This is a genomic window from Myroides odoratimimus (assembly GCF_004337635.1).
In the GTDB taxonomy this organism is placed as follows: Bacteria; Bacteroidota; Bacteroidia; order Flavobacteriales; family Flavobacteriaceae; genus Flavobacterium; species Flavobacterium odoratimimum.
The window spans coordinates 645514-760856 of the sequence record NZ_CP037427.1; the positions used below are offsets into that span (position 1 = coordinate 645514).

100 protein-coding genes and 9 tRNA genes (2 of these 109 only partly in view) are annotated in these 115343 nt (G+C 35.8%); 38 read left to right on the forward strand and 71 right to left on the reverse strand.

Annotated features, from left to right (window positions below; genetic code table 11):
• A protein-coding gene (locus tag E0Z07_RS03065; RefSeq protein WP_131540253.1) for a SusC/RagA family TonB-linked outer membrane protein crosses the window boundary here: on the reverse strand, window positions 1–2242 show its 5' portion. It extends 905 nt beyond the left edge of the window; 2242 of the gene's 3147 nt are visible here — the first part of the coding sequence; its start codon is at window positions 2240–2242; its stop codon lies off the left edge, out of view.
• Window positions 2243–2649: 407 nt separating this feature from the next.
• Between E0Z07_RS03065 and E0Z07_RS03070 the strand changes: the two genes are divergently transcribed.
• Window positions 2650–3249 (forward strand): ribonuclease HII, encoded by a 600-nt coding sequence (locus tag E0Z07_RS03070; protein ID WP_006259626.1) that lies wholly within the window; start codon window positions 2650–2652, stop codon window positions 3247–3249.
• A gap of 289 nt (window positions 3250–3538) precedes the next feature.
• Here E0Z07_RS03070 and hemL read toward each other — a convergent pair whose 3' ends face one another.
• The 4 genes from hemL to E0Z07_RS18185 all read right to left on the reverse strand — a co-directional run bounded on the left by hemL (window position 3539) and on the right by E0Z07_RS18185 (window position 7002).
• Window positions 3539–4819 carry a glutamate-1-semialdehyde 2,1-aminomutase gene (gene hemL / locus E0Z07_RS03075; RefSeq protein ID WP_131540254.1) on the reverse strand — a complete coding sequence of 427 codons (1281 nt, stop codon included), beginning with the start codon at window positions 4817–4819 and terminating at the stop codon, window positions 3539–3541.
• 1 nt (window position 4820) lies between these two features.
• A complete protein-coding gene (locus tag E0Z07_RS03080) occupies window positions 4821–5717 on the reverse strand; it encodes a glucosaminidase domain-containing protein (RefSeq protein ID WP_131540255.1) in 897 nt (298 codons plus the stop codon).
• An 81-nt stretch (window positions 5718–5798) separates the two neighbouring features.
• Entirely contained in the window at window positions 5799–6677 is an 879-nt protein-coding gene (locus tag E0Z07_RS03085) for a 1-aminocyclopropane-1-carboxylate deaminase/D-cysteine desulfhydrase (protein ID WP_131540256.1), read from the reverse strand.
• Window positions 6670–7002: a hypothetical protein gene (locus E0Z07_RS18185; RefSeq protein ID WP_131540257.1), complete on the reverse strand. Its 333-nt coding sequence runs from the start codon at window positions 7000–7002 to the stop codon at window positions 6670–6672. The genes E0Z07_RS03085 and E0Z07_RS18185 overlap by 8 nt, the downstream gene beginning before the upstream one ends.
• Before the next feature lie 180 nt (window positions 7003–7182).
• On the opposite strand from E0Z07_RS18185, the gene E0Z07_RS03095 reads away from it, so the two are divergent.
• The 3 genes from E0Z07_RS03095 (at window position 7183) to E0Z07_RS03105 (ending at window position 11678) form a co-directional block, all read left to right on the forward strand.
• Window positions 7183–9171: a urocanate hydratase gene (locus E0Z07_RS03095; RefSeq protein ID WP_131540258.1), complete on the forward strand. Its 1989-nt coding sequence runs from the start codon at window positions 7183–7185 to the stop codon at window positions 9169–9171.
• A 20-nt stretch (window positions 9172–9191) separates the two neighbouring features.
• Entirely contained in the window at window positions 9192–9749 is a 558-nt protein-coding gene (locus E0Z07_RS03100) for a DUF4136 domain-containing protein (RefSeq protein ID WP_131540259.1), read from the forward strand.
• Between the two features lie 177 nt (window positions 9750–9926).
• Window positions 9927–11678, forward strand: a complete 1752-nt coding sequence (locus E0Z07_RS03105; RefSeq protein ID WP_131540260.1) for an aromatic amino acid hydroxylase — start codon at window positions 9927–9929, stop codon at window positions 11676–11678.
• On the opposite strand, the gene E0Z07_RS03110 is transcribed toward E0Z07_RS03105, so the two are convergent.
• The 3 genes from E0Z07_RS03110 to alaS all read right to left on the reverse strand — a co-directional run bounded on the left by E0Z07_RS03110 (window position 11673) and on the right by alaS (window position 15970).
• Window positions 11673–12305: a DUF4230 domain-containing protein gene (locus E0Z07_RS03110; protein ID WP_131540261.1), complete on the reverse strand. Its 633-nt coding sequence runs from the start codon at window positions 12303–12305 to the stop codon at window positions 11673–11675. The genes E0Z07_RS03105 and E0Z07_RS03110 overlap by 6 nt on opposite strands.
• A gap of 2 nt (window positions 12306–12307) precedes the next feature.
• Window positions 12308–13264, reverse strand: coding sequence for a GSCFA domain-containing protein (locus E0Z07_RS03115; protein WP_131540262.1), 957 nt, complete (start codon window positions 13262–13264; stop codon window positions 12308–12310).
• Between the two features lie 78 nt (window positions 13265–13342).
• Window positions 13343–15970 carry an alanine--tRNA ligase gene (gene alaS / locus E0Z07_RS03120; RefSeq protein WP_131540263.1) on the reverse strand — a complete coding sequence of 876 codons (2628 nt, stop codon included), beginning with the start codon at window positions 15968–15970 and terminating at the stop codon, window positions 13343–13345.
• 224 nt (window positions 15971–16194) lie between these two features.
• Between alaS and E0Z07_RS03125 the strand changes: the two genes are divergently transcribed.
• The 5 genes from E0Z07_RS03125 to E0Z07_RS03145 are packed head-to-tail and all read left to right on the forward strand — an operon-like array spanning window position 16195 to window position 19389.
• The gene (locus E0Z07_RS03125) at window positions 16195–17172 is read left to right on the forward strand and encodes a M23 family metallopeptidase (RefSeq protein ID WP_006259637.1); all 978 of its coding nucleotides are present in this window, start codon (window positions 16195–16197) and stop codon (window positions 17170–17172) included.
• Complete coding sequence (locus E0Z07_RS03130) at window positions 17172–17501, forward strand: MerR family transcriptional regulator (RefSeq protein WP_006259638.1); 330 nt, start codon at window positions 17172–17174, stop codon at window positions 17499–17501. The genes E0Z07_RS03125 and E0Z07_RS03130 overlap by 1 nt, the downstream gene beginning before the upstream one ends.
• A gap of 16 nt (window positions 17502–17517) precedes the next feature.
• On the forward strand, window positions 17518–18102 hold the full coding sequence (locus tag E0Z07_RS03135; RefSeq protein WP_131540264.1) for a LemA family protein: 585 nt from the start codon (window positions 17518–17520) through the stop codon (window positions 18100–18102).
• A gap of 11 nt (window positions 18103–18113) precedes the next feature.
• Window positions 18114–18554, forward strand: coding sequence for a TPM domain-containing protein (locus E0Z07_RS03140; RefSeq protein ID WP_006259640.1), 441 nt, complete (start codon window positions 18114–18116; stop codon window positions 18552–18554).
• Between the two features lie 4 nt (window positions 18555–18558).
• Window positions 18559–19389 carry a TPM domain-containing protein gene (locus E0Z07_RS03145; RefSeq protein WP_006259641.1) on the forward strand — a complete coding sequence of 277 codons (831 nt, stop codon included), beginning with the start codon at window positions 18559–18561 and terminating at the stop codon, window positions 19387–19389.
• 291 nt (window positions 19390–19680) lie between these two features.
• On the opposite strand, the gene E0Z07_RS03150 is transcribed toward E0Z07_RS03145, so the two are convergent.
• The 3 genes from E0Z07_RS03150 to era all read right to left on the reverse strand — a co-directional run bounded on the left by E0Z07_RS03150 (window position 19681) and on the right by era (window position 24751).
• Entirely contained in the window at window positions 19681–22380 is a 2700-nt protein-coding gene (locus tag E0Z07_RS03150) for a TonB-dependent receptor (protein ID WP_131541075.1), read from the reverse strand.
• 105 nt (window positions 22381–22485) lie between these two features.
• Complete coding sequence (gene der / locus E0Z07_RS03155; RefSeq protein ID WP_131540265.1) at window positions 22486–23796, reverse strand: ribosome biogenesis GTPase Der; 1311 nt, start codon at window positions 23794–23796, stop codon at window positions 22486–22488.
• A gap of 67 nt (window positions 23797–23863) precedes the next feature.
• On the reverse strand, window positions 23864–24751 hold the full coding sequence (gene era, locus E0Z07_RS03160; protein ID WP_006259644.1) for a GTPase Era: 888 nt from the start codon (window positions 24749–24751) through the stop codon (window positions 23864–23866).
• A gap of 156 nt (window positions 24752–24907) precedes the next feature.
• Between era and E0Z07_RS03165 the strand changes: the two genes are divergently transcribed.
• Both E0Z07_RS03165 and E0Z07_RS03170 read left to right on the forward strand, forming a co-directional pair.
• On the forward strand, window positions 24908–25564 hold the full coding sequence (locus E0Z07_RS03165) for a CatB-related O-acetyltransferase (RefSeq protein ID WP_131540266.1): 657 nt from the start codon (window positions 24908–24910) through the stop codon (window positions 25562–25564).
• Between the two features lie 76 nt (window positions 25565–25640).
• Window positions 25641–25713 (forward strand) — tRNA-Met (locus E0Z07_RS03170).
• A 34-nt stretch (window positions 25714–25747) separates the two neighbouring features.
• On the opposite strand, the gene E0Z07_RS03175 is transcribed toward E0Z07_RS03170, so the two are convergent.
• The gene (locus E0Z07_RS03175; protein ID WP_131540267.1) at window positions 25748–26188 is read right to left on the reverse strand and encodes a hypothetical protein; all 441 of its coding nucleotides are present in this window, start codon (window positions 26186–26188) and stop codon (window positions 25748–25750) included.
• Window positions 26189–26520: 332 nt separating this feature from the next.
• Here E0Z07_RS03175 and E0Z07_RS03180 point away from each other — a divergent pair.
• Window positions 26521–26593 (forward strand) — tRNA-Met (locus E0Z07_RS03180).
• 113 nt (window positions 26594–26706) lie between these two features.
• Here E0Z07_RS03180 and E0Z07_RS03185 read toward each other — a convergent pair.
• The 8 genes from E0Z07_RS03185 to topA all read right to left on the reverse strand — a co-directional run bounded on the left by E0Z07_RS03185 (window position 26707) and on the right by topA (window position 38171).
• Window positions 26707–28623, reverse strand: coding sequence for an ABC-F family ATP-binding cassette domain-containing protein (locus tag E0Z07_RS03185; RefSeq protein WP_131540268.1), 1917 nt, complete (start codon window positions 28621–28623; stop codon window positions 26707–26709).
• A gap of 12 nt (window positions 28624–28635) precedes the next feature.
• Complete coding sequence (locus E0Z07_RS03190) at window positions 28636–29697, reverse strand: NAD(P)/FAD-dependent oxidoreductase (protein ID WP_131540269.1); 1062 nt, start codon at window positions 29695–29697, stop codon at window positions 28636–28638.
• 58 nt (window positions 29698–29755) lie between these two features.
• Window positions 29756–30643: a type IX secretion system ring subunit PorN/GldN gene (porN, locus tag E0Z07_RS03195; RefSeq protein WP_131540270.1), complete on the reverse strand. Its 888-nt coding sequence runs from the start codon at window positions 30641–30643 to the stop codon at window positions 29756–29758.
• Between the two features lie 37 nt (window positions 30644–30680).
• Window positions 30681–32243 carry a type IX secretion system motor protein PorM/GldM gene (gene porM, locus E0Z07_RS03200; protein ID WP_131540271.1) on the reverse strand — a complete coding sequence of 521 codons (1563 nt, stop codon included), beginning with the start codon at window positions 32241–32243 and terminating at the stop codon, window positions 30681–30683.
• A gap of 28 nt (window positions 32244–32271) precedes the next feature.
• Complete coding sequence (gene porL / locus E0Z07_RS03205) at window positions 32272–32934, reverse strand: type IX secretion system motor protein PorL/GldL (RefSeq protein ID WP_131540272.1); 663 nt, start codon at window positions 32932–32934, stop codon at window positions 32272–32274.
• 34 nt (window positions 32935–32968) lie between these two features.
• The gene (gene porK, locus E0Z07_RS03210; RefSeq protein WP_131540273.1) at window positions 32969–34369 is read right to left on the reverse strand and encodes a T9SS ring complex lipoprotein PorK/GldK; all 1401 of its coding nucleotides are present in this window, start codon (window positions 34367–34369) and stop codon (window positions 32969–32971) included.
• A gap of 121 nt (window positions 34370–34490) precedes the next feature.
• Window positions 34491–35633 carry a formimidoylglutamase gene (locus tag E0Z07_RS03215; RefSeq protein ID WP_131540274.1) on the reverse strand — a complete coding sequence of 381 codons (1143 nt, stop codon included), beginning with the start codon at window positions 35631–35633 and terminating at the stop codon, window positions 34491–34493.
• A gap of 6 nt (window positions 35634–35639) precedes the next feature.
• The gene (topA, locus tag E0Z07_RS03220; protein ID WP_131540275.1) at window positions 35640–38171 is read right to left on the reverse strand and encodes a type I DNA topoisomerase; all 2532 of its coding nucleotides are present in this window, start codon (window positions 38169–38171) and stop codon (window positions 35640–35642) included.
• Between the two features lie 975 nt (window positions 38172–39146).
• On the opposite strand from topA, the gene miaB reads away from it, so the two are divergent.
• From miaB to groL, 7 genes are all read left to right on the forward strand, one after another.
• A complete protein-coding gene (gene miaB, locus E0Z07_RS03225) occupies window positions 39147–40595 on the forward strand; it encodes a tRNA (N6-isopentenyl adenosine(37)-C2)-methylthiotransferase MiaB (RefSeq protein ID WP_131540276.1) in 1449 nt (482 codons plus the stop codon).
• A gap of 26 nt (window positions 40596–40621) precedes the next feature.
• Window positions 40622–41911, forward strand: coding sequence for a sigma-54 interaction domain-containing protein (locus tag E0Z07_RS03230; RefSeq protein ID WP_131540277.1), 1290 nt, complete (start codon window positions 40622–40624; stop codon window positions 41909–41911).
• A gap of 2 nt (window positions 41912–41913) precedes the next feature.
• The gene (locus tag E0Z07_RS03235; RefSeq protein ID WP_006259656.1) at window positions 41914–42417 is read left to right on the forward strand and encodes an LptE family protein; all 504 of its coding nucleotides are present in this window, start codon (window positions 41914–41916) and stop codon (window positions 42415–42417) included.
• A gap of 19 nt (window positions 42418–42436) precedes the next feature.
• Window positions 42437–43402, forward strand: coding sequence for a tetratricopeptide repeat protein (locus tag E0Z07_RS03240; protein WP_131540278.1), 966 nt, complete (start codon window positions 42437–42439; stop codon window positions 43400–43402).
• Between the two features lie 4 nt (window positions 43403–43406).
• Window positions 43407–43781 (forward strand): preprotein translocase subunit SecG, encoded by a 375-nt coding sequence (gene secG, locus E0Z07_RS03245; RefSeq protein WP_131540279.1) that lies wholly within the window; start codon window positions 43407–43409, stop codon window positions 43779–43781.
• A 150-nt stretch (window positions 43782–43931) separates the two neighbouring features.
• Entirely contained in the window at window positions 43932–44207 is a 276-nt protein-coding gene (locus tag E0Z07_RS03250; protein ID WP_006259659.1) for a co-chaperone GroES, read from the forward strand.
• A 36-nt stretch (window positions 44208–44243) separates the two neighbouring features.
• On the forward strand, window positions 44244–45872 hold the full coding sequence (gene groL / locus E0Z07_RS03255) for a chaperonin GroEL (protein WP_006262177.1): 1629 nt from the start codon (window positions 44244–44246) through the stop codon (window positions 45870–45872).
• A 138-nt stretch (window positions 45873–46010) separates the two neighbouring features.
• Here the strand turns inward: groL and rpe are convergent, their stop codons facing one another.
• The 3 genes from rpe to E0Z07_RS03270 all read right to left on the reverse strand — a co-directional run bounded on the left by rpe (window position 46011) and on the right by E0Z07_RS03270 (window position 47619).
• Window positions 46011–46673 (reverse strand): ribulose-phosphate 3-epimerase, encoded by a 663-nt coding sequence (gene rpe / locus E0Z07_RS03260; RefSeq protein WP_006262178.1) that lies wholly within the window; start codon window positions 46671–46673, stop codon window positions 46011–46013.
• Window positions 46674–46740: 67 nt separating this feature from the next.
• Entirely contained in the window at window positions 46741–47445 is a 705-nt protein-coding gene (gene lipB, locus E0Z07_RS03265) for a lipoyl(octanoyl) transferase LipB (protein ID WP_006262179.1), read from the reverse strand.
• 9 nt (window positions 47446–47454) lie between these two features.
• Complete coding sequence (locus tag E0Z07_RS03270) at window positions 47455–47619, reverse strand: YqaE/Pmp3 family membrane protein (protein WP_006259663.1); 165 nt, start codon at window positions 47617–47619, stop codon at window positions 47455–47457.
• Window positions 47620–47809: 190 nt separating this feature from the next.
• Between E0Z07_RS03270 and lysS the strand changes: the two genes are divergently transcribed.
• A complete protein-coding gene (gene lysS, locus E0Z07_RS03275) occupies window positions 47810–49510 on the forward strand; it encodes a lysine--tRNA ligase (RefSeq protein WP_006262180.1) in 1701 nt (566 codons plus the stop codon).
• Between the two features lie 47 nt (window positions 49511–49557).
• On the opposite strand, the gene E0Z07_RS03280 is transcribed toward lysS, so the two are convergent.
• The 10 genes from E0Z07_RS03280 to E0Z07_RS03325 all read right to left on the reverse strand — a co-directional run bounded on the left by E0Z07_RS03280 (window position 49558) and on the right by E0Z07_RS03325 (window position 58853).
• Window positions 49558–50430 carry a helix-turn-helix domain-containing protein gene (locus E0Z07_RS03280; RefSeq protein WP_006262181.1) on the reverse strand — a complete coding sequence of 291 codons (873 nt, stop codon included), beginning with the start codon at window positions 50428–50430 and terminating at the stop codon, window positions 49558–49560.
• Window positions 50431–50515: 85 nt separating this feature from the next.
• Complete coding sequence (locus E0Z07_RS03285) at window positions 50516–50884, reverse strand: hypothetical protein (protein WP_006264640.1); 369 nt, start codon at window positions 50882–50884, stop codon at window positions 50516–50518.
• A gap of 69 nt (window positions 50885–50953) precedes the next feature.
• Window positions 50954–51817: a sigma-70 family RNA polymerase sigma factor gene (locus E0Z07_RS03290; RefSeq protein ID WP_002987652.1), complete on the reverse strand. Its 864-nt coding sequence runs from the start codon at window positions 51815–51817 to the stop codon at window positions 50954–50956.
• A gap of 187 nt (window positions 51818–52004) precedes the next feature.
• Window positions 52005–53390 carry an NAD(P)-binding domain-containing protein gene (locus E0Z07_RS03295; protein WP_006262183.1) on the reverse strand — a complete coding sequence of 462 codons (1386 nt, stop codon included), beginning with the start codon at window positions 53388–53390 and terminating at the stop codon, window positions 52005–52007.
• A 481-nt stretch (window positions 53391–53871) separates the two neighbouring features.
• Window positions 53872–56028, reverse strand: a complete 2157-nt coding sequence (locus E0Z07_RS03300; protein ID WP_006262184.1) for a polyribonucleotide nucleotidyltransferase — start codon at window positions 56026–56028, stop codon at window positions 53872–53874.
• A gap of 170 nt (window positions 56029–56198) precedes the next feature.
• Window positions 56199–56468 (reverse strand): 30S ribosomal protein S15, encoded by a 270-nt coding sequence (rpsO, locus tag E0Z07_RS03305; RefSeq protein ID WP_006259669.1) that lies wholly within the window; start codon window positions 56466–56468, stop codon window positions 56199–56201.
• A 206-nt stretch (window positions 56469–56674) separates the two neighbouring features.
• On the reverse strand, window positions 56675–57139 hold the full coding sequence (locus tag E0Z07_RS03310) for a GAF domain-containing protein (RefSeq protein WP_041894370.1): 465 nt from the start codon (window positions 57137–57139) through the stop codon (window positions 56675–56677).
• Window positions 57140–57349: 210 nt separating this feature from the next.
• Window positions 57350–57772 carry a CBS domain-containing protein gene (locus E0Z07_RS03315; protein ID WP_006259671.1) on the reverse strand — a complete coding sequence of 141 codons (423 nt, stop codon included), beginning with the start codon at window positions 57770–57772 and terminating at the stop codon, window positions 57350–57352.
• A 544-nt stretch (window positions 57773–58316) separates the two neighbouring features.
• A tRNA-Arg gene (locus tag E0Z07_RS03320) sits at window positions 58317–58390 on the reverse strand.
• A 10-nt stretch (window positions 58391–58400) separates the two neighbouring features.
• A complete protein-coding gene (locus E0Z07_RS03325) occupies window positions 58401–58853 on the reverse strand; it encodes a GatB/YqeY domain-containing protein (protein WP_131540280.1) in 453 nt (150 codons plus the stop codon).
• A gap of 339 nt (window positions 58854–59192) precedes the next feature.
• Between E0Z07_RS03325 and E0Z07_RS03330 the strand changes: the two genes are divergently transcribed.
• The 7 genes from E0Z07_RS03330 (at window position 59193) to E0Z07_RS03360 (ending at window position 66800) form a co-directional block, all read left to right on the forward strand.
• Window positions 59193–60044, forward strand: coding sequence for a helix-turn-helix domain-containing protein (locus E0Z07_RS03330; RefSeq protein WP_131540281.1), 852 nt, complete (start codon window positions 59193–59195; stop codon window positions 60042–60044).
• 373 nt (window positions 60045–60417) lie between these two features.
• On the forward strand, window positions 60418–60972 hold the full coding sequence (locus tag E0Z07_RS03335; protein WP_006259674.1) for a hypothetical protein: 555 nt from the start codon (window positions 60418–60420) through the stop codon (window positions 60970–60972).
• 198 nt (window positions 60973–61170) lie between these two features.
• On the forward strand, window positions 61171–61686 hold the full coding sequence (locus tag E0Z07_RS03340) for a hypothetical protein (RefSeq protein WP_131540282.1): 516 nt from the start codon (window positions 61171–61173) through the stop codon (window positions 61684–61686).
• 62 nt (window positions 61687–61748) lie between these two features.
• Complete coding sequence (locus E0Z07_RS03345; protein WP_006259676.1) at window positions 61749–62228, forward strand: hypothetical protein; 480 nt, start codon at window positions 61749–61751, stop codon at window positions 62226–62228.
• 20 nt (window positions 62229–62248) lie between these two features.
• Entirely contained in the window at window positions 62249–63040 is a 792-nt protein-coding gene (locus E0Z07_RS03350) for a fimbrial biogenesis chaperone (protein ID WP_131540283.1), read from the forward strand.
• A complete protein-coding gene (locus E0Z07_RS03355; RefSeq protein WP_131540284.1) occupies window positions 63037–64071 on the forward strand; it encodes a hypothetical protein in 1035 nt (344 codons plus the stop codon). The genes E0Z07_RS03350 and E0Z07_RS03355 overlap by 4 nt, the downstream gene beginning before the upstream one ends.
• Window positions 64071–66800 carry a porin family protein gene (locus E0Z07_RS03360; protein WP_131540285.1) on the forward strand — a complete coding sequence of 910 codons (2730 nt, stop codon included), beginning with the start codon at window positions 64071–64073 and terminating at the stop codon, window positions 66798–66800. Before E0Z07_RS03355 ends, E0Z07_RS03360 begins: the two co-directional genes overlap by 1 nt.
• A gap of 66 nt (window positions 66801–66866) precedes the next feature.
• Here E0Z07_RS03360 and ftsZ read toward each other — a convergent pair whose 3' ends face one another.
• The 13 genes from ftsZ to mraZ are packed head-to-tail and all read right to left on the reverse strand — an operon-like array spanning window position 66867 to window position 82568.
• Entirely contained in the window at window positions 66867–68927 is a 2061-nt protein-coding gene (gene ftsZ / locus E0Z07_RS03365; protein ID WP_016650328.1) for a cell division protein FtsZ, read from the reverse strand.
• A 13-nt stretch (window positions 68928–68940) separates the two neighbouring features.
• Complete coding sequence (gene ftsA, locus E0Z07_RS03370; protein ID WP_071306909.1) at window positions 68941–70368, reverse strand: cell division protein FtsA; 1428 nt, start codon at window positions 70366–70368, stop codon at window positions 68941–68943.
• Between the two features lie 9 nt (window positions 70369–70377).
• Window positions 70378–71115 (reverse strand): cell division protein FtsQ/DivIB, encoded by a 738-nt coding sequence (locus E0Z07_RS03375; protein WP_006259682.1) that lies wholly within the window; start codon window positions 71113–71115, stop codon window positions 70378–70380.
• A gap of 17 nt (window positions 71116–71132) precedes the next feature.
• The gene (gene murC / locus E0Z07_RS03380; protein WP_131540286.1) at window positions 71133–72476 is read right to left on the reverse strand and encodes a UDP-N-acetylmuramate--L-alanine ligase; all 1344 of its coding nucleotides are present in this window, start codon (window positions 72474–72476) and stop codon (window positions 71133–71135) included.
• Between the two features lie 2 nt (window positions 72477–72478).
• Entirely contained in the window at window positions 72479–73573 is a 1095-nt protein-coding gene (gene murG, locus E0Z07_RS03385; protein ID WP_006262248.1) for an undecaprenyldiphospho-muramoylpentapeptide beta-N-acetylglucosaminyltransferase, read from the reverse strand.
• Between the two features lie 22 nt (window positions 73574–73595).
• Window positions 73596–74834, reverse strand: coding sequence for an FtsW/RodA/SpoVE family cell cycle protein (locus E0Z07_RS03390; protein ID WP_006259685.1), 1239 nt, complete (start codon window positions 74832–74834; stop codon window positions 73596–73598).
• A gap of 6 nt (window positions 74835–74840) precedes the next feature.
• On the reverse strand, window positions 74841–76172 hold the full coding sequence (gene murD / locus E0Z07_RS03395; protein WP_131540287.1) for a UDP-N-acetylmuramoyl-L-alanine--D-glutamate ligase: 1332 nt from the start codon (window positions 76170–76172) through the stop codon (window positions 74841–74843).
• A gap of 1 nt (window position 76173) precedes the next feature.
• Window positions 76174–77385: a phospho-N-acetylmuramoyl-pentapeptide-transferase gene (gene mraY, locus E0Z07_RS03400; RefSeq protein WP_006259687.1), complete on the reverse strand. Its 1212-nt coding sequence runs from the start codon at window positions 77383–77385 to the stop codon at window positions 76174–76176.
• 19 nt (window positions 77386–77404) lie between these two features.
• The gene (locus E0Z07_RS03405) at window positions 77405–78862 is read right to left on the reverse strand and encodes a UDP-N-acetylmuramoyl-L-alanyl-D-glutamate--2,6-diaminopimelate ligase (RefSeq protein ID WP_006259688.1); all 1458 of its coding nucleotides are present in this window, start codon (window positions 78860–78862) and stop codon (window positions 77405–77407) included.
• Window positions 78859–80862 carry a penicillin-binding protein gene (locus tag E0Z07_RS03410; RefSeq protein ID WP_006264624.1) on the reverse strand — a complete coding sequence of 668 codons (2004 nt, stop codon included), beginning with the start codon at window positions 80860–80862 and terminating at the stop codon, window positions 78859–78861. The genes E0Z07_RS03405 and E0Z07_RS03410 overlap by 4 nt, the downstream gene beginning before the upstream one ends.
• Window positions 80853–81212: an FtsL-like putative cell division protein gene (locus E0Z07_RS03415; RefSeq protein ID WP_006259690.1), complete on the reverse strand. Its 360-nt coding sequence runs from the start codon at window positions 81210–81212 to the stop codon at window positions 80853–80855. Before E0Z07_RS03415 ends, E0Z07_RS03410 begins: the two co-directional genes overlap by 10 nt.
• Complete coding sequence (rsmH, locus tag E0Z07_RS03420; protein ID WP_006259691.1) at window positions 81209–82120, reverse strand: 16S rRNA (cytosine(1402)-N(4))-methyltransferase RsmH; 912 nt, start codon at window positions 82118–82120, stop codon at window positions 81209–81211. The genes E0Z07_RS03415 and rsmH overlap by 4 nt, the downstream gene beginning before the upstream one ends.
• Window positions 82113–82568, reverse strand: a complete 456-nt coding sequence (gene mraZ / locus E0Z07_RS03425) for a division/cell wall cluster transcriptional repressor MraZ (protein ID WP_006259692.1) — start codon at window positions 82566–82568, stop codon at window positions 82113–82115. Before mraZ ends, rsmH begins: the two co-directional genes overlap by 8 nt.
• A gap of 354 nt (window positions 82569–82922) precedes the next feature.
• Between mraZ and E0Z07_RS03430 the strand changes: the two genes are divergently transcribed.
• Complete coding sequence (locus tag E0Z07_RS03430; RefSeq protein ID WP_006259693.1) at window positions 82923–83690, forward strand: alpha/beta fold hydrolase; 768 nt, start codon at window positions 82923–82925, stop codon at window positions 83688–83690.
• Between the two features lies 1 nt (window position 83691).
• Window positions 83692–84312: a ribosome biogenesis GTP-binding protein YihA/YsxC gene (gene yihA / locus E0Z07_RS03435; RefSeq protein WP_006259694.1), complete on the forward strand. Its 621-nt coding sequence runs from the start codon at window positions 83692–83694 to the stop codon at window positions 84310–84312.
• Between the two features lie 42 nt (window positions 84313–84354).
• Here yihA and E0Z07_RS03440 read toward each other — a convergent pair whose 3' ends face one another.
• The 4 genes from E0Z07_RS03440 to tyrS form a co-directional block, all read right to left on the reverse strand.
• A complete protein-coding gene (locus tag E0Z07_RS03440) occupies window positions 84355–85011 on the reverse strand; it encodes a response regulator transcription factor (RefSeq protein ID WP_006259695.1) in 657 nt (218 codons plus the stop codon).
• A 204-nt stretch (window positions 85012–85215) separates the two neighbouring features.
• Window positions 85216–86742 carry a RagB/SusD family nutrient uptake outer membrane protein gene (locus E0Z07_RS03445; protein WP_006262251.1) on the reverse strand — a complete coding sequence of 509 codons (1527 nt, stop codon included), beginning with the start codon at window positions 86740–86742 and terminating at the stop codon, window positions 85216–85218.
• Window positions 86743–86756: 14 nt separating this feature from the next.
• Complete coding sequence (locus E0Z07_RS03450; RefSeq protein ID WP_006262252.1) at window positions 86757–89855, reverse strand: SusC/RagA family TonB-linked outer membrane protein; 3099 nt, start codon at window positions 89853–89855, stop codon at window positions 86757–86759.
• Between the two features lie 712 nt (window positions 89856–90567).
• Window positions 90568–91860, reverse strand: a complete 1293-nt coding sequence (tyrS, locus tag E0Z07_RS03455) for a tyrosine--tRNA ligase (protein ID WP_006259698.1) — start codon at window positions 91858–91860, stop codon at window positions 90568–90570.
• A 182-nt stretch (window positions 91861–92042) separates the two neighbouring features.
• On the opposite strand from tyrS, the gene E0Z07_RS03460 reads away from it, so the two are divergent.
• A complete protein-coding gene (locus tag E0Z07_RS03460; protein WP_006259699.1) occupies window positions 92043–93041 on the forward strand; it encodes an NAD-dependent epimerase/dehydratase family protein in 999 nt (332 codons plus the stop codon).
• On the opposite strand, the gene E0Z07_RS03465 is transcribed toward E0Z07_RS03460, so the two are convergent.
• From E0Z07_RS03465 to E0Z07_RS03475, 3 genes are read right to left on the reverse strand one after another with little or no spacing between them, the layout of a single operon-like run.
• Window positions 92974–93426, reverse strand: coding sequence for a DUF4296 domain-containing protein (locus E0Z07_RS03465; RefSeq protein ID WP_006259700.1), 453 nt, complete (start codon window positions 93424–93426; stop codon window positions 92974–92976). The genes E0Z07_RS03460 and E0Z07_RS03465 overlap by 68 nt on opposite strands.
• 13 nt (window positions 93427–93439) lie before the next feature.
• Complete coding sequence (locus tag E0Z07_RS03470; protein WP_006259701.1) at window positions 93440–94777, reverse strand: dihydroorotase; 1338 nt, start codon at window positions 94775–94777, stop codon at window positions 93440–93442.
• On the reverse strand, window positions 94777–95499 hold the full coding sequence (locus E0Z07_RS03475; RefSeq protein WP_006259702.1) for a polyprenol monophosphomannose synthase: 723 nt from the start codon (window positions 95497–95499) through the stop codon (window positions 94777–94779). Before E0Z07_RS03475 ends, E0Z07_RS03470 begins: the two co-directional genes overlap by 1 nt.
• Window positions 95500–95603: 104 nt before the next feature.
• Here E0Z07_RS03475 and E0Z07_RS03480 point away from each other — a divergent pair, with 104 nt between their 5' ends.
• Together E0Z07_RS03480 and E0Z07_RS03485 are read left to right on the forward strand one after the other, a co-directional pair.
• Window positions 95604–96278 (forward strand): DUF4271 domain-containing protein, encoded by a 675-nt coding sequence (locus E0Z07_RS03480; RefSeq protein ID WP_006259703.1) that lies wholly within the window; start codon window positions 95604–95606, stop codon window positions 96276–96278.
• Window positions 96279–96292: 14 nt separating this feature from the next.
• Window positions 96293–97036 (forward strand): uroporphyrinogen-III synthase, encoded by a 744-nt coding sequence (locus tag E0Z07_RS03485; protein WP_006259704.1) that lies wholly within the window; start codon window positions 96293–96295, stop codon window positions 97034–97036.
• Between the two features lie 139 nt (window positions 97037–97175).
• Here E0Z07_RS03485 and pckA read toward each other — a convergent pair whose 3' ends face one another.
• Both pckA and E0Z07_RS03495 read right to left on the reverse strand, forming a co-directional pair.
• On the reverse strand, window positions 97176–98789 hold the full coding sequence (pckA, locus tag E0Z07_RS03490) for a phosphoenolpyruvate carboxykinase (ATP) (protein WP_006259705.1): 1614 nt from the start codon (window positions 98787–98789) through the stop codon (window positions 97176–97178).
• A 74-nt stretch (window positions 98790–98863) separates the two neighbouring features.
• Window positions 98864–99259, reverse strand: a complete 396-nt coding sequence (locus E0Z07_RS03495) for a DUF423 domain-containing protein (RefSeq protein ID WP_006259706.1) — start codon at window positions 99257–99259, stop codon at window positions 98864–98866.
• Between the two features lie 117 nt (window positions 99260–99376).
• Here E0Z07_RS03495 and E0Z07_RS03500 point away from each other — a divergent pair, with 117 nt between their 5' ends.
• Window positions 99377–100732: a saccharopine dehydrogenase family protein gene (locus E0Z07_RS03500; RefSeq protein ID WP_006259707.1), complete on the forward strand. Its 1356-nt coding sequence runs from the start codon at window positions 99377–99379 to the stop codon at window positions 100730–100732.
• 38 nt (window positions 100733–100770) lie between these two features.
• On the opposite strand, the gene E0Z07_RS03505 is transcribed toward E0Z07_RS03500, so the two are convergent.
• The 4 genes from E0Z07_RS03505 to E0Z07_RS03520 form a co-directional block, all read right to left on the reverse strand.
• Window positions 100771–102456: an ABC transporter ATP-binding protein gene (locus tag E0Z07_RS03505; RefSeq protein ID WP_131540288.1), complete on the reverse strand. Its 1686-nt coding sequence runs from the start codon at window positions 102454–102456 to the stop codon at window positions 100771–100773.
• Window positions 102457–102582: 126 nt separating this feature from the next.
• Window positions 102583–103032 carry an OsmC family protein gene (locus tag E0Z07_RS03510; RefSeq protein ID WP_006259709.1) on the reverse strand — a complete coding sequence of 150 codons (450 nt, stop codon included), beginning with the start codon at window positions 103030–103032 and terminating at the stop codon, window positions 102583–102585.
• A 463-nt stretch (window positions 103033–103495) separates the two neighbouring features.
• Entirely contained in the window at window positions 103496–104209 is a 714-nt protein-coding gene (locus E0Z07_RS03515) for a 3'-5' exonuclease (RefSeq protein WP_131540289.1), read from the reverse strand.
• Window positions 104210–104212: 3 nt separating this feature from the next.
• On the reverse strand, window positions 104213–105370 hold the full coding sequence (locus E0Z07_RS03520) for a serine hydrolase domain-containing protein (protein WP_058699146.1): 1158 nt from the start codon (window positions 105368–105370) through the stop codon (window positions 104213–104215).
• Window positions 105371–105798: 428 nt separating this feature from the next.
• Here E0Z07_RS03520 and E0Z07_RS03525 point away from each other — a divergent pair, with 428 nt between their 5' ends.
• Window positions 105799–106440, forward strand: coding sequence for an O-methyltransferase (locus E0Z07_RS03525; RefSeq protein WP_006266794.1), 642 nt, complete (start codon window positions 105799–105801; stop codon window positions 106438–106440).
• Window positions 106441–106486: 46 nt separating this feature from the next.
• On the opposite strand, the gene E0Z07_RS03530 is transcribed toward E0Z07_RS03525, so the two are convergent.
• The 6 genes from E0Z07_RS03530 to E0Z07_RS03555 form a co-directional block, all read right to left on the reverse strand.
• Window positions 106487–107050: a phosphatase PAP2 family protein gene (locus E0Z07_RS03530; RefSeq protein WP_006266793.1), complete on the reverse strand. Its 564-nt coding sequence runs from the start codon at window positions 107048–107050 to the stop codon at window positions 106487–106489.
• A complete protein-coding gene (locus tag E0Z07_RS03535) occupies window positions 107050–107349 on the reverse strand; it encodes a Sec-independent protein translocase subunit TatA/TatB (RefSeq protein ID WP_025125442.1) in 300 nt (99 codons plus the stop codon). Before E0Z07_RS03535 ends, E0Z07_RS03530 begins: the two co-directional genes overlap by 1 nt.
• Window positions 107350–107436: 87 nt before the next feature.
• Window positions 107437–108198 (reverse strand): hypothetical protein, encoded by a 762-nt coding sequence (locus E0Z07_RS03540; RefSeq protein ID WP_225581470.1) that lies wholly within the window; start codon window positions 108196–108198, stop codon window positions 107437–107439.
• Between the two features lie 146 nt (window positions 108199–108344).
• Window positions 108345–109112, reverse strand: a complete 768-nt coding sequence (locus E0Z07_RS03545; protein ID WP_131540290.1) for a hypothetical protein — start codon at window positions 109110–109112, stop codon at window positions 108345–108347.
• Between the two features lie 263 nt (window positions 109113–109375).
• On the reverse strand, window positions 109376–110113 hold the full coding sequence (locus E0Z07_RS03550) for a hypothetical protein (protein ID WP_006262264.1): 738 nt from the start codon (window positions 110111–110113) through the stop codon (window positions 109376–109378).
• 83 nt (window positions 110114–110196) lie between these two features.
• Window positions 110197–110853 (reverse strand): hypothetical protein, encoded by a 657-nt coding sequence (locus E0Z07_RS03555; protein ID WP_225600461.1) that lies wholly within the window; start codon window positions 110851–110853, stop codon window positions 110197–110199.
• 141 nt (window positions 110854–110994) lie between these two features.
• Between E0Z07_RS03555 and pepE the strand changes: the two genes are divergently transcribed.
• A complete protein-coding gene (pepE, locus tag E0Z07_RS03560; RefSeq protein ID WP_058699149.1) occupies window positions 110995–111747 on the forward strand; it encodes a dipeptidase PepE in 753 nt (250 codons plus the stop codon).
• A 40-nt stretch (window positions 111748–111787) separates the two neighbouring features.
• Here pepE and E0Z07_RS03565 read toward each other — a convergent pair.
• The 6 genes from E0Z07_RS03565 to E0Z07_RS03590 form a co-directional block, all read right to left on the reverse strand.
• Window positions 111788–111860 (reverse strand) — tRNA-Gly (locus E0Z07_RS03565).
• 37 nt (window positions 111861–111897) lie between these two features.
• A tRNA-Gly gene (locus tag E0Z07_RS03570) sits at window positions 111898–111970 on the reverse strand.
• A 37-nt stretch (window positions 111971–112007) separates the two neighbouring features.
• Window positions 112008–112080: transfer RNA gene (locus tag E0Z07_RS03575), tRNA-Gly, on the reverse strand.
• Between the two features lie 37 nt (window positions 112081–112117).
• A tRNA-Gly gene (locus E0Z07_RS03580) sits at window positions 112118–112190 on the reverse strand.
• A 37-nt stretch (window positions 112191–112227) separates the two neighbouring features.
• A tRNA-Gly gene (locus tag E0Z07_RS03585) sits at window positions 112228–112300 on the reverse strand.
• A gap of 37 nt (window positions 112301–112337) precedes the next feature.
• Window positions 112338–112410: transfer RNA gene (locus E0Z07_RS03590), tRNA-Gly, on the reverse strand.
• 241 nt (window positions 112411–112651) lie between these two features.
• Here E0Z07_RS03590 and E0Z07_RS03595 point away from each other — a divergent pair.
• The 3 genes in view from E0Z07_RS03595 to E0Z07_RS03605 are tightly spaced (at most 8 nt apart) and all read left to right on the forward strand, a layout consistent with a single transcriptional unit that may run on beyond the window.
• Complete coding sequence (locus E0Z07_RS03595) at window positions 112652–113125, forward strand: GbsR/MarR family transcriptional regulator (protein ID WP_006262267.1); 474 nt, start codon at window positions 112652–112654, stop codon at window positions 113123–113125.
• 8 nt (window positions 113126–113133) lie between these two features.
• The gene (locus tag E0Z07_RS03600; RefSeq protein WP_006259722.1) at window positions 113134–114288 is read left to right on the forward strand and encodes an efflux RND transporter periplasmic adaptor subunit; all 1155 of its coding nucleotides are present in this window, start codon (window positions 113134–113136) and stop codon (window positions 114286–114288) included.
• A gap of 3 nt (window positions 114289–114291) precedes the next feature.
• On the forward strand, window positions 114292–115343 hold the start of the coding sequence (locus tag E0Z07_RS03605) for an efflux RND transporter permease subunit (protein WP_016650315.1). 2092 nt of this gene lie beyond the right edge of the window; the window shows 1052 of its 3144 coding nt (coding positions 1–1052); it begins with the start codon at window positions 114292–114294; its stop codon lies off the right edge, out of view.

The following is a 115343-nucleotide window of genomic DNA, read 5'->3' on the forward strand; positions in this document are numbered from 1 at the left end:
TAAAAATACCATTAAAGAAAGATCCTTCAAAACCTACGTTAAAGTTTTTGTTTTTCTCCCAAGTGATATCTTTATTCCCTTTGTTAATTAACTCTACAGAACTTGGCGCATCTCCATCTCCACTAGGGAAAAGTGCCCACTGGTCTTGATAAGGGTTAACTCTCATTAAGTTATCATTACCTTGCTCTCCGTAACTAGCCTTAAGTTTTAAGTTATCGATCCAAGTAATATCTTTCATAAAATCTTCAGAAGATATTGCATAAGCAGCACCTACACCAAAGAAAGTTCCCCATTTATTATCTGGATGGAAGTATGAAGAAGCATCACGTCTAATACTAGCATTAACGAAATATTTATTATTATATCCGTAGTTAAGCTTAGCGAAATATCCTTCTAATACATATTTATCTTGTCCTCCATCAGCTGCTTTAATAACACCTCCATGGTTAATAAATGGGCTATCAGGGAACATCATATTAGTACGTTGTACATATAAGTTATCCTTAGTACGATGCATAGTCTCGTGACCTAATAAGATATCAACAGAATGTTGTCCAAACCATTTGTTATAGTTTAATAACTGTTGGTTAGTCACTGCGAACATTTTATTATCTTGTTGATTAACACGTCCTTTTACACCAACACCTGATCCATAAGTAGGATTCATAGTATAACGTAAAACGTCATTTTGATAATCAGCAGAAATTACATATTTAAATGATAATCCTGCAGCTAATTTAACATCTAAATAAGTAGAAGCAAATAACTGATCAGAAACAGTTTTTCTGTAATCATTTAATCCTTGTGCATAAGGGTTAGAGTTAGCTCCAAATGGTCTAATATTAGGTGCGAATTTACCTGAACCATCATCATAAATAGCACCTCCATCTACATCTCTCATAATGTTTCCATTAGCATCATAAGCGTGTACTGGATAAATAGGAGCAATTTTTGACGACCAGAAGAATGGGTTTGCAAAAGCCGTATTATTACCTCTAATATAATCTCCTCCTAATGGATTCTTATTTTCGATATGAGCATAGTTAACACTTGCTCCTAACTTGAAAGTTTCGTTGATACGAGTATTAACATTTAATCTTCCTGTAGTTTTCTCATAGTTATTTGTAGCAACGATACCTTCATTTCTATCATGACCTAATGACAATAAGAATGTAGTATTATCAGTACCTCCAGAAACACTAATATTATTTTGAGTGAATAGCCCGTCTCTGAATAAATAATCATCATAAAGCTCGTGATACATCAACTGAGCATTAGGATTAATACGTCCTGTCGTAGGATCTATTAACTGATTATTAGGAACATTATAAATATTATATCCTAAGCTACCTATTAAATTATTACTTGCAGCATTAGAAGCATCAGCGAAATTCATAGTTAATTTAGAATCTTTAGGATTCATATAACTATTTCTTAAAGCACCATAATAAGACTCATAATACTTAGCAGGATTAGTCATCTTATCATAATCTTGGAAATTAGCACTAGCTATTCCAACTTTAGTATCAATAGATACTTTAGTTTGTCCAGACTGTCCTTTCTTAGTTGTTACGATAATAACTCCATTTGCCCCTCTATTTCCATACAAAGCTGCCGCAGAAGCATCTTTTAAGAACGAAATAGATTCAATATCAGCATTATTTATAGAGGTTAAAGAACCATTAAATGGAACTCCATCTAATACGATTAATGGTTCTGAACTCGCAGAAATAGATCCTACCCCTCTAAAACGAATAGTAGCCCCGTCACCAGGTGCCCCACTGTTATTAGAAATCTGAACCCCTGCAACCTTACCTACTAAACCTTGTGTAACGTCAGCTGTTGCAACATCTCTAACTTGTTTGCTATCAACTACTGCTACAGAACCAGCAATAGATGTTTTACTTTGCGTACCATAAGCAGTCACAACAACCTCATCAAGCATCTCTTCTTCTGCAGCCATAACTACGTCATACTTAGAAGCTGTAGACACTTTATATTCTTTATCGTTCATTCCGATGAAAGAATATACCAATACATCTCCAGGTTTTACCTTAAGAGAGTAGTTTCCATCTAGATCTGTTTGAGTACCCTCGTTAGTCCCCTTGATTACCACGCTTACACCTGGTAATGGAAGTCCTCCTTCTGATACTACTCCAGATAGAGTCTTTTCTTGTGCAAAAGAAGTTTGCACAGCTAGCCCTGCTGCCAGAGCTAAAGTCCATCTTAACTTAGAAATCATTATTAAATTGAATTAGTTAGTTCACAAATCTAAAAAAGTAATTAGATAACCTAACTAGAATACCCATTATTAACAATACTAACCAATTACATTCACAATACATTAATTAATATTCAAAATATTAACAATTAAAAAATACATACAATCAAATAAAACAACAACACATAAACATCAAAACAATTGTTTTTTCAACTCAATGCTAAAAAAAACAAAAATGACTTATTTTTTTTAACACTTAAATCTTCCAATACCACTAAATACGCCTTATCAGCAAAAATAAATCACTAAAAAACTCATCGTTTTTTAACAAAACATTGAACTAAGAACTATAAAATTTATCATAAGATTCTCTCTAACTATCCAGCTAATATTATTTACATTTGCAGTAATTAAAAACGAGACTTTAGATGCTATTAAAAAATTTCTCCGAGTTTAGCTTAGAAGCTGGTACTGACGAAGCTGGTAGAGGATGTATCGCTGGCCCTGTAACGGCTGCAGCTGTAATACTCCCACTAGACTTTATCAATGAAGAAATAAACGATTCTAAAAAAATCACCTCTAAGATACGATACAAACTCCGAGATATCATAGAAGATCAGGCATTAACTTATAAAGTGACTCATCTTCACGAAGACGCAATCGAAGAACTAAACATCTTACACGCTTCTATTAAGGCTATGACTCTTTCTGTACTTGACTTAGACCCTAAACCAGAGTTTCTCATTATAGATGGAAATAAGTTCACTCCTATCCCAGATTTACCTCATCAGTGTATAGTCAAAGGAGATATGAAATACCTAAGCTTAGCGGCTGCCTCTATATTAGCGAAGACGTATCGAGATGATTATATGGATAAAATCCACGAGGAATTCCCAATGTACAATTGGAAGAAAAACAAAGGATACCCTACTAAAGAACACAGAGAAGCTATTGCAAAATATGGCCCTTGCAAGTACCATAGAATGTCTTTTAAACTTCTACCTGATCAATTAAAACTAGACTTATAATAGTCTAAACACTATAGACTACAAGCACACTTCGGTGTGCTTTTTTATTAACAACATCTCACTACAGTCTACACAATATCTCATTTAGTCCTCATAGATACCTATCATAACATAATGATAAGACACTTATAGCATAGTGATTGCATTAAAAACAGGCAAAAATATGCGACCACTATCCCATCACTATGCGACCACTATGCGATAACTCCCAAAATAGCAGATAAAAAAATAACCTATTCTATGGAAAGAATAGGTTATTGATCTGTATTTTGAAATTGCAATAATTCGCTTAAGAGAAAATTTTATTTACTGCATTAATCGTGTAATCTAAATCTTCATAAGTCAATGCGTCAGTAATAAACCACGTTTCATACGATGATGGAGCGATATATACTCCTTCTGCTAATAATCCATGGAAGAATTTCTTAAACGTATCGTTATTACCATACCCTGCTGTTTCGAAATCAACTACTTCTCTTTCGTCAAAGAATACAGAGATCATAGATCCAACACGGTTAATCGTATAGGCTACATTATTATCTGTTAATACCTTTCGCATTCCTTTTTCTAAATATGCTGTCTTTTCTTCAAGGCGCTTAAATAAATCAGCATCTTTATTAATTTCTTGTAACATCGTAAGACCAGCTGCCATCGCTAATGGATTACCAGATAGTGTTCCTGCTTGGTATACAGGCCCCACTGGTGCAAGGTAATTCATAATCTCGTTACGAGAAGCAAAAGCCCCTACTGGCAATCCTCCACCAATCACTTTACCAAAAGTAACGATATCGGCATTCACACCAAATAATTCTTGTGCTCCACCTTTCGCTAGACGGAAGCCTGTCATCACCTCATCAAAGATTAATAACGTACCATGCTTATCACATAACGCTCTTAATCCCTTTAAGAATCCTTTTGCAGGAGGTACACATCCCATATTCCCCGCTACAGGCTCGATGATGATCGCAGCTACTTCTCCTTTGTTTGCTTCTAGGATAGACTCTACATTACTCAGATTATTATAATCTGCTAATAAAGTATCTTTTGCTGTACCTGCAGTTACACCAGGACTGTTAGGAGAACCAAAAGTAACAGCTCCACTTCCTGCAGAAATCAAGAATGAATCTGAGTGCCCGTGATAACAACCTTTAAATTTGATAATCTTCTCTCTATCTGTATACCCTCTAGCTAATCTAATAGCACTCATACAGGCTTCTGTACCAGAATTCACAAAGCGAATTTTATCAATATTAGGTACCATAGATACAGCTAGCTCAGCTATCTGTGTCTCTATCTCTGTAGGCATCCCAAAAGAAGTCCCTAGTTTTGCTTTTTCGACTACAGCATTAACTACTGGCTCATAAGCATGTCCTAAGATCATAGGTCCCCAAGAGTTAATATAATCTATAAGTTTATTACCATCCTCATCGTATAAATATGCTCCTTTAGCCTCTTTAACGAAGATAGGAGTTCCTCCGACAGATTTAAAAGCACGTACTGGAGAGTTAACTCCTCCTGGTATCACTTTCTCAGCTTCTGCAAAAAGCTTACTACTTCTTTGGTATAACATATTATTTTATTTTTAAAGTTTGACCTATTGAAAGGTTTGTTCCTGTTAATTTATTCATTTTCTGTACTTGTGCTACAGTCGTATTATATCTCTTAGAGATAGAGTATAATGTATCACCTTTTTTCACTACATGTACCGTCCCTTTACTTTTAGCACTAGACTGAGAAGACTTCGATGTAGATTTAGTTTCCGTTACTGCACTAGGTTTATCAGTCGTTGTAGCTATTGTTCTAGGTCTAGGCCCTGTCACAGTCTTATTTAGCACCTCAGCATCGTATTTATACAGTTCATATCGTTCGATAAGACTGATCAACTTCTCAGCATATCTAGGGTCAGTAGCATACCCAGCACTCTTTAGTCCTACTGCCCATCCTTCATAATCATCCTTTTCTAATAAAAACAGACTGCTATAACGCCCTCTATTCGTTAAGAACAGAGAGTGGTCTGTATAAGATTCGTTAGGATTGCTATATTTTCTAAAGCATTCGTCTGGTGCATCATCTGTATGGCGTACAGACTCACCGTCCCATCCTTGATGACACTTAATACCGAAGTGGTTATTCGCATTTCTACTCAGTGTCCCTTGTCCTGAGCCAGATTCTAACACCCCTTGAGCTAATTTAATACTAGCAGGGATCCCGTATGTCGTCATATTATCTTTTGCAACATCTTTATATGTAAGTATATAGTCGCGTATCATATCAGTCGTCACACTTAGTCTAGAGGTAGCTTCTAAGACCTCACTAGAGCTTCTCTTCTTCTCTTCTTTTTTTCTATCCACTTCATTTTTCTGAAGTTTATCTCTATACTCAGACTTAGACACGAGTTCTTTTTCTTTTACTTTTTTTCCAGTAGGAGCAGGATATCTCTTCGTAGTTAGAGCCTTACTCTTAGGCATTGGAGTTTTCTTGCTAGCACACCCAACAAGAAAGACCATACAAATAAAAAAAATGATTCTTCTATACATACATTACTATTGCTAAATATTTATCTTTTCATTCCAACCTTGCAAGCCACCAGTGTGTATTACAAGTATTTTACTATTATCCTTAAATCTTCCTTTCTTAATCTCTTCTAACACCCCGTATATCATCTTACCATTATAAATAGGATCAAACAAAACGCCTGTCAGTCTATAGAGTTCTCTTAGAAATGACAGCAATTCCTCATTGTACTTAGCATATCCTCCGAAGTGATAGTCTAAGACTAAGTCCCAATTATCATTAGTAGCAAACTTACGAATATCCTCATATAAAAAGCTCCCTTTAAGGGCAGGAAAGCCTAATATGGTTTGATTCTGATGAGAACTGTTAATAATACCCGCTATCGTCCCTCCTGTTCCTACAGCTGTACAGATATAATCAAAGGCCTCATCACCTTCTTTTAATATTTCTTCTGTTCCCTTTATTGCCTCTGCATTCGTTCCTCCTTCTGGTACTAAATAAAAATCTCCATACCTAGTTTTTAGTCTATCGATGATCTCTACCTCTCCTTTACTTCTATACTCTGTGCGCGTCATAAAACCAAGCGTCATTCCATCCTCTACTGCCTTCGTTAGTGTTGGATTGCCTGCGTAGTTATTTTCTAGCTCTTCACCTCTAATGATACCTATCGTCTCTACTCCACAGATACGTCCTGCCGCGGCAGTAGCCGCTATATGGTTAGAATATGCCCCCCCGAATGTCAAAAGCTTACTATATCCTAACTCTTGCGCCTTTAAAATATTGTACTTTAATTTTCTAAACTTATTACCTGATACTTCTTCATGTAATAAATCTTCTCTCTTGACAAAAATAGTAATCCCTCTAGGCAATTCTACTTTTAATTGTTCATTATATACATTCTCGCTCTCAAACATTAGTATTATTTCTTAAGAATGAATAAAGTCTTCTCCTTTTTAAATAGTCAAGATTGTGTTCATATTGATACGCTTCTCTCTCAAACAGGTTCTTACGATATGCCTTTTTCACATCCTTAGTCTGAAAATAACGCCACACAAAATCTAAAACATACCAAAGATAAAATAACACAATCAACAGTTCTATTTGTTGCCTTAGATGGATGCGTTCATGATTTAGTAAATAACGATCTCCTTTAGATTCTGCTGATCTTAAAATAATAAAGGGAAACAATGTTATTCCCTGATATCCTTTAGGAACTAAATATTTACAAACAATTACCACTCTCTTTTTTTAGAACTTTTTAATAATCGAGATATTAATTTTATCCAAGTTTATTACTATCTTCCCATCAGTTTTACTACAGCTAGTGTAATAAAGCGTCAACGTAGCAAAAATAGTTAATGATTTGGCTAATTCACTAGTATTTAAATAAAAATTAATAACAAACAAAAAATTATAAAAATGACTTTTCAAGAACATATTTTACAAGGGATACCGACTGTGTTACCTCCTAAGAAAGAGTATGATTTATCTATCAACCACGCTCCTAAGAGAAAAGAAATCTTATCTGATGATGAGAAAGTATTAGCCCTTAAGAATGCGCTACGCTATTTCCCAAGTGAGAACCACAGTACACTTATCCCTGAGTTCAAAGAAGAACTTGAAAAGTACGGAAGAATCTATATGTACCGTCTACGCCCGGACTACAAGATGTATGCTAGACCGATAGATGAATATCCTGGACAATGTCTACAAGCGAAGGCAATCATGCTAATGATCCAAAACAACCTTGACTATGCTGTAGCTCAACATCCACATGAGTTAATTACTTACGGAGGTAATGGAGCTGTGTTCTCTAACTGGGCTCAATACTTACTAACGATGAAGTATTTAGGAGAGATGACTGACGAGCAGACATTAGTAATGTATTCTGGTCATCCTATGGGACTATTCCCTTCTCATAAAAACGCACCTCGTGTAGTAGTGACCAATGGTATGATGATCCCTAACTACTCGAAACCGGATGATTGGGAAAAGTTCAATGCGTTAGGTGTGACACAGTACGGTCAGATGACTGCAGGTAGCTATATGTATATAGGTCCTCAAGGTATCGTACATGGGACAACAATCACAGTGCTAAACGGCGGTAGAAAAATAGCTAAAAACGGAGAAGGATTAGCAGGTAAGCTGTTTGTGACTTCAGGATTAGGAGGAATGAGTGGTGCTCAACCAAAAGCTGGAAATATTGCAGGATGTATTACGGTATGTGCAGAGGTAAACCCTAAAGCAGTACATACTAGACATTCTCAAGGATGGGTAGATGAAGTAATAACTGATATCAACGCCCTAGTCGTTCGCGTTAAAAAAGCACAAGAGGATAAAGAAATCGTATCTATCGCATACCAAGGTAACGTAGTGGATATATGGGAAGAATTTGACAAACAAGATTTATACATAGACTTAGGTTCTGATCAGACCTCTCTTCACAACCCTTGGGCAGGAGGATACTACCCAGTAGGCGTTGCTTTTGAAGAAGCAAATGACTTAATGGCTAATAACCCAGCTAAGTTTAAAGAACTAGTACAAGAGTCTCTAAGACGACAAGCTGCCGCTATTAATAAACACACAGCTAAAGGAACTTATTTCTTTGACTATGGAAATGCTTTCTTATTAGAAGCCTCTAGAGCAGGAGCTGATGTTATGGCAGCTAATAATATCGACTTTAAATACCCTAGTTATGTACAGGATATTATGGGGCCAATGTGTTTTGACTACGGATTTGGACCATTTAGATGGGTATGTACATCTGGTAAGCCAGAAGATCTAGCCAAAACAGATGAGATCGCTTGTGAGGTATTAGAAGAGATGATTAAAAACTCGCCTGTAGAAATACAACAACAGATGGCTGATAATATCCGTTGGATAAAAGGTGCACAAGAGAATAAACTAGTAGTAGGGTCACAAGCTCGTATCTTATATGCGGATGCAGAAGGACGAATTAATATCGCCAGAGCATTTAACGACGCTATTAAAGCAGGTAAGATAGGCCCTGTAGTATTAGGAAGAGATCACCATGATGTATCTGGTACAGACTCTCCATATAGAGAAACGTCTAATATCTATGATGGCTCTAAATTCACAGCTGATATGGCTATCCATAACGTTATCGGAGACAGCTTCAGAGGAGCTACTTGGGTATCTATCCACAATGGTGGTGGTGTAGGATGGGGAGAAGTAATCAATGGTGGTTTTGGTATGTTACTTGATGGTACTATTGAAGCACAAAAAAGATTAGAATCAATGCTATTCTGGGATGTTAATAATGGAATCGCTAGAAGAAGCTGGGCTAGAAATGACGAAGCTATTTTTGCAATAAAAAGAGCGATGGAAGTAGAACCACTTCTAAAAGTAACTATTCCAAATATAGTAGATGAAAACTTATTGAAATAACAATTAAAACAATTTCACTCATGAAAGCTATTAAATTATTACCACTAGCTCTATTGATGTTATTTATAGCATCATGTAGTAGCGTTAAAGTAACAGCTGATTATGATAAAGCTGTAGACTTCGAACAATACAAAACGTATGCTTTCTTTAAAGAAGGTATTGATCAAGCAACGATTAATGACTTAGACAAGAAGAGAATTCTAACTGCTATTGATAGTAATCTTACAGCAAAAGGTTTTACAAAAGCTAGTAGCAATCCTGATTTTGTTATTAATATTTTCACTAAAGCGTCAAAACAAGTCAATGTGACTACCCATAACAACTTCTATTCTCCTTACGGATACTACGGTTGGGGATGGGGACCATATTGGGGACCTAATAATACGACAGTGTCTACTTCTATAGAGGGGACACTTTATATAGACGTTCTAGATACAAAGAAAAAAGCCTTAATCTGGCAAGGAATAGGAACAGGATACCTAGACAATGCACCTACTCCAGAGAAAAAAGAAGAGAGAATACATGAGTTTATCGAAAAGATATTATCTAAGTTCCCTCCTACGCTAGAGAAGAAATAATTCTTCCTATAGATGATATACACAGAGGCTTTCCCTTACAGGAGAGCCTCTGTTCTTTTATACTTTTCCAAAGAATTCTCTTAATGATTCGATTAAAAACACAATAATAGGGTATTCTGAGTACCTATCGTCCATTGTTTTTATTATATTTACGACAAACAATAACAAATTTCATTTATGAAAACACAAGAATATGAAAGTAACGACTTGATCGAAAGATTGCCACAGCATTTAAAACAATTTATCAAACCACAGAGTTATCAGGATTATACACCTATTAATCAAGCTGTGTGGCGATACGTTATGCGTAAAAATGTTGATTATCTATCTAAAGTTGCTCACGAATCATATCTTGACGGTCTAGCTAAAACAGGTATTTCTATAGAAAGCATCCCTAGTATGTATGGGATGAATAGAATACTAAAAGAAATAGGTTGGGCTGCTGTAGCAGTAGATGGCTTTATACCACCGAATGCCTTTATGGAGTTTCAGGCGTATAAAGTACTTGTTATTGCATCAGATATTAGACAATTAGAGAATATAGAATACACACCTGCACCAGACATTATACACGAAGGGGCAGGACATGCTCCTATTATCGCTAACCCTGAGTATGCTGAGTATCTGAGACGCTTCGGAGAGATAGGCTGTAAGGCTATTTCTTCTGGCAGAGACTATGAGATATATGAAGCTATCCGCTTACTGTCTATCTTAAAAGAGGCTGAGGGTGTAGACCCTGAAGAAATCAAAAAGGCAGAAGAGCAGGTAGATTATTTACAAGGTATAACAGAAGAACCTTCTGAGATGGCACTTATCCGTAATCTACACTGGTGGACAGTAGAGTATGGATTAATCGGTACTACGGATAACCCTAAGATATACGGAGCAGGCTTATTATCTTCTATCGGAGAGAGTGCATGGTGTATGACTGATAATGTAAAAAAACTTCCTTACAGCATAGAAGCTGCATACCAAGGCTTTGATATCACTAAACCTCAACCTCAGCTATACGTGACTCCAGACTTTGCTTATCTAAGTGAAGTATTAGAAGAGTTTGCGAATAAGATGGCTTTAAGAAAAGGAGGCTTAATGGGAATAAACAAACTAATAGACTCTAAAGCCTTAGGTACGATAGAACTGAATACAGGTCTACAGATATCAGGTGTATTTACACGTGTAATCGAACACGAAGGCAAACCTGCTTATGTACAGACAACAGGCAAAACAGCTTTAGCCTATAGAGAGAAAGAATTAGTAGGACACGGCACAGAGACTCATCCACATGGTTTTGGTACTGCATTAGGTCGTTTAAAGGGAATCAACCTTGCCATAGAAGATATGAGCCCTAGAGATCTAAAAGCTTATAACTTATATGAAGGCAAGCCAGTAACTCTAGAGTTCGAAGGAGGTATCACTGTGTCTGGAACTAATATCACAGGTATTCGCAATATACATGGTAAGATTATTCTGATTAGTTTTAGTGACTGTACAGTGAAGCACAATGATGAAGTACTATTCCAACCAGAATGGGGGACTTATGATATGGCTGTTGGTGCTCATGTGATCTCTGCTTTCTCAGGGCCTGCTGACTACCATAGTTTTGATCTAATCAATCATGTTCCTTCTAGCCAAACAATAAAAGCAAAAAGAGACGAGAGTAAAATAAAGCTTGAAAACTTCTACCAAGAAGTTAGAACCATGAGAGAAGAGAGTAAAACAACTGATTTAAACAACGTACTAGATGTTCTAATCAATGAATACCCTTCTGATTGGTTACTTACAGTAGAAATACTGGAATTAGCTAAAAAAGCTTCAAATACAGTATTAGCTGAAAAAGCAATGAGCCACCTTAAATCTGTTCAAACAAACAGACCTGAAGTAGCTCATTTAATCAAAGACGGTATAGATATTATTCTAAAAAGCTTATAAAACCATATCTAATACCAAGTCTTTATCACTTTGAATAACGTTACCTTGATACTCTAGTTTCCAACCTAGAGTATTGGTAACTATTAATATTTTAGAAAGTTCACTTATAAGTCGATTCTCCGCATTCGATTTTAAAGTGGACTTTTCTATTTTATCTTCTAAGTCTTTCTTCACTTTTGCATTAATCTTATTGTAGTCATCTCCTTTAAAAGGGTTGAAAGTGCTCTGCTCTACATCTAGTATTTTATAGTCAGGATATATATTTACTTCCGCTTCTGGTATATATATTAATTGCACTACCTTATTCTTCTCATCGATCTGATATTGAAGTTGACTCAAATCATAAGACACTGTAGCCTTCGCATTAATAATAACCACAGCCTTTTTATCAAAAGAAAGCATATTTAAAAAGTACTTCTGCTGATCCTTATACGTCATTACTTGTGAGAAAGTAGCTTCTGTCACCACTAATTTACTCACGTTTTTTAACTGCTCTTGGATTAGAGCTGTATTGTATTGCATATCATCTTTATCCCCCTTCACAAAGCTGTTATACAAAACAACTCCTGCAAACATAAAGAAGAGCACTATAAATATACCGAAGAGTACGCGCAATAACTTTCTCATAACTATCTAAAGTTCATAAATGGATATTTCTCTAATAAGTAATCTATCTTGGCTACCAATGTATCTAAGAAAGCTAAGTGCTGTTCTGCAGTAGGGTTAAAAGGTCTATGGTTCAGTCCTTTTTGCACCTCATCTACTTTATGCATAATCGGATACATATCAGGATGAACCCAAGTCGTCACAAAGCGCTCCCAGATATAGTCTATCGCCAACTCATTTGGGTGTAACATATCAGCTTTATAAAAGCGATAATCTCTTAGCTCATCCATTACAATCTCATAAGAAGGGAAGTAACTAATTTTATCTCCACTTTGCTGATCTAACACATCGTGTAAGGCAGTAAATAATACTGACTTACTTCTCTGATTCTCTACGATACCATCTTTAAAATGTCTCACTGGAGACACTGTAAAAACAATCTGTATATCCGGATTAATAGCTTGTACTAATGTAATAATTTTAGACAAGCTAACCTTCACTTCTTCAGTACTTAATAATCTCTTTTTGAAATTACTCTGCGCTACCTTATGACAATTGGCAACAACCATTCCACTCTCGATATGCTCATATACCCAAGCTGTTCCTAAAGTGATATACATAAACGAGCTCTCTTTTAAAGCTACCTGTAAGTCAAACAACTTTACACTCAGCTTCGTCACGATATCTTCTTCTTCTAATTCATTCAAATCAGAATGTGCGATAAAGCTACTCCACACCTCGTTATGACAGAACACATCTGCACTTGTAAATTCATGCCCTTTCACCGCATACTCTAATATGCGCTCTATCGCGATAGGGTGAAACAGAATACCGAATGGATTCACCACACTTTGGAACTGATACTCTTTTAGCTTATCACTTATATTCACAGCAAAACAAGATCCCATAGATAAGATCTTATGCTCGTATTTAATTCTATCCTTTGCTACCTTAGTAGGCACTACTGTACTAAACTTCATAATCTGATGAACTCTTGAACAAAAAAAAGATTCTCATATGAGAATCTTTTTTTATCTATTATTATTACAAATATAATACTATTTCAAATAATCTTTTGCGTGAGCGATAGCGTCTGCCATACCTGCTGGATTCTTACCTCCTGCTGTAGCGAAGAACGCTTGTCCACCACCACCACCTTGGATGTGTTTACCTAACTCACGTACGATAGTACCTGCATTAAGACCTTTGCTCTCTACTATATCTTTAGATACATAACAAGTCAGCATTGGCTTATCATTCGCTACACTACCAAGCAGTACATATAGATTAGAGAACTCATTACCTAACTCATATGCAAGGTCCTTTGCTCCAGCAGCATCTAAGTCCACTTCTACAGCTAAGAAAGAGATACCGTTTACCTCTTGGATTTGACCTTTTAAGTCTCCTTTTAGGTTCTTTGCTTTCTCTTTTAATAATTGCTCTACTTGTTTCTTAAGTTTAGCATTCTCATCTTGAAGAGATACTACCGCTTTTAAGGTATCTTGTGGATTCTTTAATACTGCTTTAAGCTCTTTTAATGTATCTTCTTGTTCTGCGTAGAACTGACGAGCAGCTTTATTCGTAATCGCCTCAATACGACGAATACCTGCAGCTACAGCCCCTTCACTTACGATCTTGAACTGCCAGATATCACTTGTATTCCCTACGTGAGTACCTCCACATAGCTCCATACTCTCTCCAAACTTAATAGCACGTACCTCATCACCGTATTTTTCACCGAATAATGCCATAGCACCCTCAGCGATAGCCTGAGCCATCGGTATACTTCTGCGCTCTACTAATGGCAAGTGATCGTGAATTCTATCATTCACGAATGCCTCTACTTGTGCTAACTCTTCTTCTGTCACTTTAGAGAAATGAGAGAAGTCAAAGCGCAAGTGCGTAGGAGCTACTAACGAACCTTTTTGTTCTACGTGAGTACCTAAGATAGTGCGCAATGCTTGGTGTAGTAAGTGAGTAGCAGAGTGGTTAGCCATAGATTGCTTACGAGCATCTACATCTACCTTCGCTACTAGAGTTCCTTCTACATTAGCAGGAAGCTCTCTTACGATATGTAATATTAAGTTATTCTCTTTTTTCGTGTCGATTACTTGGATAGTGTCATTAGCAGATACTAATACTCCAGTATCTCCTACCTGTCCTCCTCCTTCTGGATAGAATGGAGTAGAATCTAATACGATTTGGAATAACTTACCATCTTTCTTACTATCAATCTTTCTATAACGAGTGATCTTCACTTCATTCTCTAACTGATCATATCCTACGAACTGCTCTACATTTCCTGATACTAATACAGTCCAGTCATCAGTAGATACTTCTGAAGCCGCACGAGAACGTGTTTTTTGTTCTAACATTGCTGCGTCAAATCCAGCTTCGTCTAGTTCATACCCTTTCTCTCTAAGGATAAGCGCTGTCAAGTCAATAGGGAAACCAAAAGTATCGTATAGTTCAAAAGCCTTCACTCCTGATACTACTTTACCTTCTGTTTGTTTGATTACATTGTCTAATAAATGTAACCCTTGCTCTAACGTTCTTAAGAAAGAAGTTTCTTCTTCTTTAATCACGTTTTTCACTAATTCTTTTTGACTAGTGATTTCTGGGAAGAATGCTCCCATCTGTTTACTTAACACCTCTACTAACTCATAGATGAATGGTTCTTTCTTATCTAAGAACGTAAATGCATAGCGAATAGCACGACGTAAGATACGACGGATTACATACCCTGCTCCATTGTTAGAAGGCAACTGCCCATCTGCAATAGCAAAAGCAACTGCTCTTACGTGGTCAACGATAACACGGATAGCGATATTAATCTTCTCTTCCTCATCATCTTTTGCTTTCATTGTGTATTTACCACCTGTTAGCTCAGATACTTTAGCGATAAGTGGAGAGAATACATCTGTGTCATAGTTAGACTGTACTCCTTGAAGCACCATACATAGACGCTCAAACCCCATACCTGTATCTACGTGCTGAGCAGGTAACTTCTCTAGCGAACCATCCGCTTTACGGTTAAACTCCATAAATACGTTATTCCAGATCTCTACTACCTGTGGATGATCTCCATTCACTAATTCTCTACCCGCTATCTTTGCCTTCTCCTCAGCACTACGGATATCTACGTGAATCTCAGTACAAGGTCCACAAGGTCCTTGATCTCCCATTTCCCAGAAGTTATCTTTCTTATTCCCCATCAGGATACGATCCTTGCCGATTAGGGTACTCCAGATATCATAAGCTTCTTGGTCAAAAGGAACGTTCTCCTCTTCGCTACCTTCAAATACAGTAACGTATAAAATATCTTTAGGGATGTTATAAACTTCAGTCAATAATTCCCAAGCCCAATTGATAGCTTCTTTCTTAAAGTAATCTCCGAAACTCCAGTTCCCTAGCATCTCGAACATAGTGTGGTGGTATGTATCGATACCTACCTCTTCTAAGTCATTGTGCTTACCAGACACGCGAAGACACTTCTGTGTATCAGTGATACGGTTACTTTTAGGCTTGGCGTTTCCTAAGAAATACTCTTTAAACTGGGCCATCCCAGAGTTATTAAACATTAAAGTTGGATCGTCTTTCAGAACGATCGGAGCAGAAGGCACTACCATGTGACCTCTTTCTTCAAAAAAGTTTAAAAACTTCTGACGAATTTCTTGTGATTTCATATCCTTTGGAAACTAATTTATTCTTTTATATTCTTATTATTAAGTTATTCGGTTAGTTGTTAAACATATTATAAATTAACGAATAACTAGCTTTTATTTTATTCTCTTTGGCACTTAAACTATCATTATAACGAAAACATTTTTTAAATTTGTTAGCTAACCAATGACAGCACTTCTTATAAGATACAAAAAAGATAGTGCAAAAATAGTGTTTTTTTAAAAATATGGCTAAGGTAAAATATTATTACGACCCTGAAAAATTAGCGTTCCTTAAAATACGCCCTAAAAAGTTTAGACAGATAGGTAATATACTCTTGTTTTTACTAACAGCAGCTATTTTTGGAGTGCTTGGATTAATCTTTTTAATTAATAGTGATATCCTACAAACTCCTAAAGAAAAGAAACAAGCTAGAGAAATAGCAGAATTCAAAACTAACTATACTCTTCTAAACAAGAAACTTGACCTGATCACAGAGGTACTAGACGAATTAGAGGTGCGAGATAACGATATCTATAGAGCTTACTTTAATACCGCGCCTATCCCTGATGAACAACGCAAGTCTGGCCTAGGAGGTATTAATAGATATAGATCATTCGTAGGGCTTAACAACGAAAAGCTGTTGACAGAAACGAATGTGAAGATGGATCAACTACTGAAACAAGTAGCCATACAGTCCCAATCTTTAGATGACATCATCGCACTAGCCAAGAAGAAAGAAGAATTCTTATCTTCTATCCCTGCGATACAGCCAGTGAAGAATGAAGATCTAAAGAGAATGGCATCTGGATACGGATATCGTAGTGACCCCTTTACTAAAATCAAGAAGTTCCATGCTGGTATGGACTTCTCTGCAGAGGTAGGTACTCCGATATACGCTACTGGAGACGGTAAAGTAATCCGTGCTAACAATGAACTATCTGGGTATGGTAACCTAATCGAAATAGATCACGGATATGGATACCTTACTAGATATGCTCACTTAAGCAAGTACCAAGCTCGAGCTGGACAGTCTGTTAAACGTGGAGATATCATAGGATATGTAGGTAGTACTGGGCGTAGCTCTGGTCCTCACTTACACTATGAAGTACACTACCAAGGGAACGTAGTCAATCCACTGAATTACTACTACGGAGAAATCTCTGCTAAAGAATTTGAACTTCTATCACAAGAAGCTAACCAAGAAAACCAATCACTTGACTAATGGAATTAAACTTACCTGATAAACGATACTATAGCATTGGCGAACTTGCCAAGGCATTTGATGTAAATGCTTCGTTATTGCGATTCTGGGAGAAAGAATTTGACATTATCAAACCTAGAAAGAATGCAAAGGGAAATCGAATGTTCACACCTCAGGATGTGCAAAATCTTCAACTCATCTATCACTTAGTGAAAGAAAGAGGATTCACACTAGACGGTGCTAAAGAACACATGAAGAAGAATGCAAAAGACATTATGGATAACTTCGAAATAATACAGAAACTCGAAGGAATCAAAACAGCGCTACTGAATATTAAAAATGAACTCTAAATAACAAAAAATCAAAATGAAAAAAGCTTTACCAATTATCATCGTACTTGTAGTATTAATCGGAGGATACTTTATGTTATCTATGAACTACAACAACTCGGCTCTAGTACACAAACAGGCTACAGATAAATCTTGGGCTGATGTGCAAGGGGCTTACCAACGTAGAAATGACCTTATCGGAAACTTAGTAAACACAGTAAAAGGGGCTGCTGACTTCGAAAAATCAACATTAGAAGCTGTAGTAAATGCGCGTGCAAAAGCAACTTCTGTAAACATAGATCCAAGTAATATGACTCCTGAAAAGTTTCAAGAGTTCCAACAAGCTCAATCTGGTGTATCTAGTGCATTAGGAAGATTATTAGTAACTGTAGAGAAATACCCTGATTTAAAAACAAATCAAAACTTCTTAAAACTACAAGATGAACTAGCTAGTACAGAGAACCAAATATTAACTCAACGTACTCGTTTTAATGACGCTGTAGCTGTATATAACAGTTATGTACTTAAGATGCCTAATAAGTTCTTCTTAAGCGATTATAAAGAAAGACCTTACTTCCAAGCAGAAGCTGGAGCAGAGAAAGCACCTGAAGTAAAATTCTAAAAAACTATAAAATGGATAGACTAAGAGAGTTTTTAACCAAAACGGATGAAGAAGAAATTGTTCTTGCTATAACTCAAGCAGAAAAGAATACTTCTGGAGAGATTAGAGTACATATCGAAACGACTTCTAAAAAAGATCCTTTTGAAAGAGCTCAGGAGGTCTTCTTTGAATTAGGCATAGATAAGACAGCTGCTAGAAATGGTGTGCTGTTTTACATCTGTATTAACTCTAAAGCATTCGTGATACTGGGTGATCAGGGAATAGATCATAAAGTTAGATCAGATAACTTCTGGGAAGGAACCAAAGAACTAGTGATTAATCACTTCAGACAAGGTCTGTTCAAAGAAGGATTAGTCTACGGGATCCTAAAAGCAGGAAGTCAACTAAAAGTACACTTCCCTTCACTTGAAGAAAATAAAAACGAATTATCAAACGAAATTTCAAAAGCATAAATCAATGATCAAGCTATTACTAAAAGCATATCATTTCATAACCCTGATTATAATTCTATTATTATCACAGGTAACTTATGCTCAATTAGACGTCCCTAAGAAACCCTCTTTCCAAACTTCTGTATACGACTATGCTACCATATTAGAAGCGAATCAAATGAAGCAGCTAGAGCGCAAACTCATTGCTTATAGTGATTCTACTTCTACTCAGATAGTACTAATTACCATTCCATCTCTAAAAGGAGAAAACATTGGTATACTAGGTCCTAAATGGGGACAAGAATGGGGCATCGGACAGAAAGGAAAGGACAATGGTATCGTAATCCTTATGGCGGCAAAAGAACGTCAGATCGGTATCTACCCTGGTTATGGAGTAGAACACCTTATCACAGCCGGACAAGGAGGAGAGATTATCCGTAATATCATTATCCCAGAGTTTAAGCGCAATGATTATTACGCAGGATTAGACAAAGGGACAGATGCCATCTTCCAGCTATTGACGGGTACATATAAGGCAGACAAGACCGTTAGAACAGATGGTGATAATAGCATCGGTGGTCTAGCGTGTTTAGGAATCATTATACTGATCATCGTACTGACTATCGTATTCGGTAAGAAAGATAACAATGGAAGAGGCGGAGGTAATCATCGCTCACGTGACTTTGGAAGTAGCTTACTAGACATCCTTGTATTAAGCAGTCTTGGCCGTGGAGGCGGCGGCGGCGGAAGCTTCGGTGGCGGTGGTGGCTTCGGAAGTGGAGGCGGTGGCGGAGGCTTCGGTGGAGGCTTTGGCGGCGGTGGGTTCTCCGGAGGAGGATCTAGCGGTAGCTGGTAGACATACGTCATTCTAAACATATAAGCAGGTAATATAGTAAGTGCTAGTCGCTTCTACATTGCCTGCTTTTTTTATGCACTCTCGCTCGCTGTCTTTACAACACAACTATTTTACACCTCCATACTGACTCCGTTATTTCTCTTGATACTACGGAGTCAGTACGGATACATAACGGACTCACTACGGACTCAAACCGCACAAGTCAAAAAGGCAAGTCGAGTATAACTCCTATTCTAGCTATACTCGACTTGCCTTTACTATATTTTCTTGTATTTTACTTAAGTCCTTTTTTTAATACCTCATCACACGCATCGGTCTAGAGACTCCTCCTCTTCCTCTATTCCCTCCTTTTTTAGTTCCTGCGAACTCATTAAGCTTATAAGTCAATGAGAACATCACATATCGCTTCAGTACCAAACTCTCAGAATCCACTATCTGCATTGGGTCGATGGTACGTGTACTACTTGTATTCTGATTTAATACATCATACACTTTCACCTTAGCACTGAATTTGTCTTTATAGAAATCATACGCTAGACTTATATTCCACATATAGAAATCTTTCTTAAAGCCTTTAGCAATCTGTGAATTATAATTATAAGCAAAGTCGTTACCAAATGTAACCTTCTTCGGCCAATATGTTGTTGTCTGTATATTAAATCTATGTGTAAAGTTAGAAGCCTTATCTACAGAGAAATTAGTATAACTCGTTCTATTATAGTTATAATTATACGATGGTTTTATAGACACCCATTCTCCGTAATCATAGGTTAAATACACACGTGGTCCCATCGTATTCCCTCTAGCCGTATAAGTCTCTCCATCTATATATCCGTTATTAATCGTCTGATTATATCTAAACATAATACCGTATCTCAGCGCATGCTCTCCCCACTTACTATTCTTAAACCAGTCAGCTGTAACCCCCCATTGGTAGTTCCCTTGTATATTCTTATACGTAGAGATAGCCTTCTTATCCTCATCATAGATTACAGATCCTACTATACTATTATCAAATATTCCTGCATTAGCCGAAATACTATATCCAGCACGAGTCTGAAAGTCATACGAACGGTAGCTAAGATTAACGTTATGCTGCCCAGTAGGCTTTAGATCAGGGTTACCGATCGTAGTCGTTAATGGGTTAGAGATATCTGTGATATCTAGTAATTGGCTTGCACTTTGATAATTCACATTATATCGATAGATACCGAATAGACTCTTATCCTTCGTCAGTCTATAATTAATCATAGCATTAATATTCGGGTCGATGTAGTGTTTATCTAGGCTATACCACTTCGCATTATAAAGAGCAGTAGCTGTATTCTTAACGATCTGAGTCCTCGTCGAAATATTAATATTGTACTTATTCTTATTCAACGCAAAGTTTACATAAGGAGACACCTTATTCCCAATATCCGTATATCTATTTGTCTCTAGTACATTGACATCAGTATACCCCTGCTCTGTCTCATTATAGTTAAACACTTGCAGATCGTTAATGCTCTGATTTCTACTCCAGTCCACACCTATAGATACTCTTAATGAATCTGTAATCGGCTGTGTGAATTCTACAGATATACCATAACTATCCGTAGTCGTATAATTCTTTCTGTACTGTCTACGCCAATCGTCTTCTGTCTCTGATTGAAAAAACTGTGTCAGAGATTCGCTCAATGCATTATTCGTAGCGCTCCTATTACTGTTATTAAAACCTATACTTAGATATTGTCCCTCTTTTCTAAACTTGCGTGTATACTGTGCAGATGAACTAAAACTATCTGAGTTTCCTCTAGATGATGAGTGAGCATTGCTGCTATTCAGTTTTTCTCCATGCTCATCATAAGAAACTTGATTGCTCTCACTAGTCGAATAGGTGTGATCTGTACTAAAATGAGGGCTAAAATAGAAAGCGTCTTTCTCTCCCATATAGTCTACAGATACATTCCCCCTATGCCCTTCATTCCCTCCTAGGGAAGAAGAATTAGAATCTGTGCTAAACTGCCCTGAAGGCAAAAACTTAGTACTAGACGACTTATTAGCTTGTTCTGTCTCTGCAAAATTATAATCGTAACTACCATTAACCTTCAGCTTATCAGATACATCTTCTACAAAGTTTAGCCCCAACATACGCGATTCTGTAAGCCCGCCTCTAGAGCGCCCCGTACGCATATTATCAAATACCTTATCCATAGAGAATCCGACAGCATTGATATTATTAGCAGATCCTATCAGACTAATCTTTCTACGCTTATTAAAGGTGTTTAAGAACATTCCTGCTTCATAGTGCTCATCAGTACCATATCCTCCTGATACTCGCCCAAAGTGCCCTTTATTCTTATCTTCGTCTATCGTTATATTGATACTCGCATCATCTGTTCTACTGCGTTCACCTGTGAATTTTTCTTTCTTAGTCTTTTTTTCAGTTACCTGTACTTTTTGGATAATCTCAGCAGGTAAGTTCTCTAGTGCTATTGCTCCATCTTCGTTAAAGAAAGGTTTGCCATTGACTAAGATTTCATTGACAGGCTTACCATTGACCGTGATCTTTTTATTCTCATCTAGCTGCACCCCTGGTAGATTCTTTAAAAGCTCTTCAAGATTAGCATCAGGTCTTACCTTAAACGAAGCAGCATTAAACTCTAAGGTATCTTTCTTCATACGAATAGGCGGAGCATCGGCTACAATCAATACTTCGTCTAGCTGATTGCCATATTCTTTAAGAATAAGTGTCTTAAGGTCAACATTCTCTTGTACCCCTTTTTCAAACTTCTTAGCATAATCTTGGTACCCTACCATAGAAAGCTTGAGCACTGAAGGCTCAGATAGCTTACTGAAGGCTAGCTTAAAGTTACCTTTGACATCCGTCATGGTGTACTCCACTAGTGTCGAATCTTTCTCTTTCGATAGATATACCGTCACCGCTTCTATCGGCTGTTTTAAACTATCTACTACAGTCCCAGTAATATTCACAGTACTCTGTGAATACATATTCACACAGGAGATTAATAGTAGTAACGTCAATAAGTTTCTCATAAAAAAAGCGGTCAATGTTATTACACAAAGACCGCTGTTATATATAGAATATATTACTTACTATTTCTGACGGAAATAAATATCGATAGGCACACCACTGAAGTTGTACATTTCTCTTAACTTATTCTCAATATATCGTTTGTAAGGGTCTTTGATATATTGTGGCAAGTTAGCAAAAAATACGAATTGAGGTGTAGCTGTAGGCAATTGCATACAGTATTTTATCTTGATATATTTTCCTTTAATTGCAGGAGGTGGCGTATTCTCTACGATAGGCAACATCGCTTCATTAAATTTAGAAGTCGAAATTCTCGCTTTTCTATTTTCATACACTTCCACAGCAGTCTCTAACGCTTTTAATAAACGCTGTTTAGTCACTGTAGATGTAAAGACAATAGGCACATCTGTAAATGGCGCGATCTCCTCACGGATTCTATCTTCAAACTGTTTAGTAGTCATAGTATCTTTCTCTACTAAATCCCATTTGTTTACAAGGATAACGATTCCTTTTCTATTCTTCTCTGCTAACCAGAATATATTCTGATCTTGTCCTTCGAACCCACGTGTAGCATCTACCATAAGGATACATACATCACTGTGCTCAATAGCTCTCACAGATCTCATCACTGAGTAAAACTCTAAATCTTCTTTTACTTTTGACTTTCTACGTATACCCGCAGTATCTACTAAGTTAAAGTCAAAGCCAAACTGTGTAAAGCGCGTATCAATAGCATCACGTGTAGTACCAGCAATATCTGTAACAATATAACGATCTTCACCAATAAGTGCATTGATAAAGCTAGACTTACCAGCATTAGGACGACCTACAACACAAAAACGTGGTAACTCTTCTTCTTCTGTCTCTCTTACTTCTTCTTCTGGCAATGCAGCTACTACAGCATCTAATAGATCTCCAGTACCACTTCCACTCATCCCCGCGATAGGATATATCTCCCCTAAACCAAGGTTATAGAACTCGAATGTGTCATCCATACGCTTAGCACTGTCCACTTTATTCACAGCGACAAAGACAGGTTTAGTTTCTTTGCGCAATAGACGAGCTACTTCAGCATCCATAGGTGTAATACCTTCTTCTACATCTACTACAAATATTACTACGTCACACTCTTCAATAGCTAAAGAAACTTGACGTCTAATCTCTCCTTCAAATACGTCGTCAGATCCTTTTATATATCCTCCAGTGTCAATCACTGAGAACTCTCTTCCATTCCACTCTGACTTGCCGTAGTTTCTATCACGTGTCACTCCACTAACCGAATCTACGATGGCATCTCTCCTTTGAATCAATCGATTAAAAAAAGTTGACTTTCCTACGTTTGGTCTACCAACTATGGCTACTATACTACTCATAAATATTTTAAATATGTCGCAAAGTTAGTATTTCAATGCGATATTTTAATGATTATTTTATTATTCCTTATTTCTTTTGATTATATCCGAAACGACGCAATTGATAGTCACTCGATCTCCAATCTTTATTCACCTTTACGAATAGTTCTAAGTGTACTTTCTTCATAAAGAATTGTTCCATTTCTTCTCTAGCAGTTATCCCTACTTTCTTTAAAGCAGCCCCTTTATGTCCGATGATAATCCCCTTCTGACTATCGCGCTCTACCATAATTACAGCCTTGATACGAATGATATTCTCTTCTTCTTTAAACTCCTCTGTCTCTACCTCTACAGCATAAGGCACTTCCTTATCATAGTTAAGTAAAATCTTCTCACGAATAATCTCGTTCACGAAGAAACGCTCTGACTTATCTGTTAGGGCATCTTTAGGGAAATACGGAGGAGATACTGGCAATAGCTCGATGATACGATCATATACAGCCTGGGTATTAAACTTCTCTAAAGCAGATATAGGGAATATCTCAGCATTAGGAACCTTCTCACTCCATAGGGTTACTTGTTCTTCTAATTGTTCTTGATTAGATTTGTCTATCTTATTAAGAAGCAACATTACAGGTACTTTAGAGTTGTTAATTCGAGCGAAAAATGCTTCGTCTTTTAATTCTCTCTCCCCTATCTCTACCATATAAATCAATACGTCCGCATCCTCAAAAGCAGATTTAACGAAGTCCATCATTGATTCTTGTAATTCGTATGCAGGCTTGATAATACCAGGCGTATCTGAGAAAACGATCTGATAATCATCTCCATTTACGATCCCTAATATTCTATGTCTAGTAGTCTGTGCCTTAGAAGTGATGATAGACAATCTCTCACCTACTAAAGCATTCATTAGTGTTGATTTACCTACATTTGGATTACCAATAATGTTAACGTAACCAGCTTTATGCGTCATATTATTTAATTTTTTCGGTAGCAAAGGTAGCTTATATCAATGACATAGGAAAAATTAAATAAAATTTATAACAACACTTTATATATATTTAGCTTTTGAAATATAGATAAACAATTAGCCTATCTGAGGTTATATACTTAAAATAGAAGAGAACAAATGATAGAAGAGAACAAAAAACATTGGTCTAAAGTAGAATACCTACACGAGACAGTAAAAAATCCTAACATACATATCAAGGGAACAACAAGTTATTACAGCAATGCCTGGACAGGTAGCTTTGAAGATAGTGTAGTACGTTACCTATATGGAGACGAATACAGTCTACAAACTTGGGAACCACTATGGCATATAGATCAGTTATACATAGGATCCCATGTCTGTATAGCAGCAGAAGTCGTTATCTTAATGGGAGGGAATAATACGCATCGCACAGATTGGTTTAGTCTATACCCTTATCTAGATGTGATACAAGAAGCATATCAAGCAAAAGGAGACACTACGATAGGTGATGGCGCATGGTTAGGTATGCGATCTATGATTATGCCAGGCATTACCATAGGAGAAGGGGCTATTATCGCTTCGGGTGCTGTCGTTATAAAGGATGTCGAACCGTATACTATCGTAGCTGGTAACCCTGCAAAGCCAATAAAACAGCGCTTCTCAGAAGAAACAATAAAAAAGTTACTGGAATTAAAAATTTATGATTGGTCAGAAGAAAAATTAAATCATCTGCTTAAACACCTATGTAACAATAACATTGAGGCTTTAGAATTAGCTCATTCTAAGTACACACAAGGCTTACAATCAAAATAAAAGTAAAATAGAGCGAATTATTTTAGGGACTCATTTGTGAGTTCCAAATATTCGTTCTATATTTGCACCACAATAACGCGGGATAGAGCAGTAGGCAGCTCGTCGGGCTCATAACCCGAAGGTCACAGGTTCGAGTCCTGTTCCCGCTACTAAGTAAAAGCCACTTCTAACGAAGTGGCTTTTTTATTTTATAATACTTTGTTGGTACTTATACATATTTATAGCAACACTTAGCAATCCAAGCAAACCAATACCTAATACAAGTAAACCAACTGCTATCTCTTCTAAAACACTAGAAACAGCAAAATAGTATCCTACTCCACCTCCAACAAAAGAAAGTATAGCCATTAGCGTTATAATATACAAGGCTATTGCACCTTTCTTCTTGTCCTGCCATATACGTTTAGAGAAATTATTCTGTGTCATGGTCGAATCCTGCAATGCCGAAAAGCTGACTCCAATTCCTATAAACATCAACGCATTATTCATACACGATAAATAAGTATCCATATTACCTAAAGCTATTCTATCATAGATCGGTTTAAAGCTATAGAATAAAGCTATTAATAGAAAAGGGTATTGTAGGTAGCTAATAATCTGAAATGTTTTCTCAATATTCTTCATATAATAGGGAAGTATAAATTCATAATAAGTCTCAGAAACAGAATAAGTACTATTATTACCCTGACTAACACAGTCAAAAATACTAAAATATTCACAAAATAAATGAATCGTCTCTTTTTTAATTAACAGTTACACACCTATCAAACAAGTTTCTTAAAAAGAATATAACCTTCTAGTAATATTACTTCTATAAAATATATTATCAACAATAATTAAGTAAAAAAGACTCCTAAGAATAAAAAACATTTAACATTATAATAGATAAACACAGTTTTACTCAATTGTCTGATTTTGTCAACCCAAATATTGGTTGTACATTTGTACCACAATAGCGCGGGATAGAGCAGTAGGCAGCTCGTCGGGCTCATAACCCGAAGGTCACAGGTTCGAGTCCTGTTCCCGCTACTAAGTAAAAGCCACTTCAATCACTTGAAGTGGTTTTTTCTTGAAATAATATAACTTTATTACGCCTATTTTATAAAAAAAGGGATTACTTAATGTAATCCCTTTTTTATTATCTATTGTAATTGTTCGTGGATTTCTTCCCACTCAATCATCAAATCATCAATCTTTTTCTTCTTCTTCTCATACTCACTAAAGAAATTTGCGTCAGCCATTAACTTTTCATAGTCTACAGCTAATCGCTCATCATCCTTAGCGATCTTCTTCTCTAGCTCTGATATTTCGCTCTCGATTTTGCTCAATCTATTTTGTAAAGACTTCTGCTTCTTTTGCTCTTCATAAGACAACGCAGGTGCTTTCTTCTCTTCTACTACAGCTTTTTTAGTATCTTCTACAACTGTTTTCTTTTCGATTTCACGCATATTTTGTGCGTTTCTCTCCTCTAAGAAATAATTGATATCCCCTAGGTATTCTTTTATCTTCTGATCTTTAAACTCATAAACGAACTGTGTTAGTCCTTGTAAGAAGTCACGGTCGTGAGACACTAATACTAAAGTTCCTTTAAAATTCTCTAATGCCTTCTTCAGTACGTTCTTAGATTTAATATCTAAGTGGTTCGTCGGCTCATCCATCAGCAAGACATTAATAGGTAACAGTAACATTTTACACAAAGCAAGTCTATTTCGCTCACCTCCTGAAAGTACTTTTACTTTTTTCTCTACATCATCACCTCTAAATAAGAAAGACCCCAGCATATCACGTACTTTCACGCGATTACCATCTGTAGCAGCGTCTAACATCGTATCTAAGATAGTCTTCTCTCCGTCTAAATAATCTGCTTGGTTCTGTGCGAAATAACCGATTTGAACATTGTGTCCCAACTTAATATTACCTTCGTATTCAAACTCATTGATAATTGCTTTAATCAATGTAGATTTACCTTGACCATTTTGTCCAACGAAAGCTACCTTAGTTCCACGTTCAATTAAAAGATCAATATCTTTAAAGATCACTTTATCACCGAAACGCTTCGTCACTTTATCAATCTCTAAAACAACTTTACCAGGATCAATACTAACAGGAAAAGAGATATTCATTACAGCATTATCATCTTCATCTACTTCGATACGCTCCACTTTATCCAATTTCTTAATAAGCGATTGCGCCATAGAGGCTTTAGTCGCTTTATATCTAAACTTTTCGATAAGTTTCTCCGTCTCTTCTATCTTCTTCGCTTGGTTCTTCTGAGCAGCTAATTGCATCTCTCGAAGTTCTTCACGCAATACTAAGTATTGTGAATAAGGCTTATTAAAGTCATATATCTTTCCTAATGATATTTCTATCGTACGATTAGTCACGTTGTCTAAGAACATCTTATCGTGCGAAATAATCACTACAGCACCAGCATAAGACTTTAAGAATTGTTCTAACCAAATGATACTCTCAATATCCAAGTGGTTCGTAGGCTCATCCAGAAGAAGCACATCATTATCTTGTAATAACAACTTAGCTAATTCAATACGCATACGCCATCCTCCAGAGAAAGTGTCAGTCTGATTATTAAACTCCTCTCGCTTAAAACCTAAACCTAATAATACACGCTCTGTATTACCAACATAGTTATACCCACCTATGATTTCAAAACGATGAGTTAAATCACTCAGTTTCTCAATCAGCTCACTATAACTTTCAGATTCATAATCTGTACGTTCTGTTAGCTCCTTATTTACTTTATCTAAATCAGCTTCTACTTTCTTAATTTCTTCAAAAGCTTGATAAGCCTCATCTAACACTGTACGACCAGGTATAAAATCAATATCCTGTCTCAAGAAACCAATTCGAAGATCTTTCTCCATAGCAAGGCTTCCTGTATCTGGTTCTAAATCACCAGATAATAATTTCAACATAGTCGATTTACCAGCTCCATTTTTTCCAACTAGACCTACGCGGTCTCCTGCACCTATACGAAACGTAACGTTCTCAAATAAATATTCACCCGAAAATGAAACTGATAGATTGTGTATATTTAACATACTTAGATTCTACTAAAATTTAAACTTCTTATATCTATGAATAGAGATATTCTCCTCTAGCTCCATAGCATTTTCTATATTATTATATAATTTATCTGCCAAGAAAGGCCCTAATAACACCCCTCTAGTTCCCAATCCATTCAACACATGGATTCTCGCAGACTCTCTACTTCTTCCTAACAAGGGACGACGATCTTTTACAGTAGGACGCACACCTGCATTATGAGCAACTACCTCAAAGTCTAAATCAACAACATCTCTTAATCCCTCTAATAACTCACTTAAGCCCTCTGCTGTAGTATTATCTGTTTTATCTTGCCAATCATAAGTAGCGCCTACTTTATATAAATCATTACCTACAGGGATTAAAAACACATTTGCTTTCAATATAACATCAACATTAAGATTAGGTATCCTTACTAAAAGAACCTCTCCTTTAGTACCGTCTAAAGGCAGATCTTTAAAGAAAGGGTTCTGTAACATCCCAAAGCCTTCTGCAAAAACAATATGCTTAGCCACTATATCCTTATAAGTGATTCGCTCATCTGTATAGCTCAAACTATCGTAATCAAAGTCCTCTTGTTTATAGCTATTAATTCCGTTCAAATAAGCTCTATAAGCTTTAATCAAGGTTTTAGTTTCAACATATCCAGTATAGTTCACCTCTACAAAACCGAAAGGAGACTTCACTCCATTAATTTCATCACGAACTAACTTAGGTGATAGATACTTCTCTAAATTTGGTTTATCAGCCGCATGGAACCAATTATTCTGTTCTTCAACAGATAATAATCTTCTGTACAAAGGCATAGCAAAGATAAACTTCTCCCCTAATTTCTTTTCTAATTCAGTATAAAAAGGCAAAGCTATCTCTAATTGTTCTCCAACCTTCCATACATCAGTGAAACGCTTTAATACAACAGGGTTATACATACCTCCTGCCATTAGTGAAGAAGAGCGCTTCTCATTGTCTATCACTACAAAGGTCTTACCTTCCTTAGCTAGTTTTTCTGTAAAACAGATTCCTGCCAAACCAGTACCTACTACAATATAATCTACCATACTTAAAACCATTAAAAACGCTCTTATCTATTCTAATAGATAAGAGCTTAATAAATTAGAAACTACAAAATTAGTAATTCCACATATCATCTTCAAGGTTTCGAATCAATTCTTTAATTCTTTCTGCCTCAAATAAACGTTTTAAATCATTACTCTTGATATAATCATCAATTTTACGATTACCATATTGGTTATCTGCTTTATAAATAGTAGCACTAAATCTTCTTGAATTTAACAAGTGATCGAAGTTGATCGGATTAAGTGGGTTCTTAGCATTGAATGCATAGTTTTGGAACAATGTATTACGAGCATCAGCAAAGAATATCCAGAATAACTCCACATAGTTTTCATTAGCTGACCCTTTAGTATACAAGTCCGCAACTACAGGAGCGATACCTAATAATCTATATTTTAACTGTCCTTCATTTCTATCGAAATACCACATACCCATGATGTGATATTCTTTAACATCAGAAGGTCTTAACTCTACTTTCTGAATATATTCCTCAGGAATAGCTTCTCCAGCATTGTAATACTCAATACCAGCATCTGTAGTATCTATTCTAACGAAAGAGTCTTGAATATCTTTTAAAGTACGTTGGTTTTTGAAATCACTATTATCATAAACTTCAGTAATCTCTCCAGATTTAATACCATCAATTAAAACTTGGAACAAAGGTTTTTTTCCTTCAGATGAATATTCATCAATAGGATATAGATACATCTCATTTGCTTTCTCAGCTAACGAAATATTCTCCCATACTTTAATACCAAATAAGATATCTTTCTCACGAACGTGTCCGTAAGGTATTGGTCCTTCTGCTTTGATTAGAATCTCCGAGATTGGCATAATACCAATATCAGCAGCAGATTTTGCATTCAATAGATTCGTCTGTGCGAATGATGCTATTGAAAACAGCGTAAACACTATATATAGTGAAAAATTCTTCCAGTTCATATTCTTCAAAATTTTCTTCTTATAAATTTAAGTGAAATTACATAATCTCAAACGTACATGGTGATGTTTTTTTCAAAGCATAGTCTCCTGCACCTTCTAAACGCACCTTAATATCCGAAATTACAACCACATCACCTAACTGAGCTCTACGGATAGCCGCTTTAGCTCTTTCATTCATTCTATTTCCAGGAACAACAATACTAGGTTGTCCAGGTATTTGCAATACAAAACTAGTAACTGTAAGATTTAAATCAAAGTCAAAGTCTTCTAATTTAGCACCGATAGTTACAATCTCTAAGTTAGACTTAGGTCCTTTAGCATTGAACTCCCCACGTACTGTCCCTCTTGGAGAAGGAATATCTTTAATACGGAAAACTTTTCTATCAGATACTTTTTGTCCATCAGGCAACGTTCCTGTTACATTGATAACTACTTCTCTTCCTGCTTGTGGTCTTAATGTATATTTACCACCTCCTTGACTTGTAAGTCCTGGAGCAGAAGCTTGTACTTTATCATTCGCAATACCAGCAAACGAAATTGTCATAGGGTTAGAAACACCACGATAAACTACGTTCATTTTATCAGCAGATATATTAGCTGAGTTTGGTTTAGGTACTACTACATAACTTCCCTTAATATCAATCTCTACTGGCTGACCGTCCTCTACGAAAGTAAACTTACCTCCGATTTGGTGTTCTCCTACGTTACCAACAGTAAAACCTAAGTTAACTTGTCCATCAACTAATGATTTAGACAAATCAATGTTTTGACCATTAACAACTACTTTAGTAGGAACAGTTGATTTGTCATAACGACCTAATACTACTCTACCTTTATAAGTTTCACCAGCAAAAAGAGTAGACTTGTCAGCTACTACGATAGCCTGATAGTTCTTCATAGATGCAGCTTTACTAAGTGTATTACCCATTAAGCTGTTATAAATCTCTGCTTCTACAATCTTCGCATCGTTTTGCATTGTTGACAACTTAGTCAAAGAAGCAATAGCTGGGAATCCATAGAAGTTATAATTTAAATAAGCTCTATCTTTTCCTTGGCTATCTTTCACATCGCTTAGATTAAATTTGTTATTTATATCTAATACGATTGGTTGGAACTTAGCATCTTTTTCTAAAATATCAAGAAGTGCTTTTTTGTACTTATTAATACCATCAATAAAAGCTTGTCCTTCTGCTGAATATTTATCACCTGTGAACCAAGCATCATTGATAATATCAGATTTATTCATACGCTCAGCAGGTAGTTTACCATTCTCTGTGCGTTCTCCTTCAAATTCACTAGTAATTAGAGTTTTATATTTACCCACAAAGTCATAAAACTCTTGCGTAATTTTCTCTACTTGCTTTGCTTTTTTTGCAGGGTCAGCGAATTGAGCTGGGTTCTCCTCAGCTTTCTTCTCTAAAGCCCCTAGCAAACCTTCATTATTTGCTTTTGCACCTTCATTAGCTGCCTCGAACTTCTCGTTCACTACACCAAAAGCTGATAGAACCTCTGTAGATACCTGAAGTGCCATCATCGCGATAAACACCAGGTACATCAGGTTAATCATCTTTTGTCTTGGGGTCAGTTTTTGTTTAGCCATTACCTTATAATAATTTTAAAATTATAAACTAATTAGCATTTCTTCCACCACCCATAGCAGAAAGCATTCCACCATAAACGTTGTTTAATGACGCTAAATTGTTTGTTAATGCTTGCATTTGCTCTTTTAACTGAGCATTGTTTTCAGCTACTGCTTTATTGATTTCAGCATTCGCTGTTGCGCTTTCTAATTGTACTTTATAAGCTTTATTTAGAGACTCTAACTGCTGAGCAGCTAATGTCATTTCTTGCGCATATTTTTGTGTTGAAGCAACAGAATTCACAGAAGGTCCCATCTCTCTAGAAGCAGCTTCGAAGTTGCGAATACTGTTTCCTAAGCTACTCATTAACTCTCCGTCAATCTTTGCGTCTTTCAACATTTGATCTAATTTTTTAGAAAGCATACCTTCTGTATCTTGAGGCTCTACAACAGCTTGCTTAGCCACTTTTACTTCTCTAGCTTTCCCATCTTTTAATTCTGGATATACCTTTGCCCAATCTAATTCCTCATCAACTGGCTCGAATGCAGAGATTGCAAAAATAAACGCCTCTACTAATAGACCAATAGTCAACATATTGTTACCATTCAAAGGTCCAAATTCCATGTGCGTAATTTTAAATAATGCACCGATGATTACTACTGAAGCTCCCATTCCATAACAGAAGTTCATCAATTTTTTAGATAATGCCATAGCCTTCTTCTTCTTTTATTTTTTTGTTTGATTATTAACGAGCCATTTTTGATTGGTTAACACGTGATAAAGAACCTGATACAGACTGTACTGTTCTAAATCCAATGTAACTTCTTGCTGAATCTGCGTACTCAGAATCACGAGTAGCAACTTGTAAGAAATATGCTGGGTCTCTCCAAGAACCACCTCTTACTACTTTTAGTGGGCTTTCGCTAGGTCTATTTCTAGGCTTTAAAGCTGACATGTGATCGTAACTTGATGCATCATAAGTAGAACTAGTCCACTCTGCTACGTTACCTGCCATATTGTATAAGTTATATCCATTAGGAGGGTAAGAACGAACATTAGCTGTATAAAGAGCTCCATCTGCTGCATAGTCAAAACGAGTTGGTTTAAAGTTTGCCATAAAGCATCCTTTCTCATCCGTTGCATAAGGTCCACCCCAAGGATACATAGCTCCTTCTAGACCACCTCTAGCAGCGTACTCCCACTCACTTTCCATTGGTAAACGGAATTCGTTGATCTCAAGAGTCATCTTATTATCTTTCAGATAAATGTTTTTATACATTGATCTCCATGCAGCGAATGCTTTAGCTTGGTGCCAGTTTACCCCTACTACAGGATAATCACCGAAAGCTTCGTGCCAGAAGTAATCGTTGTGCATTGGTTCGTTGTAAGAATATTGGAATTCTTTAATCCAACGTGTTGTATCAGGATAGATTAATAGTGTCTCCGTTTTTAAGTGTCTATTTCTCTTTCCTCTGTTCTCTGTTGATCTATCTCTAGTAGCTGCATCTACATCTACATAAGAATATTTAAACTTCAACTTAGAGTTATCGAAAGTAGTCATTCCATTATATGTCTCACTAGCTGGGATATATAATGAATCCATTACTTCCACGTAATTAGCATCTGGATACTTCTTAGTATCTTTTATTAAAGGAACTTTTTTATTTAAACGACGACCAGAGTAGATATCATCACTCACCTGAAGGCTGTAATAGTTCTCATACATATATCGTTGGTATGGAGTCATTCTTTCTAAATCCTCTTCAGCATCTACGAATGCATACGCACCGATACCTCCAGATTCTTTAGCCACACCCATTTCATCAGCTGCAATAGCTAATTTAGTTCGAACAACTGAATCCTTTACCCATTCTACGAATTTACGGTATTGGTTATTCGAAATTTCAGTTTCATCCATATAAAATGAACCGATAGTAACTGTTTTTGTTGGTGCATCTTGGGCTCCTAAGAAATCCTCATTGGCTTGACCCATGGTAAAAGTACCTCCTGGGATAAGTGACATCCCTTGTGGTTTCTCACTGCTCCATCTTTTTCCAGCCTCACCATGCATCAATTCACCTCGATCTCCAGTTCCACAACTGGTCATCAAAGCTAAAACTGCTCCTAACGTAATGATCTTCTTCATATAATTTTAGGTTTTTATGTACTACTATAAAATACTTACAAGTAATTTTTTTTCTTTTTATTTCACAAAACAAAGCTAAAAATTAATTTAACTTAATTATTTATTTTTGTTAAATTAATTTTTATACTACACTTTTTTTTATTGTTCGCCACCATCTTTCAGGTATAACTTGGCTTATAGCCAGCTCATAATCCTCATAACTACAAGGCAACAACACTTTTCTTTCGGCATCCATCGTTTCTATAGAAGCCTCTATCCACCAGCGTTCAGAGATATCACTCTTATAGAATATCAAGTCGTCATATCCTTCTATCGGCACGATATACTTCATATAACTAGCCTTACTGACAAAAGGGTATTCATTCGATCTATAATTAACACCTTCCACAAAATACCAAAGGATTTGTGCTATTAATAACGTTTCATTTTTATTATTATTATAATTAAATATTCCAAAAGATGAAACTCTATCACTTAACCCACTATATCTAGCTAAGGCACATATCTCTCTTCCATCAAATCCATTCGGATTAAAGAACTCAAAATTACCAGAATCAGCAGACTTAACAGAAGTCATATCGATACTTACGATATCAGCATCTCTAAGTACTGGCTCAGCTAATTTTATATTACCAGATATTTCTCCTACTCTATACGCCTCAAAATATAAACTTGCAATTAAGTCTATTTCTTCTTGCGCATTGAAGTAAGTCTGATACCCAATATTAGAAAAATTAAACAGATTCGTAGGCTCTTCTAGTATAATACGCGTCAGATAACTGTTCGCTACATCACCCTCTGTCTTAGATAAGTCTAACTTAGCATCTATAGACACAAGATTCACTGACTGCTCTAATACATCATACGCTCTATACATCGCATAGGTCATATCCTGAGACCCTCCTACGAATATAGGGATTACCCCTTGTCTCACTAGATCAGCTACTAGATTCTTCACTAAATAATAAGTATCTTCTAATCTCTCACCCGCTACTACATCTCCTAAGTCTATAATATTCACACCCCAGTTACCAGGATATAACGAATACCAAGCCTTTCTTATTTTAGTGATATCTACTATACTCACTCCTTCACCATTACCTCGATTATCGCTAATACCTATAATAGCAATATTATATCGACCTTCATTCTCAAAAGAACCACCAGAGAAGAACGTTACTTTCTTCCCTATACACTGACTCTGTAAACCATCTATATAAGTGATTAATTCGTTATTTATCGGTCTTAGCAGTTCGTAGATCATTCTTTCTTATTTTTTAGTCGTCTTCTTAGTTGCTGTTTTCTTAGCAGTAGTAGTTGCTTTTTTAGCTGTCGTTTTCTTAGCAGCTGTCTTTTTAGCAGGCGCTTTTGCTTCGATCATTGCCTTTACCTCATCTAGAGATAACGCTGCAGCATCCACATCCTTACCTAGCTCTATCTTCGTTTTTCCTTTTAAGATTACAGAACGACCCCATCTTGCTTTCTCTACTCGGATACCCTCTTCTGCCCAATCGTGAATTACTTTATCCTTCTCTTTTTGGATTTTATCTTCGATTAGTTCGTTGATATCCGCTTGAGATAGATTGTCGAAGTTATACTTCTTATTCACATTGATAAAAATGCCATTCCACTTTAAGTATGGTCCGAAGCGTCCCACCCCTTTCTGTACAGGTAGCCCTTGGTATGTAGCGATAGGAGCATCTGCTTGCTCTTTCTCTTTGATTAATTCTAATGCTCTATCTAGCGTCACATCAGCAGGCTCTTCACCTTTAGGCAGAGAGATAAATGTCTTACCTACTCTTACATAAGGACCAAATCTACCGTTGTTTACTTCTACTTCTTCTCCTTTATATTCTCCTAATACCTTAGGTAATAAGAATAATGCTAATGCTTCTTCTAATGTAATCGTACCGATGTTCTGTTCAGCAGTAAGGCTAGCATATTGCTTCTCTTCATCCTCAGGATTACCGATCTGCGCCACAGGGCCAAACTTAGCTAAACGAACTAATACTGTACGTCCACTCTTAGGGTCAATACCTAATATACGTTCTCCAGACTCGCGCTCTGCATTCTCTTCTACATCTTTCACTGTTGGGTGGAAGTGATCGTAGAACTCTCTCATCATCTTAGCCCAATCCTCATTACCAGCTGCGATCTCATCGAAGTCCTCTTCTACCTTAGCAGTGAAGTTATAATCTAAGATCGTCTTAAAGTTCTTCACTAAGAAGTCATTCACGATCATACCGATATCTGTAGGTACTAGCTTCCCTTTATCAGATCCAGTCTTCTCTGTAAGCACCTTCTCTTTTAGCTCAGCACCTCTAAGCATCATCATCTTATAGTTGCGCTCTTTACCTTCAGTCTCCCCTTTTTCCACATACGTTCTAGCGATAATAGTAGAGATAGTAGGTGCATAAGTAGACGGACGTCCGATACCTAGCTCCTCTAATTTCTTCACTAATGACGCTTCTGTATATCTAGCAGCAGGCTTAGTAAAGCGTTGAGTAGCTACTAACGCATTTTGTTCTAATCCTTCTCCAATTCTCAATGCTGGTAAGATTCCTTCTACTTCTTCATCCTCATCATCATGCCCTTCTAAGTACACTTTTAAGAATCCTTCAAAAAGCAATACCTCACCCGTAGCCACAAATAACTCTTTAAACTTATTTGCTTCTATACGCACATTCGTTCTCTCTAACTGAGCATCACTCATCTGAGATGCCAAAGTACGCTTCCAGATCAGATCATATAGACGAGCCTGATCTCTATCTACAGGAGCACTGTGCAGAGCCATATTCGTCGGACGGATAGCCTCGTGCGCCTCTTGAGCTCCTTTGCTCTTAGTCGTATAAGTACGTGGTTTAGAATATTCTGCTCCGTAAGACTTCGTGATTTCAGCTGCTGCTGCACTCATTGCCTCTTTAGATAAGTTCACACTATCCGTTCTCATATACGTGATCAGTCCGCTCTCGTATAAACGCTGCGCTAACATCATCGTCTGACCTACTGAGTAGTGAAGCTTTCTAGCCGCTTCCTGTTGTAGTGTAGAAGTGGTGAATGGAGCTGCAGGTGATTTCTTAGCAGGTTTAGTCTCTAAATCTGCTACTCTGTACGCTGCTCCAATATTAACTGCTAAAAAGTCTCTTGCCTCTTTCTCAGTTGCAAAGTTCTTAGGCAGTTTAGCTTTTAATGTTTTTCCTTCAGCAGTCTTAAACTCTGCTGATATATGGTAAGATGACTCTACCTTAAAGTCATTAATCTCTCTTTCTCTCTCTACGATAAGACGTACAGCCACAGACTGTACACGTCCAGCAGATAGTCCTCCTTTTACTTTTTTCCACAGTACAGGAGACAGCTCATACCCTACTAATCTATCTAGTACACGACGTGCCTGCTGTGCATTCACTAGATTATAGTCTATCTGACGTGGGTTATCTATCGCTTTTAAAATAGCATTTTTTGTAATCTCGTGGAATACAATACGCTTTGTGTTTTCACTCTTTAAATTTAGTTCTTCCGCTAAGTGCCATGCAATAGCCTCTCCCTCGCGGTCCTCATCGGATGCTAACCAAACCATTTCAGCTTTCTTCGCAAGATCCTTTAACTTCTTAACTACCGCCTTCTTATCACTCGATACTTCATATTTAGGCTTAAAGTTATTCTCTACATCTACTCCTATTTCTTTAGAAGGCAGATCCGCTATATGTCCATAGCTAGACTCTACCTGATAATCCTGTCCTAAAAATTTTTCAATGGTTTTTGCCTTTGCAGGTGACTCAACAATCACTAAATTCTTTGCCATACTTCATTATTTTGTGAAGCAAAAATATATGATTTTTTTGAATATATCCGTGCCACTACTTATTAATGCTTCTTTTAACTAATATGCCAGCATATAAAAATTGTAATAATTACCTAGTTATTCGTAAAATAAACCAACATTCTAGTAATAAACCGATATATTGATTTTTTTTACAAACAAAATCAAGAAATTACACAATTTAATAACAATTATCTAAATTTTTTAATTTTTACCTCTCTCAATACTTTTATACCCCTTTTATTTCGCACAATGCTTAAAGTTTTCTAAACCTTCAGAAGTAAAAAAGTCAATAGTGAATGTAGGGTTAATAACTAAACAAATTCCATTTTTTAAAAATCACTTTTTATTTATATGTTTTTGTTTAATGTTTATAGTTTTATATATGTGTCCCACTACTAGTCCAGGACTTGTCCCGAAAGTGGGACAAGTCCTGACCACCTATAGTGTCCCACTTTTGGGACAAGTAGTGGACCCTATCAGTAGTTCATTTATTGGACTAGTGTATCGCACTATTCACTACATCACTATCGAAATCTAGCTAATGGTTCATTTTATTTTGATAGTAGATGGTTCGGGTAGAGATAGGGTACGCTTTTAGAAAACACCTCTCATCCCAAGTACACACTGACTATCTCCGAACAGTTTCCGAACGAAAATAAACCGAAACACAATTAAACACTGAATATCAACAAAATAAATACAAAATAAAAGTGCATACGAGGTCAAAAAGGGATTATAGAGCCATAAACGCCAAATCTGTTCATTAGTGTCCATTCTGTAATAATCAGCTCAACGGCTTAGGATTACAACTCAAAGATTATGAGCAAAAAAGATGTGCTATGGTACTAAATAAAATGGATTACAAAAAAACCTTAAAACTAACACTGTCATCTTGTCAGTTAGACAAAAAAAAGTATCTTTGCTCCTTAAAGTAAAACATCCTTAAAGTATCTTATGGAAAAGGTAATTGACGAAAATAAACAAGGTACAAGCTTACATTTAGAACAAAAACAAGACAACAAGAAGAAGCTATTCATCGAAAGCTACGGTTGTCAAATGAATTTCTCTGACAGTGAGATTGTAGCATCTATCCTATCTAACGAAGGGTATAATACAACAGACAACTTAGAAGAAGCGGACTTAGTGTTAGTAAACACTTGTTCGATCAGAGATAAAGCAGAACAAACTGTTCGCAAACGTTTAGACCAATACAACCAAGTAAAAAGAAAGAACCCTGGTATGAAGGTAGGTGTTCTAGGATGTATGGCTGAGCGTCTTAAAGCAAAATTCTTAGAAGAAGAAAAAATCGTAGACATGGTAGTAGGTCCTGATGCTTATAAAGATCTTCCTAACTTACTTAAAGACGTAGAAGAAGGTAGAGATGCGATCAACGTGATCTTATCTAAAGATGAGACTTATGGTGATATCTCTCCAGTGCGTCTACAGAGTAATGGGGTGACAGCATTCGTATCTATCACTAGAGGATGTGATAATATGTGTACATTCTGCGTGGTACCATTCACTAGAGGTCGTGAGCGTAGCCGTGATCCACAGAGTATCATAGAAGAAATCACAGACTTACAAGAGAGAGGATTTAAAGAAATCACGTTACTAGGTCAAAACGTAGATAGCTACCTATGGTATGGTGGAGGTCTTAAAAAAGACTTCGAAAAAGCTAGCGATATGCAGAAAGCGACAGCTGTAGATTTCGCTCAGTTATTAGATCAGTGTGCTACTACATTCCCTAAGATGCGTTTCCGTTTCTCTACTTCTAATCCTCAAGATATGCATATCGAGGTGATAGAGTCTATCGCTAGACATGAGAACATCTGTAAGTATATCCACTTACCAGTACAGTCTGGAAGTACACGTATCTTACAGGAGATGAACCGTCAGCATACTAGAGAAGAATACATCGAACTAGTAGATAAAATCTATGCATTGATACCAGATATCTCGTTATCACAAGATATGATCACAGGATTCCCTACAGAGACTGAAGAGGATCACCAGGATACATTATCACTAATGGAACACGTGAGATATGACTTCGGGTTTATGTTCGCCTACTCTGAGAGACCAGGTACATTAGCTGCTCGTAAGTTAGAGGATGATGTACCAGAAGAGGTTAAAAAACGTCGTCTTACAGAGATCATCGCTGTACAAAATAAAATCAGCCTTGAGCGTACAAAACGCTTCGTAGGTCAAACGGTAGAAGTACTTATCGAGAAAACGTCTAAGCGTAATGAAGACGAGTGGTCTGGGCGTAACTCTCAGAACACTACAGTAGTATTCCCTAAGGAGCACTATAACGTAGGAGACTTCGTGATGGTAGAGATCGCTGACTGTACTTCTGCTACATTAATCGGTAAGGCGGTAGGATACTCTCCTATGCAAGGATAATAAATAGCAATATTTAAAATATAAGAATGGAAAACCTTCAAGTCATAAAACAACGCTTCGAAATTATCGGTAACGATGTCAAACTAAACCGTGCATTGGAAAAAGCTATACAAGTAGCTCCTACTGATATCTCAGTCTTAGTCACTGGAGAGAGTGGTGTGGGTAAAGAAAGTATTCCTAAGATTATACATTCTATGTCTCATCGAAAGCACGGTAAGTTCATCGCGGTGAACTGTGGTGCTATCCCTGAAGGGACGATAGACAGTGAATTATTCGGACACGAAAAAGGGGCTTTTACGGGTGCTATAGGCACTCGTGAAGGTTACTTCGAAGAGGCAAATGGCGGTACAATCTTCTTAGATGAAGTGGGAGAACTACCTCTGACTACTCAGGTAAGACTATTGCGTGTGTTAGAGAATGGAGAATTTATAAAAGTAGGTTCTTCTAAAGTCCAAAAAACAGATATACGCATCATCGCAGCGACTAATGTCAATATGATGGATGCTATCCATAAAGGCAAGTTTAGAGAAGACCTATACTACAGACTGAGTACAGTAGAGATCACCTTACCTCCTCTACGCGAGAGAGGTGAAGATATCCACCTACTGTTCAGAAAGTTTGCTTCTGACTTCTCACATAAGTATAAGATGCCTCCGATAAAGCTAGAGCCTGCTGCAGCTGCATACCTTATGCGCTATAGCTGGAATGGTAATATCCGTCAATTAAGAAACGTAGCAGAGCAGATATCGGTATTAGAGACCAATAGAGATATTTCACTACCTGTACTTCAGGGTTATTTACCTAACCATGACAGACAGTTACCTTCTATCGTGAATGGCCCTAAGGCAGAGTCTGACTTCAGCAATGAACGAGAAATATTGTACAAGGTCTTATTCGACATGAAGAGTGACCTAACTGATCTAAAGAAGCTGACACTAGAGCTACTGCAACACGATAAAGGGACAGTATCCGAAACCAACAAATCTCTTATCCAAAAAATCTATGGTACCAAGAAGGCTGAACTACCAGAACTGATGGCTCCTCCTAGTACTAATCTAGACATCATCGCTATGGATACTCCAGTATCTCCTAGTGCTAATCTAGGTTTTCACGAGACTGTAGATGACGATGAAGATACGTCTAACTACCTAGAAGCAGAGACCGTAGATGATGAACCTCTAAACTTAGCAAATCAAGAGATAAAGCTAATCAAACTGGCACTAGAGAGACATAATGGCAAGAGAAAGGCTGCTGCCAAAGAACTAAACATCTCGGAGAGAACATTGTATAGAAAAATAAAACAATACGACTTATAGACATGAGAATCAAACAATTATTTGCACTAATATTCATATCTTTATTTTTTACTAGCTGTAAATATTATAACTTTACGGGGACTGGTAAGATAGATGCTAGCTCATTTCAGGTAAACTCATTCCAGAACAATGCTCCTTTAGTAGAGCCTGGTATAGAGCGTACCTTCACAATGTCCTTACAAGATCTTATCCAAAACCAAACTAGCTTAAGTCTTACTAATGCTGATGCGGACTTAGTATATGAGGGAGAAATCGTAGAATATCGTATCAGCCCGATGACAGCTACAGCTGATCAGAGAGCAGCTCAGAACAGACTATATGTGTCTGTGAATGTGCGCTTCTTCAACAAGAAGAAACCTGATGACGACTTCGAAAAGAGATTCTCATTCTACTATGACTATGATGCAAACGTACAGCTAGCAGGAGCTAGTCTTAACACAGCTATCGAGACTATCTATGAGCGTATCACACAAGATGTGTTCAATGAATCATTAGCTAAGTGGTAATTATATAAAAATAAATATCTTGACTCTAAACGAATTAGACATATTGCTCCGTCAACCTCAGCAAATTCAAGAGAGTGACAGTCCTCAGTTAAAACAACTCATAGAGAAGTATCCATACTTTCAGTCTGTGAGAAGTCTTTATCTGAAGAGCTTATATGTACAAAACAGTACAGAGTATAACCTAGAGTTAAAGAGGACTGCAGCGCATACATTAGACAGGGATATTCTTTTTGATTTTATTGTTTCACCAGAGTTCGTTACCTATACTCCTATCGTCATAGATATGACAGAGTCTACAGCTGCGGAGGAGACCGAAGTACCTACAGAAGAAGAAACAATACAAGAAGCTCCAGAGCCTAAGCTAACCTCTACCGCTATTAAAAGCCTATTACAGTCTATCACCTTCCATGAGATAGATGACAAGAACGAAGCACAAGACCCTGTAAAAGAAGCACCTACAGAAATCTCTACTGAGACTAAAGAGGCTATCACAGAGGATGCTATCGAAACTACACTAGAAGAAAAAGAGACTGTACAGCAAGAAATAGAAAAACTAGAAGAGAAATTAGAAATAGGAAAGCCATTAAACTTCTCAGAAAACGAGAAATTGTCTTTCCAAGAGTGGTTACAATTATCTAGAATAAAGCCGATAGACAGAGAAAATGATTCTATTTTAACAGATTTAGAACAAAAATCAGATATCGAAAAACAAAAAAAAATAGAATTAATAGATAAATTTATAGAAACCAATCCAAAGATAGTTCCTACTAAAAAACCTACCGTAACCCCTGCAAACATTGACACTTCAGTGCAAGAGAACAGTAGTTTAATGACAGAAACGTTGGCAAAAATATACTTAGAACAAAAGAAATATCAGAAAGCAATACAAGCTTATGAAATATTAATTTTGAAATATCCAGAAAAAAGTAGTTTCTTTGCAAACCAAATATTAGATATAAAAGCGTTACAACAACATAATAGTTAACACCATGAACACATTTACAATATTTTTAATCTTAATCGCAATTGTATGTTTTTTACTAATCGTAGTAATTATGGTACAGAATCCTAAAGGTGGAGGATTAGACTCATCTTTCGGTGGATCTACTGTAGCTGGAGGAGTGAAAAATACAAATGATTTCTTAGATAAAAGTACTTGGACATTAGGTGCAGCATTAATCATCTTAATCCTGTTATCATCTACTAGTTTCAGTGGTGGAGCTGCTGGAGATTCTAAATTATTAGATCCTAACGCAGTAGTACCTACTCAAAATCTGACACCAGAGGCTCCTGCTAAGCAAGAAGCTCCTGTGACAACAGAAGAGACTACTCCAACTCAAGAGACTCAAAATCAAGCTGAATAATTTTAGCTTCAAACAATACACAAGATGCCAGCTGTCAAGCTGGCATTTTTTTTTGCCTATAATGTCACTTTTTAGCTTTGGCACACTTTATGCCTTTTCATTATCTATAATAATTAAAAATAATAATTCAATTTCATAAACTATAAAACTATGGCAGTAAATATTAAACCACTTGCAGACAGAGTTCTTATCGAACCATTACCAGCTGAAACTAAAACTGCTTCAGGATTATTCATCCCTGATACAGCAAAAGAAAAACCACAAAGAGGTACTGTAGTAGCTGTAGGAAATGGTACTAAAGATCATGAAATGACAGTAAAAGTAGGAGATACAGTACTATACGGTAAATACGCTGGTACTGAACTAAAATTAGAAGGTACAGACTATCTAATCATGAGAGAGGACGACATTTTAGCAATCGTTTAAAATTGAATCATTAACAACTAAATCCAAAAGAATAAAATGGCAAAAGATATTAAATTCGACATCGAAGCTCGCGAAGGTTTAAAACGCGGAGTAGACGCTTTAGCAAACGCAGTAAAAGTAACATTAGGACCAAAAGGAAGAAACGTAATCATCGGTAAATCATTTGGTGCGCCTACAGTAACTAAAGATGGTGTTTCTGTAGCTAAAGAAGTTGAGTTAGAGAACACATTAGAGAACATGGGTGCTCAGATGGTGAAAGAGGTTGCTTCTAAAACGAATGACTTAGCTGGTGACGGTACGACTACTGCTACTGTATTAGCTCAAGCTATCGTAAAAGAAGGACTTAAGAACGTAGCTGCTGGTGCAAACCCAATGGACTTAAAACGTGGTATAGATAAAGCTGTAGAAATCATCGTAGAAGACTTGAGAAAACAATCTCAAGAAGTAGGTGGTTCTATGGATAAAATCAAACAAGTAGCATCTATCTCTGCTAATAACGATGACTTCATCGGTGAGTTAATCGCTCAAGCATTCGAAAAAGTAGGTAAAGAAGGTGTTATCACTGTAGAAGAAGCTAAAGGAACTGAGACTTATGTAGATGTAGTAGAAGGAATGCAGTTTGACAGAGGGTACTTATCTCCATACTTCGTTACAAACTCTGAGAAAATGGAAGTAGAATTAGATACTCCATATATCTTATTATACGACAAGAAAGTATCTTCTCTTAAAGAACTTTTACCAGTATTAGAGCCAATCGCTCAATCAGGAAAACCTCTATTAATCATCGCTGAAGATGTGGATGGAGAGGCGTTATCTACATTAGTAGTAAACAAATTAAGAGGAGCGTTAAAAATCGCTGCTGTTAAAGCTCCTGGATTCGGAGATAGAAGAAAAGCTATGTTAGAAGATATCGCTATCTTAACAGGTGGTGTGGTTATCTCTGAAGAGCAAGGGTATACATTAGAGAATACTACTTTAGAAATGCTAGGTACTTGTAAGAGAGTTAGCATCGATAAAGATAATACGACTATCGTGAGTGGTGATGGTGAGGCTGATATGATCAAAAACAGAATCAACCAAATCAAAGCTCAAATGGAAACTACTACTTCTGACTATGACAGAGAGAAGTTACAAGAGCGCTTAGCTAAGTTAGCTGGTGGTGTAGCTGTATTATACGTAGGTGCTCCATCTGAAGTAGAAATGAAAGAGAAGAAAGATCGCGTAGATGACGCTCTTCACGCTACTAGAGCTGCTGTAGAAGAAGGTATCGTAGCTGGTGGTGGTGTAGCTTTATTAAGAGCTAAAAATACTTTAGTTGACATTAAAGCTGAGAATGCTGACGAAGAAACAGGTATCGCTATCATTGCTAAAGCAGTAGAAGCTCCATTGAGAACTATTGTTGAGAATGCTGGATTGGAAGGTTCTGTAGTTGTTTCTAAAGTATTAGAAGGAAAAGAAAACTTCGGATACAATGCTAAAACGAACGAGTATGTAGATATGCTTAACGCTGGTGTAATCGATCCTAAGAAAGTAACTAGAGTAGCTTTAGAAAATGCTGCTTCTGTAGCTGGTATGATCTTAATCACTGAGTGTGCATTAGTAGACATTAAAGATGACAGCGCTGCTGCTATGCCTATGGGTGGTGGTATGCCAGGTATGATGTAATACCTTATCTTATTTCAATATTATATAAGAGGTTGTCTTTTTAGACAGCCTCTTATTTTTTACCTTACCAGTAAGAACAAAAAAAGGCTTAGTGTACTGAATACACTAAGCCTTTTTTATATCTCTTAATTAAACTTCTTACTTAGAAGTAATTTCTTTTAAGTCTGCAATAGTTGCGATAGGATCAGCAGCACTGAACACAAAGTTACCTGCTACTAATGCATCTACTCCTGCATCAACTAGAGCTTTTGCATTTTTATTATTTACCCCTCCATCTATCTCTATCATTACATTCGCTCCTTTAGCCTCTATCATTGCTTTTAGTTTACACACTTTTTCATACGTGTTCTCAATAAAGCTCTGTCCTCCAAAACCAGGGTTAACACTCATGATAAGTACTAAATCTAAGTCTTGAATGATGTCTTCTAATACACTTACAGGCGTATGAGGGTTAAGTGCTACTCCAGCTTTCATACCTTCAGCTTTAATAGCTTGTACCGTACGGTGTAGGTGTGTACACGCTTCATAATGCACAGTCAAGATATCTGCTCCTAGCTCCTTAAACGTCTTAATATAACGATCAGGGTCTACTATCATTAAGTGAACGTCTAATGTCTTCTTAGCATGCTTATTAATAGCAGCTAATACTGGCATTCCAAAAGAAATATTTGGCACAAATACTCCATCCATAATATCAATATGGAACCAATCTGCCTGACTGTTGTTCACCATTTCAATATCTCTCTGAAGATTAGCAAAGTCTGCTGCTAATACTGAAGGTGCTATAATCGTATTTTTCATATAATTGTGTTGTTTGTACAAAGATAAAAAAAATCCCAACAGCGAAGGCTCTTGGGACGTATATTGCTTATTGTTCAATAACTTCTGCTTCGAATAATTCTGAGAAATATTGGATAATCTTAGCTCTTACCTCATCTTCATCTACCTGCTCTACACCTAGTTCTACATTCAGAGAAGTAACTCCTTTACCACGAATACCACAAGGGATAATATTGTCAAAGTAACCTAAGTCCGAGTTTACGTTTAAGGCAAAACCGTGCATCGTTACCCAACGTGAGGCTCTTACTCCCATCGCGCATATCTTACGTGCAAAAGGTGTTCCTACGCCTAACCATACTCCTGTCTCTCCTTCACTTCTACCAGACTCTATTCCGTAATCTTTTAAAACTAAAATGATAGTCTCTTCTAATAAACGTAAATACTTATGTATATCTGTAAAGAAGTTCTCTAAGTCTAAGATAGGATATCCTACTACCTGACCAGGTCCGTGATAAGTAATATCTCCTCCTCTATTAATCTTATAGAAGGTAGCTCCTTTTGCCTTTAACTGTTCATCGTTTAAAAGCATATTGTGTACATCTCCGCTTTTTCCTAATGTGTAAACATGTGGATGCTCTACAAATAGCAAATAGTTATCTGTATCATCTGTACGTTCTTCTCTTCTATTTCTAATTTTGACATCTAAAATAGATTGGAATATCTCTTCTTGGTAGTCCCAAGTATCTTTATAATCTTTCTCGCCTAAATCAATAAGCTTTACTTGTTTATTCATTGTTGTTTGTTATTTATTGTATTTAGGATTATTTAGTATGACTAATGCCGCAATAACCCCTGGTACCCAACCTGCGATAGTCAACAGTGTCACAATCAAAATAGATCCACACCCTTTGTCTAAAACGGCTAAAGGTGGTAAAAAAATAGATAATAATACTCTTCCTAAACTCATGGCTAAATAATTTTGTCTGATACAAATTTCGGCATTTTTTAGTCAACTCCCTCGTTAATGAAGTTAAAATGATGAAGCCTACACCGTTTTATTACAAAGTATTGCAAATTAAGTCGTTTTATAGCGAATACTAATTGTCGCATTTTCAAAGATTAACTATATTTGCCTTTTAAATTAATTTACAGTTATTATGCAACTTTCAGAACAAGAAATCATCAGAAGAGAAAAGCTGAGCAAGTTACAAGAGCTTGGTGTGAATCCCTATCCTGCTAATCTATTTCCAGTAGACCATACATCGAAGGAAATAAAGAACGATTTTGAAGAAGGTAAGAAGGTTATCGTGGCTGGTAGATTAATGTCTTCAAGAATTCAAGGAAAAGCTTCTTTTGCAACTATTCAAGATAGCGAAGGAAAGATTCAGTTATATATCAATCGTGATGAGTTATGTCCAGGAGAGGACAAGACTCTTTACAATGAGATTTACAAAAAACTTATTGACTTAGGTGACTTCGTTGGTATCGAAGGAGAGTTATTCACTACACAAGTAGGAGAAAAAACAGTACGTGTACAAGGATTACAACTATTAAGTAAATCTTTACGCCCACTTCCATTACCAAAAACAGATGCAGAAGGAAATACATTTGACGCTTTTACAGATCCAGAATTGCGTTACAGAATGCGTTATGTTGATTTAGTGGTAAATCCAATAAATAAAGATATCTTCATTAAACGTACGAAGTTATTCAACGCTATGCGTCAGTTCTTCAACGAAGCTGGTTATATGGAAGTAGAAACTCCTATATTACAGTCTATCCCTGGTGGAGCTTCTGCTCGTCCATTCATCACTCACCACAATGCATTAGACATTCCTCTATACTTGAGAATTGCTAATGAATTGTACTTAAAACGTTTAATCGTTGGTGGTTTTGATGGTGTGTATGAGTTCTCTAAAAACTTCCGTAACGAAGGTATGGACAGAACACATAACCCTGAGTTTACTGCTATGGAGATCTATGTAGCTTATAAAGACTATAACTGGATGATGGAGTTTACAGAGCGTTTATTAGAATTCTGTGCTATCGCTGTTAATGGAACTACTAAAGCTACTTTCGGAGAACACGAAATCGACTTTAAAGCTCCTTACAAACGTATCACGATGGCTGACTCTATTAAAGAGTTTACAGGATTTGATATCACTGGTAAATCAGAAGATGAGATTCGTCAAGCTGCTTTAGGCATGGGTATTCCAGTAGATGAAACAATGGGTAAAGGAAAACTTATCGACGAAATCTTTGGAGAGAAATGTGAAGGAAACTATATCCAACCAACATACATTACTGACTATCCAAAAGAAATGTCTCCATTGACAAAAGCTCATAGAGATAATCCAGAATTGACAGAGCGTTTTGAGCTAATGGTTTGTGGTAAAGAGATTGCGAATGCTTACTCTGAGCTTAATGACCCTATTGACCAAAGAGAGCGCTTCGAAGCTCAAATGGCTTTAGCTGATCGTGGAGATGATGAAGCGATGTTTATCGATCAAGACTTCTTACGTGCATTAGAGTATGGTATGCCTCCTACATCAGGATTAGGTATCGGTATGGACCGTTTAATTATGTTCTTAACCAATAATCCTTCTATCCAAGAGGTGCTATTCTTCCCTCAAATGAGACCAGAGAAAACAGCTCCTTCAGTAGAATTATCAGATGAAGAGAAAATCATTATTCAGATATTAGAAAACAATGACAATAAAGTAGAATTAGGTTCTCTAAAAGAACAAGCTGCTTTAAGTGGTAAGAAATGGGATAAAGCAATGAAAGGACTTGCTTCTCACAATCTTACTAAAGTAGAAACTGAAGGTGATACAAAATATGTAGTGTACCAACACTAAGAAATAAAAAAACGAGACTATTAAGTCTCGTTTTTTTATGCCTATATTCAAGAAAATGACTTGCGGTAATGATCTGGTGTAATCCCTTCTTGTTTTTTAAAGAATGTAACAAAGTAAGACGTACTATCAAAGCACAATTCCTGCGCAATCTCATTGACATTAAATGTGCTAAACTGCAACAATCTCTTTGCTTCTACCACAATGCGTTGACGAACTAATTGTCCTGCAGTTATCCCTCGCTCTTGTTTGCAAAGTTTATTGAGATAGTTAGGAGTCACACATAGCTTCTCGGCGTAAAAAGAAGGTGTTTTAGCCTCTTTAAAGTGAACTTCGACCAAATCCATAAAAGCGAGAATACGATCGTTACAACCAGCCTTATTATACTCTATCGAAAAATGCTGATCTCCTTCATCAACACTCTGTAACTCACATAGCAATATATTTAAGTAAGAGCGTAAAACCTTCATTCGATACACTCTATCTGTACTGTACTCACCCAGCATCATATCTACCAATAACACAACCTTAGTACGCACACTCTCACTCACTATCTGCTGAGAGGCACTATCTAATTGAAAGAAATCAAAATAACGCAAGATATTCTCATGATAGCGTTGAGAAAAAAAAGAATCCTCAAAACCGATGAACATACCTGTACATTCAGTATTGAACTGCATCTGTACAATATCACCTGGTTTAATAAAGTAAACACTTGACTGATAATCTACATAGTCAACTCCATTAATCTTAATAGCATAACTCCCTCTATACACAAAGACAATCATGTAAAAGTTAGCCCTAAAACTATCTTTTAACAAAGGATAAGCATTGCCTAAGGCACTTATTGACTTAATAAAAAATGAAGACTGATCCTGTGTAAAATAACTGATTGGAAAGGATTTTATAATCTTAGTAGACATAAGAATCTTTAATTAATATTATACATAAGCTCACTGACCGCACTACTATAGATAGACGATCAAATAATCACATTATAAATACTAATTAAACGAGGGGAGGACGTAGATCCTGACGGCTAAATAAAGAGGAATACAAATTATTATATCTATCATAAACCTTATGTACTCCTTTTATATCAAAATTAGGAGTAGGTAGTTCAGATTTATAATCAACATACATCAAAACAAAAGCAATAGTATATACCTGCTTAACAGCATCTTTCTTTTGTTCTTCCTTAGCTATCTTAGCTAATTCTTGCATTAGATAACACTGTCCATTACAATGCATCTCAGGCTTGTCTTGATTCACACATAAAAAAGTAGCGATATAATCATAGTCTACCAGGTAGTCTACCAACGGCACTACTGGTCTAAATACTAATAAGGATATGATTATAAACAAAAACTTTCTCACAATACAAATATACGCTAACCTAAGGTATAAAAAAAAGCGTTACCTAAATAGTAACGCTTCTAATCTATATTATCCTAAGTATGTCTTAAGAATTTTACTTCTAGACGTATGTTTTAATCTACGAATAGCTTTCTCTTTAATCTGTCTAACACGCTCTCTAGTAAGATCGAATGTTTCTCCTATTTCTTCTAATGTCATAGGATGTTGATCACCTAAACCGAAGTATAAACGTACAACGTCAGCTTCTCTAGGAGTCAAAGTCTCTAATGCTCTCTCGATTTCTGTTCTAAGAGACTCATGAATAAGCTCTCTATCTGGATTAGGAGACTCACCTGAACGCAATACATCGTATAAGTTAGAATCTTCTCCTTCTACTAACGGAGCATCCATTGATAAATGACGACCAGAGTTCTTCATACTCTCTTTTACATCATTTACAGTCATATCAAGCTCTACAGCGATTTCTTCTGCTGAAGGTGGACGTTCATTAGATTGCTCTAATAAAGCATACATCTTATTAATTTTATTAATAGAACCGATCTTATTCAATGGTAAACGTACGATACGAGATTGTTCTGCTAAAGCTGATAAAATCGACTGACGAATCCACCATACTGCATAAGAAATGAATTTGAATCCTCGTGTCTCATCAAAACGCTGTGCAGCTTTGATCAGACCTAAGTTTCCTTCATTAATTAAATCGGGTAATGTCAATCCTTGGTTTTGATATTGCTTTGCCACTGATACTACGAAACGTAAGTTTGCTTTCGTTAATTTCTCTAGTGCTCTTTGATCTCCTGCTTTGATTCGTTGCGCTAACTCTACTTCCTCATCCGCAGTAATTAAATCTACTTTACCAATTTCTTGCAAGTACTTATCTAGAGAAGCGGTCTCACGATTCGTTACCTGCTTGGTAATTTTAAGTTGTCTCATATTATTTCTATCCTTATTTTTGCTATGATGTGCTCTTCACACATTAGTTATACGTACACTATTACTAAAAGGTTACAACATTTTTAAAAATATTTTTTAACCTCATATTATCTACACAAAAAAAGCGCCACAAAATCAAAATCCTGTAGCGCTAACTTTATTTTATAAAAAATATAACTCTTTTATGTTAGTAGTAATTCTCTTTACTTAATTCTAGCTCATCTACCTCTACCTCATCTAGATACCTTTCTAAGCTATCATCTAACTCCTTCATCCATGGTGTATGATGCTCTTCAGCAGTGACACCTGTCATCACAGAAGTATATACTTTATCTCTATAATTTAGAATATTAGTTTCTTTATCATTTAACCAACTTTTAAACATCTCTGCCACTCTATCTAGATCAAAAGTAGGATAATCTGTCAGCTCTATCAATTCCTTAATATAATCAGTTTGGAAATCTACATGTTCCTCTCCTGTTACAGATGTTTTTTCTAGTTCTACCCACTTAGCGATATCCTTATCCCTAGTTTCTTTGTTAGGTAAAGTGATACGCCCTAACATATAATCTCTAGCAAACCAAGCTTGCGTATCGAACATATTGAACGTGTAATATTGATCTTGCATTCCTAAAAAGATTAGTCGTTCATTCTCATTGAACACAACTCCTTTATACAGATTATCTGGATATAAGTTATTCTTTGTCTTTAACCTTAAATTATCTGGCAAGAACGGGAACTTATGTTGGTACCCCGTACACAGAATTACTGCGTCATATTCCTTCTTAGAGCCATCTTTAAAGTGAGCCACATTATCCTCGAAATGGGTTACAATGGGTTTCTCCTCAATCCCCTTAGGCCATTTAGCCCCAATAGGATTGGTTCTATACGAAATAGTAACTGATCTACTACCGTGTTTAAAACATTGTACACCGATATCCTCAGCAGAATAACTACTTCCTATTAACAAAATATCTTTATCTATAAACTGATCTGCACCTCTAAAATCGTGCGCATGCATCACTGTTCCAGGAAAACTATCTATTCCCTTAAAATAAGGCATATTTGGCGTTGAGAAGTGTCCCGTTCCCACAACTAAGTAATCGAAGTACTCCTCAAAAGTTTCATTCTTTACTAAGTCATCGAATATAACTCTAAACTGCTTCTTATCTTCTAGGTAATCTACCCATCTAGCCACAGTATTAAACTTGATAAAATCTCTTGCATTACTCTGCTTAATACGCCCTTGTATATAATCGAATAACACCTCTCTCGGTGGGTATGAAGATATAGGTTGTTTAAAGTGCTCCATAAATGTATAATCAGAGAACTCTAAACATTCTTTAGGCCCATTAGACCATAAGTATTTATACATACTCCCGTGTATTGGTTCACCATATTTTCCTACACCTGTACGCCAAGTATAGTTCCACATTCCTCCCCAATTATCTTGTTTTTCATAACATTTAATCTCTGGAATAGGGTTACCTTTTTTTTGTTCTGACTCGAACGCACGTAACATGGCTAATCCACTCGGACCAGCACCAATAATTCCAACTTTTAAATTTAACATAACTACATAACGAATTTGTCCTCACTATAAAGTGAAGAAATTAATAAAATGATTATCACTGATTGCTCAGCCGAGATAGAATACCACATGTTCGTATTCTATAATAGATACATCTAATAAGCGATGTACATTAGGCAGCATAATTATATGCTGAAAATAAGGTCAAGTATATCAAACTTGAATTTGGATAGGAGTTGAATACACGTGCTAGAAATATATAAGCACGCCACCCCCTATTAACGTTAATTGCTAATATAATACAAATTAATGACTTAACCAAAAAACACCATTATTAAACGCAAAAACACAACTATCACAATGACAATAATCAGCAATTTACAATATAGATATGAAAATAAGAAGCGGAATATACTAACATATATCTAATATAGTCCCCCACAGACTAGCTATCTCATAAAAATGAATACAAAAAAAGGACACCTATTACTAGATGTCCTTTATATAATAAAAAGAATTACTCTTATTTATTTTCTTGTTTTGGAGCCGCGTCTTTTTTCTCTTCTCTAGGAGGACGTGGCATTAAAGCTTTACGAGATACTTTAGCTTTTTTAGTTTTAGGGTCTATACCTAAATACTTAACATCTAATTCATCTCCCATTTTAAGAACGTCAGATACATTCTCAATACGTTTCCAATCTAATTCAGATACGTGAAGTAAAGTTTCTTTACCTGGTACAAATTCTACTACTGCACCGAAGTCAAGCATCTTAACCACTTTAACATGGTAAGTCTCACCTTCTACTGGAGAGAAAGTAGTATTACTAATAGCAGCTAATGCTCTATCCATACCTGCTTGATCAGTACCTAATACTTCGATGATACCATAATCACCTTCTTCGTTAATAACGATAGTAGTACCAGTTTCTGCTTGAATCGCTTGGATATTTTTACCACCTGGTCCGATAACTGCACCGATAAAGTCTTTAGGAATTGTAACAGTAACAATCTTAGGAGCTTTAGGTTTAACAGTAGGATTAGGCACAGCGATAGTCTCTTGTAATAATCCTAAGATATGCATACGACCATCATGAGCTTGTTTTAACGCTTGCTCCATGATATCATAAGCTAATCCTTCGATCTTAATATCCATTTGACATGCAGTGATACCATCTTTAGTACCAGTAACTTTAAAGTCCATATCTCCTAAGTGATCCTCATCACCTAAGATATCAGACAATACAGCCCAACGTCCAGTTTTTGCATCAGAGATAAGTCCCATTGCAATACCTGAAACTGGTTTTTCAATTTGAATACCTGCATCCATTAATGCTAGAGTACCAGCACATACAGTGGCCATAGAAGAAGAACCGTTAGACTCTAATACCTCAGATACTAAACGAATAGTATAAGGACAGTCTGCAGGGATCATGTTTTTCAAAGCACGTTGTGCTAAGTTACCATGACCTACCTCTCTACGAGAAGTACCTCTTAATGGTTTTGCCTCACCTGTAGAGAATGGAGGGAAGTTATAATGTAAGTAGAACTTCTCTTCACCTTGCTCACTTGGTAAGTCGATAATATTCGCATCTCTTGATGTACCTAGTGTTACAGTAGCTAACGCTTGCGTTTCACCACGTGTAAAGATAGAAGACCCATGTACTGAAGGCAAGTAATCTACTTCACTCCAGATAGGACGAATCTCAGTAGTCTTACGACCATCAAGACGAATGTTTTGATCTAAAATAAGGTTACGTACAGCCTCTTTTTGAGTTTTCTTAAAGTATGTACTGATCAGTTCAGCTTTCTCTTCTAAATCTTCTTCAGAGAATAAAGCTTTAACTTCTTCATACACCTCAGCGAATTTCTCTCCACGCTCAGATTTAGCACTAGCATGAGAAGCTATTTCATACAATTTAGCATACGCTGCATCATGTACGATTTTCTCCACCTCTTCATCAGTTGCTTCTGGTTCGTACTCACGGTAAGTAAGTCCTAATGCAGCACGCATCTTCTCTTGAGCTTCGATCTGAATTTTAATCGCCTCATGAGCAAACTTTATTGCATCAATCATTTCTTGTTCTGAGATTTCTTTCATCTCACCCTCCACCATACATACAGAGTCTTTAGATGCACCGATCATCATATCAAGATCAGATGCGTCTAGTTGTTCTCTAGATGGATTGATGATGAACTGCCCATCAACGCGAGCAACTCTTACCTCAGAAATAGAATTATAGAATGGAATATCTGATACTGCTAATGCTGCAGAAGCAGCTAATCCAGCTAATGCATCAGGCATTACATTTTCGTCATGAGACATTAATTGAATCATAACTTGTGTTTCTGCGTGATAGTCATCTGGGAACAATGGACGTAAACAACGGTCCACTAGACGCATTGTTAACACCTCTTGGTCACTCGGACGAGCCTCACGTTTAAAAAAGCCTCCTGGAAAACGTCCAGCAGCAGAAAATTTTTCTCTGTAATCTACAGTTAAAGGAAGGAAGTCTACACCAGGGTTAGCAGTTCTCGCTGATACAGCTGTAGCTAAAAGCATACAGTCTCCCATACGAACAACTACAGAACCATCTGCTTGTTTCGCTAATTTCCCAGTTTCGATCGAGATGCTACGGCCATCTCCTAAATCGATAATCTCTTTAGTTACCTTAGGAATCATAATAAATTAATACTTTAGGGTTTCTGTCTCTCCGAAGAGAGACATTAATAATTGTGTGTTGTGTTGTGTGTGTTGTGTAGTTGTATGAAACCCAATGAAAAACCAGTCTTTTTCTGCAAAAAGGCTAAAAAGAAAAAGAGGCGCACAAAGGCACCTCTTCTCTATATTGATTATTTTCTAATACCCAATACTTTGATAATCTCACGATATCTGTTAATTTCTGTATTCTTTAAGTAGTCAAGAAGTCTTCTTCTTTTACCTACTAAAAGAACTAATGAACGTTCTGTATTATAATCTTTACGATTTTTTTTCAAGTGCTCAGTTAAATGCGTGATTCTGTATGTGAACAAAGCGATTTGTCCTTCAGCAGATCCAGTGTTAGCTGCAGCTCCACCGTGTTGTGCGAAGATCTCAGCTTTTTTCTCTTTTGATAAATACATGCCAATATTATTTTTAATGATTTTTATGCATGAAATACGGTGTATCCATATTTACGTTTGCAAAGGTAATTTTATTTTTCAAAATACAACTATAAATAATACACTTTTTTTTAGGTTCTTATTTACCCTCTAGTACATTGATTACCAATACCTCAATTAATAACAGCATAATCTAAACATAACGCAAGTCTTCTTTATAATAGGAATTAAATAAACAATTTAGCTATTTCTACATTTAGTAATTCTAAAAATGATTGATCCTCAGCTGTAAATGCATTAATCGTATTAGAATCAATATCTATTTGCCCGATATTAACTCCATCAACAAATAACGGAACTACGATCTCAGACTTAACGGTAATACTGCATGCGATATAATTATCTTGAGCAGTCACATCTTCTACTAAAAAAGTCTCATTACTAACAGCCACCTGTCCACAAATACCCTTACCAAAGGGAATCACTGTATGGTCTGTCTCAGGACCGCTGTAAGGCCCTAAATGAAGTACTCTCTCTTCTGGCACTGCAAAGTAGAACCCAACCCAATCATAGTAAGCTATTTTCTCATTTAACAGAACACATACTTGCTTTAACTTCTCTGTTCTATCTAATACATTAGATTCTAATATTGCCTTAGTTGCCACTAAAAGCTCTTGATATAAATTATTCATCTTAATTATGGTTTTATAGAAAAACAAATATAACAATCACTTCATTCTATCAATAGAAGTATTTCAAAAAAACTTACACATAGGTATAAAAGCAAAAAAGCATTAGAACTCACCTCTAATGCTTTTTTCAAACAACAATATGTAATTTCGTAGCCAAACTCACAAACTACAAAATATAATAATCTTTTTTATAGCAATTCTTTTTATTCCTTATTCGTATTGCTTTATCAAATACTTAATCAAATCAGTACTAGTAAGCATTCCTACTAATATATCTCCATCCATAACAGGTAATGATCTAAATCCTCTTTCGATAATTATTTCGGCTGCATCCTTAATACTACAATCTGCTTGTATAGTCACAACGTCCTTAACCATTACTTGTTCTATAGAGAACATATTATATATAGTGGTATCAATAATATCATCATTATCTCCTACCGTCTCTGCTAAACTAATTCTTACTAAGTCAGTATAACTGAGAATCCCTACTAACTCTCCTCCAGATAACACAGGAAGATGTCTAATCTTGTTCTCTTTAAATAACTTTTCAGCATTTGTCAATGAATCTGTTAGATTTAACTTGACAAGTTTTGAAGCCATAATACTAGAAATTGGTACATTCTGTCTCATATCATAACTTATTTTGTTAGGACAAATGTAACCTAACACTATATCTAAAAATATGATATTTATCAGATTCCATCTTTTTTCATTTATTTTTTTAAAAAAGGCAATTTTATTTTCAGTCTAACACAACACCAATTGCGTCCTCCCTTAGCGTTTATCACTACTTATCACTTCACACAAAAGAAATCTACCCCTACAGAATAATCTCTACCCACTACAAAAAAAGAATATTACCTCTCTCTTCAGCAGTCTTTTTTATTACTAAAATAGGGGTGGTCGGCTTGTGGTCGGCATATGATAGGCATGTGCTCGGCTAAAAAGTACTATAAATAAGCCCATCACTACCCGATCACATCCCCATCAATATCCGATAATATAAAAGTAGGAGTATAATAAAGAGATAATAAGAGTATAAAACAGGCTTTTAAAAAATCTATTCTTTAACTAGGAGATAGCTTGCTACATAAGTCATCATTATAGCAAACAGTAAAGTTTATAAAACAAAAAACGCTATTATCTAATCATAGATAATAGCGTATATATTTTGCGTCCGCGGGAGGGTTCGAACCCCCAACCCTCAGAGCCGAAATCTGATATTCTATCCAGTTGAACTACACGGACATTAAATCTACTATTTAGACAATAGAGATTTTACTGCAGATGAGATGGTCTTACCATCAGCTTTACCAGCTAATTCTTTAGTAGCGATTCCCATTACTTGTCCCATTGAAGACATACCACTGAAACCACCATTCGTAATTATCTCACCTATTATTTTTTGAACTTCTTCTTCTGATAATTGCTCTGGCAAGAATTGTTCTATGATTGCAGCTTGTGCTATTTCTGGCTCAGCTAAATCATTTCTACCTTGCTCTGAAAAAATATTAGCACTGTCTTTTCTCTGCTTCACTAATTTTTGAAGGATTTTAATTTCTTCTTCCTCAGTAAGATAAGCTTGTGCTCCTGATTGAGTTTGAGCTAATAATAACTCTGACTTTACTGCTCTTAATGCTTCTAAAGCTACTGTGTCTTTCGCTTTCATTGCACTTTTTATAGCGTCCATGATCTTTGATTGTAAACTCATATCAATTATTTTTATTTTTTGCAAATATATAAAAAAGCCCATGTAACTAACAAAATCATGTAGTTATAAGTTCACTAAATTCTTTATATTATACAATAATCAACTTATTTATCCGAATAATGTACCTCTTTTCTGTTGGGAATCAGAATTAAAAGTTTTAAAAATTAACTTTTAAAAATATTCATAATCATAATAAAATTTGATATTTGTCAAAACTCGTCTGAACTCAATATAGAGACGGTCAACTAAAGCATCAAACCAAAACTAACAAACATAAGAAGCGATATAACGTAAACAAGCAATAAAACATTATAAACACCTATTACTACCTTACAAAATATGCTAACTTCTATCGAACTAAAATCTACCTATGGTATAGAGGTAGGTAGAGCTACTTACCTTACAGAAGACACTGTGCCGTTCGAACAACACAAAGATGTCTACCAGCTTCTCTGGTTACAAAAAGGAAAAGTAACTGTCACCCTGACTACGAACAAAAAAGAAATTAAAGAAGGAGACTGTCTATTCTTAGGAAAGAATGAGCTATTTCGCTTAACTGCTTCTGAGAGTTACACCTTGTACTATGTTCAGTTTACAGATAATTTTTACTGTAGAACAGAACTTGACAGTCACTTTCTTAGTAAGTGCTTCTTCTTTGATAATACGAATGCTATTAATTCGATCACGCTTAAGCCGGAGCATGAAGTTTTTGTACAGTGTTATTTCACCACCTTACTAAAGCTAAAATCAAAAGAATATAGTGAAGTACATTATATGTTAGCTCATAATATTATAGAGAGAGTTCTTCTATATATTATGGCAGGACATATAGAAAAGTTTGTCAGCTTTAATAAAGAGAAACTTACTCCACTACAAATACAACATACTGTCAAGTTTAATGAGTTAATCAAAAATAACATTAGAAAAGAAAGAAACGTTCATTTCTATGCAGAACAGATGAATATCTCTATCGCTAAGTTAACTGAAGTGTGCAAAGAAGTATTTGGGACTACGCCTAAAAAAATAATAACGAGTGCAGTGGTCAACGAAATAAAGCTATTATTAAAGCATACTCCGATGACCATTAAGGAAGTTGCTTTTGAGCTAAACTTTGAAGACGTGAGTAACTTCATCCGTTTCTTTATAAAAGCAACAGGACTGAGCCCTAAAGAATATAGAGAACTATTATAATATCGTTTATCCCTTCTCCCCTTGTAATGACTATTTACAAGGGGATTTTTTACATCCTTCACAGTCAATTCTCTCTCCGACTAAATAATCCTAACAAAAAGAGGTTTTAATACCGTTTAAACTTAAAAACCTAAATAACAACAATCTACTACTATTTAAAGTGTCAATAACATATAAAAACACATCTTAGACTACATAAAACAAATTCACAAATCTTTAAAATCAAGGCTTTTATTAAGAATATTTTATCACATTATGTGATAAATGACAATTCTTTGAAGATAAATGACACTATTTGAGAATCAAAGCTGCTATACTTTTGCCAAACAAAATAACAAATCAAGTATTCCCACAATTAAAAAGAAATAAGCAAATGAAAACAACATTTAAATTAGTATTAGTAGCAGTTTTAGCTTTCGCAAGTACTTCAACTTTCGCACAAGACAAAAAAAGTACAGGAAGCACAAACTTAAACGTTAACTTATCAGACGTTTATGAATTGACTGTTAAGAATCCTAATGTAAATATCCAAATGAACACTGTAGAACAGTTTCAAAAAGGTAGTACTTCAGGTGAATTACAAAACCACTTAGAAGTAACAGCTACTCAAAAATATGAAGTAAAAGTGATCGCTAGCAGTGATTTAACAAATGATGGAGTTAGCATCCCTGTAAACACAGTAGAAGTAAGAGTAAAAGGTAACAATAACTTAGCAGAAGGTGCTGCACCAGCTAACTTTAATGCTACTCATAACATCACTCCATTAGCTACTACAGAGAGCAGCTCTTTAATCACTACATCTGCAGGAAGTGCTAAGATGGGATATGCTATCGAATACGCTATACCAGCAAGCCAAACTTCTGCATATACAGACAAAAAAGCAGGTACATACAGCACTACAGTTACTTATAACTTATATGCTCTATAATAAGATATAGCCTTATACAATATAAATCTACTGTAGTGATATCATTCACTTCAGTAGATTTTTTTTTGGACTAAAAAGCGAATTAATACCCTCTGCTTCTATTCCATTTATTTGTTACCCAAAACAGCTAAAAACATTGACGATTATTGACTTTGTACGCTTTTTTTTACTAAATTTAGAATATCTAAAACAGATGATATGAGACAATTATTATTTACCTTCTTTTTGATCTTAGTCAGTGTGGTAATGCATGCTCAGAATACTGCGCAAACTAACCTTATCGTGACTCTAAAACCAATACAGTCTATAAAGATTAATGATCAACAATCTAATATCAATCTGTCTTTCGAAACAGTAGAAGATTATACTAAAGGAAAGATCAGCGACCAAGCAGATCATATAGAAGTAATGAGCAGTGGTACTTATGAAGTAAGGGTGGCTGCTAGCTCTCCGCTGACTAGTAATAATGAACAAATAAGTTTAGAAAACATTAGTCTAAACCCTACATTAGGAACTATCGGTGACTTTAGAGAAAATATAACCATGATACCTGTATCACTATCTATGAAAGAACACAATATGATTAGTTCTAATCTAGGTGATGTGAAAAGAACTTTCAATGTGTCTTATAAAATGGATGCATCCGAAGAATTATTAAATAAACCAGTAGGTACTTATAGTACTGTAATTACTTACACTATCTTATCATTGTAATATTACACGTGTTTAAAAAATCATTATTCATCACACTCCTCTTCTGTGTCACCAGCATCGCTATGGCTCAGATAGGATCTACAAGGGCTAGGATAGTACTAAACTTTAAGGAGCAACAATCCTTGGTTATCTCACATTCTACTGTAGATTTAAACTTAAATAGAGGAGAAGTATATACACAAGGGGCAGAAACAGGTATTCTGAAAAATCATGTGATCATAAAGTGTTCTACTCCATACGAATTGTCAGTACGCACCATAAATCCATATTTTCAATATGAGTCAACATTGTCATCACTGCCTGTGTCTATCATTCATATCAAGCCAAGTGTAGCCACATCTACCCTATTAAACTTCCCGTTGAGATTAAGTACAATCAACTTATCTGATAAGCCTCAGATAATCTTACAATCTGAGAACAGAAGTAACAGTCAACAAATAGATGTCAATTACGCGATTCCGAAACAAAACATTGTAAGTATATTAAATAAAAAAGCAGGAACATATAAAACAGAGATTATATACACGCTACTGCCTCACTAAAATTAAAGCACCACATCATAATGAAAAAACTAATACTACTATTCCTTTTACTAAGCGCTCTTCCAATATTCGCACAAGCAGGACTGTCTATCTCTCCTGGTAAAATGTACTTTAGAAATGCTGCTGGAACTATAGCTACTCAAAAAGTTCGTATAGCCAATCCAAATGACAAAGCTGTCGAAGTAGGAGTCTCTATTGGAGATTGGAATTATGATGAAAGAGGTAGTAATAATGTAGTAGAAGCAAATACATTAGAAACTTCGGCTTCGCAATGGATTCAAGTATTACCTAACTCTTATTTTTTAATTGAACCAAACGAAGTCAAAGAAGTAGAGATTATACTTAATGTTCCTCAAGACCTGCCTGCTAATATACCTGTACATACAGCGATGGTGTTCTTCACTCAGTTAAACCCAGGGAATGCAGTGGATGAAAATGGTGCTGCTATCAAAGTGACAGTGCGTATGGGACTAAAAGTATATCATGCAAATCAAAATAATACAGAGTCTGTAGAAATAGTAGATATCAAACCTGCCAAGACTGTTGAGGGGGAAAAAGCGATAGAAGTTAACTTTCAGAACGATGGAAAACTATGGAGTGACGGAAAGATGACAGCCAGTATTTTCAATCAACAAACAGGAGAGAAAACAGCATTAAATACACTAGATTTTTACAGTCTACCTACTGACGTAAGAAAACATATTATACCACTACCGAATCAACTAAAATCAGGCACTTATACCTTTATTATCCAACTAACTTATGGCAAGGATAATATCGTAAAAGTGGCAGAACTAGACTTCACGCTATGAACCTAAAGTTAAATATATACATCAGCCTATTTTTATTACTACTGAGCAATACGGTATTTGCACAGTATGACTTAAATATTTATGGAGGCGGACAGTCTGTATTAAATTCATATAATGATCTAAAAGTAGGGAAGACAGAGGATAAACAGATTTCTGTACAGTTTCGCAGATTCTACGGAACACCTTCTCCTACCAAATGGAAGTTAACGGTAAGACTACTCGATGATTACTATGCAGGCAACTATATGGTACCTGCTGAGATGTCAACATTAAGTACGAATAAACAAGGGGGTAATTTTAATCAACTTGCCTTCAGTGTCGTAGGAAGAGATTTACCTCTAAGCAAATATCAAGAAAATACGATCATAGAGAGTACAACACCTCTACCAGAAGGTAACTACTATACCTTAAACTTTGACTTGACTATTCGAGGAGGTGTACATTTACTGACTATCCCTAACAATACTTATATGAGTACATACGAGTTCTCCTTATATGATACTTCATCAGGTAGAGATCAATTACTTCTGCGTAAAACATCTGGTACTGGTAATGCAAGATTCCAAATTAACTATGTAGGAAATCACGGAGATCAAATAGCGGAGTTGCGAAATGGTGCTAGTGAATTTGTCTTTAACTTTGATTCACCAGATGATATTGTAAAAGGGAAAACGATCACGATTAACAATGCTCTTTACATCAAGAGCTATCAAGGTCATCAAGTACTCGTAAAGACGGCAGACAATATGATGTATAATAACACGATGTCGAATAGCTTACCTGTTTCTATACTAAAACTAAAGGCGACTTTAAATAACCTTGAAGGAGGTAGTCCTTCAGATGCTAGAGATGTAAAAATATTCGGTCCATTATCACTATCCGCTAATGAACAGCCTCTTGCCTCCTTCTCGAGATGGAGTCAATCGATGTCATATAACCTTGAACTGAGCATTCCTCCTAATCAAAAGGAATTACAACAAGCCAGTGGTAGATACGAAACTTATTTATACTTTGTAATTGTCCCTAATTAATGCTTAAACAGCTTTATACATTACTGTTTATCTGTTTGTTTTTTCTTTCTAACGCACAACAAACACCTATACACCTAAAGTTTACGGATATAGAAACTCCTGCGGATGAATATGGTAATATCTCATCAGCCATAGAAGTATCTAATGTCAGCAATACACAATGGTCTGGGAATATCAAGATAGAAGGTAATTCTACTAACTTACGCATATCTAGTAACGCTAATAAATTCATTCAGATACACCCTGGACAGAGAGTCTATGTCCCTATCATAGCGAATATAGACCAGTCTGCTAGTAGTGAGATAGATTTGTTCATAAGAGCTAGTCTAAGCAACAATCTAAATCAAATCATACAAGTAGCTGAACAAAAGATTTTAATACAAAGGAACAGACGTATCTTACTTCAAAATCAGAACAATCATCTACAGTTCCAAAAAATAGGAGATACGATACATTTAAAAGCTTCGATTCAGAATAAAGGTAATACTTCTGAAAAACTTCATTATATCATAACCTTTCCGAATCAGGTCAATAAACACCGTACTCATACTTCTCATATCACATTAGCTCCACAGCGAGATACTCTTATTACTATCAACCAAATCATCTCGAAAGAAGCTGTTAAGCTAGAGGATTTTGATATCACTGCTACGCTATTATATGAAAATGGAGATTTCATATCTCGTACTAACTACAGTGTCAGTTCTTTAAAATCTAAACGACGATATAAAATAGATAATTCGAATACAGATCCTTATTACCAGAGAAACACGATAGAACTCAACCGTGTTAGTGGGAATAATGTGATGAACTCATTTCAGTTGATAGGTTCTACAGAAGTGCACCTTAGCGAAAAGACTAGAATAGGACTAACTGGAGATCTAATCTATTGGGACAAGGAGAACAAATATAATCTACGTCACTTCCTAGCAGACATCAAGACCGAAAAAGTACAGGTACTAGCTGGTAATATTTACCAAACAGGGGAATTCTCATTACAAGGACGAGGAATACAAACTAATATTAATATAAAAGACTCCATTTCTATACAAGGTGGATACTTAGATAAAACCTATTTAATCACAGATGCAAGTGATCGCTCTATTGGTTACAATACATGGATTGGGTTTACTTCACTTAAACATAAATGGAGACAATCACAACTGTACTATGACCTAAACCATCGTTATGATGAGAAAAAGACACTGTGGTATAATACATTTAGCCTATGGAATACGCCTACATTTAATTTAGAAGTGATGGAAGGTGTGTCTAATATAGATAGCAAGGAGAATAATCAATTAGGAGCCTTTATAGGGATAAATGCATATGCCCGATGGGACAAGTATCAATTCCAAACAAATAGCTTCTACAGTAGCCCTTATTATGCAGGTATTAGACAAGGTGCTTCTCAGGTGTCTAGTAGCATCAGAAGAAACTTTGATAAGCATAGTTTTGGCTTGACACAAAGTTTCGTCCACTATGCTCCTAAATACAGTTATACAGACTATAATAACTCAAAACAACAATCTAATACAATAGGACTGAACTATTCCTATAGAATGCAGACCAATATGCTTCTGCTTAGTCCACGTTATGTAAATGAACAACGATTCAATTACAAAACTCAATTAATGGATGACTTAGATGCATTGAGATTAAGTACTTCATTCAATCACAATAGTTTCACTAGTGGCTTAGGATATAATGTATCACTTGACTTAGGAAACTATCTCTCTAAGGTAAGTTTAACAGATAAATTACACTACCGCTTAAATGCAGGTGTCAACTATAAAAGTGTTGATTTTGGCGTAAGTTATCAGTACAATTATAGCAATCTAAGTGAAGTTATCAATTCGAATTACTTAGGTTTTATAGATACAAGTACTTATACTAATCTGATGATTATGGGAAACTATAGACAACGTTTTTTCAATAATCATGTAGGAGTGGTACTTAACGCTTATTATACGAAGACATCAACGACAGATGACTTATGGCAATTAAATAGTCGCTTAGAATATAAGTTGACAAAGGACTTTGATATCTATGTTAGTAGTTATAACAACTATGGAGGCTTTTCTAAGAACAATAAAACAAATTACGTACAAATAGGTGTAATCAAACAATTAATGCCTTATAAGCCTTATGAGAAAGCGTATACTCTAAAGATAATCGTTTACTACCAAGATGAAGCGAATAATAACTATCCTGCATCTAATAGAATAGTCTATATCAACAATAAATCATTTATCACGAATAAAGAAGGAGCAATAGAATATAAAAAGTTACCTCTTGATAGCTATACCATACAAGTCAAAAATGATCAGGAATGGTTTTCTAATACAGATAAGATCGTATTAAAATCAGATACCACACATAGCATTCACTTAAGACAGACAACTACGTTGTCTGGTAGTATTAATTATGAATTCTCTGAGAACTCACATCTTATCAATAGAAATCTCTCTGGACAACGTATCGTAGCTCAAAGCCATACTGGAGAAAGCTACACTACCTATACGTCAGATAGTGGTAACTATATTCTATACATTCCTAAAGGCGACTATATACTAACGCTATACCCAGAGAATAGTGCTTATGTAGATGTTCTAAAAAATGCTATCAAAGTAAGTACCCATATTAATCAACCGCAGATAAATAATTTCACTATTAAAATCAAGGATAAAGAAGTACAAACTAAAAAGTTTAACTCTATCCAATTCTAGCGTCAAAATATGGCGAAAAATAAAAGGACTATCTTTCGATAGTCCTTTTAAATAATATACTTGTAATTAATCTACATTATCGTGTAAATATGAGTTGTTAGATCTTAACTGCCCATCGTTATTACTATCTAACCCGAAAGTAATACGTGACTTATTAGTTGTCTCGTCTGACTCGTGTAAGTCTACTCCACTTCTTTTATAAGCTGGCTCACGCTCTAACTCTGTTAACTGACTGTTCGTATTATTAAACTTGTAGTTAAACTCTTTCATCTTTTTTCTGCGTTCAGCAGCACGACTCTTAAGTGTAAACTCCTCGATACTCATTTCTATAGGGTTTACTTCATCTAGTTCCTCTTCTACTACTGCATTAGATGCTTCTACTACAGCTGGAGTTGGTTCCTCTGATTTAATAGAAAATCTAAATTCATCTTCTATTGCATCTTGATGTTTATTAATCGGTTTTGCTGATGCTAACTCACTTTCTTTATCTGTATAATCTTCTAAAGAGAACATGATAATTTCTTCTTTAGGAGCAGCCATATTTTGAACTGATTTAGCTTCATTACCATAAGCAATATTGCTTTTTGCTTCTACCACATCATCCTCTAAATGATACACGACAGGAGCATTTGCTTGTGGTTGTTGAGACACTTGTGTTTCTGGTCTTTTTGCTACATTTACAATAACAAACTCAGGATCAACAACATTTATATCTCTTATATCTTTTGTTTTTGCTAAATTTTGCTCTTCTGAAATACTAGTATTTTTTTTTACTTCCTCAGAAGGCGTTACGATTTCAAAAAAAACATCTAATCCATTAGCATCACTTGCTTTCTCAGTAGCTTCTGCTGTCACTTGATTTACTTGAACGTCTTCCTCATTCATTGCCTCTACAGAGATACCTTCATCAAGATCTTCATCTTCAAAATCGCCTAACTGATGTACAGTAATTTTTTCTGTTTCTTCTACTGCATCTTCTGAAGAAGAAATAATAGTAGTAACCTTAGATAATGGCTCATCTGGAGAAGAGTAGCCGAAAGACTCTACAGATGAAGCTTGCATTAAATTATGCTCTAACTTCTGATCACCTTCTAATACGTGAATAATCTTATTAGGCTCACCTGTTGTAACAATACTTTTTTGTTGTTCGATATTGAAACCTGTAGCAATAATTGTTACAGAAATAGCATCTCCTAAAGACTCATCTTCACCAACCCCCATAATGATGTTAGCATTATGCCCAGCTTCTGTCTGGATGTGGTCGTTGATTTCACCTATCTCATCAATTGTAATCTCATTTGCACCAGACACAATTAATAACAATACATTCTTAGCACCGCTAATCTTATTATCATTTAATAGAGGAGAATCTAATGCATCTACAATAGCATCTTTAGCTCTAGTTTCACCAGAAGCTGTAGCAGATCCCATTATAGCAGTACCACTATCAGATAATACAGTCTTAGCATCCTTTAAGTCAATATTCTGAGTATAGTGATGCGTAATAACTTCTGCGATACCACGAGCTGCAGTAGATAAGACTTCGTCGGCTTTGGAGAAACCAGCTTTGAAACCTAAATTACCATATACCTCTCGTAACTTATTATTATTGATAACAACTAAAGAGTCAACTTGTTTACGTAGACGTTCAACCCCTTTTAAAGCTTGGTCTTGTCTTACCTTACCTTCGAATTGGAAAGGAATAGTAACAATACCTACTGTAAGGATATCACGTTCTTTAGATAACTGAGCAATAACTGGAGCAGCACCTGTACCAGTACCACCACCCATACCAGCAGTGATAAATACCATCTTAGTGTTGGTATCTAACATCTTCTCTATCTCTTCTATACTTTCTAAAGCAGACTGTTGGCCCACTTCTGGATTAGCTCCTGCTCCTAACCCTTCCGTAAGGTTAACTCCTAACTGAATTTTAGTTGGAACTGGACTATTTTCTAATGCTTGAGAGTCAGTATTACACACTATAAAATCTACACCTTTAATTCCTTGTTGGAACATGTGATTAATAGCATTACTTCCACCGCCTCCTACACCTATTACTTTGATAACGTTTGATTGGTTTTTCGGTAAATCAAACTTTATTCCTCCAAAATCTGTATTCTCCATATACGTAGCCTTTTTATTCTTGCTTTTCAATAAAATCTTTTATTTTTCTAAAAAAAGTACCAAAGAAATTTGATTCAAATTTTTCTGCCGTTGGCGATCTAAATTCAGTCTCTTTTGGTTCTTCAGAAACTTTAGGTCTTTCTTGACTTACTGTTTCTATTGGATCTTGTGATACAACTGGTTGTTGCACCACAGGCTCTGCGCGATTAACAACAGGCGCCTCCACTTCTGGAACTCTATTCTCAACAGCAATATCTGCTAATGAAACAGCTCCTTTTATATGATGTCTTTCACTTTCCATCACTAATCCTACCGCAGTAGCGTATAATGGACTAGAAATCTCTAAACTAGAGTCTCCAGCTAAGTGCTCATTAGGATATCCTATACGAGTATCTATACCAGTGATATATTCTACTAATTGCTTAATATGTTTTAATTCAGAACCTCCTCCAGTTAAAACAATTCCTGCAATCAATTTCTTCTGTGGGCTTTCATATCCATAACTCTTAATTTCAGAGAATACCAATTGTATGATCTCTTCTACTCGAGCATGAATAATCTTAGACAAGTTCTTTAAAGATATTTCCTTTGGTTCTTTTCCTCTTAACCCTGGAATAGACACAATCTCATTATCTTTATTTTCTCCTGGCCAAGCAGACCCAAACTTTACTTTTAGTATCTCAGCTTGACGTTCTATAATAGAACATCCTTCTTTAATATCTTCTGTAATAACATTTCCTCCGAAAGGCACTACAGCTGTATGACGAATAATACCGTCTTTAAAGATAGCTAAGTCCGTTGTACCACCACCGATATCGATAAGTGCTACCCCAGCTTCTTTTTCTTCTTGACTTAGAACTGCTTCAGCTGATGCTAAAGGCTCTAAAGTAATACCTGAAAGCTCTAATCCTGCATCTTTAATACATCTCCCTGCATTCTTTATTAATGCGGCTTGACCTACTACTACATGGAATACAGCTTCCAAACGACTTCCATACATTCCGATAGGTTCCTTAATACCAGGCTCTCCATCTATTTTGAACTCTTGTGGAAGTACGTGTATAATTTCTTCTCCTGGAAGCATACTCAACTTCTGAACTTGAGTAATTAATTGCTCTATGTCCTTGTCTCCTATTACTTCATCAGGATTATCTCTACTTATATAATCACTATGTTGAATACTACGTATATGCTGTCCAGCTATACCTACTACTACATTCTTAATCTTATACCCAGCTGCTGACTCAGCATCAGTCACAGCGTTTTGAATAGATTGAATGGTCTGCGTGATATTGTTAACAACACCTCGTTTAACACCTAGACTTTTAGCTTTACCTAATCCTAAAATTTCTAGTTTACCGTATTCGTTTTTCTTTCCAATCATTGCGACAATCTTAGTTGTCCCAATGTCTAAACCTACAGCTATATTTTCTTTTTCCATACTCTTTTTCTATTTTGTGCATACCACTTGTTGGGTAAACTTGAGGTTTATATACTTGTATTTCTCTTGTTCAACATTCTCTCTTATCAAATACTGTACAAAGGCTTTATAATTTTGCAACTTTATTTCCATTTCATCAAACCCTCCAAACAAAATGTCAAAACGGTTTGTACGACTAATCAACATTAAAGTTCCCTTTGGTTCTATAACTATCCCCGTGATATCCTCTCTTAAGAATTCGTCCTTGTTAATCAATTCAAGTATTTCCTTAATATCTCTTTCATTACTCTTGTTCACCTTTCCCTGCACCATAGGAACTCTATCAGAAAAATTACTTGATAATGGCATCATTTTCCCTAACTCATCAAGATAATAATTATTATCCCCATCTATCACTCTTCCGATTGCTTTTTTTTGCCAAATATCAACGATTATTTTATTATCTATCGTCAAATAAACATCCGCATTTCTGATTAATTCATTTTTTAGCACGTTTTTCTCTAGATTATTCAAATCTAAAACACTTCTATTAATCTCGGAAATTTTTGGAAATTTATTTTTAAGCAAATTGCGAATTTCACTACTTGTTACAAAGTGTTCTTCACTTTCCTTAAAAACCACATCGATATCCTTAACTTCACGATCATTACTACGTTTATTAGTAAAAGAATACAAAAACAGTAACAGTCCACACAATAGCAATATGCGAACATCTGACCACTTTATTTTCTTAAACAACTTTTCCACGTACTAAAACTTCTATATTATTCTAATCCTTTCTTTATATCTTCTACCATTTCTCCTAAATCACCAGCTCCTATAGTCAAAACTAATTCAGCCTTAGAAGCCTTTAAATAAGGTAATAACTCCTCTTTTTGCAAGACCACTTTATCCACTGATGTCATTTGATCTAACAATGCTGCTGACGTCACTCCTTCTATAGGCAACTCTCTTGCTGGATAAATATCTAATAACACTACATGATCGAAGGTAGATAATGCTATAGCAAACTCACTCATAAAGTCTCTTGTACGACTATACAAATGAGGTTGGAACACAGCTACTATCTTCTTATCACTATATAACTCATGTACCGCCTGACTTACTGCTTGTATTTCTGTCGGGTGATGAGCGTAATCATCTATATAAATAAGATCATCTCTTCTGATCTTATAAGAAAACCTTCTTCTAACACCTTTAAAGCTTCCTAAACCATCTACTAATACATTTGCATCTATTCCGTAATTATAAGCCATAGCGAAGGCTACTAATGCATTAGATAGGTTATGTCTACCTGGTAATCCAAAGCGAACACCTTCAATGCTCTCATTAGGAGTTATAATATCAAAAACATACCATCCATTATCAATAGATATGTTCTCTATTCTATAAATACAGTCCTCTCCAAAACCAACTTTAATACCATTTAAGTCTACTTGTTCAGTTTTAAAGAATTTAGTCTTATCCTCAACCTTATTTGCAAAGTCTTGGAATGCTACTAACATTTCTTCTGCAGTACCAAATATATCTAAGTGATCCGCCTCAGTAGAAGTAATACAAGCTGTATCAGGATACAATCTTAAAAAAGAACGATCAAACTCATCTGCCTCTACTACTGTTACTGTTTTACCACTTCCGATTAAGTTAGTCTGATAATTCTCTACTACTCCACCAACAAATGCTGTTACATCAACACCTGCTTGAAATAATAAATGTCCTAAAATACTTGTTGTTGTAGTCTTACCATGTGTTCCTGCTACTGCAAAACAATAGGTATCCTTAGTTATCAACCCTAATACTTCAGAACGCTTACGAATATCAAATCCATTATCGATAAAATAGTTCCACTCTGTATGTGTACTAGGTATCGCAGGAGTGACTACAACTAAAGTTGTTTCCTTATCCTTATACACATCCTTTACTAACTCTAAATTATCTTCAAAGTGGATATCAATTCCTGCTTCTTTTAATTCATCAGTTAATTGTGTTGCAGTGCGATCATATCCTGCAACATTCTTTCCTATAAATTTAAAATAACGAGCTAAGGCACTCATACCTATGCCTCCTATTCCTATAAAAAATACGCTCTTTATCTTACTTAATTCCATACTTAAATATTCATTATAGCTTCTACTTGATCTACTATATCTTTTGTTGCATTAGGTAACGCTAACCTTCTAAAGTTAGTTCCTAACTTATTTTGCAACACTTTATCTTCTACTAACGCAGTAAATGTTGGCAAGAACTGCTCTGCTAGCTCTGCTTCTTTTAGCAATATTGCTCCTTCTTCGCTTACAATACTCATCGCATTTTTAGTCTGATGATCTTCAGCTACATTAGGAGAAGGAATAAATATAACAGGCTTACCTACCAATGCTAATTCAGAAATAGAAGAAGCTCCTGCTCTAGAAATCACATAGTCTGCTGCTGCATAGGCTAAGTTCATCTTCTCCACAAAAGCAGTTACTAATACCCCCTCTGCCTGATATTTCTTATACTCCTCATAATACAGCTTACCACACTGCCATATAACTTGTATATTCTTCTTCTTTATCTCTTCTAAATTCTCTTCAATCAATCGATTTATTCTCCTAGCTCCAAGACTTCCTCCTAAAACTAAAAGAATGTCTTTAGAACTATCTAATCCAAAAGAACGAATACCTTCCTCCTTCATAGAACTAACATCTAATAAATCATTTCTAACAGGGTTACCTGTCTTTATAATCTTTGACGCAGGAAAGAATCTTTCTAGATGATCATACGCCACACATACCTTATTTACCTTCTTTCCTAATAACTTATTCGTTATACCTGGAAAGGAATTCTGCTCTTGGATTAATGTCGGTATATTCTTACCAGCAGCAACTTTCACTACAGCTCCACTAGCAAAACCTCCAGTACCAATTACTACATCTGGTTTAAACTTTTTAATTATTTTACCAGACTTCCATAAACTACTAATCAGTTTAAACGGAAACGCAAGATTATCTACAGTCAACTTTCGTTGAATACCTGATATCCATAATCCTTCTATCTTATAACCTGCCTGCGGCACCTTCTGCATCTCCATTTTATTCTCAGCTCCTACGAACAAGATTTCAGCATCTGCATACCTTGCCTTAATCTCATTGGCAATAGCTATCGCAGGATAGATATGTCCTCCTGTTCCTCCTCCACTTAATATGACTCTCGGTGCACGTTTCATTTATTATATTATTTCCTATATTCTATTTTACTAATTCTTGATTTTGCCTAAGCTCTTCTTGTTTACCTAGCTCTTCTTGCATACGCTCTTCCTCTATCATTCTTTCCATCTCTTGTTTCTGTATCTCCTGTTCTTTTTTGGTAACACTTAGAATCACTCCTAACGAAATACAAGTCATCCAGATCGATGTTCCTCCACTACTAATCAGAGGTAACGTTTGTCCTGTCGTAGGCAGTAACGACACAGCTACTCCCATATTGATCAAGGCTTGGAATATAAAATAAAACCCTAACCCAGTAACCAACAACTTCCCAAATAAAGTCGGAGCCTTATGTGCTGCAATCAAAAACCTAAAGAACAAATACAGATAAAGAAACAGTATCGATAGTCCACCCACCATACCATATTCTTCAACAATAATAGCATAAATAAAATCCGATGAAGACTGTGGTAAAAAGTTCTTCTGAACACTTTTCCCTGGGCCTTTTCCCACTAATCCACCAGATGCGATAGCTATCTTAGCGTTGTCAACTTGATAAAGATCCTTTCCTCCTTCATCTGCATTAGCGAATCTATCTATACGACTTATCCATGTATCTACACGGTTAGGCATCGTTCCTTCAGGTAAAGCTTTTGCTGCCAATACAAACAAGGTCACAAACAACATTCCTGCTCCAAAAATAGCTGCTAGATATTTAAAAGGATACTTCCCCACAAATACCAATATACCAACCATCAAGAAGATCAAAGCTGCTGTAGAAAAGTTAGCTGGAAAGATTAATCCAACTACAACCATAACAGGCAACCATAACTCTAATACTGAAGGCCAAAACTCAACTTTCTTATCTTGAATACTGACCAGATACTGCGCTACATACCCTAGTACAACTACAGCTGCTATCGCAGATGGTTGTATCTGAATAACGCCTAAATCTAACCACCTACTCGCATTTGCTCCCCCTATGGTCTTACCTTGAATCAAAGTAAAGAACAGTAACACAATGGCTACTGGCATCATAAGAATGGACAATTGTCTAAAATATCTATACTCTAGTTTATGTGCTAAATACAATAACACAAAACCAATAGATAAGTGAGCAAAATGCTTAAACAAATAAGAGAATGTAGACTTCCCTGTACCTATCGTATAAACTAAGTTAGTACTCGCACTATATACAGGTACAAACGAAAATAAGGCCAGTAAAAATATTACTGTCCATATATGTTTATCTCCATATAAATTAGCAACTAACTTTTTCATTTTATCTTATAGATTATTTACTTCAGCCTTAAACTGATGTCCTCTATCCTCGTAATTTTTAAATAAATCAAAACTTGCACAGGCTGGTGACAGTAATACTGTATCACCACTCTCAGCTAAGCGTTGTGCCATCTTCACAGCATCCTCCATACTCTGAACCTCGATTAATGTGTCCACTACCTGTTCATAAGCTGCTTTTATCTTACTATTATCAACACCTAGACAAATAATACTCTTTACTTTCTCGCGAACTAAAGGCATTAACTCATCATAATCATTTCCTTTATCTACTCCTCCAACAATCCATACTGTTGGTGTCTTCATACTTTCTAATGCAAAAAAGGTAGCGTTGATATTAGTTGCTTTAGAGTCATTTATATACTGAACATTCTCTACTTTCATTACCTTTTCTAAACGATGTTCAGCTCCTTGAAAATCGGATAAGCTCTCTCTAATACTCTGCTTTCTTATTCTTTTTAATTGTGCCACAGCCGTAGCTGCCATAGCATTCTTAACATTGTGCTTTCCTTCAACACCCAATTCGCTAATTGGTAATACCACTGTTTCCTTGTCCATAGCCACTACAATATTTTGCCCTTCTAAATAAGCTCCATATTCTAACTTTTTAGTAATAGAAAATGGTACTCTTTTAGCGGCAGTTTTATTATTAGTTAACCAACGTTGAATCTCCACATCATCATCATCATAGATTAAATAATCCTCTTTGGTTTGATTCAATGTAATTCTAAACTTAGCATTGATATAATTTTCATATTTATAATCATATCGATCTAAGTGATCTGGGCTAATATTAGTAATAACAGCGATATGAGGTCTAAACTTGCGTATGCCATCTAATTGAAAACTGCTCAATTCTAACACATAACACTTTTCAGGATTCACAGCTACCTGCTTAGCGTAGCTATCACCTATATTTCCTCCTATACCAACGTTCAATCCTCCCTTACTCAATAGATGGTAAGTAAGCATCGTCGTTGTTGTTTTTCCATTACTACCTGTTATAGCGACAGATGGCTCTGTATTAAAAGTATAAGCAAACTCTATCTCCGAAATAACATCAATATCCGCTGCTAATGCTTTTTGAATAATAGCTACTTTATCTGGTATCCCAGGACTTTTAACTATTATATCACCACTCAATATTTCTGTTTCTGTATGTCTTCCTTCTTCCCAGCGTACATTGAACTCATTAAGAATAGCCTTGTACTTATCTTCAATCTGTCCAAAATCTGAAACGAATACATCATACCCTTTGGTCATAGCTAGTACAGCTGTACCTACTCCACTTTCTCCTGCTCCTAATACAACTACCTTCATACTATCTAATTTTTAAAGAAACAATACAGAATATTCCTAACAATATTCCGATAATCCAAAAACGAGTTACAATCTTACTCTCGTGATATCCTTTCTTTTGGAAATGGTGATGAAGTGGTGACATTAAAAATATCCTTCTTCCTTCTCCATATTTCTTTTTTGTATATTTAAAGTAACCTACCTGTAATACTACTGATAAGTTCTCTGCTAAAAATATTCCACATAATACTGGAATGATTAATTCTTTTCGTACAGCTATAGCTAATACTGCTATAATACCTCCGATAGTTAAACTACCCGTATCCCCCATAAATACCTGAGCAGGATAAGTATTATACCATAAGAACCCTATCAATGCACCCATAAAGGAGGCTATATAAATAGTCATCTCACCTGAATGGGGTATGTACATTACATTCAAATAGGCTGATAACACAACGTTCCCCGAAATAAACGCAAAAATTCCCAACACAAATGTTGAGATTGCTGATGTACCGGCAGCCAATCCATCGATACCATCTGTTAGGTTAGCTCCATTAGAGACAGCTGTCACAATAAATATCACAATAGGAATAAAGATCAACCAAGTATATTTCTCTGCACCTTCTCCTAACCAACTGATTAAAATCGAATAATCAAATTCATTATCTTTTAGAAAAGGAATAGTCGTTGCTGTTGATTTCACATCATATCTACTAGCTACATCTTCTACTAACGCTCTATTCGCAGGCATTTCTCTGACTGTCACAGTAGGGCTAAAATAAAGCACTGCTCCTACGATTAATCCTAGTCCTACCTGTCCTATTACTTTAAATCGTCCTTTTAGTCCTTCTTTATCTTTTTTCTTCATCTTTAAATAATCATCTAAGAATCCGATAGTTCCCATCCATACTGTCGTTAATAAAAGCAATAAAACGTATGTATTGTCAAGTTTTGCAAACAATAGAACTGGTATAAGGGTTGCTACAATAATGATTAGCCCTCCCATAGTTGGTGTACCTGCTTTTTCCTTCTGCCCTTCTAATCCAAGCTCACGCACAGTCTCACCAATCTGCATTTTTCGTAGATATTTGATAATTCTCTTACCGTAGATGATCGAAATCAGCAATGAGAATATCATAGCCATACCTGATCGGAAAGTGATGTATTGAAACATCCCCGCCCCAGGAATTTTGAAATAATCATCTAAGTACTCAAATAAATAATATAACATACCTTAAATCTCCCTTATTCTATTGTTCTAAAAATTCAGTTACAATCTCTAAATCATTAAAATGATTTCTTACCCCTTTAATCTCCTGATAAGTCTCATGTCCCTTACCAGCGATTAAAATAATATCCCCAGCTTCTGCCTGCTGACAAGCTAATTTGATAGCTTGCTTACGATCTACCACTATTATCGTCTTCATCGTATTCTGAGGCTCCACTCCTTTTTCCATTTCTTCTAAGATTACAACAGGGTCTTCGAATCGTGGGTTATCTGAAGTGAATATTACTTTATTACTCAGTTCTGAGGCTATCTGTGCCATCTCTGGTCTTTTTGTTTTATCTCTATTACCTCCACATCCTACTACTGTGATCAGCTTCTCATTATAAGTACGAATAGAGTTAATTGTTTCTACTACATTTTTTAATGCGTCAGGTGTGTGAGCGTAATCTACTATAGCAGTAACCTTCTTAGAAGATACTACGTATTGGAATCTTCCTGCTACACTAGTTAACTTACTTACTTCTAACAAAGCCTCATCTTCATTCACTCCTAATTGAATAGCTGCTGCATAAACAGCCAATAGATTAGAAGCATTGAAGAGTCCTATTAGTTGAACCCAAATCTCTCGCTGATTAATCTTCATCAGCATTCCTGAGAACTGACTTTCTAATACTTCTGCTTTATAATCAGCTACATTCTTAAGACCGTAAGTCTTGATAGTTGCATCTGTATTTTGGGTCATAATCAACCCATTTTTATCATCTACATTCGTTATTGCAAAAGAACCTTTAGGCAACTGATCGAAAAAGGCTTTCTTCGCATTTCTATATTCAGCAAATGTTTTGTGATAATCTAGATGATCGTGTGTTAGGTTAGTAAATATCCCTCCATCAAACTCTAGACTATGTGTACGCATCTGAACAATACCATGCGAACTAACTTCCATAAAACAGTATTCACATCCAGCCTCTACCATCTCATTTAAATAATGATTGATCGTAAGAGAATCTGGCGTAGTATGAGTAGCATTATAATCTATATCTCCTACTTTTATAACTACAGTAGACAATAAACCTGCCTCGTATCCTAAATTCTTAAACAATGTATATAGTAGAGTAGCAATAGTCGTTTTACCATTGGTACCTGTTACTCCTACTAATTTTAATTTAGAAGAAGGATTGTCATAAAAATTACTAGCAACGATGGCTAATGCCTTATTACTATCTTCTACTAAAATATAAGTTACTCCTTGTGCAATATCAACTGGTAGTTTCTCACAAATAACAGCACTAGCACCATCTTTGATTGCTTGTGTGATATAATCATGACCATCTACTACAGTACCAGGTATAGCTACAAATAGAGTCTCTTTTGAAACTTCACGTGAATCAAATGCAATCTTTGCTATAGAAAGTTCTAAATCACCTCCTGTAACAGATATCATTTTTGCTTTGTATAATAATTCGTTTAACTTTTTCACGATAGTTCTAATACTACTTTTTGATTTCTACTTATTTTTTGTCCAGCTATTACAGACTGTTTCTTTATTTTTCCTATTCCTTTTATTTCTACTTTTAAGCCTAGATTTTCTAAAAGAGGTACTGCATCCATTGCATACATTCCTCTCACATCAGGCATAACTTCAAGATTATCCATTACTATTTCATGATAATCTTGGTAACTCGTTCTCACATTAGATGGTACTTCATCTATATTGCTCAAACTTGTTGTTGTAGGCACATCCGTATATATCTTCTGTGCTATACGTTTAAATACTGGTCCAGACACATCCGCACCATAATAACTCTTCGTTCTATCTGGTTTATGTATAATTACTATACATGAATATTTCGGATTCTCTGTCGGGAAATAACCAGCAAAAGAAGAAGAATAATACATATCCTTTCCTTTTCCTTTTCCATAATTTACCTGAGCAGTTCCCGTTTTACCCGCCATTGAGAAATTAGGAGAACCTACTTTTCTACCTGTACCTTTTACAACTACATTAGTCAGTACTCCTTGTACCTGTTTAATAACCTCTGGAGAAGCAATCTGAGGGTTTAAAACCTCTGGTTCGAACTTCACCACTGTTTTATTAAACTCTTTTACTTCTGAGACAAACATTGGTTTCACCATTACTCCATTATTTGCTACTGCATTATACAATGTCAATGTATGTAAAGGTGTTATTGAAATACCATACCCAAAAGCCATCCAAGGCAGCGCTAATCCACTCCACCCTTTTTTACCAGGTTTCGGTATATAAGGTACACTAGCTCCTTTAATAGGTATATCTAATGCCTTATCCATACCTAGAGTAGATAGATAATTAGTAAACTCACTAGGCTTATCTTTAAATCCTTCATTCACTGCTTGTGTTATTACAGTGTTTGAAGACACCTCTATTCCTCTAGCTAACGATATCTTACCATATCCTCCCCATTTAGAATCACGAACTCTAGCATTATAGAATTTCACAACACCATCATTCGTATCGTATATCCTAGCAGTATCACTTTTACCTTTTTCTAAAAGAGCTAATAATGATGCTAGCTTAAACGTAGAACCAGGCTCGTGTTTCTCTCCTACAGCATAATTAATCGTTTCATAATAATTACCACTTTCAGATCGTCCTAAATTAGAAATAGCCTTAATAGCACCAGTTCCAACTTCCATTACCACCACACACCCATGATCTGCACTATAATACTCTAATTGTTTTAGTAGTGCATGGTGAGCGATATCTTGTATATAGACATCAATGGTAGATACGATATCTTGCCCATCGATAGGCTCTATCTCATTTTCATCATTAATAGGCTTCCATTGATCCTTTCCAAGACTTTGCATCTTTCTACGACCATCTACTCCACTTAAATAAGATGTAAATGCTCCTTCTATTCCCACTCGAGTGAAAGAATTATCCTCATTCTTTCTTTCATACCCGATTGTTCGTTGTGCAATCTTACCAATAGGATGTTGCCTAATTGTTTTTTGCAGAGATATAAGCCCTCCTTTATAAGGGCCTCTTTTTAAAAGAGGAAAGCTTTTAACTCTTACATATTGTGTATAACTAAGATCTTTAGCTATGAATACATATCTGTTTCCATTCTTTCTAGCCTTTCTAAGCAAATTCTCATAATAGCTAGAAGTTTTCTTAAACATCACTCCTAAAGAATCAGATAATGGCTTCACATTCTCATAAAAATCCTTCTCACTAGGTGCCAAACCATCAAAACGAATTTCAAAGACCGGTACAGAAGTCGCTAATAGACTTCCATCTGACGAATACACATTCCCTCTATTCGCAGGAATCTCTTCTATCTTTACTCTAGTTTTATCTTGAGCCTTAGCTCTTAGCTCTTTTCCTTCTATCCCTTGGATCTGTACTAATCGATAGACAATCCCCCCTGCAAAGAGCAAAACCAAAGCAGAGATAAGGTATATATTCACATAAATATTCTTATTATTTAGCGCCATAACTTATCCCAAAAACTTTCTTTTTCTACTTCTCTAGTTACTTTAATCTTCGTCGCTGGTGTCTCTGAAGGGAATATCCCATCTTCTTCTAAGTTCTTAGTGATGGTAGATTCCATCTTCAGTTCCATTAACTCTGATCGTGTATCAACAAACTCTGCACGCAACATCTTCACTTCATGAGTTAGTTTTGCTATTTTAAATACTTTCGCCTCATACGACTGAGTATTACCAATTAACAATAAACTTAAAATGATTACATAAATAATAAATGCCCAAGTCTTAGCTGAATTCTCATTAACAAGAATCTTCGCTTTGATAATATCTCCTGGGCTACTTATTTTATTTTTCATTTTTTCTCGGCAATTCTCAATTTCGCAGAGCGAGCTCTATTATTTACTGCAATTTCTTCATCAGTAGGCAAGATTAACTTCCCTAGCTGTTTCATCGGAACTTCAAATCTTCCAAAGAAGTCTTTTTCAGGTTCTCCTTCGAACATTCCGTTTTTCATAAATCGTTTCACTAAACGATCTTCTAATGAATGGTAAGAGATAATGCTCAATCTCCCTTTCGGCTTCAAGACCTCTTGACTTTGCGTCAACATTTCTTTCAATACATCCATTTCCTGATTCACTTCTATTCGAATCGCTTGATATATCTGAGCCAAAATTCTAGCACTCTTATGTGCAGGTAAGAATCTAGCCAACACCTCTTTTAATTCATCTGTATTCTTGATTGGGGCATCTGTTCTAGCTTTGACAATTGTATTTGCAATTGCTCCGGCATTTTTTAATTCCCCATACATATAAAACATATTTCTAAGGTCTGCTTCTTCATACTCATTCACCACGTTAAAAGCAGAGATATCTCCAGACTGATTCATTCTCATATCTAGCTCACCATCGAATCTAGTCGAGAATCCTCTCTCTGGCACGTCGAACTGATGTGATGACACTCCTAAATCTCCTAACACTCCATCTACCTCCTTCACTCCATGAAAACGCAAATAACGTTTCAGGTATCTAAAGTTTTGATTAATCAAAGTAAACCTTGGGTCATCTATCGCATTAGCTAATGCATCCTCATCTTGATCAAATGCAAACAACTTTCCTTCACTTCCTAGACGGTTAAGTATCTCTCTAGAGTGCCCTCCTCCTCCGAATGTCACATCTACATAGACACCATTCGGATCAGTAATTAATCCATCAATACTCTCTGTCAACAAAACAGGTCTGTGATAACCGTATTCTTCTTTACTCATCAAAACTTATATTACTCATTACATCCTGAGCCAACTCTCCGAAATCAAAATCATCTACCTCTAGCGTTGCCTCATACAATTTCTTATCCCAAATTTCCATTATATTCACTTTAGACGAAAAAACAAGATCCTTGCTTATTTGTGCAAAGTCGATTAAGTCTTTCGCTATCAAAAGACGTCCTGCATCATCTATTTCAACATTCTTTACACCGGCCATAAAACGACGAATAAAAGCATCATTCTTTTTATCAAAAGGATTCAACTTTCCTATTTTGCTCATCATTTTATCCCATTCCGCCATTGGCCATAACTCTAAACAGCTCTCAAAAACAGAACGTTTTAATACAAAACCATCACCAATACCAGGCAACTGCTTCTTTAGAGAAGCAGGTACTAGCACCCTTCCTTTGGCGTCTATTTTGCATTCATATGTTCCGATTATTGCCATCTATGTACACCTATAAATATAATCTTAGCAAATGTAGTCAATTTTTTACCACAATTTACCACTTTTTCCCACTTTGTTGATAAGTTTTGAGTGTTAAACTAAATAATTCAAGTAAATAGGGTAATCAGCTGACTAATAGCCCTTAATTTTAAAATACAAATCACAATTCGAACCCTCGCATTTGACTATAAAAATGCTTTTATCAACATCCATAAATTAGCATTTACAACAAGGCCAGAAGCGCTGAAATGGACAAATTCACACTTTTACAATAAATTATTACTCCTTTTAGAATTTTTCTCATATTTAAAAACGTATATTTGTGGGAATTTAAAAATCGCATTTAGAAACTACATGGAGCGAACTTTAAAAGAAGATGGTAAATTCCGTTTTATAGAAATTGGCGAAGGTACACCAATTGTTATCTTACACGGATTAATGGGAGGTCTGAGCAATTTTGATGGTGTTACAAATTTTTTCCCAAATGAAGGTTACAAAGTAGTTCTTCCAGAACTTCCACTTTACACGAACAGTATTTTAAAAACGAATGTAAAGGCTTTCGCAAAATTTGTAAAAGATTTTATAGATAGAAGAGGTTATAAAAAAGTGATCTTGCTAGGAAATTCTCTAGGAGGACATATCGCTTTGTACTTTTCAAAAATGTATCCTGAATATCTTCAAGCGATGGTATTAACAGGAAGCTCTGGCTTATACGAAAGTGCTATGGGAGACAGTTACCCTAAACGTGGGGACTATGAATATATCAAGAAGAAAGCTGAAGATGTATTTTATCACCCAGAAATAGCTACTAAAGAAATCGTAGACGAAGTCTTTGCTACAGTTAATGATCGAATGAAAGTAATCAAGACTATTACTATCGCCAAAAGTGCGATACGACACAATATGTCTAAAGATTTACCTAAAATAAAAGTACCTACGTGTTTAATCTGGGGAAAGAATGATAAAGTAACCCCTCCTGAAGTAGCTGTAGAGTTCAATGAACTACTACCTGACTCTGACCTGTATTGGATCGATGAGTGTGGACATGCTGCTATGATGGAACACCCAGATCAATTCAACGAATTACTAAACGCGTGGTTTATCAAAAGAAATATCAAGTAAAATGAAAATAAATACAGCTGAATTTGTTGTTAGTAACTCTGACGCTAAGAAGTGTCCTAATGAACCTATCCCTGAATACGCATTCATCGGTAGATCTAATGTAGGTAAGTCTTCTCTGATCAATATGCTTACTAATCAAAAATACTTAGCCAAAACCTCTTCTAGACCAGGAAAGACACAACTAATCAACCACTTTAAAATTAATTCTAATTGGTATTTAGTAGACTTACCAGGTTATGGGTATGCAAAAGTATCTAAAAAGACTAAAGCTGTATTCCAGAAGTTCATCACAGATTACTTCGAGAATAGACAACAATTAGTAAGTGCCTTTGTATTAGTAGATATCAGACATGAGGCTCAGAAGATTGACTTAGAATTCATGCAGTATCTAGGAGAGACAGAAGTTCCTTTCTCTATCATCTTTACTAAAGCTGATAAAGTAGGTAAACAAAAAGTAGCTGGACTAATAGCCGACTACAGAAAGAAAATGTTAGCTGATAACTGGGAAGAAATGCCTCCGTGCTTTGTTACCTCATCAGAAGACAAAACTGGTAGAGACGAAGTCTTAAACTATATCGAAGAAATAAACGTTGAGATGTTTAAAAATCAAAACTTTATATAAAACAAAAAAACTGCTTAATAGCAGTTTTTTTTATTTCTATCATTAGATATAATACTCATTTACTGTAATAATACCTGCCCTAATAGCATATCGTGTTGCATCATACACATTGCTAACACCTAGTTTCTTAAATATATTCTTGCGATGTGTTATCACTGTATGAGCACTAATATTGCGGTCTGCAGCTATCTCCTTAGTCATTTTTCCAGATGCTATTTCTTTTAGTATCTCACGCTCAGCATTAGTAAGCACCTGTTCCACTTTCAGAATACTATCCTGATGTTCTTCCAGCTTCTTCATTATCCAAGGTGCGAGATAGGTCTCCTTAGAAATAGTCTTATAGATACCCTCCTTGATATGTTCTAGCTTATCATTTTGGAAGACAATATTAAAAGCAGAAATGCGATTAGACAAAAACTGTTTTAACCATTGCTCATTTAACTCACTAAAAAACAACAACCATTGTGACTTCTCACTTTGCTCTCGCAGCAGTAGCAATAACTCCGTTTGCTTCTCTAGACATCTACTAAAAGGATCTACAATAATGACTGCACTAGGGTTCTTTAGAAGATAACTCTTTAAGCCCGTCAAATCATCAATCTCAACAATACTTACCTCTCCTGAGCAAACCTCTCTAATAAGCCCTTGTAAAGCGTAACGCGTGATTTCTTGACTCTCTACTATCCCTATATTTAACATCCTTATCTCCTTAAGTTAACTCTTCCACTCCTCTATTGCTAGAATAAAGTATCTTATTAATATTCTACTACAAAAATACATAACTTTTTCTAGTATTAACACAACACTAAATAGTCTTATAACAAAAAAGGTTACTCTTAATTATAATATTAAGAGCAACCTTTTATATGAATAAACGCTAACTAATTCTTTTTATTTTTTTTCTTATTTATAAAGATTTCCATTTTCGATCTCCTCTACCTCTGGAATTCTAAATAAGTAATTCACACTATTAGGAACAAAAGAAGACTTGTCAGAAAAACTAATGATTCTATGTCCTTGTGGTAATAAATCTACCGTTATCTGGCTTATCTTACCTTGGCTATCCATTACTTCATAAGTATAAGGAACCAACTTATCTTGAGGATATAACTTTCTTTCTACAGCCAACTTGTTACGCACAATATCCACTCGTGAAAATCCTTCACCAAACAATTCTTTTCTTCTCTCTATCCAGATTTCATCAAGAAGAGCTTGTCCACTTAATCCACTCACTTCCTTAGCACCTCTTGCTGTTTTTAAAACATTCAAGGCATTAATAGCATCAGCACGTCCTAATCTCGCTTTTGCTTCTGCACTTATTAGATACATCTCTGACGAACGCATTAATACAATATCTGCTATACGACCAGCTTTAAACTTAAATTTAGCATATCTCATATAAGCTACATCTCTCGTTTTCGGAGAAGTATTAGAAGGATCTGGAGCCCAGTAAATCATACTTTTTCTATAATCCCCTTCATCAAATAACTCTTTAAAGTAAGGGTCAGCATTAAAACTGAAATAATAACTCTCTTTTGATGTTACATCTAAATAGTTAAACTGATAAGAAGCCCCACTTTGTTCAGATGTCTGTTGATGTCCCCATATCCACTCTACATTACTAGAGTCGTTAAAACCACTCTTATAGTCATCTTCTGACATCAATTGACCATACTTGCTCAACACTGCCTCTGCATAAAAATTAGCTTTCTCCCAATTCTGAGTATACAAATAAGCACGTGCCAATAATCCTTGCACTACAGTCTTATCAAATTTATACTTAAGATTTCTCTTATAAGTATCAGGTATCAAAGACAACGCTTCTTCTAAATCCGAAATGGCTTGTTTATACACTTCTGTCACAGTAGCTGCTGATGCAGGTACTGTACTAGGTGTAGTTGCAGTCAAATAAATAGGCCCTACTACAGCATTAGGATTTACGTCTATAGCTAATGCATAACTAGAAGCTAAGTGTAAGTACATAAATCCTCTCAACGCTAATGCTTGACCACGTACACGCTGTTTTTCATTTACAGTACCTTCTGAAGCAAATACTTTATCAATTACGTTATTAGCATTATCAATCGTTTTATACGTAAGATTCCAACTAAACGAATTTGTCCCACCACGATTATAAAGAGCAGTGAAAGCATAATGACTACTAAATCCATACATATTATTCACCACTACATCATTCCCCATAGCGTCGTTTGTTCTTAAAAACGCTCCATATCCTGGATTAGCATAAGTACTATATGAATCCATTAAGTTAGCCCATGTACCGATCAATACCTTGTCATTACCTTCTACTGTAGTAAAAACATTCTCATTCACCACTGCATCTGTAGGTTCAGTATCCAAAGAACAAGAAGTCATTCCAATAGAAAATAGAACACTAAACGCTATATATTTAAAAATTGTTTTTCTCATGATTTCTTAATTCTTTATAATTTAATATTTAATCCTAAAGACAATGTCTTCATCGCTGGGTATCTATAATAAGTAGTCCCGTTGAATGTTTGCTCTGGATCAAAACCTTGTTCTTTTGTCCATGTAAATAAATTCTCTGCTTGGAAATAAATAGAAGCAGATGATAAATTAATTTTTCTTAACCACTCTTGTGGAACGTTATAAGCTAACGTAAGATTCTTTAATTTTAAGTATGAACGATCTACCAAGAAACGATCTGAAGTATTCGTCCAGCTATTAGCAGGATTAGTTGTTAATCTAGCGATATCAGTATTAGGATTCTCTGGCGTCCATCTTCCCATCATATCCGCACTCCATGTACTACCATTACCTGCATGTCTATACATTCCTACCTTATCCCCATTATAAATCTTACCTCCTATATTATAAGTAAAGTTGGCAGATAATTGCCATGACTTATAAGACAACTCTGTTGAGAAACCTCCAGATACATCAGGTAACGAAGTTCCTTTGTATACTTTATTTTTATTTCCACTTACACTGCTGTAGTTCTCAGTCACTGTACGACTACCATCCTCATTCTGAATATACCATTGTGCATTACCATTCTCTGGATTTACACCAGCCCACTCAGGCAAATAGAAATCATAAATAGATCCTCCTACTTTCCATATCTGGTTCCCTTTATTGATTTCAGAACTAGGTAATGAAGTAATTTTATTTTTATATGTAGTCAAGTTTAATCCTACACGCCATCTCCAATCTTCTGTTTGAATAGGAATACCATCTAAAGTAAATTCCCATCCATAGTTTTTAATTCCTCCAATATTTACATCTTTGTTAGCAAATCCAATAGATGGGGCTAACTGTTGATTAAATAATAAATCTTTTGATCTTCTTTCAAAGTACTCTACTGTACCAGTCAGACGATTATCAAACAATCCAAAATCTAATCCAATATTTAAGTTTAAGTTCGTTTCCCACGATAAGTTAGGTGTATCCATTCTAGAGCTAACTAATCCAGATTCTCCTAAGTTATTACGTATAGCATACAACCCTTGATAAGCATAATACCCTACCTTATCATTTCCTTGTGCACCATAACTTGCTTTTAATAATAAGTTGTTTAACCAAGTATCTCTATACTCACTCATAAAGTCTTCATCTATAATTCTCCATGAAGCACCGAATGACCAGAAACCTCCCCATTTATTAGATGATTTAAAACGAGACGATCCGTCTGCTCTATAAGATCCAGATAAATAATATTTCTTATCATAAGAATAGTTTACACTCCCGAAGAAACTCAACATACTATATTTATCAGCCTTTCCATAAAAATCTATCAATCTAGAAGCAGCATCAGGCTCCTCGAATCCCATCATCGCAATCTGTTCTCTTGCACCTCCAAAATAGTTAGAATCATACTGATAATACTCTTGTCCTGCCATTACAGCTAAAGCGTTCTTATCATCTAAATCAATATTGTAGTTTAAAACATTATTAAACGTCATATTAATTGTTCTTGTATTTCTACGGCTAATACTTCCTCCATAATTAGCAGAAGCTCCTTTATCAGGGTTTGACACACTATGGTCATACATACTATTGTAATCAACACTTAAAGATGTCTTTAATTTTAAGTTATCCAAAAACTTAACCTGTCCGTATGTTCTAATACTCGCTACATCTCTTTTTATTTCACTCTTATCCAATGGAAGAGTTTCTACTAAGTTGTAATTTCTATAAGATGTAGTTCTATAGTTCCCATAGTCATATATCAGTCCTCCAGTATTTGCATCTCTTAGATATTCTCCTGTAGCTAAATCACGTTGATAAATAGGATAAAAAGAAGGTAACCCTCTCGCAAAACCAATTACATTATTAATCGCACTATCATCCTGTTTCGGATAGTCTTGTATAGAATGAGACGCAGAAACATTCATCCCTATTTCTAACCAATCCTTAGCATCTATCACGATATTAGAACGCATATTAAAGCGTTTAAAACCTGATTCTAACACGTATCCTTGATCGTTTAAATACCCTCCAGAAACGTAGTATCGAGTATTCTTACCTCCTCCACTTACACGTAAATTAATATCTGTAAATCTCGCATTCTGACTTAATGCATCATTCCAATCGTCATTCCACAAAGGCTTTAACCCTGGCAATAACTTACCGTCTGTACCTACAGGAAATGGGTTACCTGTTCCGTAAGGATTAATCCCCACCGAACCAATCAAGTTATTTGTCGCATAAGCAGCTGCTTCGGTAGCATTCATTTTTGCAGCATCCATCTGCCCATTTCTTAATGCTTCCCACTGCAATTCCATGTACTGATTAGTACTTAATTGTTTATAATCACTACGTGCTCTATCAGAAAAACCATGCTTTGCACTGATTTCTATCTGGGGTTTTGTTTCTTTACCACCTTGCTTAGTTGTAATCATTATTACCCCATTAGCTGCACGAGATCCATATAACGTTGCTGCAGTAGCATCTTTTAACACCGATATAGATTCGATATCTGTAGGAGAAATAGAATTTAAACCTCCTTCAAAAGGCACACCATCAACTACGAATAACGGATCACTATCTGCATTCATAGACCCAATACCACGGATTCTAATTGTCGCATTAGACCCTGGCTGTCCACTAGCCGAGAAAGACTGAAGCCCCGCTACAGTACCTTCTAATGCTTTAGACACATCACTTACTTGTGCCTTTTCTATATCTTTAGCTTGCACTAAACCTACTGACCCAGTATACGTCTTCTTATTAGCAGTACCATAAGGCACTGTAATTAATACTTCTCCTAGTTCACTCGCTTCGTCTGCAAGTTTTACATTCAGAATTTCCTGTCCTTTATATGTAATATTCTTTGTGGTATATCCTATAAATGAAAATACTAATACCTGTCCATTATTAACTTTTATAGAGTAATTACCATCTAAGTCTGTCATTGTTCCTTCATCACTTCCCTGAATCAGAACACTCACACCTGGTAAGGCTCCACTTATATCTGTAACAGATCCTGTCACAAGTTTTTCTTGCGCCTGTAAGTTTAAAACACTAACAAACACAAATAAGATTGCGTAAATTTTTTGCATAAAACAATTAGTTTAAAATGAACTATCTTTGAAAGACTGATTCATTATGTCTAGAAATATTGAAATGTAGTATCGGTACAGCCACTATGAGCTGACCTAAAAAGAATAAACTATAGGCAGCAACACATGCACATCATAGAAGATGCGCTAGAAGAAAAGAAATCAGTAAATCTAAAAATACGAGTGTCAAGTTCTCGCTTTTGTTGAATTGATTGCATAATATTTAGGTTATATAATTTTTTCTTATCAGTGAAAAAAGCAAAGTAGGGAAACCCTTATATGTAATTATTTTCTTACAAAACAAACAATAATTATACACAACAGATTAAGGATATAGCACTCCCTACTTTTGTAATACAAAGGTATTTCAACACCTCATTCTATGAAATACCATGTATATGGTATATTTCATTCTATCTTTTAATGCTCAGATAAAAAACACCACAATCTTACAAAACGACTGAATAGTCAACCTTTTAATTAGAGCCAAAAACCTAGTAAATACAAGGAGGGAGTACTCCTTGTTTCTCAACAAAAACGCAACTGGTCGCATAGTTATCGCATAGTGATGGGATACTGCTCGCATAGTTTTACCCATTTTTTATGCGATTACTATACCATCAATACCCCATTACCTTATGACCCTATCAATTATAGACCAAAAAAAAGGGCTCCCATTACTGAGAGCCCTTATATAAGTATACTTATAATCTTACTTTACATGTAAAACGAAGTAATTTTTCTTTCCTTTTTGTAGTAATACGAATTGATCATTAATCAAATCATTTGTAGTCACTACGTAGTCTTCAGCTACTTTCTCTTTGTTTACAGAGATAGAGTTAGCTTGTAACGAACGACGAGCATCTCCATTAGATGAAGCCAAATTAGAATTAGCAGCTAAGGCATCTACGATAGTTAACCCTGCTTCGATATCTGCTTTTGCTACTTCTGACTGTCCTACTCCATCGAATACCTCTAAGAAAGTCTTCTCATCTAATTGTTTTAAATCTTCTGTAGAAGAGTTACCGAATAAGATATTAGACGCTTTGATAGCATTATCTAATTGCTCTTGACCGTGTACCATAATCGTTACTTCTTCTGCTAGGCGACGTTGTAGCACACGTAAATGTGGAGCTTCTGAATGCTCTTTTACTAATGCTTCAATATCTTCTCTAGAGATAAATGTAAAAATCTTAATATAACGCTCAGCATCAGCATCAGCCACGTTTAACCAGTATTGGTAGAATTTATATGGAGAAGTGTACTCTGCAGACAACCAAATATTACCCCCTTCTGACTTACCGAATTTAGTTCCGTCAGCTTTAGTAATCAATGGACAAGTAAGCGCATACGCTTTCTCGCTAATTGTTCTACGGATTAACTCTGTACCTGTAGTGATATTTCCCCATTGGTCAGATCCTCCCATTTGTAATGTAATATTATTCTCTTTGTATAAATGCAAAAAGTCATATCCTTGCATTAATTGATAACAGAACTCTGTAAATGACATTCCATCTTGGAACTCACCGTTTAGACGTTTCTTTACAGAATCTTTAGCCATCATATAGTTCACTGTGATATGCTTCCCTACTGTACGAATAAACTCTAAGAAAGAGAAATCCTTCATCCAGTCATAGTTATTTACTAACACAGCAGCATTCTCAGCACCTGAATTAAAATCTAAGAAACGACTTAATTGTTCTTTAATCGCATTTTGATTATGACGTAAAGCTTCTTCGTCTAATAAGTTTCTTTCATTAGACTTTCCTGAAGGGTCACCTACCATACCAGTAGCACCTCCCACAAGAGCATAAGGTTTATGTCCAGCTAATTGAAAGTGTTTCAATAGCATTACTCCTACTAAATGTCCAATATGCAATGAATCGGCTGTTGGGTCAATTCCCACATACGCAGCACGCATTTGCTCCAACAAATGTTCTTCAGTGCCTGGCATTACGTCGTGGAGCATTCCTCTCCAAGTCACTTCTTCAATAAAATTCTTCATTTAAATAAATTTTACACAAAGATAGCTCAAAACCTTAGCTTATGGAATAAAAATTCTCAAACACTGCATTTTTATACGTTTTCTACATTTATCCTTTAAGAACTAATAATAGGGGCGTTAGAATTCAACTTTATTTCATAATTTTTCACTATGTAAAACATATAACTTACTTTTGTCTAAATATGATACTAGTAACAGGAGGTACAGGCTTAGTAGGAGCACATTTATTATTACATCTTCTTCAGTCAGAAGGTGCAGTTCGTGCTATTTATAGAAATGAGGATAGTATTAAAAAAACGAAGAACCTCTTCGTCTTAAACAATCAAGAAGCCCTATTCTTAAAAATAGAATGGGTCAAAGCAGATCTAATAGATGTACCAGCACTTGAGAAAGCCTTTGTTGGAATTGATTATGTATATCATTGTGCAGCTTTAGTCTCTTTCGAGCCTAAAGATGAAAAAAAACTTCGCAAGACGAATATAGAAGGTACCGCTAATATCGTGAACCTATCTATCGCCTTTAACGTAAAAAAACTGTGCTATGTAAGTTCTATCGCCGCTCTAGGTGAGACATTAGCCAAAGATAAAATCATTACAGAAAAGACAGATTGGAACCCTGAGCTATACCATGGAGACTATGCTATCACTAAGTATGGAGCCGAAATGGAGGTATGGAGAGGAACTCAAGAAGGACTAGATGTAGTCATCGTCAATCCTGGTATTGTATTCGGACGTGGCTTCGGTTATGAAGGCAGTGGAGCTTTCTTCCAAAAAGTAAAGAAAGACTTTCCATTCTACACCACAGGTATTGCGGGAATCGTAGGAGTAAATGATGTAGTAAAAGCAATGCATCTCCTCATGATCAGTGATATTAAAAATGAGAGATTTGCATTAGTTTCTAATAATATTACTTACCAAGAGCTTATCAATCATATCGCAGACTTAATGGGTAAGAAACACCCTAGTATCCATGTATCGCGTACATCAAGTCTATTCGCATGGAAGTTAGACAACTTCGTCTCTCTGATAACGAGAAAAAAAAGAAGCTTTACACGATCAATCGCGCAAGCTTCTCATTCTTCTTATATTTATGATTGTTCAAAAATTAAAAACACTATTGAATTTGATTTCGAAGACTATCAATCTTTTCTCGGTCCAATTTCAAAGTATCATCAAGTTTAATATCTTCTTTCTTTAATTCGTCTTTAGGCTCTTCTTGAGATTTAGACAATAAAGAATCTGCTACAACCTTAGCTGCTTCTAGACGACTTAGAATATTGTTCTGCATAGTGTGATACACACCATCGCCTAACTCTACATAATATCTATTATTCGATACGAAAGTAAGACTGTCTATATCGTATTTTTTAAAGACAGAGTTAACGTTAAGCCTTTTCAGAGTATCTTCTCTACTATACGCACTTACACTCTCGATAGAGTATAACAATGCCATATCATATAAGATATCTTCCATTTTTTGTTGCTCGATAAATGGAGACGGTTTTACCACATCATTCTTACATGACATAAGTATAAACACAGCTAATATTACTAAGTATTTATTCATCTATTCTTTGATTTTATCGTACGAATAATAATCGTTGTCCTTTATGTTCTTCTTTTACCATATCGTTCTCATACGCTAAGAAACCATTTACAAAAGTATGAGTAATTTTAGAACTAAATTTCTCTCCTTCGAATGGAGACCACCCACATTTATATAAAATATTGTCTTTATTTACTTCCCAGTCATGATTCACATCTACGATAGCTATATCAGCATGGTATCCTTCTTTTACATAACCGCGTTTCTCTACTTGGAATAAAATAGCAGGATTATGTGCTGTTTTCTCTACGATTTTCTCTATACTGATTTTCCCTTGTTTAGAAGCTTCAAATAGCGAAACTAAAGCATGCTGCACAAGTGGCCCTCCAGAAGGAGCAGAAGAATATGCCTTACTCTTCTCTTCTAAAGTATGAGGTGCATGGTCTGTAGCGATAACATCTATTCTATCATCTAACAACGCTTTCCAAAGACCATCTCTATCAGCTTCTGTTTTTACAGCAGGATTCCACTTAATAAAGTTACCTTTTTTATCGTAATCTTTATCCGTGAACCATAGATGGTGAACACATACCTCTGCAGTAATCTTTTTATCTTTTAAAGGAATATCGTTTCTGAACAACTCTGTTTCCTTCGCTGTAGAAAGGTGGAATACGTGTAGTCTAGCTCCTGTTTTCTTCGCTAGTTCTATCGCTTTAGAAGAAGATAAATAACAAGCCTCTTCACTTCGGATAATTGGGTGATACTTCACAGGGATCTCTTCTCCGAACTCTTCTTTATACTTCGCTAAGTTAGCCTTAATCGTTCCTTCATCCTCAGCGTGTACAGCGATAAGCATAGAAGTACTCGAAAAGATCTTTTCTAATACATCCTGTCTATCTACTAACATATTACCTGTAGACGAACCTAAGAAAAGCTTAATACCAGCTACATTACGTGGGTTTGTTTTTAGCAGTTCTTCTAAGTTATCATTTGTACCTCCCATCATAAATGAATAGTTAGCAAACGATTTAGTAGACGCTATTTCGTACTTCTGTTCTAATAATTCTTGAGTCACAGCATTGGGCACTGTATTCGGTTGCTCTATAAAAGAAGTAATCCCTCCAGCAATAGCTGCTCTAGACTCAGATTCTATATCACCTTTATGAGTCAAACCTGGTTCTCTAAAATGCACTTGATCATCGATCATTCCAGGAATGACATAATTTCCTTTCGCATCGACAACAGTTACATCATTAGAAACTTCGATATTAGAAGCTACTTTCACAATAAAGCCATTCTCGATTAGAACATCCGCTTCTACAATAGTCCCTTCGTTTACGACTTTTCCGTTTTTAATTAAATAGTGTGTCATTATAGTGTGTTTAGTAGTTTACGTATACGTAGATTAATAACGCCAAAAACAGCTTCTTTAATAATTCCTCCAGACATTTTAGATTCGCCTCTCGTCCTATCTGTAAAAATAATAGGCACCTCGGTAATCGAAAAGTTCTTTACATAAGTACGATACTTCATCTCGATCTGAAAAGCATACCCAACAAAGCGCACCTTATCAAAATCAAAACTCTCTAATACTTTGCGTGAAAAACAAACAAAGCCTGCTGTCGTATCTTTAATCTTCATCCCAGTTATCATTCTAACATAAATAGAAGCTCCATAAGACAACAAAACACGGTTTAACGGCCAGTTCACTACATTTACTCCTGTAACGTATCTAGAACCTATGGCTAAGCCTTGATTCGCTTTACAAGCCTCTAAAAGTTTAGGAAGGTCATTCGGATTATGAGAGAAATCCGCGTCCATTTCAAATACATAGTCATAGTCACGTGCCAAAGCCCATCTAAAACCATGGACATAAGCAGTACCTAGCCCATTCTTACCTTCTCTCTTCTCTAAAAACAAAGATTCGGGATACTTACTTTGCAACTCTTCAACTACAGCTGCAGTACCATCAGGGGAATTATCATCAACAATCAGAACATGAAAATGCTGAGGCAATGCCATAACAGCATCGATAATCAATTCTATATTTTCAATTTCATTATACGTTGGTATAATGACAAGTCCTGACTCCATTTTTTAAAACGTTTGCCACAAAAATAACCTTTTTCTAGAAAGTTATCACTTAAATAAAATACAAAGTCAATCTAAAAGGTTTTTTTGCTAATTTTGCAGATATTATGGAGAATCTAATACTTATCGAGCGTGTACTCCCTAGTAAAGATTGGGCAACAGTCCTATTCTTTATCGGATTCTCTATTATTGCAGTTAACCGTACCATCTTCGGCGTACGTTTTTCTGAGTTTACAAAACTAGCAGCATCGAATAAGTACTTAAAGATTTATAAGGATAATACAAACTTAAGAAATAGTTTCACTTTATCTTTTTTACTTGTACAACTTATATCGATTACTTTCTTTATACAAATAACATTAAAAGCTTTCGAACTCATACCAGATTACAGTTTTGGTTCGTTCTTAATGCTTTTAAATTTTGTAACCACCTTTATCATCGGAAAGTATTTAATAGATAAGATTATATCAACAACATTTGGTATAGACGAATTTTCGGATGCCTTAAATCTACAAAAAGCTACCTATCGAAATTATATCGGAATGTTACTGTTAGCAGTAAACGTTCTTTTATTCTACAACAATATAACCAACAAACTTATAATTGGGTTCATGTTGATTGCATTAATCGCAACAAATATCCTTTTATACGTTCTTTTTATAAAAAACAACCAAAAATCAATAATGAATAAGGTGTTCTATTTTATTTTGTATCTTTGCACCCTTGAAATAGCTCCTTATCTATTATTATATTTCTGGTTAAAAGATTACGGAGCATTATAAGAAAAAGTACAATTATGAAAGTGAAAACAATTTTGGTTTCTCAACCAGAGCCTAAAGTAGAAAACTCACCTTACTTCGAATTAGAGCAGAAATTCAAAGTAAAAATTGACTTTAGACCCTTCATCCACGTAGAAGGTGTACCAGCCAAAGAGGTAAGACACCAAAAGATTGATTTAAACAATTACACTGCTATTATTTTAACAAGTAAGAACTCTGTAGACCACTTTTTCCGCGTAGCAGAAGAAATGAGATATAAAGTTCCTGAAACGCTTAAGTATTTCTGTCAGTCAGAGGCGGTAGCATATTATTTACAAAAATATGTAGTATACCGTAAAAGAAAGATTTATGTAGGTCAGAAAGACTTTGCAGAATTAGCTCCTTTGATTAAGAAGTATAAAGATGAGACCTTCTTACTTCCTGCATCAGATCAATTAAATCACGATGTACCAACTACTTTAAATGATTTAAAAGTAAATTGGACTCCAGGTACATTCTATCGTACTGTTATGAGTGACTTATCAGATTTAGCAGATGTGAAATATGATGTTTTAGCTTTCTTTAGTCCAACAGGTATTAAATCTCTATTCAAAAATTTCCCTGACTTTAGTCAAGACAATACGAGAATAGCTGTATTTGGAACTACAACGCAAAAAGAAGCTTTAGACAATAACTTAAGAGTAGACATCATGGCTCCTGCACCAGGAACACCGTCTATGACTATGGCATTAGAAAAGTACATTCAACAAGTAAATAAATAATATCTATTTATATCATAAAAAACCACCTCTATGAAGAGGTGGTTTTTTTATACTTATTAAATAAGAGTTCACTGCTTAATTAAGAGCAAAAAAAAGGAGATGATTACATCATCTCCTTTTTTCTATAGCTATAATTATATTATAATTGAGGTCCAGCAGCTACTAGAGCTTTACCTTCATCATTATTAGAATATAACTTAAAGTTTTCTACGAATAATCCAGCTAATTCTTTTGCTTTCTCTTCCCATTCAGAAGCATTAGCATACGTATTACGAGGATCTAGAATAGTAGTATCTACACCTTCTAAAGCTGTTGGTACAGCGAAGTTATAGATAGGCACGATAGTAGTCTCAGCATTCTCGATAGAACCGTCTAAGATACGATCAATGATAGCTCTAGTATCTTTAATAGAGATACGTTTACCAGTACCATTCCATCCAGTGTTTACCATATAAGCAGTAGCATTGTGCTCTTCCATTTTCTTCACTAGCTCTTCACCGTATTGAGTTGGGTGTAGAGATAAGAAAGCCTTACCGAAACAAGCAGAGAATGTAGGCTCTGGTTTAGTTACTCCACGCTCAGTACCTGCTAACTTAGCAGTAAATCCTGATAAGAAGTAGTATTTAGTTTGCTCTGGAGTTAACTTAGAAACTGGAGGCATAACACCAAAAGCATCTGCAGTTAAGAAGATAACTTTAGTAGCATGTCCAGCTTTAGACACAGGCTTAACAATATTCTCGATATGTTCGATTGGGTAAGATACACGTGTATTTTGTGTTACAGAACCATCGTTAAAGTCAATAATACCATTAGCATCAACAGTAACGTTCTCTAATAAAGCATCACGACGGATAGCACCATAGATATCTGGCTCATTCTCTTTGCTCAAGCTGATTGTCTTAGCGTAGCAACCTCCTTCGAAGTTAAATACACCTTCGTCATCCCATCCATGCTCATCGTCTCCGATTAACTCACGTTTTGGGTCAGTTGATAAAGTTGTTTTACCTGTACCTGATAATCCGAAGAATACAGCTACATCACCATCTTTACCTTTGTTAGCAGAACAGTGCATAGCAGCCATTCCTTTAAGAGGTAAGTAGTAGTTCATCATTGCGAACATACCTTTTTTCATCTCACCACCGTACCAAGTACCACCGATAACTTGAATCTTCTCAGTCAAGTTGAACGCGATATAAACCTCAGAGTTTAATCCGTAATCTTTATAGTCTTTGAAAGTAGTTTTAGAACCATTCATTACTACGAAGTCTGGCTCACCGAAGTTAGCTAACTCTTCTGCAGTAGGACGGATAAACATATTAGTTACGAAGTGCGCTTGCCACGCTACTTCCATAATAAATCTAACTTTTAAACGAGTATTCTCGTTAGCTCCACAAAACGCATCAACAACGAATAATCTTTTTCCAGATAACTGATTAACAGTATTCTCTTTTAAAGCATTCCAAGTTCTGTTATCGATTGGTTTGTTGTCATTTGGAGATTCTGGTGAATTCCACCATACTGTGTTTTCTGTAACTGAATCTTTAACGATGTACTTATCTTTAGGAGAACGTCCTGTAAACTCTCCAGTCATTACGTTAACTGCACCTAGCTCAGTTACAACTCCTTTATCATACCCTGTTAAGTTAGGGTTAGTTTCTTCATTATATAAAACGTCGTACGAAGGATTATAGATTACCTCTACAACATCTTTAATACCATATTTTTCCAGTGAAATTGATTCAGAAATATCCATTTTCATTATTTAGGTTGTGTATTAATTTGTTTGCAAACTTAGAAATAAATTTAAAATATAAATATACAAAAGAATTATTTAATCATGTTTTTACTTTTATACGCCTGAATTCCAGCATATAGCCATGCAACAATGAACAATACTCCTCCTACAGGAGTAATTGGACCAACAACTCTTAAGTCTATGGTTATCATATCTTTAAAGGTAAGAAGGTATATAGAACCGCAGAAAAACAATATTCCAAACAAAACCAGATACATAACTATTTTTTTAGCCTTGTCTGAAAATATTCCGCATATACCTATAAAAAGTAAAAAAAGTGCGTGGTACATTTGATAACGAACGCCAATTTCAAAAGTAGCTACTTGAGCCTCTGTTACAACTTTCTTTAGACCATGAGCTCCAAAAGCCCCTAGCATAATACCAATTGCGCCGATTATAGCAGCTATAAATATAACTTTTCGTCCCATTTATTTTTCTTTCAAATATACAACTTATCAGACAAATAGCACATTAAAAATTTTGTAGAATTTAATCTATTTATTGAACTACTAATTTTTGTATCTTGAAAAACCAACTAGAATATTATGACAAAAGAAATTTTAATAGTAGGAGCAGGCAGATCCAGCTCTTCATTAATCAAGTATCTCTTGGACAAATCAGACTCAGAGAACTTACACCTTACTATAGGAGATTTATCTCTAGAATCCGCGAAGCAAAAAGCGATGAATCATCCTAATGCTACGGCGATCGCATTTGACCTATTCAACGAAACAGAAAGACAAACCTTAGTACAGAAAGCAGACATTGTAGTTTCTATGTTACCTGCCATACATCACTTAGAACTAGCTAAAGACTGTGTGAAGTATAAAAAACACATGGTTACGGCATCTTACATCAGCCCTGCTATGCAAGAACTCAATGAGGAAGTAACTAAAAACAACCTCATCTTCATGAACGAAATAGGCTTAGATCCAGGGATAGACCACATGAGTGCGATGAAAATTATACATGATATCGAAAGAAAAGGAGGGAAAGTCATCTCTTTTGAATCTTTCTGTGGTGGACTAATCGCTCCAGAATCTGACAACAATCTATGGAATTACAAATTCACTTGGAACCCTCGCAATGTAGTATTAGCTGGACAAGGTGGTGCAGCTAAATTCTTACAAGAAGGCCAATATAAATACATCCCTTACAACAAAGTATTTAGACGTACTGAGTTTTTAGATGTAGAAGGATATGGAAAGTTCGAAGCTTACGCCAATAGAGATTCTCTAAAATACAAAGATGTCTATGGACTTCGTGATGCTAAAACCATCTTTAGAGGTACGATCAGAAGAGTAGGATACTCTAGAGCCTGGAATCTTTTTGTAGAATTAGGAATAACAGATGATAGCTATACTATAGATAATTCTGAAGAGATGACCTATAGAGAGTTTATCAACTCCTACTTGCCCTACCACCCTACAGATACTGTAGAGACCAAACTAAGATTAGCACTAGGTATTGACCAAGATGACATTATATGGGACAAGCTACTAGAGCTAGACTTATTCAACCCAACTAAAAAAATAGGATTAAAGAAAGCGACTCCTGCACAAATCTTAGAAAAGATCTTAAGTGATTCTTGGTCATTAAGCCCAGAAGATAAAGACATGATCGTGATGTATCACAAGATAGGATACGAACTACATGGACAGAATCACCAGATAGACTCACGTATGGTCTGTATAGGAGATAATCAGATCTACACTGCTATGGCTAAGACAGTAGGTCTTCCTGTAGCTATCGCTACGCTAAAAATATTAAAAGGAATCATCACTACACCAGGTGTACAGATGCCAATAGAAGAGGAAGTATATACTCCTATTCTCAAAGAATTAGAAGAGAATGGCATTCACTTTATAGAAGAAGAAGTTCCTTATTCAGGATATAACTAACTAAAAAAGCTCCGATACTGGAGCTTTTTTTCACTATCTTAATTCGGAATAGAACTAATCAATCCCTTTGTGTACTCAGTCTTAGGGTGAGCATACAACTCATCTGCCTCGCCTATTTCCTCTATCTTACCTTTATTCATCACCATCACCTGATCAGACATATACTTCACTACAGACAGATCATGAGATATAAATATATAGGTAAAGTTATACTTATCCTTCAAATCGTTTAGTAGATTCAGCACCTGAGCTTGTACAGATATATCTAGTGCAGACACAGACTCATCACAGATGATCAGTTTAGGTTGTACCGCTATCGTCCTAGCGATACCGATACGCTGTCTCTGTCCTCCAGAGAACTCATGTGGATAACGGCTAAATACAGACTCATCTAACCCTACTCGGTATAGTATTTCTATCACTCTCTCCTTTCTATCCGCATCACTACTTCCTATCTTATGTACTTTCATAGGTTCTAGAATAGCTTCTCCTACAGTCAGACGAGGGTTTAAAGACGAATACGGATCTTGGAATATAATCTGTATATCTTTTCTAAACACCCTAAACGCCTTAGAAGAAAGCTTCGTGATGTCTTGACCTTTATAGAATATCTGCCCTTTAGTAGCTCTATCGAGTTGTAGGATGACATTGCCTAATGTAGACTTACCACACCCACTCTCTCCTACTAGGCCTAGTGTCTCACCTTCATATACATTAAAACTAATATCTTGTAGCGCGTGGAATACCCCTTTTTTAAACAATCCTCCGTTAATGATATAATCCTTGAACACATTCCTAATCTCTAGCAACGGAGCATTACTATATAACTTTTCTAATCTATCTTTTCTATCCTCAGTAGTCACCACATCTCTCACCACCTTATTATTCAGAAAGTCTCCTATCGTTGACAGTCTTTTTAATCGCTCTGTAAGAGAAGGTCTAGACGCTACTAAGGCTTTAGTATACATATCTTGTGGATTGTTAAACACTTCTGTTGACTTTCCTTGTTCTACGATATCCCCTTTATACATCACTAGAATACGGTCGCTGATAGACGACACTAGATTCAAGTCATGAGAGATAAATAAGATACTCATCTTATTATCGCGTTGTAGGTCTTTCAGTAGATTAATGATTTCGTTTTGCACAGTCACATCTAATGCTGTCGTAGGCTCATCCGCTATCAGTAGCTTAGGCTTACACGCTACAGCCATGGCGATCATGACTCTTTGCTTTTGTCCACCAGAGATTTGGTGAGGGTATTTAGTATAAACTTGATTAGGATTAGGCAATTTAACTCTATCGAAAAGGCGTAACACCTCTTCTCTTAAAGCCTTCCCCCTGAGCGAAGTATGCTCTCGAAGTATCTCAGCCACCTGTTCGCCACAAGTAATAGAAGGGTTTAGAGCACTCATCGGCTCCTGAAATATCATTGATATCTGAGCTCCACGCAACAGTCGGAACTCACTATCTGTATTATGCGTAATATCATTTCCTTCAAACACGATATTACCCGAGCTAATACGAGATATTTCTCGAGGCAATAGCCCCATTAATGCAAGTGATGTAACTGACTTACCAGAACCCGACTCTCCTACTACACCAAGAATCTCGTTAGCATAGATATCAAAAGAGCTACTTTTGATAATAGTATTCCAAGATTTCTCTTTCAGAAAATCGATTTGTAAATCCTTTACAGATAATATAGGTATATTTTCTTTCATTTTTTATATTCAGTACGATCACTAGAATAACAAAAATATATAATAATTGTGATATAGTATAAGCTATCTAATAAACTAATTAAACATCTATACTATACCACAATTTTTACAGAATATACGGACATACTACGCTACTTTTACTTGGTCATATTCCTTGACTAACGTAACGATAGTAGGAGTTTTTTCTTTAAAATTTGCAAACATTGGGCAAGCTGATTTCACAGCATCTAGCCATTCTTTTAGCAACACTATAGATGCCTCAGAAGTAGGCTTTACGATTACATCTACTCTGTTGAAGTGGTCTAAGCTATCCTTCTCGAAGCCCTCCCCTTTTATCACACCAGATACTTCTATCTGAATAGATTTTAGATCTAACCCCAATGTATTACCGATTAATTTCCCCACTGCGTGGATACTACCTGCTAGCTTAGCTAATAATAACTCTGCAGAGTTCGCATTCACGTCTCTTACTAATTCTCTTCCATCTTTCACTGTGAAAGAGTAGTTGGCTGTTTTTACAGCGAATTGTTGTTCCCTTACTGAGAAGCCCAACACTTTTAAAACTTTACTTTCCATTCTTTTAATTATTTATAAAATTGACACTATACAAAAAGGTCCCTTCAGCTATCTGCCAAAAGGACCTTCTTATTTATTCTTAACTATAAAAATAGTATGATCAAAACAAGCTATCTCTCTTGGCTACGTATGTATACATCGAATGCTTAGGAAAACAAATTCCCTTATATGATGTTGACGTTAATAGATTATAGACTAAATTCATTACTTTATTTTTATATGTTTCTTTCTTAAAAAAAAATAAGCCCCTGTGAGGTACAGAGGCTTATTAAATATCTTTTTACGTATCCAAAGACAGCTCTATACCATAAACGATGCATTCTTCTTAGAGAATACACATTTTGTTGAATAAACCATATTTGAATAAATTTTCTGCATTACTATTTCCTTATTTGAAGTCAAAATTAGAAAAAAATTATTTTAACAACAAGCACTAACCAATGTTTTTTAATATTTCTTTAACTTAAACAGAAAATATCTCGCTTTGACTTAATAGTTCCTCACGCTTAAACCTCAGCAAAACCTGTGCCACTGCTACCACATCTTTCTCACAATACACGATAATTCTGTCAATATCTTTATCTTCATAATACACCTTAGCCACCTCACTCCCGTCTATATCGTCTTTAGGAGAGAGTATACCTAATATTCTAGTCAAAAGCCTTAAAGATGTAAAGTGTTTATAATCTCCTATCTTCCACATTTCCATGGTATCTAGATGATTCACCTCCCACGGTTTTTTCCCAATAATACACAGTTTGTTGGGGATTTTTACCTCATTTATCAACATCCGCCTCACGACAAAGGGAATATCAAATTCCTTAATATTATGCCCACATAGAACGCGAGTAGGATCATTAAAATATTCGTCTATTAAATTAGAAAATTCTTGTAACAGACGGCGTTCCTCTCCTGCAAAGGATTTGACCCTAAACTGTCTATCTCCATTCTTATAGGTGAAATATCCCACTGAGATACATACCACCTTACCAAACTCTGCCCAAATCCCTGCACGTTCATAAAACTCCGCCGCAGTCTGCCCATCCCTTCTCTGATAAGCCGTTTTGATATCAAACAGATCTTGCATCTCCTCATCTAGATCATTAAAAGCAGGCACTTCAGGCACTGTCTCAATATCAAAAAAGAGTAGGCTATCTAGCATCACATTTCTAAGCATATCTTACTTCCTTTGGTTCAACATATTATAAGCCTCATCGATATAAGTGTACAGATCGTTACTATGAGGATCTTCCTCTGTCTGTAATCCCTTTAAGTGTCCTAGACGCACAATGATCACATTATCCTTAGGAGACACAATCACGAACTGTCCCAAATGACCTCGCATATAGAAGAAATCTTGTCCCTTGTGATTCACTAACCACCAACCATAGCCATACTCAGGCGCATCTTTAAAACGTGGGGTAATTGACTTTCTAATAAATGCGCTATCTAATATCTTATCACCGTTCCACAGCCCCTCGTCTTTATACAACTTACCAAACCTAGCAAAATCACGCGCATTACTCGTAAAACAACAGTATGACTTCTCTACCCCATCCCCTTCATGGTCTAGCTGCCATAACGCTGGATTCTCTGCTCCCATAGGCTTCCAGAAATATTCTGATATATAATCAGTCATATATTTACCAGTAGCTTTCTCTAGTACCATCGTCAATAGCTCTGTATCTCCACTTTTATAAATAAACTCTTGTCCAGGCTTATCCTTTATCTCTAAGCCTAGCATTACATTTCTCAGATCTTTATCAAAATAAGCTCTCGTCACCACTGAGAACGGACTGTAATATGCCTCATCCCAATCTAATCCTGATGCCATAGAAGATAGATCTCCTACCGTTACTTCATCTTTATACTTCCCTTTTAGCTCTGGTAAAAATTCTATTACCTTCTGATCTAAGCTCTTGATCTCACCTCTCTGTAATGCCTTACCTAAGGCAGCAGATACGATACTCTTAGCCATCGAGAAGGAGTTGGTATAAGAGTCCTTTCCATACCCGTCATAATAAGCCTCGTAGAAGATACTATCATTCTTGATGACTAAATAAGCTATAGACTCTAGTTCTTTATGGGTATTCTCTAAGTTATCACTCGCTTTTATAGTATTATAATCCTTCGTGAATGCCCATGGCTGTCCTACATCATTCTTAATCTCCCTAGTCGGAAAATATTTATAATCATCTAAGAACGCTGTCTTATATCCATTAAAGTATATGGTACGCACCGCCGTAAAGAGATAATCCACTTTAAATATATACATCAGTGCTACTACCAGTGCTATCAAAATCACTAGCCACTTCAGAACTTTCTTTAATACCTTCATAATAGTTTAAATAATTGGTTCCTATAAATTTAGAAAAATAAATCACTTCTTTAACGGTTATTTTTAATAACACCTTTTAATATGATTACATCACGATGACTCTATTTGGAGTATTTGGCTATTAATTACCTTTTTGACCTATTATGGAGTTCTACAAACAACACAATCCACTCTATATCAACACTTCCTATTTATTAATGTAAATTCTGTTCGGATAGTGTTCGGAAATACCTAGTAAACACAAGGGTTAAGAGGTGTTTTTGCGAACTGTACTAATTCTCTACCCGAACCATCTATACAGTATATATCGCTATTTACAGTCTAAGCAAACTCTAAATAGACTAATAATCATAAAACTACAGGAGTATTTGGTCAACGTTCAATCTAGGATTATATTTGTGCCTTTAATTATTACTTGAATTTCGATTATGCATTTTATATCACCAGAGTTAGAGGATTACGCGGCAAGACACTCAGAAAATGAGCCTGAGTTATTAGCCAAACTAGATAAAGAAACGTACCAAAAAGTACTACAGCCTAGAATGCTGAGTGGTCACTTCCAAGGTCGTTTTTTGAGTATGATCTCTAAGCTAGTTAACCCTCAGCACATATTAGAGGTAGGTACATTCACTGGATATGCTACACTATCACTAGCAGAAGGACTGAGAGCTGATGGTACTATCGATACGATAGATGTAAATGAAGAGTTAGTAGACTTTCAACGAAAATACTTCGATATGTCTGACTATGGACATCAGATCACCCAACACTTAGGTAGTGCATTAAACATCATTCCTACGTTAGATAAGAAGTTTGACCTAGTGTTCCTAGATGCAGATAAAAAGAATTACACAAACTACTTTCACCTCATCATCGAGAAGATGAATAAGGGAGGAATCATCCTATCTGACAATGTTCTATGGTCAGGTAAGGTAGTAGAAGATATCAAATGGAATGATAGAGCTACCCTAGAGATCGATCAGTATAACAAATTACTGAAAGATGATCCTCGTGTAGAGACGATACTATTACCGATAAGAGATGGACTTACAGTATCAAGAGTACGATAACAAAAAAGGCTTAGAATCTAGATTCTAAGCCTTTTTTTAATGTTAGTTAGACTAACTTATATTTCTTCTCTACCCATTTAAATCCTTGGTAGAATAATGTTCCTGAGATAAGTCCTGCACACATTCCTACGAAAATGTCTGTAGGGAAATGCAATGACAAATAGATTCTACTATATGCAAATACGAGTGGGAATATAAATACTAAAAACGCGTACTTATAATATCTTCTCAATATTAAGAATAAGAACAGCATCGTCGCAGTAGAGTTAGAGGCATGTCCTGAGAAGAAACTCAGTGAGCTACTGCACTTCACTACTCTAAGCATCGCTTTAATATCTTCTGTACTACACGGTCTAGGGCGACCTACTGTACTTTTGACTAGATTAGTAGACTGATCTGTAAAGGCGATAAGCCCTGCTATGAACAACAGGATAATACCCAGTGTCTTTAGGGATACTTTCTTATATACTAGGTAAAGTAATAAGAGATAAAACGGAAGCCAGTTAAACTGCTTCGTGATAAATAACCAAAATGGGTCAAATGTAGGAGTACCTAAGTTGTTTAAGAACAGCATTAGTTCCTTATCCCACTGCACAATTGTTTCTAACATTAAAGTTGTCTTTTTATTGGCCCTGTAATATTCTCAATGTCCTCTTTCTGCTTCTCTACTTCATTCTGAATATCCTTCATAGGATTAATATCTATATCGAAGGTCTCTGTTATATCTTTTTTAATACCAGACTCTTCTGCGCTTTTATTGATTTCGTGTTTGATATCGTTTGTTGCATTCTTTAACTGAGCCATAAACTTACCAAAGGTACGTGCCATCTCTGGAACCTTATCAGAACCAAACAACATTAAAATTATAATAATGATGAAAAATAATTCACCCCCTCCGATTCCAAACATAAATATTCGTTTTTCTATTTATAAGGTTACAAATCTACGAAGTTTATTAAATTCTCACATAGATTTTATCTAAAACCATTTGTTAAACTATTCTATCTTAGTCTGCTTCACTTCTAGATCTAACTTCTCATGGATCAGTTCGATAAACTCTAAGGCAAGTTCTCCAGCCCTACTAGCGACTTTCTTTTCATCTACTATATTCGTGTTCAGAATAGAAGCCATTAGTTCATCTGTAGCCACATAATAGGCAAACCCGTAAACATAATCTTTAGGAATGCTGTAATCTTTAGTCAGCTTTTCTGGGCTAATATACATTAAGAACTTATCTTTTCGTCCTTCTTGTCTTTCATAAGCTAATGCCTTCTTCAGCATCTTAGTACGTCCTGAAATCATATTCACTATCGCATCTACAGAAATCAGTCCACTTCCTGTAGTAGCGGTATATAACTTACGCTCAGCTGGTGTACGTATCTTAGTCCCTTTAGGGATTAGCCCTAGAGATTCTGAAGTGATCTTCGTGATCACTATTTCGTCTAATTCATAATAGAGTGAGTTAGGCTCTAGTGGTATTAAAATAATATCTCTCTTTAAATCTATATCATCTAACTGATGTCTATATCCTAGAAAAACAGGTCCTGAAAACATAATCGTATCATTCTCCTGTGCCTTCAGTTTAAAATATCCTCCAGGAGCAGTCATCGTAGACTCTCCAGTATTAATATTCGCTACATATACCCCATCTAATCTCTTCGTTCTAGATACAATCTTACCATCTATCATCTTTCTTTCTTGCGCGAAAACAACAGAAAAGTTCAATATTAATAGAAAGGCTACAAATATTCTCATCATTCCTTAATTATAATTGTAAAAATATTCCATTCTATAGGATACACAAATTTTACCCTCGCAAACTTATGTTAAATAAAACAATGTGCTTATAAACACTATAACTGATCCTGTTTAAATAATGACCTATAACTAGATAAATCACTTATTTAATCGCTCTGCCCTGGTACTTGTTGTTCTAATTCTTTAAAAGGCCTGTCCTTAATCACTTCTAAGAAATCGACTGCTACAGGAGCAATCACTGTCTCTAGATAAGTCGTATCTACAGGTGTTACCTCTAGTGCTTCTTTTACCTTCTCATCGTTCACTGCATAAAGAGCAAAACTCTCTACGTAGTCATAAGGTATCTTATATTTATCAACCAATAGCTCATCACTTACGTAGTCTAAAAATTTATCTGCTCTAAACCCGGCACGCTCATAGACCAGCGCTTTCTTAAGCATCTTAGTTCTACCGTTGAGCATATTGATTAAAGGTGCGATAAGACCAGAAGTAGCATAAGCTAGCTGTCGTTCCATAGGACTAGGTCCTTTAGACTTATATGTATATTTAGGATATGGAGACTTATTCTTTTTCGTAACAACTATTTCGTCCAATACCTCTCCTGTAGTATTTCTTTCTAAAGAAAACAGAACAAGGTCTCTGTTTAAATCTACTTCAGTAATCATATACACATGTAATAGGTATGATAAACTAACGAATCTCAAAGTATCATTCGCTTCCCCCTGCAGACTGAAGTATCCCTTATCATCTGAAAATACAGAAGTTCCTTTAGAAGTATTAAGAACCAACACTTCATCTCTATCGCCATCTCTAAAAAGAATTTTTCCATTTAATGTCTTTAATCCTTCTTGAGCTAATACAAGTTCTCCCAAAAGAAGAGTTACTATAATGGCAATGTATTTTACATTCTTCATATACTAGTTTATAAAGTGTTCACTTCTAAGCAAGCAAAGCATTGATCTGCTCTACTCACATTCCTAAAACTCAAAATAAGTATTCAATAAAACTTTCATCTAACCAGCCCCCATCTATCTCTATTACCTCAATGCCACCCCACGCTACTTAAGTCTCTAATAACTCAAAGGTGATCAAAAGAAGAGAAGTTACACCTCCTCTATTCTTCTAGAACAAGCAAATACTACAAGAATAGGAAGAAGTATAAGTAAGCTATAATAGATTATTTTGTCTTCGTTTTGACCATTTCTAGAAAATCTAATACAACTGGAGCTATCATTCTTTCTAAGAATTTAGTATCAATTATCGTAGCATTCACGATATCTCTTATCTCTTCTCTAGACACAGCATAGTATGCAAAGCTCTCTACATAATCAGGAGGTATCTTATAATACTCTACTAACCTTTCTTCGTCTATCGTGTTTAACAACTTACTTACTCTGAAGTCCTCCCTCTCATATGCGAGATTCTTCTTAAGCATGGCAGTCCTACCAGATAATAAATTCACCAGCGGATCTAATATTCCTGTAGTAGCTGTTCTGAGCTTTCGTTCTGCAGGAGTATATCTCTTCGTATATTTATTTGTAAATCCTTGTCCTCCTGCATCTACTTTAGTGATTAGAATCTCGTTTAATCTCGTACTTAAATCAGGCAAGGGTTCTAAGGGAAATAAGAGCACACCTCCCTTCATATCTGCTTCTGCTATGATATAAGTATATTCCATATGGTATACACTACTAAATCGTATAGTATCTTGTGGTTCTCCATATATATCAAAATAACCTTTCTTATCCGCTAATGCCGTTTTGTTTCTATTGATATTAGTGACCACCGTCCCATCTAAATCACCTCCACGAGTGACTAGCTTACCACTTATCATCCCTCCCTGATCTTGACCGAAACAGTGACCTATCCCAGTTAATAAGAGTAATAAAGTCGATAACTTCTGAATTATATTCATTACAATACTTCTATTTATTGGAAGACAATGCTCTGCCTTGACAGCCTTCTTTATATTATACTAAATATGACCTTGTACACATATCATATTTCTTCTTCCTTCTTATTCTTAATCATTTCTAGAAATTCAAATACCACTGGTGTAAGCTCTCTTTCTAATTCATTGACATTAACCATTCCTACATTGAGTAACTCTTTTATTTCTGTTTTTTCTACTGCATAATACGCAAAACCCTCCACATAATCTAAAGGTATATGATAGTAATCAACTAATCGCTCGTTAGTAACCACTTCTATCAGCTTATCTACTCTATGGTCTGTCTTCTCATAAGCAAGGTTCTTCTTAAGCATACTCATTCTCCCTGACAGCATATTTACAAAGGGATCTATTGGTATCATTCCTCCACCTGTTTTAGCAGTTCTGAGTTTGCGTTCTGCAGGTGTGTACCTCTTCGTATATTTATCTGTAAAGCCTAGTGCATCACTATCTATCTTCGTGATGACAATCTCGTCAAGTCTATTGATGCTGTATAACGGTTCTAATGGAAATAGTACAGGACTGCGCTTGATATCAAATTCGTTAACTACATACTGATACTCTGTATGATTAGGACTGATAAATCTTATCGTATCATTAATATGACTGCGAATAGAGAAGTACCCCTTATCATCAGATAATACAGAAATGTCCTTTGAAGAATTTAGAATCACTATTCCTTCAAAGTTTACGTCTCTAGTCACTATTTTTCCATTAAGAACGGATGGGGAGTCCTGAGCAAGGTGAATACTACTTACAAAAAGCAGTATTATACTCAAGAGTTTTTGAGTTAGGTTCATGATAGTGTTTTATAGTTAGGTGAACATTTGCAGGTGAAAAGGCAAATGTTCTATTTAAACGACTTATTTTTACAAAAATTATTTATCCACATGAAAAATCTAATTATTGCGAGTACTTCTACCATATATAATGGAACTTATCTAGAGTACTTATTACCGACATTAAAAGAACATTTTAAGAACATATCAACACTATTGTTTATTCCTTATGCAAGACCAGGAGGCATCACGCATGATCAATATACAGAAAAAGTAAGAACCGCTTTTGCTACTATCAATATTGATGTCAAAGGAATACATGAGTACACTAACCCAGTAGAAGCTGTACAACAAGCAGAGGGAATCTTCACAGGAGGAGGAAACACCTTCTTATTGGTACAACAACTCTATAAAAACAATGTACTGAATGCGGTAATAGATGTTGTAAACAACGGAACTCCTTATCTAGGATGTAGTGCGGGAAGTAATATCTGTGGACTAACAATGGAAACGACTAATGATATGCCTATCGTATATCCTCCTTCATTCAAGACATTTGGTTTCGTACCCTTTAATCTAAATCCTCATTACCTAGACCCTATCGAAGGTTCGACTCATATGGGAGAAACTAGAGAAACACGTATCAATGAGTTCCACGCTTTTAATACACAACCTGTAGTAGGGCTTAGAGAAGGTAGTTGGTTAGAAGTAAAAGGTGACCGAATCACTCTAAAAGGTGAATTAGACGCTAGAATATTTGAGCAAAATAAAGAAGCTTATGAAGTAAAAACTAATACAGACTTAAGCCATCTTAACTAAACAAAAAAAGCCCTAACAAATGTTAGGGCTTTTTTTATAGAGCGGAAGACGAGGCTCGAACTCGCGACAACCAGCTTGGAAGGCTGGAGCTCTACCAACTGAGCTACTTCCGCAGATGATGTTATTTTAAAACCTACATCAGGTTTGTAGAGCGGAAGACGAGGCTCGAACTCGCGACAACCAGCTTGGAAGGCTGGAGCTCTACCAACTGAGCTACTTCCGCAGATGATGCTATTTTAAAACCTACATCAGGTTTATAGAGCGGAAGACGAGGCTCGAACTCGCGACAACCAGCTTGGAAGGCTGGAGCTCTACCAACTGAGCTACTTCCGCAGACGATGTTATTTTAAAACCTACATCAGGTTTGTAGAGCGGAAGACGAGGCTCGAACTCGCGACAACCAGCTTGGAAGGCTGGAGCTCTACCAACTGAGCTACTTCCGCAGATGATGTTATTTTAAAACCTACATCAGGTTTGTAGAGCGGAAGACGAGGCTCGAACTCGCGACAACCAGCTTGGAAGGCTGGAGCTCTACCAACTGAGCTACTTCCGCAGATGATGTTATTTTAAAACCTACATCAGGTTTGCAGAGCGGAAGACGAGGCTCGAACTCGCGACAACCAGCTTGGAAGGCTGGAGCTCTACCAACTGAGCTACTTCCGCTTTTGTGGATGCAAATATAATGCTATTTTTAATTTTGATGCAAGCATTTTTGTTGATTTTTTTAAATAATTCTTCAATTAAATGTTTTCTATCATAATATCAAATAGATGCAAAAATGTTCCTACTATAAAATACATCTTATATAGACGCCATCTAAATAATTAAGAAACTTTTAAGTTTGGTTGGTTCGGTAATTACAAAACTAACCGTATATTTGCATCTCTCAAAACATTAAAGTAAAATGCAATACGACCAAAATTTAGTAGACTTATTCCAAGATTATTGCGCTCACCATGAACTGGTGCACCACTTCTCACCATTAACTGCACAGATTTATACATACATTATGTTTAATAATAACAGAGATGGCGTGACTTTTGATGAATTAGTTGAAAGATTAAATGCAAGTAAGAGTTCTGTCTCTACAAGTTTAAATCTATTGATTTCGAATAACCAAATTGAGCATTTCAATAAGATTGATGAAAGAAAAAGATACTTCAGATTGAACCCTAACTATATGACTCTAAGATTACAAATCATTAGAGATGTATTAGAACGTGAGCATGCATTGTGTCTTAAAATGCTTAAATTCGTTGATGAAGGTGTTTTAAAAACAGACAATTGCAACAATAAAGTAGAACTTTATATAGATCATTTAGCAAAAAGTAAAAGTCATTTAGCAGATACAATAGAAAAATTAAAAAGTACAAATTAAGTAATTATATGAAACGTTATTTACAATCGATCACTTTCGCTGCAATCGCTATCACTGTAGCGTCATGCGGAAATAAAGATCAACAGCAAGGGGGACCTCAGGCATTACCTTACAAAGTAATCGAAGTACCTACTCAAAATGTAACAGGTTATAAAAACTACCCTACTAATATCCAAGGGAAAGTTGCTAGTAGCGTTCGTGCTAAAATAGCTGGATACATTCAAGAAGTTTATGTAGACGAAGGTGCAATCGTTAGAAAAGGACAACCTCTATTTAGACTTGAGACGAACACTTTAAACGAAAGTGCTGATGCAGCTAAAGCAGCAATCAGAACAGCTGAAGCTCAAGTTAATGTTGCTCAAGTAAACGTTGACAAATTAGTACCTCTGGTAAACAAAGGGATTATCAGTAAAATCCAGTTAGAAACTGCTGAAGCTAACTTAGCTAGTGCAAAGAGTCAAGTAGCTAATGCTAAAGCACAACACAAAAGTATAGTTGCTAATATTGACTACGCTGTGGTTAAAAGCCCTATCGATGGTATTGTAGGACAAATTAACTTCCGTGAAGGGGCATTAGTAAGCCCTAGTGACCCTCAACCGTTAACTGTAGTGTCAGATGACAGTAGTGTATTTGCTTATTTCACACTTAATGAAAAAGAATACTTCGATTTCTTAGAAAAAATAGAAGGTAAATCTTTAAAAGAGAAATTAAGTCACTTACCTACAGTAAAATTACAGTTAGCTAATGGACAAGTGTATGAAGAACCTGGTAAAATCGAAACTATCTCAGGTCAAATTAATCCAACTACGGGTACAGTACAGTTAAGAGCTGCTTTTAACAACCCTAACAGATTGTTGGCTAATGGTAATAGTGGTACATTATTACTTCCTAACGAATATACTAATGTATTAGTAGTTCCTGAGTCAGCTACATTCGAACAGCAAGGTCAGGTATATGTATATACTGTGGCAAACGATACAGCTAAGGCTACTAAGATCGAAGTAATCGATAGAATCAACAAGTTGGCAATCGTAAAAGATGGTGTCAAAAAAGGAGAAAAAATCATTGGAACAGGATTAGGAACACTGCGCAGTGGATCTCCTATAACTCCAGTACCAGAGAAATTTGAAAAAATTAACGAAGACATCAAATCAACATTCTAAAGTATGTTAAAAACATTTATTGAAAGACCTGTATTATCTACAGTTATTTCTATACTTATAGTAATACTAGGGGTACTGGGATTAACAGTACTTCCAGTTACGCAATATCCAGATATTGCGCCGCCTACTGTACAGATTGCTGCTTCATATCCTGGAGCCAATGCTGAGACAGTAATGCAATCTGTTGTTATTCCAATTGAAGAACAGGTGAATGGGGTTGAAAACATGGACTATATTACTTCTACTGCATCAAATGATGGTAGTGCTAGTATTCAAGTTGTGTTTAAGCAAGGAGTTGACCCAGATATCGCTGCAGTAAACGTACAAAACCGTGTGGCACGTGCTACACCACTTTTACCAGCAGAGGTAACGCGTTCAGGGGTAACTACTCAGAAACAACAAACAAGTGCATTAATGTTCTTGTCTTTCTATTCGACAAGCCCTAACTACGATGCTATTTACATCCAAAACTACATGAATATTAACGTTATTCCTGTACTAAAACGTGTAAGTGGTGTTGGGGATGCACAGGCTTTTGGTTCTCGTAACTACTCTATGCGTATTTGGATTGACCCTGCTAAGATGAAAGCTTATGGATTAGTTCCTTCTGATGTTGTAAGAGTCCTAAACGAACAGAGTTTAGAGGCTGCTGCTGGTCAGTTAGGTGAAAATAATGCTGAGGCATTCCAATATGTAATTAAGTATAGTGGTAAATATAAAACGCAAGACCAATACGAAAATATCGTAGTAAAATCATTGGGTAATGGACAAGTACTATACTTGAAAGATGTCGCTAAGATAGAATTAGGTGCAATGTCTTATGTAGGTAGTTCTGAACAAAATGGACACCCTGCTGTAGCTATGGCTATCTACCAAACACCAGGTTCTAACGCTCAAGAGATTATTCAGAACTTACATACTGAACTTGAGAATATGAAGACTTCGTTCCCTGATGGTATTAATTATACAGTACTGATGGATACGAACGAATTCTTAGATGCATCTATTAGTAAAGTAATCAGCACACTTATAGAGGCATTCTTACTAGTATTCGT

Bases quoted from the DNA above. Each gene is read 5' to 3' on its own strand.
- murC (WP_131540286.1), bottom strand. From the start codon at position 72,476: ATGGAATTAAGTAAGATAAAGAGCGTATTTTTTATAGGAATAGGAGGC.
- E0Z07_RS03450 (WP_006262252.1), bottom strand. From the start codon at position 89,855: ATGCAAAAAATTTACGCAATCTTATTTGTGTTTGTTAGTGTTTTAAAC.
- tyrS (WP_006259698.1), bottom strand. From the start codon at position 91,860: ATGAAGAATTTTATTGAAGAAGTGACTTGGAGAGGAATGCTCCACGAC.
- E0Z07_RS03190 (WP_131540269.1), bottom strand. From the start codon at position 29,697: ATGGTTTTAAGTATGGTAGATTATATTGTAGTAGGTACTGGTTTGGCA.
- der (WP_131540265.1), bottom strand. From the start codon at position 23,796: ATGAGTAGTATAGTAGCCATAGTTGGTAGACCAAACGTAGGAAAGTCA.
- hemL (WP_131540254.1), bottom strand. From the start codon at position 4,819: ATGTTATACCAAAGAAGTAGTAAGCTTTTTGCAGAAGCTGAGAAAGTG.
- E0Z07_RS03530 (WP_006266793.1), bottom strand. From the start codon at position 107,050: ATGTTAGAAACAATTGTGCAGTGGGATAAGGAACTAATGCTGTTCTTA.
- E0Z07_RS03145 (WP_006259641.1), top strand. From the start codon at position 18,559: ATGATCAAGCTATTACTAAAAGCATATCATTTCATAACCCTGATTATA.
- E0Z07_RS03135 (WP_131540264.1), top strand. From the start codon at position 17,518: ATGAAAAAAGCTTTACCAATTATCATCGTACTTGTAGTATTAATCGGA.
- E0Z07_RS03235 (WP_006259656.1), top strand. From the start codon at position 41,914: ATGAGAATCAAACAATTATTTGCACTAATATTCATATCTTTATTTTTT.
- E0Z07_RS03465 (WP_006259700.1), bottom strand. From the start codon at position 93,426: ATGAATAAATACTTAGTAATATTAGCTGTGTTTATACTTATGTCATGT.
- porN (WP_131540270.1), bottom strand. From the start codon at position 30,643: ATGAACTGGAAGAATTTTTCACTATATATAGTGTTTACGCTGTTTTCA.
- topA (WP_131540275.1), bottom strand. From the start codon at position 38,171: ATGGCAAAGAATTTAGTGATTGTTGAGTCACCTGCAAAGGCAAAAACC.
- groL (WP_006262177.1), top strand. From the start codon at position 44,244: ATGGCAAAAGATATTAAATTCGACATCGAAGCTCGCGAAGGTTTAAAA.
- E0Z07_RS03085 (WP_131540256.1), bottom strand. From the start codon at position 6,677: ATGTTTGAGAGCGAGAATGTATATAATGAACAATTAAAAGTAGAATTG.
- E0Z07_RS03495 (WP_006259706.1), bottom strand. From the start codon at position 99,259: ATGGGACGAAAAGTTATATTTATAGCTGCTATAATCGGCGCAATTGGT.
- alaS (WP_131540263.1), bottom strand. From the start codon at position 15,970: ATGAAATCACAAGAAATTCGTCAGAAGTTTTTAAACTTTTTTGAAGAA.
- porK (WP_131540273.1), bottom strand. From the start codon at position 34,369: ATGAAGAAGATCATTACGTTAGGAGCAGTTTTAGCTTTGATGACCAGT.
- E0Z07_RS03300 (WP_006262184.1), bottom strand. From the start codon at position 56,028: ATGATTCCTAAGGTAACTAAAGAGATTATCGATTTAGGAGATGGCCGT.
- E0Z07_RS03510 (WP_006259709.1), bottom strand. From the start codon at position 103,032: ATGGAAAGTAAAGTTTTAAAAGTGTTGGGCTTCTCAGTAAGGGAACAA.
- rpsO (WP_006259669.1), bottom strand. From the start codon at position 56,468: ATGTATTTATCAAAAGAGAAAAAAGCTGAGATCTTCGCACAACACGGT.
- E0Z07_RS03440 (WP_006259695.1), bottom strand. From the start codon at position 85,011: ATGTTAAATATAGGGATAGTAGAGAGTCAAGAAATCACGCGTTACGCT.
- E0Z07_RS03335 (WP_006259674.1), top strand. From the start codon at position 60,418: ATGAAAACAACATTTAAATTAGTATTAGTAGCAGTTTTAGCTTTCGCA.
- E0Z07_RS03250 (WP_006259659.1), top strand. From the start codon at position 43,932: ATGGCAGTAAATATTAAACCACTTGCAGACAGAGTTCTTATCGAACCA.
- rpe (WP_006262178.1), bottom strand. From the start codon at position 46,673: ATGAAAAATACGATTATAGCACCTTCAGTATTAGCAGCAGACTTTGCT.
- E0Z07_RS03270 (WP_006259663.1), bottom strand. From the start codon at position 47,619: ATGAGTTTAGGAAGAGTATTATTATCTATTTTTTTACCACCTTTAGCC.
- mraY (WP_006259687.1), bottom strand. From the start codon at position 77,385: ATGTTATATTATTTATTTGAGTACTTAGATGATTATTTCAAAATTCCT.
- E0Z07_RS03355 (WP_131540284.1), top strand. From the start codon at position 63,037: ATGAACCTAAAGTTAAATATATACATCAGCCTATTTTTATTACTACTG.
- E0Z07_RS03470 (WP_006259701.1), bottom strand. From the start codon at position 94,777: ATGACACACTATTTAATTAAAAACGGAAAAGTCGTAAACGAAGGGACT.
- miaB (WP_131540276.1), top strand. From the start codon at position 39,147: ATGGAAAAGGTAATTGACGAAAATAAACAAGGTACAAGCTTACATTTA.
- E0Z07_RS03125 (WP_006259637.1), top strand. From the start codon at position 16,195: ATGGCTAAGGTAAAATATTATTACGACCCTGAAAAATTAGCGTTCCTT.
- E0Z07_RS03445 (WP_006262251.1), bottom strand. From the start codon at position 86,742: ATGAGAAAAACAATTTTTAAATATATAGCGTTTAGTGTTCTATTTTCT.
- E0Z07_RS03540 (WP_225581470.1), bottom strand. From the start codon at position 108,198: ATGATGAGAATATTTGTAGCCTTTCTATTAATATTGAACTTTTCTGTT.
- era (WP_006259644.1), bottom strand. From the start codon at position 24,751: ATGACGCATAAAGCTGGTTACGTTAACATTATTGGTAATCCAAATGTA.
- E0Z07_RS03595 (WP_006262267.1), top strand. From the start codon at position 112,652: ATGCAATACGACCAAAATTTAGTAGACTTATTCCAAGATTATTGCGCT.
- E0Z07_RS03230 (WP_131540277.1), top strand. From the start codon at position 40,622: ATGGAAAACCTTCAAGTCATAAAACAACGCTTCGAAATTATCGGTAAC.
- E0Z07_RS03520 (WP_058699146.1), bottom strand. From the start codon at position 105,370: ATGAAGGTATTAAAGAAAGTTCTGAAGTGGCTAGTGATTTTGATAGCA.
- E0Z07_RS03350 (WP_131540283.1), top strand. From the start codon at position 62,249: ATGAAAAAACTAATACTACTATTCCTTTTACTAAGCGCTCTTCCAATA.
- E0Z07_RS03140 (WP_006259640.1), top strand. From the start codon at position 18,114: ATGGATAGACTAAGAGAGTTTTTAACCAAAACGGATGAAGAAGAAATT.
- E0Z07_RS03345 (WP_006259676.1), top strand. From the start codon at position 61,749: ATGGCTCAGATAGGATCTACAAGGGCTAGGATAGTACTAAACTTTAAG.
- mraZ (WP_006259692.1), bottom strand. From the start codon at position 82,568: ATGGCAATAATCGGAACATATGAATGCAAAATAGACGCCAAAGGAAGG.
- E0Z07_RS03290 (WP_002987652.1), bottom strand. From the start codon at position 51,817: ATGAGACAACTTAAAATTACCAAGCAGGTAACGAATCGTGAGACCGCT.
- ftsZ (WP_016650328.1), bottom strand. From the start codon at position 68,927: ATGGAGAATACAGATTTTGGAGGAATAAAGTTTGATTTACCGAAAAAC.
- E0Z07_RS03185 (WP_131540268.1), bottom strand. From the start codon at position 28,623: ATGTTAAATATACACAATCTATCAGTTTCATTTTCGGGTGAATATTTA.
- E0Z07_RS03410 (WP_006264624.1), bottom strand. From the start codon at position 80,862: ATGGCGCTAAATAATAAGAATATTTATGTGAATATATACCTTATCTCT.
- E0Z07_RS03330 (WP_131540281.1), top strand. From the start codon at position 59,193: ATGCTAACTTCTATCGAACTAAAATCTACCTATGGTATAGAGGTAGGT.
- E0Z07_RS03545 (WP_131540290.1), bottom strand. From the start codon at position 109,112: ATGAAGAATGTAAAATACATTGCCATTATAGTAACTCTTCTTTTGGGA.
- E0Z07_RS03415 (WP_006259690.1), bottom strand. From the start codon at position 81,212: ATGAAAAATAAAATAAGTAGCCCAGGAGATATTATCAAAGCGAAGATT.
- murD (WP_131540287.1), bottom strand. From the start codon at position 76,172: ATGAAGGTAGTTGTATTAGGAGCAGGAGAAAGTGGAGTAGGTACAGCT.
- E0Z07_RS03360 (WP_131540285.1), top strand. From the start codon at position 64,071: ATGCTTAAACAGCTTTATACATTACTGTTTATCTGTTTGTTTTTTCTT.
- E0Z07_RS03105 (WP_131540260.1), top strand. From the start codon at position 9,927: ATGAAAACACAAGAATATGAAAGTAACGACTTGATCGAAAGATTGCCA.
- pepE (WP_058699149.1), top strand. From the start codon at position 110,995: ATGTTCTATTTAAACGACTTATTTTTACAAAAATTATTTATCCACATG.
- E0Z07_RS03315 (WP_006259671.1), bottom strand. From the start codon at position 57,772: ATGAGACAGAATGTACCAATTTCTAGTATTATGGCTTCAAAACTTGTC.
- E0Z07_RS03390 (WP_006259685.1), bottom strand. From the start codon at position 74,834: ATGAAAAAGTTAGTTGCTAATTTATATGGAGATAAACATATATGGACA.
- yihA (WP_006259694.1), top strand. From the start codon at position 83,692: ATGAAAATAAATACAGCTGAATTTGTTGTTAGTAACTCTGACGCTAAG.
- porL (WP_131540272.1), bottom strand. From the start codon at position 32,934: ATGGCATTATCTAAAAAATTGATGAACTTCTGTTATGGAATGGGAGCT.
- E0Z07_RS03475 (WP_006259702.1), bottom strand. From the start codon at position 95,499: ATGGAGTCAGGACTTGTCATTATACCAACGTATAATGAAATTGAAAAT.
- E0Z07_RS03430 (WP_006259693.1), top strand. From the start codon at position 82,923: ATGGAGCGAACTTTAAAAGAAGATGGTAAATTCCGTTTTATAGAAATT.
- E0Z07_RS03600 (WP_006259722.1), top strand. From the start codon at position 113,134: ATGAAACGTTATTTACAATCGATCACTTTCGCTGCAATCGCTATCACT.
- E0Z07_RS03310 (WP_041894370.1), bottom strand. From the start codon at position 57,139: ATGAATAATTTATATCAAGAGCTTTTAGTGGCAACTAAGGCAATATTA.
- E0Z07_RS03460 (WP_006259699.1), top strand. From the start codon at position 92,043: ATGATACTAGTAACAGGAGGTACAGGCTTAGTAGGAGCACATTTATTA.
- E0Z07_RS03215 (WP_131540274.1), bottom strand. From the start codon at position 35,633: ATGATCTACGAACTGCTAAGACCGATAAATAACGAATTAATCACTTAT.
- E0Z07_RS03130 (WP_006259638.1), top strand. From the start codon at position 17,172: ATGGAATTAAACTTACCTGATAAACGATACTATAGCATTGGCGAACTT.
- E0Z07_RS03115 (WP_131540262.1), bottom strand. From the start codon at position 13,264: ATGAAGTTTAGTACAGTAGTGCCTACTAAGGTAGCAAAGGATAGAATT.
- E0Z07_RS03550 (WP_006262264.1), bottom strand. From the start codon at position 110,113: ATGAATATAATTCAGAAGTTATCGACTTTATTACTCTTATTAACTGGG.
- E0Z07_RS03070 (WP_006259626.1), top strand. From the start codon at position 2,650: ATGCTATTAAAAAATTTCTCCGAGTTTAGCTTAGAAGCTGGTACTGAC.
- E0Z07_RS03080 (WP_131540255.1), bottom strand. From the start codon at position 5,717: ATGCCTAAGAGTAAGGCTCTAACTACGAAGAGATATCCTGCTCCTACT.
- secG (WP_131540279.1), top strand. From the start codon at position 43,407: ATGAACACATTTACAATATTTTTAATCTTAATCGCAATTGTATGTTTT.
- E0Z07_RS03100 (WP_131540259.1), top strand. From the start codon at position 9,192: ATGAAAGCTATTAAATTATTACCACTAGCTCTATTGATGTTATTTATA.
- E0Z07_RS03280 (WP_006262181.1), bottom strand. From the start codon at position 50,430: ATGTCTACTAAGATTATAAAATCCTTTCCAATCAGTTATTTTACACAG.
- E0Z07_RS03325 (WP_131540280.1), bottom strand. From the start codon at position 58,853: ATGAGTTTACAATCAAAGATCATGGACGCTATAAAAAGTGCAATGAAA.
- lipB (WP_006262179.1), bottom strand. From the start codon at position 47,445: ATGAATAAACAAGTAAAGCTTATTGATTTAGGCGAGAAAGATTATAAA.
- ftsA (WP_071306909.1), bottom strand. From the start codon at position 70,368: ATGGAAAAAGAAAATATAGCTGTAGGTTTAGACATTGGGACAACTAAG.
- E0Z07_RS03485 (WP_006259704.1), top strand. From the start codon at position 96,293: ATGAAAGTGAAAACAATTTTGGTTTCTCAACCAGAGCCTAAAGTAGAA.
- E0Z07_RS03525 (WP_006266794.1), top strand. From the start codon at position 105,799: ATGCATTTTATATCACCAGAGTTAGAGGATTACGCGGCAAGACACTCA.
- E0Z07_RS03535 (WP_025125442.1), bottom strand. From the start codon at position 107,349: ATGTTTGGAATCGGAGGGGGTGAATTATTTTTCATCATTATTATAATT.
- lysS (WP_006262180.1), top strand. From the start codon at position 47,810: ATGCAACTTTCAGAACAAGAAATCATCAGAAGAGAAAAGCTGAGCAAG.
- E0Z07_RS03480 (WP_006259703.1), top strand. From the start codon at position 95,604: ATGGAGAATCTAATACTTATCGAGCGTGTACTCCCTAGTAAAGATTGG.
- E0Z07_RS03505 (WP_131540288.1), bottom strand. From the start codon at position 102,456: ATGAAAGAAAATATACCTATATTATCTGTAAAGGATTTACAAATCGAT.
- E0Z07_RS03150 (WP_131541075.1), bottom strand. From the start codon at position 22,380: ATGTATTCACAGAGTACTGTGAATATTACTGGGACTGTAGTAGATAGT.
- porM (WP_131540271.1), bottom strand. From the start codon at position 32,243: ATGGCTAAACAAAAACTGACCCCAAGACAAAAGATGATTAACCTGATG.
- E0Z07_RS03175 (WP_131540267.1), bottom strand. From the start codon at position 26,188: ATGAAGAATATTGAGAAAACATTTCAGATTATTAGCTACCTACAATAC.
- E0Z07_RS03500 (WP_006259707.1), top strand. From the start codon at position 99,377: ATGACAAAAGAAATTTTAATAGTAGGAGCAGGCAGATCCAGCTCTTCA.
- E0Z07_RS03165 (WP_131540266.1), top strand. From the start codon at position 24,908: ATGATAGAAGAGAACAAAAAACATTGGTCTAAAGTAGAATACCTACAC.
- E0Z07_RS03095 (WP_131540258.1), top strand. From the start codon at position 7,183: ATGACTTTTCAAGAACATATTTTACAAGGGATACCGACTGTGTTACCT.
- rsmH (WP_006259691.1), bottom strand. From the start codon at position 82,120: ATGAGTAAAGAAGAATACGGTTATCACAGACCTGTTTTGTTGACAGAG.
- E0Z07_RS03515 (WP_131540289.1), bottom strand. From the start codon at position 104,209: ATGCTTAGAAATGTGATGCTAGATAGCCTACTCTTTTTTGATATTGAG.
- murG (WP_006262248.1), bottom strand. From the start codon at position 73,573: ATGAAACGTGCACCGAGAGTCATATTAAGTGGAGGAGGAACAGGAGGA.
- E0Z07_RS03110 (WP_131540261.1), bottom strand. From the start codon at position 12,305: ATGAGAAAGTTATTGCGCGTACTCTTCGGTATATTTATAGTGCTCTTC.
- E0Z07_RS03295 (WP_006262183.1), bottom strand. From the start codon at position 53,390: ATGTTAAATTTAAAAGTTGGAATTATTGGTGCTGGTCCGAGTGGATTA.
- E0Z07_RS03340 (WP_131540282.1), top strand. From the start codon at position 61,171: ATGAGACAATTATTATTTACCTTCTTTTTGATCTTAGTCAGTGTGGTA.
- pckA (WP_006259705.1), bottom strand. From the start codon at position 98,789: ATGGATATTTCTGAATCAATTTCACTGGAAAAATATGGTATTAAAGAT.